The organism is Apilactobacillus timberlakei, assembly GCF_002993965.1.
GTDB classification, from domain to species: domain Bacteria; phylum Bacillota; class Bacilli; order Lactobacillales; family Lactobacillaceae; genus Apilactobacillus; species Apilactobacillus timberlakei.
In genome coordinates, this window is record NZ_POST01000002.1 from 230,687 (window position 1) to 346,029 (window position 115,343).

Below are 115,343 nucleotides of genomic sequence, written 5' to 3' on the forward strand. Positions count from 1 at the left end.
ATAATTAATTCTATGGAGAAATTAAAATATGTTATTAGATAATAACCCTATTACTGCAAGAGCACATACTAACATTGCTTTGGTTAAATATTGGGGAAAAAAAGATGAAAAATTAATTATTCCCAATAATAGTAGTATTTCATTAACTTTAGACGAGTTTTATACTGAAACAACTGTGAATTTTGATGATAATTTACATCAAGATATCATGTATTTAGATAATAAAAAAGTTGATAGTATAAAATCTATTACTAATTTTATGAATATAGTTAGAAACTTATCCAATATAAATAAGTTTGCTAAAATTATTTCTTATAATCATGTTCCTACTTCAGCAGGTCTAGCATCTTCAGCTTCTGGTTTTGCAGCTTTAGCTGCTGCTGCTAGTAAAGCGGCGGGATTAAATTTAGATAATAAAGAGCTTTCTAAACTAGCAAGACGCGGTTCAGGTTCTGCCACTAGATCTATATATGGAGGATTTGCTGAATGGAAAAAAGGCACAAATGATGAAAATTCATATGCTGTCAGTATCCAGAATCCTGTTAAAATGGATATAAATATGATTGCAATTATTTTAGATAATCAACCCAAAAAAATTAGTAGTAGAAAAGGAATGAAGATATCTGTTAATACTTCTCCTTACTATGATTCTTGGGAAAAACAAACCACAAAAGATCTTGAAACAGTTAAGAATGCAATTTATAATAATGATTTTACTGTTCTAGGAAAAACAGCAGAATTAAATTCTATGCGTATGCATTCTTTGACTCTTAGTTCTGATCCCTCTTATCTCTATTTAAATAAAGATAGTCTTTTAGTTATAAATCATATAAAAGCACTAAGAGATAAAGGCATTGAATGCTATTACACCATGGATGCTGGTCCTAATGTTAAAATCATTTGTCAAAGTAAAAATATTAAAAAAATTAAGTCTGAATTACTTCAATCATTTGATGAAGAAAAAATAAAAATATCTAAGTCAGGTGAAGGCATTAAATATTTATAATTGAATTATTATTAGAAAGGAAATGGTTGTTGTGATTTCTGTTAAAGCTCCTGGTAAATTATATATTGCTGGAGAATATGCAGTTGTAGAAAAAGGAATGCCATCTATTGTTGTAGCACTTAATCAATTTATTACTGTAAATATAAATGAAACTAATAATGTTAACGGCAAGATTAGTTCAAAACAATATCCAAATAATATAATCAAATGGCATATTATAAATAATAAGTTTCAAATGATTAGCAATAATATTAATGATTTTGAATATGTTATTTCTGCAATAAAAATTACATTTAATTATATTAGTTCTTTGGGGTATAAATTGAATTGCTTTGACGTTAATATTGATAGTTCTTTAAATAGTTCAGATGGAAAAAAATATGGATTAGGATCATCTGCTGCAGTGACGGTTGGAATTGTTAAGGCTATATTAAAGTATTATGATTTAAACACTAGCCTAGAAAAAGTTTTTAAATTATCATCAATTGCACATTTAGATGTACAAGGTAATGGTTCATTGGGAGATATTGCTGCTAGTGTTTATGGTGGATGGATAGCTTATAGTTCTTTCGATCGTGATTGGTTAAAGAAAAATAGAAATATTGGAGTAGAAGAATTAATTAATTTAACTTGGCCAGAACTAAGAATTGAACCCCTTACCCCACCAGCTAATTTGGAATTATTAATTGGCTGGACTGGAACTCCAGCTTCAACTTCCTCATTAGTCAATAAAGTTGAAAAAAATTATGATAAAAAAGATTACAATACATTCTTATCTGACAGTAAAAAATGTATAAACAGGATGATAAGCGGTTTTCATAAAAAGAGTCTTAGATTAATTCAAAAAGAAATCTTAGTAAATCGATTACTTTTAACTAAATTAGGTAAATTTACTGGTATTAATATTGAAACTCCTAAATTAAATAAATTATGTCAGATTGCTATTAAAAATCATGGTGCAGCTAAATCATCAGGAGCTGGTGGTGGTGATTGTGGTATTGTAATCATTGATAAAAAGTCGTCTAAAAATAAAATTATAGACGAATGGAAAAATAATGATATTCAACGTTTAAATTTAAAAATTCATAAGAATTTATAAAGAAGGTGTATATATGACTAGTCAACATTCTCAAAGAAAAAATGAACATGTATCTTTAGCAGAAAAATTTTTTGATAACCATAGTAAATCAGGATTTGATAATGTTAGATTTATACATCAAAGTTTACCTGAAATTAATTTAAATGAAATTGATTTATCAACTAACATTCAAGATTTAAAATTAGACTTCCCTTTTTATATTGAAGCCATGACTGGTGGAAGTGATTATACAAAAAAATTAAATGATAAGTTATCTAAAGTTGCTAAAGCTACTGGAATTGCTATGGCAACTGGTTCTCAAAGTATAGCATTAAAAGATAGCAGTACTGTTGAATCTTTTGCTGTCGCAAGGAAAAATTATGATGGCCCAATATTTGCAAATATTGGTGCTTCTCATAATTTATCCGATGCTAAAAAAGTTATTAAAATGGTTAATGCTGATGCCCTAGAGATTCATATTAATGTTGCTCAAGAATTAATTATGCCTGAAGGAGAACGTAAATTTTATTGGTTAGATAACATTCAAAATATTGTTAGCAATATTAATATACCTGTCATAGTTAAAGAAGTTGGCTTTGGTATGGCAAAAGAAACAATTCAGAAATTAAAAAGTATTGGTGTTAAAAATATTAATATTAGTGGCCGTGGTGGAACCAATTTCGCTACAATTGAAAACTTTCGAAGACATAATAAAGAGCTAAACTATTTGTCTACATGGGGTCAAACCACTGTAGAATCTTTACTTGAAGCTTATAGTTTTTCAAGTGATCTTTCTATAATTTCATCTGGAGGCATAAGAAATCCGTTAGATATTGCTAAATCTATTGCTTTGGGATCTAATGCTGTTGGAATGTCTGGTTTTATATTGAACAGTGTTATTAAAAATGGTATTGAAGAAACTATAAATCAGATTAATGAATTTAAAAATGGTTTAAAAATTATAATGACTCTGCTTTCTTGTAGAACAATTTATGAATTACAGCAAAAAAAGCTTGTTTTAGATAGTAAATTGGTTGCATATTTACAACAGAGGAGTTTATCATATTGATTTCTTTTTTGTTTTTTATTTTAAGTTAAAGTAACTTTTTATTTTAGTGCTAAAATAAAAAAAGGACTATCTTAGTCCAAATTTTTAAACCTTAAATCTTAATCCTTTAGGCATAAAATTTTTAACTATTCCATTCACAACTTTTCCAAAAGCAAATGGTTGATCATCACAAATCAAAAGATACCAGCCTTTTTCTAAGGATTTATCGCAACTAATCGTATCACCGTGTACATAATCTTCCCATTCTTCTTTTGAAACATTCAATTTCTTATTAAATAAGTCTTTATGAATTGATAAAGCTAAAGCATAACTAGGTTCAAATCTTTTCTTTTTAAATGTACCTAAATGTAATCCAGGTCGCATAACTTTTAATCCTTCAAGTTCAGGAAGTCCCTTTTCAAAAGAATATAATTGTTCACCAAAAGTAATTAAATTTTTAGGTACAAAATTAGTCATATTTTGATTAATAAATTGTTTCCATAGTTTACTTTGTTCAGAACTTAAATTACCTTTTAATAATTTTTTTATTTTTTTAGGATTACCTTTTTCTGAATTTACTAATTTAGCAATAAAATGGCCTTCTCCTTTAAACTTATTAGGAAATAATCTAACGGTACTTTTTAGTTCTTCATTACCATCTGACCATTCAGGATGTCCGTATGACATTCCAGAATATTTTTTTATCGGTTCAATATTCAAATCAAAATTATTAATCATCCATGAAACAATTTGTTCATCTTCTTCAGGAGCAAATGTACAAGTAGAATAAACTATTTTACCGCCCGGTTTAAGCATTTTAATTGCTTGCTTTAGTATATCTTTTTGTCTTTTTGCACACTCTATTGGATATTCTAAATTCCAATATTTAGTGGCATCGGGATTTTTCCTAAACATCCCCTCACCAGAACATGGAGCATCTATAAGAATAGTATCAAAGAACTTAGGGAAATGTTTGGCGAGATTATTAGGATTTTCATTCAAAACAATAGCATTCTGAATTCCAAATCGTTCTACGTTTTCAGCTAAAATTTTAGCTCTTTTATAATCTATCTCATTTGTAACTAAAATCCCCTCATTTTTCATATAACTAGCAATATGGGTAGTTTTTCCACCAGGAGCTGCACATAAATCTAAGATTTTTTCTCCAGGATGAACATCCGCCACTTCTCCAACATACATTGCACTGGGCTCTTGAGAATATATAGCACCACTTTGATGATCAACACTCTTTCCATTAATTTCTCCATAATAACCATATTGACAATATTCAATTGGATGAGTTAAATCTTCATTTTCTGGTAAATTCTCTTTTAATGGATTAATTCTAAAGCCAGGATTAGTTGATGATTCTAGACTATTAAAAAATGACTCAGCATCATTTCCTAACAATTTTTTATACTTTTTTTTAAAATCTAAAGGTAATTGCAAAATAAAACTCCTTTATAATTAATTGACGATTAAATATTTTTTGGTTAATATATTAATATTACTGTATAAAGTAGAGGTGATTAAATATCATGAATAAAAAATTAATTGCCATTGATTTAGATGGTACAACATTAAACAATAATTCAGAAATTTCTCAAGAAACGATTAATGTTATTCAAAAAATTATTTCTAAAGGCAATATGGTAAATATTGTAACTGGTCGTCCTCCAAGATTAGTAGAACATCTATACAAACAATTAGGTTTTAATAACCCAATGATTACATTTAACGGTAGTTTAGGTTATAATCCAACATATGTTTGGTCTGAAGCTTACCAATACAATATAGATAAAAATATAGTATTTGAGTTATTAAATAAGAGTGAAGAAATTGGTATTAACCTTATGACTGTTGAGGGAAAAAATTTATTTTTAGCAAATAAATCTGCAGATGAGTCTGTTGGATTCTTTCCCACCAATTTATCAAAAGATGAAATCATATCTAAAGATACATTAACAGAAAATCCTATTTGCTTAACTCTTCATGTAGATAAACAAAAGAAAGAAACATTCATCAATTATGTTAAACAAAATTATAGTGATATATTAGAAGTATCTCCTTGGGGTGGAAAAGATCCAATTATTGAAGTAGCCACTAAAGGAGTCAGCAAAGTCACTGGGATTAAAAAATTAGTTAATTATTATGGAATTAAGCAAAATGATGTCATTGCTTTTGGTGATGAATTTAACGATGAATCTATGATTAAATATGCTGGATTAGGGGTTGCCATGAAAAATGGCCAACCTAAAATAAAAGAAATTGCCGATGACGTTACAAAATTTGATAATAATCATAATGGATTAGCAGAATACTTAAAAGAATATTTTAAAATTTAGAAAGCTTTCATAGATTTTATGAAAGCTTTTTTATTATCTATTTTTAATTTTTCTAAATGTTTGAGTGGCTTTAACAGCTGCTTGCCATCCCTCATAATAATTATTAATCTTATCATCAGTAAATTGAGGCTTAAAATCATCTGAAGATTTATGATTTTCTTTTATTTCATCAATATTAGACCAATAACCAACTGCTAACCCAGTTAAATAAGTTACTCCTAAAGCAGTAGTTTCAGCAATACTAGATCTTTCAATATCAACATTTAAAATATCTGATTGAAATTGCATAAGATAATCATTCTGTGCTGCTCCACCATCTACCTTAAGTTTATTTAAAGATAAACCAGTTTCTTTCGACATGGTATCAACAACATCTTTAGTTTGGTAAGCCAAAGAATCTAAAGTTGCTTTAACAAATTCTTCTCTTGTTGTCCCCCTAGTCAATCCAAAAACAGAACCTCTACTATCTTGATCCCAATATGGAGCACCTAATCCAGTAAAAGCAGGAACTACATAAATATCATGATCATTATTAGTATTTTTAGCCATTCTTTCAGTTTCACTAGCATTGTCAATGATGCGCATACCATCCCTCAACCATTGTATTGCTGAACCTGCAACAAAAATACTACCCTCTAGGGCATAATTAATCTTACCATCTAAACCATAAGCAATTGTGGTTAACAAGCCACAATTAGACAAAGTTGGTTTATTACCAGTATTCATAACAATGAATGCACCAGTTCCATAAGTATTTTTAATATTACCAGTTTCTAAAGCCAATTGACCGAATAATGCCGCTTGCTGATCTCCTGCTATTCCAGCTATTGGGACTTGTACTCCAAGAAAATTATAGCCAGATGTATATCCATAAATTTCTGAAGAAGATTTCACTTTAGGCAACATTTGTTCAGGAATATCTAATAAATCTAATATTTCTTTATCCCATTTTAAAGAATTGATATTAAATAGCATCGTTCGACTAGCATTAGAATAATCAGTCGCATGTACATGCCCACCTGTTAGTTTCCACAATAACCAAGTATCAATTGTTCCAAAAAGTAAGTCACCTTGATTGGCTAGTTTTCTAGCATCTTTAACATTGTCTAAAATCCATTTTATTTTAGTAGCAGAAAAATATGAATCTATAACTAAACCTGTTTTTTGATGAATCATATCTGAATATCCGTCATTTTTTAATTCATTAGCAATATCACTGGTTTGCTTGGATTGCCAAACAATTGCATTATAAATAGGTTCTCCTGTAATTCTGTTCCATACAACGGTAGTTTCACGCTGGTTAGTAATTCCAATGCCACGAATCTTGTAAGGCGGAATTTCTGATTTAATAAGGGTTTCAGAAATAACAGATTGTACAGCACTCCATATTTCATTAGGATCATGCTCTACCCATCCTGATTTAGGAAAATATTGTTTAAATTCTTTTTGTGACTTGTTTACAATATTACCTTCATGATTAAACAAGATGGCACGAGCACTCGTAGTTCCCTCATCTATTGCCATTAAATATTGTTTGTCATTCATAGTATTACTCCATTAATCTACTTTTCATCACTTTTTAGGTTTCCGCCAACACTATATCTATTCTTTTGCATTTCGTTTAAAACAATATGTACATGTTCAGCAGGTGCCCCTGTGTTTTTTACAATTGCTTTTGTTACATCTGAAACTAATCCTCTAATTTGTTCTTCGTTTCTTCCTTCAATCAAATCAATATGTACAATTGGCATGTCTTATCGCTCCTAAAATTTAATAATAATTAAATTATACTTGAAAAATATAACCAGTTCAATTTTGGAATATATATAATAATTAATGATACAATAATCATAATTGTTTGAAAGGAAGCGATATAGTTGTCACAATATCAAAATTACTCTGCTTGTACTAGTATATTAATTGGTAAAAATGCCTCTATTGATGGTTCCACTATTATTGGTAGAAATGAAGATTGTAAGGCTACATGGCCTAAACATTTTATCGTCCATCAACATAAAGAATATCAAGATGTACAAGAATTTAAATCTAATGATAATAAGTTTAAAATTAAACTACCTAAAATTCAATATAAATACACTGCTACTCCTGAATGGACGGACAAATATGGAAAATTTGAGGAAGATGGCATTAACGAATATGGTGTAGCAATGAGTGCAACTGAAAGTGCATATGCTAATAGTCATGTATTGGGATACGATCCATTAGTAAAAGATGGTATTGGAGAGGAAGCAATGGTAACAGTTGTCTTGCCATACATTAAATCTGCCAGACAAGGTGTAACACGTTTAGGAGAAATTATTAGTAAATATGGTACATGCGAGTCTAACGGAATTTTATTTTCTGACAATAAAGAAGTATGGTATTTGGAAACCGGATCTGGTCATCACTGGGTTGCAATGAGAATTCCTGATGATTGCTATGCAGTTGTCTCTAACCAAATATCTATCAGAAAAGTTAATTTTAATGATAAAAATAATTTTATGTGGTCCAAAGGCATTCAAGATTTTGTAAAAGACAATCATCTAAATCCAGATTTGAATGGAGAATTTAATTTTAGACATATATTTGGCACTCATAACTTAACAGATGTTTATTATAATAATCCAAGAGTATGGTATGGACAAAAAATGTTTACTCCAGAAATTAAACAGCAACCAGAAAGCCATGATTTACCATTTATAAGAAAAGCATCAAGATTATTATCAATTGATGATGCTAAGTCATTTTTATCATCACATTATCAAGGTACTCCTTATGATCCCATTGGTAATGGATCTAAAGAAGATAAAACTAAATATCGTCCTGTTAGTCTAGCCAAAACTCAAGAAGCTCACGTATTGCAAATAAGGCCTAAAATGCCTCATGAAATAGCAGGAATTCATTGGCTTGCCATGGGTGTTGCCGCACAAAGTGTTTTTGTCCCATTTTTTGCTGGAATTAATGATACTTTAAACGAATATAAAAAAGGAAAATTAGAATACAATCCTAAGTCAGCATATTGGATATTTAAACTTGTTGGAGTACTAGTAGATCCACATTATTTACAATTAAATGACCCTTTAAAGAATACTCAAGAAAAATTAAACATCAACATGAGACAATTTATATTAAAGGTAGATAGTGAATATAATCATCAAGAAGATTTATCCAAGTATTTAACCAAAATGTGTAATAAAAATGCAAAAAATGTACTTAAAGAATATCAAAGATTGGCATACCAATTAATATCAATATCTACTGACTTTTCAAAATTAAATTATAAACAAGACTTAAATCTATAGAAAAAGCCTACAATCAATTGATTGTAGGCTTTTTATTAGTCGAAAATTAATATTAACGACGACGTGCTTCTTTAATACGAGCTGATTTACCATGACGATCACGTAGGTAGTATAGCTTAGAACGACGTACAGCACCGCGACGTGTAACTTCTAACTTAGCAACACGTGGTGAATGTAATGGGAAAATACGTTCAACACCAACACCTGAAGTAATCTTACGAACAGTGTATGTAGCTTGAATACCTGTTCCGTGACGTTTGATAACAACACCTTCGAATACTTGGATACGTTCATTAGTACCTTCAACAACTTTAACTGAAACCTTTACGTTGTCTCCAGCTCTAAATTCTGGAACATCACTCTTAAGTTGTTCCTTGTTAATTTTTGAAATTAATTCGTTTTGACGCATAAATAATAACATCCTTCCAACTAGCACTCATGCCAATTATTACGACAGCGGAATACCGTTTTATTTTGACTAATACAATAGCCAAATAGAATATTAGCACAACAATAAAATATTGTAAAGCTATTTTTCTTCTTCAATCCTAACATCAGCTAATAATTTTTTCTGAGTAGCTGTCAATTTGTTATGATCAATTAAATCTGGTCTTCTTAAMTAAGTTTTCCTTAATGCTTCTTTTTGTTTCCATAGAGCAATTTTTCGATGATTTCCGCTGGTTAGTACTTCTGGAACTTTCATTCCTCTAAATTCAGCAGGTCTGGTATATTGAGGATATTCTAACAAACCAGTAGAAAAAGAATCCCCTGGAGCTGATTCTTGGTTGCCTAGTACCTCAGGTAATAGTCTAACTGTTGAATCAATCATAACCATTGCTGGTAATTCTCCACCTGTTAAAACAAAATCACCTAATGAATATTCATCAGTTATTAAAGACTTAATTCTTTCATCATATCCTTCATAATGACCACAAATAAAAGTTAAATGTTCTTCTTTAGATAAATTTTCGGCAGCTTTTTGATCAAATTTTTTACCAGCGGGATCCATTAAAATAATTTTCCCCTTAGGTATATTTTGATTTTTTGCTTGATTTTGAGTGTAAGTAAGTGCATCAAAAATAGGTTGTGCTTGTAATAACATACCAGCACCACCACCAAATGGATAATCATCTACATGATTATGTTTATCAGTAGTAAATTTTCTAAAATCGGTTACATTAATATCTAATAAATTATTTTCTTTTGCTTTACCAATAATTGATTCACCCATTGGGCCATTAAACATATCGGGAAAAAGACTTAAAATATCAATTTTCATCATCTAATCCTCCAGGAACTTCAACGATTACATTAGAATTTTCAAGATCAACCTTTTTAATTACTTGATCAATTTTTGGCAAAAGTAAATCTTCCTTATCCTTACGTTCAACCACCCATACATCATTAGGTCCAAGTGACATGATATCTTTAATTTTACCAATATATTCATCATTAATATCAATAACATCTAAACCTATAATCTGATGGTAAAAGTATTCGCCAGGTTTTAAATCTTTAGCATCTTGTTGATCTTCAGATATTTTTAAAGAAGAAGGTTTTAAGTATTCAACATCATTAATTGTAGGTTTACCTTCAAAATGAAGTAAAATAAAGTTTTTATGTTTTCTAGCACTATCGATAATAAGCTTTTCTTTATCTCCATTATTAAGAAATGCATAAACTACATTGCCAATTTTAAAACGTTTTTTAGGAAAATCGGTAATGGAAGTTACCCTAACTTCACCTTTAATTCCCTGAGTATTAACAATTTTACCAATATTATAATAGTTCATATATATACCTCATTTTGTATAATAAAAAACTCTTAAACAAAACACAAAGGTTTCATTTAAGAGTTTTTATTTTTGCCATCTTCAATAATTAAACGAACACGCTTTTTGCTAGAAATACGAGCACTATAAACAATCGTTCTGATTGTTTGTGCCACATGTCCCTTTTTACCAATTATTCTACCAATATCATTAGTGTTGGTGAATAAATGATATTCATAAAAACGATCCGATTCACTATGTGTAATAGCAACATCCTCTGGATATTCCACCAGTGGTTTTACAATTTTTTTAATAAGCTTATCGAAATTAGTCATAATTACTTATCACTTATTTCTTAGCATATTTAGCTTCGTGATATTTTTTCATAAGACCAGCATCAGATAATAAGTTACGAACAGTATCTGATGGTTGAGCACCCTTATTTAACCATTCGAAGATATCATCTTCTTGTAGGTCAACAGTGCTTGGTTGGGTAACTGGGTTGTAAGTACCAACCTTTTGGATGAAACGACCATCACGAGGGCTGCGTGAATCAGCAACAACAACACGGTAGAAAGGACGTCTCTTTGATCCCATTCTCTTCAAACGAATTTTAACAGACATTAATAAACACCTCCTGTTTTTCTTTTAACGATATTAAATATAACAGTTATTTAGATGCTTGTAAAGGTTTTTTTCTTTACACCATTAATTTTATTTAAAATTATCTAATAATTCGTTTTTAGCATCACTTTTTAGATATAAATCATTTTTCACTATAAAATTATGAACTGATTTATAATCATCAAAATCTATTTTAGTTTTACACAAATTGGCATTAATTATCTTCTTGGCAATAACAATCGCATTAGATGAAACTTTATTAGCATAAAGTGGATTATCATCATATTCATCGCTAATTTTATCTCTTAAAACAGCAAATGCATTTTTAACATCTATATTATTATTGACAGCAGCTATTAAAATATCGGGTTCTAAAATATCATTCATAGTAAATCACCATTCTCTTAATTAATATTTGTAATCCTTATAATATTACCAATTCTTTTATTAATGGATAAATTATTAGAACTGTCTTCTAACACCCATAAGACATTATTAAATCCATAATTATTAACGTTTTTCTCACCCAATCCATCAGTAAATATAATACAAAAATTATTTTCTAAATGTTTAATATTGATAAAATCAAAGATGGACTGATAACTAGTACCACCATTGGATACTCTTTCATATCGTATTTTTTGTGAAGATTTTACTCTATAAGCATTCTGTTCATGGATTTTAGCATCAAATGGATAAATAATTATATCTACTGGATATAATCTAAAAATATCTGATATTTGGCTTATTGCTAAATTTAAATAATTATTACTAATAGATCCGGAATTATCAACAAAAATAATAATTGACTTTAAAGTACTAGATAGTTTTCCTGGAAGCTCCATTCGGTATGACTGCCTCCTATTAAATCTTTTAATGGACATACTTTCACTAAAAGGAATTTTACTAACACCCTTTTGAATATATTTACGCCAATTAATTTGCTTATTGTTTATTTTATCTAATTGTTCATTAACTGCGTTAGGTAATTTACCTCTATTTTTATTTCCCATCTTACTTACCGTATGTTTAATAAGATTTCTTATTTTATAATATTTAGCACCACCACTAACATGCATTTTTTTGAAATGCTTATGATCGTCCATAAATTGCATATCACTATTACTAATATTTTTGCGTGCTTTACTCTTTGAAATAAATTTTTTTAATAAATTTACATATTCATTTGAATCCTTAAATTTAGGAAGTTTTATATTATAAAAATAAGATAGTTTTTCAATAGTAAAGGCATTCTTAGGTAAAAATTTGACATATTGATTAACTGATATGTCAGCAGCAATGCTCTCAACTTTATTAGGATTATTATATCTAATTGGATGTAACCATATGATATGCATAGACAAATGTTCTAAATTGGCTGTCAGATTATTATTAGATTTAATATCATTTACAAATTGATTAGGATTATAGGTCAATACAAGATTGTCTTTTTCCCATTTCAAAGCAAATGTAGAATTTATATTATAATCACAAACACGATCTAAGTTAATCAGTAAGTATCCATATAATTCTCCTTGAGACAAACCATAAATTATATTTTGACTAATAGCCTTTCTAATTAATAAATCTTGGTTGTCTGAACTAGTGTCATTAATTTCTGATATAAGATTATTTATATTCATAAATATCACCTATAGACAGATAAAATAATATTTTGGAAATGAGTATAAAGATCTTTTATATCATTCTTAGATACATCATTAATTTTGGCATATATTGATTGCAATACTTCTGTATTATTAGCAACATACATTGCAATTCCATATCGACCATCTGGACTTAATTTATCTAACAATGAATCAACTCTTTTAGCAGTTTTGGGTTCCCATTCTATTACCTTATCAATCATTTGTTCTAATAGCTTATTCTTTTTAAACTCATCTAATTGCTCAAATTTTTTTAAAACTTTAGAAAAATCATCATTAAACAATTGATCAATAGATAGTGAATTAAAATAGTTTTTCATAAAATACAAAAAATTAGAAGCAACCTCACTACCAACATTTCCAGCAATTAAATCAAATTTAATATCATAACTAACATTTCCATATTCAGAATTTTCAATAATATCAGACACTCGTTTCCAAGCCCTCGGTGTTGGATTTATATCATCATCACTGTTATTTATAATTAACATGTTTTGATTATTCTCAATATATTTTATTACAGCTGAATTAATGTTTCGCCGTGCTTGTTTGTTTTTGCTTTTAGCCCACAATAGCCAGTCAGACACATCAACATCCATTACAATCCTGGTAGTACGATCTTTGATAGCTGAATCACTAGAAAAAACACTATATTCACTATCTTCAAATCCATTCATTGTGGAATCAGGATTTTCAGCAATAATGATCTTAACTTGTTTAGGTAATTTTAATGAATTAATTTGTCTTTGTAGAACCAAATTCATTAATTCACTTTGAACACCATTGGAACCACGATTAAATTCATCTAAAAACCAATAAATATCGGTACGAGGATTTTGTTCAGCATATTTTATAATCTCAATTAAAGTATGAGAATATCCATATTGAACATCAGCTAAAGTGCCATAATCTTTAGTAGTAATAAATGATTTATCGGTTAATGGTGGTACTGGAATACTTAAATCACCTTTTTCAGACAAACTAACTACTGTAGTGAATAATTTTGCATTATTCCTATTAGCTAAATCTTCTACCAATGCTGATTTACCAACACCGGCTTCACCAACAATACTAGGTACGTTATCACTATTTAATATTATATTAATAGCTGATAAAGTATCTTGATAACCCAATGCCATAAAAATTACCTCCCTATTAAAATAGACATAACTACTGAAATATCAGTAACTATGTCTATTTTTTAATGACGTTTTTTATTACGACGTTTTTTATTTTTGTTAATTTTCTTACTCATTTTTCTGCTCATACGTTTCATTGCCATTTGTGATAATTTACCAGATAATCCAGATCCACCCATACCAGGCATACCAGAAGCCCCATTACCACCCATGTTACCGAGCATATTTTCCATTCCAGACATATTACCTTTAGACATCTTATTCATCATAGTCTTCATTTGATTAAATTGTTTAATCATTCGATTAACTTCTTGAATAGGACGACCACATCCTCTAGCAATACGGCGTCTTCTAGAAGGATTTAATAAATCAGGATTATCCTTTTCTTCTTTAGTCATAGAATAAATAATGGCTTTAATATGTTCTAAATCCTTAGGGTCCATATTAATATTTTTTAATGCAGGATTATTAGCCATCCCTGGAATCATTTTCATTATATCTTCCAATGGTCCCATTTTTTGAATTTGATTTAATTGATCTAAGAAATCTTCAAAACCAAAAGTATTATTTTGCATTTTTTCAGTAAGCTTTTGAGCTTCTTTTTCATCATAATCCTTTTGAGTCTTTTCAATTAATGAAAGAATATCTCCCATTCCAAGAATACGAGAAGCCATTCTATCTGGATGGAAGACATCTAACGCATCCATTTTTTCACCTTGACCAATAAATTTAATAGGCTTTTGGGTAACTTCTCTAATAGATAGAGCAGCACCACCACGAGTATCACCATCTAGTTTAGTTAATACCACTCCGGTAATATCTAAAGCATCATTAAAGCCTTCAGCAGTATTAACGGCGTTTTGACCTGTCATTGCATCAACAACTAATAGAATTTCATCTGGATGTGTTAGTTCCTTAATATTTTTTAACTCATCCATTAATTTTTCGTCAATTTGTAAACGACCAGCAGTATCAATTAATACATAATCATTATGGTTTTCTTTAGCTACTTGCATTCCCTGTTTTACTATTTCAATAGGGTCAACATCTGTTCCTTTTTGAAATACAGGAACATCAATCTCTTTACCAACTTGTTCCAACTGATCAATCGCAGCTGGACGATAGATATCGGCAGCAATTAATAATGGGCGAGCATCTTTTTCATTTTTTAATTTTAAGGATAATTTACCAGCAGTAGTAGTCTTACCAGCACCTTGTAAACCAGCCATCATAATAACAGTTGGTATTTTTTCAGATTTATTTAATGGAGTTGCTTCTTCCCCCATAGTTTTAGTTAATTCTTCGTCAACAATTTTTACAATTTGTTGAGCAGGATTTAAACCTTCAAGCACATCAGCACCCTTGGCACGTTCTTGAACGGTTTTTACAAATTTTCTAACAACTGAGAAGTTAACATCGGCTTCTAATAAAGCAAGACGAATTTCTCGCATTGTTTTTCTTAAATCAGATTCTGAAACTTTACCTTTTCCACGAAGATTACGCATTGCTTTTTGTAATCTTTCGGTTAGTCCTTCAAATGCCATTTAATTCCACCACTCTCAATTTTACTTTTCTTCTGTGTGTTCTAATCTATCAACTAACTGTCTTAGTTTAGTATCTTTGGGATAATTAGCAACCACATAATTTTTAATTGCATCCGCTTCATCATTTCTAGTCATAAAATCTTTATACAAATGCAATTGTTGTTCATAATTTTCTAAAATTACTTCTGTCCTTTTAATGTTATCATAAACTGCTTGTCGGCTCACATTAAATTCTTCAGATATTTCCCCTAAAGAATAATCATCAGCATAATAAAGTTGTACATAATTAGTTTGCTTATCTGTAAGCAAAGGACGATAAAATTCAAATAAAGAATTTATTCGGTAATTCTTTTCAATTTCCAATCGAAATACCTCCTAAATTAATTATTTTATTAATCCCTTAAACAATCCATATACATAATCATTTGCATCAAATTTGCTTAAGTCACTTACTTTTTCACCTAAGCCAACATATTTTACCGGTAAATGTAATTCATTCCTAATTGCTAAAACAATACCACCCTTAGCAGTACCATCTAATTTAGTTAAAATAATTCCCGTGACATCAGTTGTTTCTTTAAATAATTTAGCTTGATTTAAAGCATTTTGACCAGTAGTTGCATCTAAAACTAATAAAACTTCGTGCGGTGCTTCAGGAATCTCTCTAGTTAATACTTTCTTCATTTTAGATAATTCGTTCATTAAATTAACTTTATTTTGTAGACGACCTGCTGTATCAACAAACAAGACATCATAGTCTTCTTCTTTTGCTTTGTGAACTGCTTCATATACCACTGCAGATGGATCACTCTTTTCAGTTTTTTTAACAATATCCACTTGATCTCTTTTTGCCCATTCGTCTAATTGTTCAATTGCACCTGCTCTAAAAGTATCTGCTGCAGCTAGTAAAACTTTTTTGCCATCATTCTTATACTTATCTGCCATTTTTCCAATGGTAGTAGTCTTACCAACACCATTAACCCCAACAAATAAAATAACTGTAGGACCATTTTCAGCCATATTAATTTCAGTTGATTCATCATTACCAGCTTGATCATAAATATCAATCATCTTTTGAATGATAACATTTTGAACATCTTCTCTATTTTTGGCATTTTGCAATTTAACTTCTTCTCTTAATTGATCAGTCAAATTAACAGCCATATCAAATCCAACATCAGATTCAATTAGAGTATCTTCTAAGTCATCAAAAAAGTCTTCATCAACTGATCTAAAATTAGCAAACAAACGATTTAATTTTTCACCAAAGGTAGATCTAGACTTTGAAAGTCCCTTTTCAAATTTATCAGAATTTTGTTCTTGTTCTTGTTCTTGTTCTTGTTCTTGTTCTTGTTCTTGTTCTTGTTCTTGTTCTTGTTCTTGTTCTTGTTCTTGTTCTTGTTCTTGTTCTTGTTCTTCAGGATGGCTTTGAATGTCTGAATTGTCAACTCTTTCAGAAATTCCTTTATCATTATTTTCTAAATTATCTGTATCATTGTTAACAGAATTATTACTTTTAGAATCATCAAGATGAGAATCGTCGTTTTGATTTAAATTTCCATCTTTTACATTATTTCCAGATGAACTTTCATTTGCATTTAGATCATTTTTGTCTTCATTATCATTATTTAATTCTTGATTATTATCATTCAAAGAAGATTCTTGTTTTTTATTTTCTTGTTCTTCATTTGTTTCTTGTTGTTCACGTTTTTCTTTATCTTTTTTTGATCTGCGCTTAAATATATCAAATAAACCCATAATTTTAATCCTCCATTGAAGTAAATTTATTTAAATTAGCTGATACAACTTCTGAGACACCAGAATTTTGCATTGTAACACCATATAATGTATCAGCATACATCATTGTCTCTTTACGATGAGTAATAACAATAAACTGAGTAATTAAATCTAACTTACTCATATAATTAGCATATCTATCAACGTTTTCTGCATCCAAAGCTGATTCAGCTTCATCTAGTATACAAAACGGAACCGGTTTAACTTTTAGAACAGCAAATAGTAAAGAAATAGCAGTTAAAGCCTTTTCACCACCAGAAAGTAGAGACATATGACGATATTTTTTACCAGGTGGTTGTGCCATAATTTCAATTCCTGTAGTTAACAAATCTTCTGGATTAGTTAGAATTAATTTTGCCTTCCCACCACCGAAAATTTCAGTATAAACATTTTTAAATTGACTGGCCACTTTATCAAAAGTATCTTTAAATTTAACTTTAACAGTATCGTCTATTTTATTCATGGTTTCTGTTAACTGTTTACTTGAATTTTTTAAATCATCCGATTGTTTAACTAAAAATGTATAACGTTCGGAAACATCTTTATATTCTTCAATTGAAGATATATTAACATGACCAAGATCACTGATTTTTTTATTAAGTATTCCAATCTTATTTATAATATCCTGATAAGAAAATGATATTTGTAATTGCTTAATCTTATTAGAATTCATTTTATATTTATCCACAAGTCTATTCTTTAGCTTATTAATTTTCTCATCCAATTGCATGTGATTATTCGATAATTTATTGTACTGGCTATTCACATCAATATAAGAATTTCTATAAGCATCCAACTTTTCATCGTAAGCATTAATCTTTAATTGAATGCTATCAATGTCAGCATCACATTGAGATAATTCTTCTTTATTTGAGGAAATTGATAATTTTAATTTACTTATTTCATGTGAGTTATCTTTTTCACTCATACCAATGTTAATTTCATTTTGTAAATTAATTATTAAATCTTTTGTTTCATTAATACTATCATTAATTTGATCTAATTTTTCAATATTATCAGCCTTTTTATCACGAAAATTATTAATCTTTTCTTTATAAACAGCTAAATTAGATTTATAGTTATTAACTTTATCATTTAAGTCATCTTTTAAAGAAGACAAAGTACTAAGTCTTTCTTTAATATCATTAGATGATCTTTGATTAATTAATAACTTCTTATCTAAGTTGGTCTTTAAATTTTTACTTTCTAATTGTTGTGCATCATAATCATCATTTTCATTATTAGATGTTAATAATTCAATAGATTCAATTTCTCTACTTTTTTCCTTTAATAGCTTTTCATTAAATGAATTATTATTTTTATAATTAATAATTTCATTAGATAAACTATTCATTTTAGCTTCCAATGTATCTAATTCATTTTTAATTTTGCTTTGTGCTTTTTCTTGTCCTGGAATACTCTGTTCGATAATTTGTAAGTCATTTTTAGCAGCAGAAAATTTGTCTTTCAAGCTAGCTAACTTATTCTTTTGAGATAATATTCCATCATAATGTTGTTTATTCTTTCCACCAGTTATTGAACCACCGGCATTAATAATCTCGCCATTCAACGTAATAACACGATTAGTATGATGAATGGAATTACTTATATCCGTTGCAGAATTTAAATCTTGTGCAATGATAACATTTCCTAATAAATGTTCTTTAATAATACGCAAATTATCATCAATAGATACTAAATCAGACCCAACACCTATAAATCCAGGATTATTTTTACATAGCTCTAACTTATTTGAATTAATAAATCTTTTAGATAAACTATCTATTGGTAAAAATGTTGCTCTACCAAGATGATTTTTATTAAGGTAATTTACAGCAGATTTTGCATCATAAGTATTTTTAACAATAATTTGTTGTAATTGACCACCTAAAGCAGTTTCAATAGCTAAAGACTTATCTTTATCAACAATTAAATAATCAGAAACTGCTCCATATATTCCACCCAGTTTATTTTTTGCATTAAGGATACTTTGAGATCCACGATAAAAATTTGAATGATTATCCTGTAAGCTTTTTAAACTATTAAATTGAATTTTTAAATTTTGATATCTTTCTAAACGTTTATACCAATTCGATTTAATTTGCTCTAATTTATTATCAATTAAATTTAGTTCATTCTTACTATTATCATATTCATTCTTCAAATTGGAATATTGATTTTTTAATGCGTTTATATTTGAATTATCTTTATCTATTTTTTCCTTAATTTTATTTAAATCTGACTTAGCATCATTGAGTCGGCGCTTTTGATTAATATTTTGAACATCGTTTTGCTTCCTAGATTTCTCTAAATATCTTTTCTTATTATTAAGATCTGATATTTGCTGCATTATATTTAAATAATCAGATTTTAAATTTTCTTGAGCTTTATTCTTATCGTCAATCTCTTTATTAATCTCATTTAAATTACTATTATTTATATTTTCTGCAATTTTTTGAGCATATTTAGATAAATCTTCAATTTTTAAATTATATTGAGTTTGCCTATCATTTAAATCAGATTTTTCTTGTTTTAAAGAATTTAAATATGCCTGTTTTTCGTCTAAATTTTTCTTTTTAAAATTTAAATCCTGTTTAGATAAATTTTGTTCTCCAGAAACTTTTTCTAATTTTTGAGAATTAACTAATAACTGATCTTGTAATTTTTCCTTGATATTTAGTTTATTTTCCAAATTTTTTTTATAAATCAAAATTTCACTAGATACATTATTTATTTTATCATTTAGGCTATTTTTACTGGATTTAATGTTATTTAAATTAATTGAGTTGGTATTATCTTTATCTAATAAATCTTTTAATTCAAGAACCAATCTTTGTGTATCAAGTTTTTCTAATGCATCTTTATTTTTTAAATATTTGTTAGCATTGATACTCTGCTCTTTTAAAGAATCATTTCTATCCTTTAATTCATAGATAATATCTTCAACACGATCTAAATTTTCTTTCGTTTGACTAAGCTTTAAATTAGCATCATGTTTTTGATGTTTATATTTAAAAACACCAGCAGCAGTTTCAATAATAGAACGTCTTTCTTCAGGTTTACTATTAAATATTTTTTCAATATTCCCCTGTGAAATGATAGAAAATGAGCCAAGTCCCATTCCAGTATCCATAAATAAATTATTAATATCTTTTAACCTACATTCTTGATTATTAATAGAATACTGGCTTTCACCACTTCTAAAAAGCTTTCTAGCAATTATTATTTCAGAATAAGGGCTATTAATATATTGGTCTGTATTATCAAGAGTCAATTTTACTTCAGCACGATTTACTGCCTTGTGTGTACTAGAACCAGAAAAAATGATATCTGGCATTTTATTGCCACGAAGCGTTTTGGCGGACTGTTCACCTAAGACCCATCTAATAGCTTCAATAACATTACTTTTACCACTACCATTTGGACCGACTATTTCGGTTAAACCATTATTAAAATTAATTTTTGTCTTATTAGCAAAAGATTTAAAGCCAATAATTTCTAATGATTTTAACTTCAAATTTAATTCCCCATTCTAAATTTTAGATTATTCTAAGTATTGTTTTAAGGCCTTTTTAGCAGCACCTTGTTCAGCGTTTTTCTTAGAATGACCCTCCCCAACGCCTTCTTCTTTGTCATCAATAGTAACTGAAACTTTAAATCTACGATCATTGTCTGGACCATTTTCATCTAATAAGTGATATTCAATTTCAACAGGTCCATTTTGTTGAGCCAATTCTTGTAATTCAGTTTTGTGATCAAAAAATTCATCAAACCATCCCTCATCCAATTTAGGGAAAATTACTTGATGACAAAATTTAATTACAGGATCCATACCTTGATCTAAGTAAACGGCCCCAATAAATGATTCAAAAATGTCACATAATAAAGAATCTCTATCTCTAGCATGAGCTTTTTCTTCACCCTTCCCCAATCGAATATACTTATCAAAATGACATTCTCTAGCAAAACTACTAAAACTATGTTCATTGACCATAGCCGCTCTTAATCTTGTTAATCTTCCCTGTGGTAATTTAGGATACCTTTTAAAAATGTAATCTGATACTACTAATTCATAAACTGCATCGCCTAAAAATTCAATTCTTTCATAAAACTTTAAATTTTGACCAGGATGTTCATTCACATATGAAGCTTGAGTAAAAGCTTCATCTAATAAAGATTCATCATGGAACTTTATTCCAAAATTTTTTTCTAATAATTCATCGAATTCTGCTATCATTTAAACTTCCTCCATATTATTAAAAACAATAAAAAGCGATTACCCTTTGAGTAATCGCCTTATAAATTGTCTATTTATTGTCTGAATTGGACATTACATAGTCTACAGCTTCGTCAATGGTTTGAATTTTTTCAGCATCTTCATCTGAAATTTCAGTATTAAAAGTGTTTTCAAGATCTAAAACAAATTCAACAAAATCAATTGAATCAGCATCTAAATCTTTTTGGAAATTTAAACTACCATTAACTGAATCACGATCAACGCTAAATTGATCAGCAACCATATCGGAAATTTTATTCAATACCTCTTCTTTGTTCATTTAGCTTTCCTCAAATCTATATTAAATTAGTATCTAAATTATACCAGATTTATTTGTTTTTAGCATTTTGTTTAATTTCTGCCATCTTACCTGAATTCTTATCAAAATATGACACAACATTATCAATCGTTTTAGAATCAATCATTGATTTAATTTGGAAAATTGTATTTTTAATAGTATTGGCTTTACTACTTCCATGTGCCTTAACAACAGGCGCTTTAGTTCCCATTAAAACAGCCCCACCATATTGAGAATAATCCATTTGTTTACCAATTTTCTTAAATGTAGGTTTCAACATTAATGCACCAAATTTTGATTTTAAACCAGCAGACATAATGTCTCCCTTAATTAAGGTTAGTAATGATAAAGCAGTCCCTTCAATTGCCTTTAATGCAGCATTACCAGTAAAGCCATCAGTAATAACCACATCAGCAGCACCATTTAATAATTCTCTAGATTCAACATTACCAATGAAGTTTAAATTATTATCTTTAGATAGTAACTCATTAGCTGCTTTATGCAAACTATCACCCTTATCAGATTCTGTCCCATTGTTTAATAATCCAATTCTTGGGTTATTAATTTTTCTAACATTTTCAGCATAATATTTACCCATAAATGCATATTGATATAAGTTAAATAATTTAGATTCAGCATTAGCCCCAACATCTAGCATAACAAAGTTATCATGTTCTGGATCATTAACAATTGGTAATGTAGTAGCTAATCCAGGTCTATCGATACCTTTAATTCTACCTATGATAAATAATCCAGCTGCTAAAATAGCACCAGTATTCCCAGCAGAGAAGAAAGCATCAGCTTCATGGTCTTTTACTGACTGAGCAGCCATATCTAAACTAGAATTTTTCTTTTTCATAACTGCTTTAACTGGTTCTTCGGCCATTTCAATTATTTCGTCAGACTGAATCAATTCAATTCTTTCTTCATTTTCAATTAATGGCTTAATCTTATCAATTTGTCCAAATAATTTAAATTCAATATCTGGATATGCGTTTCTAGCCAATTCCACACCTTTAACTACTTCTGTTGGTGCATAATCTCCACCCATAGCATCAATTGCAATTTTCATCTTGTTTCTCCTTTAATTAATCAAATATTTTTTTGTTATTTTCGCTGACATATTCAAATAATTTACTGTATTTAGTTTTCCAATCACTTTGACTAACAATTTGAATAGCTTCTTGTTGTGCAATATCCAACATTGTTAAGTCAGCAACTGGATCGCCAACCTTAAAATTCGGCACTCCAGATTGGACATTACCCATTACATCACCTGGGCCTCTAAGTTCCAGATCCTTTTGTGAAATAATAAAACCATTATTACTATCAACCATTACGTTCATTCTTTTAGCACCAACCTCAGTTTTAGGATCTGCTACTAATAAACAATACGATTGATTTTTTCCACGACCTACTCTGCCCCGTAATTGATGTAATTGGGCAAGGCCAAAATGATCAGAATTAAATACAATCATCATTGTTGCATTACTTACATCTACACCAACCTCAATAACTGTTGTTGAAACTAAAATTTGTAAATTATTTTTTTGAAATTCACCCATAATACTATTTTTTTCATCATCATTCATTTTTCCGTGTAAAAGTCCAACTTGATATTTAGGTTCAAAGATATTTTTAAAACTTTCATAAATATTAACCGCATTTTTCATATCAACCGCTTCGGACTCTTCAACTAAAGGAGTAACAACATAAATTTGTTCTCCAGATGATAATCTGTCATTAATAAATGGTAAAGCAGATTTCAATTGATTTTCTCTTATCCAAGAAGTCTTAACTGGTTGTCTTCCCGCTGGCAATTTATCGATTATTGATACATCCATTTCACCATATGAAGTAATTGCCAAAGTTCTAGGAATTGGAGTAGCTGTCATCGCTAAAACATTAGTACCATTACCCTTTTCTCGTAACTTTTTTCTTTGATTAACGCCAAAACGATGTTGCTCATCAATTATGGCTAATCCTAGATTAGCATATTCAACACTATCTTGGATTAATGCATGTGTACCTATTATTAAATTTACTTCTCCGTCTTTTATTCTTGGAAGTAATTCCTTACGAGCAGATTGTTTAGTATTACCGGTTAATAATGACACATTAATATTAGTATTTTCAAATAATTTAGCTAATTTATTAGCATGTTGTTCAGCCAAAATTTCTGTTGGTGCCATTAAAGCAGCTTGATACCCAGCATCAATACATGCATATATTCCTAATACTGCAACAATAGTTTTACCAGAACCAACATCTCCTTGTAACAGTCGATTCATTTGACGATTAGATTTAAGATCCACAAAGATCTCATTAACAACTCTTTTTTGAGCATCAGTTAATTCAAATGGTAATTTATCAATAAATTGGTCTATTTTAGTCTGATCAAATTTAATAGATAGACCTTTATTTTGATTAACATACTTTAAATTTTGCAAATGCATTTGAAATAAAAAGAATTCATTAAACTTAGCAGTTCGACGAGCTAGCATTGCTTCTTTTTTTGTTTTCGGAAAATGCATGTCATGAATAACCATCTTGAGATTTTCTAGTTTATATTTATTTCTTAAATCATCAGGAACAATATTAAAAATATAATCTTTATATTCTTCATATGCTAATTTTACTGTTTCTTTAATAGTACTTTGTCTTACATGTTTATTAGTAGGATAGATGGAACTCATTTGATTACTATTGCTAGACTGCAAAATTTTAATGCCGGCCATAGATGAACGATTTTTATCAAATCTACCATAGATTAAAACTTCTTTTCCTACCGGTAGCTGTTTTTTTAACCAAGGCTGGTTAAAAAAAGTGACCTTTACTATATCGTTGCTAATTAAAAATCGAATATTTAGTATATTCCTTCTGCGACCATAATGAACAACTGTAGGTTCAGAAGCAATAGTTCCCTTTAAAGTTACTTTTTCTTGATCAGCAATATCATTAATATTTTTAACTTCAAAATCATCATATCTAAATGGATAATAAGATAATAAGTCAAAAATAGTATTAATTTGAAGTTCAGATAATGCTTCTTGTTTTTTAGGACCTACGCCCTTAAGAACTGATACATTATCTTTTAAATTTTTCATAAAATCAACTCCTAATCAAGAAAATAATAAATAAAAAAACCGGAGTAACCTCCGATTGATTTATTCTACTGAAACTAAAAATGGATAAACTGGTTGATCTCCTTCATGAACTTCGATTTCAAGATCAGAATCGATTTTTTCTAAAGCAGATTTTACTTTGTTAGCTTCCTTTTCATTAGAATCACTACCATAAATAATGGTAATAACTTCACTATCTTCATCTAACATTTTTTGAACCATTTGAACAGCAGTATCAACAGAATGTTTCCCAGCAATTTGAATATCACCATCAACAATACCCATAAAATGACCTTTTTTAATATCAACACCATTTATATTGGTATCTCTGACAGCGTAAGTTACTTCTCCACTCTTAACCGTATCTAACATGTCTTCCATTGAATCAACGTTTTCATCTAATGAAACAGTTGGATTAAATGATAAGACGGACGTAAGGCCTTGTTGTAAAGTTTTAGTATGAACAATTTTGGTGGGTATATCTGAAACTTCAGCAGCTTGTTCAGCGGCCATAAATATATTTCCATTATTAGGTAAAACAATAGCTTTTTTAGCATTACTACTATTAACAGCATTAACAATATCTTGAGTGCTAGGATTCATTGTTTGTCCACCCTTAATAACGTTAGTAACACCTAAGCTACGAAATAATTCTCCTAGTCCATCACCTGATACGATTGAAATAATCGCAGTTTCCTTAGGTGTATTATCTTCTTTAGTCGATTTTTTATCATCTTTTTCAATAATATCCTCTTGTTGTAGACGCATATTATCAACCTTAACATTAGCTAAATCACCAAATAATTGTCCCCAAGCAAGTACTTTTCCTGGATGCTCAGTGTGAACATGAACTTTAACAATTTCATCATCGTTAATAACTAATAAAGAATCACCTAATTTAGCTAAGTATTCATAAAATTTATCATAGTTAAAGTCATATTTGATTTGTTTTCCACGACCAATTCTAACCATTATTTGTGTACAATAACCATACTTAATGTCTTCAGGATTTAACTTGCCCTGTGCACTTTCATTACTTTGTTCGTGATTAGCGTCTATCATTTGACTCATTTCAGCAGCATTAGGTTGATGACTTGATTCTATTTTTCTACCATTTAGTACATCACTAAAAGCTTTAATTACAAAAAATAACCCTTGACCACCAGAATCAACTACTCCTACTTGTTTTAAAACATCCAACAAATCAGGAGTTGATTTTAAAGCAATATCAGCACCATCAGTTAATTCATCAAATAACTCAGATAAATCTTTCTTATTGGAATCTTTTCCAGCTTGAGCAATTCCTTTGATAACTGTTAAAATTGTACCTTCTGTAGGCTTCATTACAGATCCATAGGCAATTTTAGCACTATTAATGAATGCATCAGTAATATCATTTGCATCCAATTCTTTTTTATCTTCAACAGATTTAGAAAAACCTCTAAAAATTTGTGAAAGGATAACACCAGAATTACCCCTGGCACCCATTAATAATCCTTTAGCCAATGACTTTGCCAAATCACCGACAGATTCACTATTATCTTGGTCTACATATTTGGCACCACTAGCAAAGGACATGCTCATATTTGTACCAGTATCACCATCAGGAACTGGAAAAACATTTAAGGAATTAATAAATTTCGCATTATTATTCAAAGTTATAGATGCTGCTTGTACCATCTGATTAAATTTTTCACTTGTTATATTTGAAACAGACAACTACAATAAACCTCCTCCGATTAATCACAATCAATTAGTTATTAGTCTAAGACTCTAACACCTTGAACAATAACATTGACTGCATTGGCAGAAATGCCAAGCATCGTTTCTAAATTATATTTCACTTTTGATTGAACATTTTTGCAAACTTCTGAAATTTTTGTTCCAAAGCTCACAATTATATTTACATCAACAGAGATTCCGTTGTCATTTTGGCGAACAACAACACCTCTTGCATAATTATCTTTTTTTAAAATATCATTAACATTATCTCTAATTTGATTTTTGCTAGCCATGCCAACAACCCCAAAGTTATCAGTAGCAGCACCACCAACAACAGTAGCAATGACATTGTTATCAATATCAATTAATCCATGTTTTGTTTTAATTTTTACGGCCATAACCATAGCCTCCTTAGAAGATAAATTTTCTAATATATTCGATATATAATATTACCACAAGTTTAAAAAAAGCTAAAGGGTTGTTATTATAAAAGGGTTTAAACTGTCAAGTATAATTCCTTGAAAGAAAAACATTGCAAATCCGCTATTAATATGCTAAATTATTAGAGTGAGATGTAATAAAAGCAACGCTTTTGAGAAATCATTAAAAGGAGGAATTTACCGATGGCTAAAGATTTTATTAATGGTAAAAGAACTCATTATGGTAACAAACGTTCCCATGCTTTGAATTCTTCACGTCGTAGCTGGAAGCCAAACCTACAAAAGGTTAATATCCTTGTAGATGGCAAACCTAAGAAAGTTTGGGTTAGTACCCGTACACTAAAATCAGGTAAAGTTACCCGTGCCTAATTATATTCAGCTTGGCTTGTTGGCCAAGCTTTTTTAATACAAAAAACGATGTCTATTTTTTATGATAGACATCGTTTTTTGTAATTTTATGAATCTTTGCTTTGAATAACGCTTAAAATACCCTTATCAAATGAAAAATTAGCCTTTGTCCCAATAAATTCATTACTAGCAAAAGATATTGGCCTAGCAACATGATAATTGTCTAAAGTATATTTAACGTCATTTAAGGTTAAATTCATTTCATTCAATGGTAAATAAGCTAAATATTTCTTGTCTAATTCCTTTTTAATTGTATGACTACCAGGTAAAAAGTAAGATATCGTATTTTGATTATCTATAATTCTGATTTTACTAACGATCTTCTTATACCTTGGTTCAGTCATCATTAAAAAGTTAGATAAAAAATGATCTAGTCTTCCACCGGTCGCTCCATATATGTTAATTATATCAGCATTCAATTCTTTATTAGCTATTTTTAAAGCTAATTGAGTATCTGTATCATCTTTAATTGGATCAAAAGTTCTTAAGTCATTTACATGACTTTTAACAATGGATAATTCTTCATCATTCATAGAATCGTAATCACCAATAGATACAATTGGATTTATTCCCATCTCAATCAATCTAAAGCTACCACGATCAACGCCAATCCAGTTATCCTTAATTTTTCCTAATTTTAAATCATTAGGCCATAAATCAGTGGGCCCACCTACTAATAAATTAACAATTTTCATGATTATTTAGTGGCGTCCTTAATAGCTTGAACCTTTGATGAAGGATTTTCATCATTAAATACATAGGAACCAGCAACAGCAACAGTAGCACCTGCATTATAAGCAGTTTTAACAGTTTCATTGTTAACCCCACCATCAATTTCAATATCAAATGAGTATCCTTCACTCTTCTTTAAATCATTTAATTGTTTAATTTTCTTAACAGTTTCCGGTAAGAATTTTTGACCACCAAATCCAGGATTAACAGTCATTACTAGTACTTGATCAACCATATACAAGACTGGCTTTATAGATTCTACTGGAGTTCCAGGATTAATAACAACTTCAGCTTTTATACCTTTGTTTTTAATCATTTGTAATGCTCTATGAATATGTGGTGTAGCTTCTACATGGACACCAATTAAATCTGCACCATTGTCAGCAAATTCATCTACATATCTTTCAGGATTTCTGACCATCATATGAACATCTAGAATTAAATCAGAAACTTTTCTAATTTGTTTAACCCAACCTGGACCATATGAAATTGAAGGTACAAAATCACCGTCCATTACATCAATATGTAAATATTCAGCATCTTTTTCAATTTTATTAATATCTCTTTCTAAGTTTAAATAGTCAGCACTTAAAATTGATGGAGCTACTTTAATCATAAATATGTCCTCATTTCTTTTTATTATAAATTGGTTTTTTGTTCTTTAATATCTTATACAACTGTAAATAATTATTATAACGTTCATAAGATAATTTATTCTCATCTAATAATCTTTTTATTTCACATTTAGGTTCATTGATGTGAACACATCCCCTAAATTTACATTTATCAGCATTCCTTTTAAATTCCGGGAAGTAATTTCTAAGTTCATCAGATCTAATATCAAAAGTATCATAAGACGAAAATCCAGGAGTGTCRGCAACCAAACCACCATTCATTTTAAGAAAGCTAACTTTTCTGGTTGTATGCTTCCCACGATTCAAAGATGATGATATTTCACCAGTGGGTAAATTAAGATTTGGAGCAGTCTTATTCAATAATGTAGACTTACCAGCACCTGTTTGTCCCATAATTACACTTACTTTATTTTTAAAACATTCATTTAATTTTTTTAAAGATTCAATATCATTTTCACCATTAGACATAATAACATTATAGCCAATATTCTGATAAATTAATTTGATATTATTGAAATAATCCAGACTATCATTATCCAATAAATCTATCTTGGTAAAATAAATAATTGGCTTAATATTATTTATTTCTAAAGCAACTAACTGACGATCTAATAAATTACTAGAAAAATTTGGTTGAATCGTTGAAGTTACTACAACAGCTTGATCAATATTAGCTATTGGAGGTCTAGCTAATGAATTTTTCCTATCAAATACTCTAAGTAGATAACCTTCTGTTAAAGAATTTGATTGAAATTCTACCTCATCACCTACCAATGGAGTAATTCTACGCTTTCTAAAATTACCACGAGCACGAGTTCTATATATTTTACCATCACTTATAATATCATAGAATCCACTAAGTGATTGAAATACTTTTCCTTTTGACAATTAATCACCTCAATATTTATTTCATAATTAATTTTCCGTCTCGATATATTTCATATCTTGATTTTTCATTTGACTTTAAATTATATGGAATCGTTATATTAGTATCCTTATTAATGTATATAGTCTCATAGAATGAAAGTCCTTTGCCATTTATATTAGAATAAACAGTAATTTTATTTCCATTTAAGTTATCAGTCTTTTTATATGGAACTTGTAACGACAAATTGAATCCATGGCTTAAGTTTACACCACTTGTGTTCCCCTTTGAAACCCAAATTTCAACATTATAACCACTTTGAAGTTTCAAACCATCACTAGGATTTTGTTGGTAAACAACCCCAACCGGTTCATCTTTAGTATTTTCATAATGAAATTTAGCATTTAGATGTTTATCTTTTACATATTTTTTAGCCTGTTCTTCATGTTTTCCAACTAAATTTTTCATTGTAAACGATTCACCATATTTTGATACAACTAAATTTAAAGACTTATTTCTGGGACTAACCTTAGCATTAGGTAAAATGCTTTGGTTCAAAATATGATTAGGCATAAAGTAGTCGTTATAGTTATAAATTTTTTTAACTTTAAACCCCATTTTGGATAATTTAGGATAAACTTTATCATAATTCTTACCAACATAGTTGTCCATATTAATTACACCAGCACCATTACTAACAATTAATTTAATGCCAGAATGATTTAATAATCTAGTTTTAGCATTAGGTTCGGTCTTAATAACATGGTTGTAAGGAACTTCGTAGTTATTTCGATAAATTATTTTTGTGGAAAGTAACTTTGATTTTTTGATATTGTATTTAGCTTTTTCAATTGTCATATTATCAACATTTGGAACATTAACTCTAGAAAATAAGGTTAAATGTAATAGTAATATAATTAAAATAATGAATAATAAAAATACCGTAATCAGAAACAATAATTTTTTGTTTTTATTGTTATTTAAAATGTCAATTCTAGAATCATCTTTTTTTAGATTTTCCAAATTTAATGTTTTTGTTTCATCATTATCAATATCTTTTTTCTTTTCAACTTTAAAAAATAATTTAGCTTCATCTTTTCTGCTAGGATCTAAAGCAGTTTCTAAATCTTTCTTCATTGCTAAAACACTATCATAACGATCTTTAGGTCTTTTTGCTGTAGCTTTTAATACCACATTTTCTAATGATTGAGGTACTTTGCTGTTTTTATTCATTATTGATGGGATGTTACTGCGTGAATGTTTCATAGCAATGCTAACTGGAGAATCCCCGTTAAAAGGAACATTTCCCACCAATAATTCATATAGAATAATACCTAAAGAATAAATATCAGATTTCATTGTGACTGATTTACCTAATGTTTGTTCAGGCGATATATAATGAATTGAACCAACAATAGAATTAGTACGAGTTAATGGTAATAAATCAGTCATAACAGCAATTCCAAAATCAGTTATTTTAATATTTTTATTTTTAGTAATCAAAATGTTTTGTGGCTTTAAATCACGATGAATAATACCATGATTATGCGCTACATTCACAGCATTGAGTATTTGACCCATAATATAAACAACAGTCTTTAGGTCAATAGGATAATTTTTCTGAATATATTTTTTTAAATCGGATCCTGGAACATATTCCATAACTAAATATTGCATATCTTTATATTTTCCAACATCATATACTTTAACAATATATTCACTTTTCAATTTATTAATAGCTAACTTTTCATATTTAAAATGTCGCTGAGCTTTGTTACTATGTTGAAAATCAAGCCTTATAATTTTGATGGTAACTAAACGTTTATTTTTATTATCGTTAGCTAAATAAACATTTACCATCCCACCTTCACCAATTTTATTGATAATCTTATAACGATTGTTTAAAATTATACCGTTTTTCATAGATTATCACTTCCTAAAGAATTTCTAATAATGATGACAGATATATTATCATTACCACCGTTATTATTAGCTTCTTTTATTAGATCATTGGCTATTTCATCAACAGATTGATTTTGACTAAGTGTGTCATAAATATATGAATCGTTCACCATATTAGTAAGCCCATCACTACATAATAAAATAATATCATTTGTTGATAAACTTATCTTAGTAATATTGGTATTAGCGTCCCCAGATACCCCTAATCCCTTAACAATAATATTCTTTAAAGAAGAATGACTAGCATCTTTTTTAGATAGCTCACCATTTTTTACTAACATATTTACATAAGAATGGTCTTCAGTTATTTGCTTCATATTATTATTATGAAGCAAATAACACCTACTATCGCCTAGATGTGCAACTAAGTATTGATTACCAAAAAATAATGCGACAACAATTGTTGTCCCCATTTTATCCAGTGAAAGTATTTCTTCTGATTTATTAACTATTTGATTATTAATAATTTTAAATTGTTTTTGAATCCATTTTTCAACATCTTTAATTGAACTAATAGTATATTGTTTAAAAGCATTCCCTAATAAATTCACAGCCATTTTAGATGCTACATCGCCACCATGATTACCACCAATGCCATCAGCCAGAATTGCTATTAAAGCACCTTGATGATTATAAAAATAGCCTACACAGTCTTCATTATTAGCTCTAACTTTACCAATCGATGATTTAGCAACTATTTGCATAATATCTCCACTATTTTTTAATTAAATTACATACGAAAAATCCATCTGATTCATAATCATCTGGGTAAATTTTCAAATATTTATCATTATTTTTTAATTCCAATAAAGTTTTAGTAATTACTAATTCAAAATCTGAGTTTAAAGATAAAAATTCATCAATAACATCACTATTTTCTTGGTTTAAAATAGTACAAGTACTATATACTAATTTCCCACCACTCTTTAATTTTGGAGCAACTGAATTTAATATATCAAGCTGTATACTTGATAAATGATTAACATCTGATAATTGTTTTTCATATCTTATTTCAGGTTTTCTTCTAATCAAACCAATTCCAGAACATGGTGCATCAATCAATATCTGATCAAATTGTTCATCTTTATACAATGAATCTATTTTTCTAGCATCACAAGCTTCAGTGCTTAAAACATCAGATACTCCTAAACGTTTAGCATTTTTTTCAACCTGTTTTAAACGTTTTTCATGCAAATCAAGTGCAAATACATGACCGCCTTGATTAGAATCTAATTTTTCAGCAATTTGAGTAGTTTTACCGCCAGGAGCAGAACACGCATCTAAAATCTGATAATGAGGCTTAATATCCATTGATTCAACCGGTAACATTGCACTTTCATCTTGAATAGTCATTTTGCCAGTTTTAAATAGATTACTATAACTTGCCGATTTATCGGTCAAAATTAAGCCAGATTTTGCTAATGAACTATTTTTTACACCATATCCTTCAGATTGTAGTTCACTGGATAAGACAGATTTATCAATTAATTTGGAATTAAATCTTACTGATTGTTTAGAAGGTTTATTAATACTCTCTAAAATAGAAATTGTTTTTTTATTACCAACTTGTTGCTTTAATTCCTTAATAATCCAAGGTGAAACACTATATTCAATTGATAACTTTCTCATTGGATCTGTAATTTCATTAAAAGATGGTAAACCATTCCTTTGTATTTGATGTAATGTTCCTGTTACCATTCTTCTAATTCCGTCATGACCTAACTTTTTGGCTATTTTTATAGATTCGTTAAAAATAGCACGTTCAGGAATCTTATTTAGATAGTACATTTGATAAATTGAAGTATAAAGTAATTCTTTTACCCAACTGTCTACCTTTTTTGGATTTTTTAAAAAAGAATTTAGATAATATTCTAAAGTTAGTCGATGTTGAATTACACCATAAACAATATTAGTTAATAAACTTATATCACGACTATCCAAGTCACTATGTTCAATAACTTGATTTAATTGTAAATTAGAATATGATCCATTTGATATTTTATTAAGTGTTTTTACCGCTAAAAGTCTAGGGTTATCTTTACTCATTAGTAATTACCTGTTCCTTTTCTTTAATGCTTTGGCCAGCTCCATTTAAGTAAGCATTAATATTTTGTTTAGGCTTACCAGCTGGTTGAAGTTCAATGATTGCGATTACAGTTCCATTGCCACAAGCAATTTTTAAAGACTTCTTATTTTTAGTAACAACCTGTCCCGGTTCTAAATCAGTCTTTTCATCATTAATAACTTTAGTTTTCCAAATTTTTGTACGTTTACCCTTAAGGAAAGTAAATGCACTAGGATCTGGTCTTAGAGCTCTAACCTTACAGTCAACTAAAAATGCAGTTTTAGTAAAATCAAGTTGTTCTTCAGAACGTTTGATATTAGGTGAAAATATTACTTTGCTTTCATCTTGAGCCACTGGTTTAACACTTCCATCAGCTATCTTGGGTAAAGTATCTAATAATAACTTACTACCTAAGATGCTTAACTTATCAAACATCGAAGCAGTATCATCATTTTCTTCAATTTTAATAGATTCCTGAGCTAAAACATCACCAGCATCCATTTTTTTAACCATATACATAATAGAAATTCCAGTTCTATCGTCACCATTCATGATTGAATATTGAACAGGCGCACCACCACGATATTTAGGTAACAAAGAACCATGAACATTAACTGCAGCTATTTTCGCAGCATTCAAAAGTTTCGTAGGTAAAAACTGACCAAATGCCGCAGTAATAATAAAATCTGGGCTTAAATTGATAATTTTTTGCATTTCTTCACTATCACCAATTTTTTCTGGTTGTAATACATCAATATTTGCTTCTTCAGCAAATAATTTAACAGGAGATGCTTTTAAAACTCGCTTACGACCAAATGGACGATCTGGTTGAGTAACAACGGCTAAAACATCATAATCATTTGATTTGACTAAATCTTTTAAAATTGGGACCGCAAAAGAAGGGGTTCCCATAAAAACAATTTTTTTCATATTTTATATACTTCCTTACATAAAGTTTAATGGATTAGGATCAATATTTATATAAAGTCCCTTTTGTGCATCTTTTTGATAATGTTGCAAAATGTATCCTAAACAGGCATGTAAATTAGGTTCATTTTTATATTTAATAATAATTTGATAATAATATTTATTTTTTATTCTCAAAATAGAACTAGGCGATGGCCCCAACATAATTGTCTGATTACTTAACTTAGCTTTTAATATTTTTGATATTTCAAACATCTTTGCAGCTGCTTTAGATTCATTTACATCGCTAGCAGTTATTTTAACAGTAAAATAATATGGTGGATAGTTGGTTATATGTCTAATATTCATTTCAGTTCGATAAAATTTTTCATAATCTTGCTGTCTAGATAACTGAATAGCATAATTATCTGGATTAAATGTTTGAATATAAACTAAACCTTCCTTATCTGCACGACCTGCACGACCACTAACTTGGGTTAATAGTTCAAATGTCTTTTCACTAGAACGAAAATCGGGCAAGTCTAATGATGTATCAGCATTTAAAACACCGACCAGAGTCACGTTAGGAAAATCTAAACCTTTGGCAATCATTTGTGTTCCTAACAATATGTCAGCATTACCTTGACCAAACTCTTGTAAGAGTCTTTCATGAGAACCCTTTCTTCTAGTAGTATCAACATCCATTCTAATGATACGAGCATCAGGAATTAATGTTTGTAATTTTTTTTGCACTTTTTGAGTTCCTGTTCCATAGTACCTAATTTTTTTATCGCGACAATTAGGACATTTATATGGTATGGGTTCTTCATGACCGCAATAATGGCATTTCATTGTTTTAGTATCCATATGCAATGTCAATGAAATATCACAATTAGGACATTTCAATACAAATCCACAAGTTCTACACATTATAAATGAAGAATAACCTCTACGATTCAACATTAAAACGGTTTGTTCACCTTTACTAATACGATTTCTAATTGCATTTAACAGCTCAGAAGAAAAGTCTTCATCGCCACTATTAATTAGTTCATTCTTCATATCAATAATTTTCACATTTGGTAGTGATTGATTATTAATTCGATGCGGTAATCTTATCAAAGAATAAACTCCCTTAGTTGCTCTTGCTCTCGATTCTAAAGAAGGGGTTGCACTTCCTAATATAACTGGACATTTATAATATTTGGCACGCCACTTAGCAACATCCCTAGTATGATAACGTGGGGTATCATCCTGTTTATAACTAGTATCATGTTCTTCATCCATAATAATTAAACCAATATTTTTTAATGGAGCAAATACAGCCGATCTCGCACCAACTACCACATCTGCTTGACCATTATTTATTCGACGCCATTCATCATATTTTTCACCATTAGAAAGTCCGCTATGAAGCATCGCAACTCTATCACCAAATCTACCTTTTACTCGATTAGCCATTTGCGGCGTTAAAGCAATTTCTGGCACTAACATTAAAGTTGATTTGCCTATAGCTAGGGCTTTTTGCATAGCCTGCAAGTATACTTCTGTTTTACCTGAACCTGTAACACCCTCTAGTAAAAATACTTTACTATTATTATTATTGATTGAATTACTAATTTGATCTACTGCATTTGCTTGGTCAAAATTTAGTTTTAAAGGATAATTTCTTTTAACTGGCTGCTTGTATGGATTACGATAAGCTTCTATCTGAAATTGTTCAAACCATCCCTTCTTAACAGCAGTTTTAACAGCAGACTCAGATATATCATATTTTTTGCATAGTTTTCTTTGTGAAATTATCTTATTAGGATAATCTCGAATATAATATAAAATATTTTTTTGCTTGATAGCATTAGAACGTAAGCTTGATAATTCTTTATCTATATCATTATCGAAAATATTAGGCTTTAAACCTAATATTTTTTTAGATTGTGCTTTATTTTTAACATTGTATTTAATTTCAATCTTATTTTTCTTCTTTAGGCTCAAAATTTTTCTTAATATATCTTTATTAAATTCTTCTGGATTAAAATCTACAATTTTAGACTTACTAAATATTTTAGCCACATTTTCATCATCAATATCATCAACTAATTTCAATTGCTTTTGATACTTAGCACGCATCACACTAGGCAACATTGTTAAGATGCAACTAATTTGAAAAGAAAAGGTCTTATTAGCCATCCATTTTGACATTAATAATAGTTCATCATTTAATACAGGTTCAAGATCCATGACACTTTCAATAGCTTTTAACTTACCATCAAACTTACCATCATGATTTATTTCCCAAATAATTCCTTGAACCTTACGACTACCATTACCAAAAGGAACTATTACTCGCATTCCTTTTTCTAGTTGTTCATTTAAGAAGTCAGGGATTTGATAAGTATAAGGCTCGTTAGTTTGCATAGTGGGTACATCAACAATTATTTTTGCTAAATTCAATATATCTCTTCCCTATTTATCAATTCTTTCACTAATAAGTTTTATTAAATCATTGGAAATTTTTTGCTTACTTTCAATACCAGTTTGGCTAATTATTCCATTATTATCAATAAAGTAAACTTTATTATTATCACTATTAAAGCCAACTTTATCTCCAGAAACATCGTTAGCAACTAACATATCAAGATTCTTGTGTTGTAATTTACTTTTAGCATTCTCAATTAAATTTTGCGTTTCAGCTGCAAAACCTACTACAAATTGATCAGATTTGATTTTTGCAATTTCTTTTAAAATATCACTAGTTCTCGACAATTTTATAAATAAATTATCATCATTTTTCTTAATTTTTTGATCAGAATAACTAACTGGCTTATAGTCAGAAACTGCAGCTGCCATAATTAAGATATCTGACTGATAAAAATTATCTTTAATTGCATTCTCCATATCCTCGGATGAATTAACAGAAATTAATCTTGCTTTATCATTGGCAGTCAATTTGGAAGGAGCACTAATAAGTGTAACGTCAGCACCTGCATTGATAGCAGCATCTGCAATCGCATATCCCATTTTACCAGATGAATTATTACTTATATACCTAACTGGATCAATAGACTCTCTAGTTCCACCAGCAGTAACAATGACCCTTTTTCCCTCTAATAAATGACTATTACTTAATTTGCTCTCCATTTTTTCTATAATTAACTCTGGTTCAATCATTCTACCTTTACCAGAATAACCTTCAGCTAAATAACCCTTTGTAGGTGAAAAAATAATTATACCATCATTTTTTAATGTATTAATATTCCTTATGGTAGCCGGATTATTCCACATATGATCATTCATTGCTGGTACTAAGATTTTCTTACCATCAGTTGCTAATAAGGTAGTACTAGCAGCATCATCTGCAATACCGTTAGCTATCTTAGAAATAAAATTAGCAGTTGCAGGGGCAATAAGTGATATATCGGTCCATTTTGCAATATTAATATGGGTTATTTCTTTTTCATCTGGTTCTTCACTAATGTTAGTAAAAACCTTATTTTTAGTAAGCGTCTGAAATGCAAGTGGAGTTACAAATAGTTGTGCACTATTTGTCATTATTACTCTTACATTTGCACCCTGCTTAATTAAATCTCTAGCCAAGGTTAGTGACTTATAAGCAGCAATACTACCAGACACATATAATGCAACGTTTAGATTATTAAACATTTTTTACACCTCAATCATTATTTATTAATATTGTATCAAAATTTTATTACCAAATTAAAAATAAAAACCCTTGCAATCAATGCAAAGGTTTTAAAAATTATTTTTCGGTTCTTGTAAGTTCTACCTTACCAGCAGCAATTTCTTCAAAAGCCTTACCAACTGGCTTTCTTGATTTATAGCTATCTAATAATAATGGAGAACCGGATTCAATTTCATGAGCTCTTTTACTAGCTAACATAATTAATGAATATCTAGAATCGACTCTTTCAAGTAGTTTATCTACAGATGGGTATAATAACATTAAGCTTCGTCTCCTAACGATGATAAATAATCTGGCATAACACGATTTACTTTAAGTCTTTCACTACTAATAATAGTTTGAATTCTATCAACAGCATTCTCTACTTTATCATTCAAAACAGCATAGTCGTAGTTACGCATCATTTTAATTTCTAAAACAGCCTTTTTAATTCGCTTATTAATGACTTCCATATCATCAGTACCACGACCAATTAGACGGTTCTTTAGAACTACTAAATCAGGTGGAGTCAAAAATACAAATATTGCTTCAGGGCAATTAGCTCTAACTTGCATTGCACCATTAACTTCAATTTCTAAGAAAACATCATGGCCAGCATCTAAAGTCTCATTTACATATTTTAATGGTGTACCGTAATAATTGTCAACATACTTAGCATATTCCAATACTTCTCCATTTTTAATATGATTCTCAAATTGTTCCTTAGAAACAAAAAAATAGTCTTTTCCATTAACTTCGCCTTCACGAGGCTTTCTAGTAGTCATTGAAATTGAATATTTAAAATCTACATTGGGTTGATTAAAAAGTGCTTTTCTAACAGTACCTTTACCAACACCCGAAGGACCAGAAAGAACAATTAGCATTCCTCGTTTTGCCATTATAAAACCCCTTAAAATTAAATAATATTATTACTATTATGGTCTATTTAAGTAAAATTTTCAAATTTATTTTTTCTCGTCATCTGCTAAATTAAGCAATTCATTAGCATGTTCCATTGTTAACTTAGTAACAGTGGAACCAGATAACATCCTAGCAAGTTCTTCTACTCGATCATCACTACCTAATTTAACTAAATTAGTATTAGTACGATCATTGGAAACTTCTTTTTTTATGAAATAATGATGATCGGCCATTGCAGCCACTTGTGGTAAATGAGTGATACATAAAACTTGTGATTGCCTAGAAATAGAAGAAATTTTATCAGCAATAGCTTGTGCAACTCTACCAGAAACACCAGTATCAACTTCATCAAAAACAATGGAAGTAATTCCTTGAGAACTAGCAAATACCGTTTTTAGAGCTAGAAGAATCCTAGAAATTTCACCACCAGAAGCTATTTTACTCAATGGCAATAAACTTTCTCCTGGATTAGTACGCATATAAAATTCTACATGTTCATTTCCAAACTGATTAAATGCTTTATTAGGTAACTTATTAAAAATAACTTTAAATTCAGTCTTTGACATATATAAATCAGATAACTGTTGATGAATTGCATTCTCTAATCCAACAGACACCTTATGCCTAACTGAACTAATTTTTTGGGATACAGTTTCTAATTTATCATAAGTATGATTGTATTGTTCGGTAAGGTCTTCGCCAGTTTCCTTATCAGATTGCATAGAAGACAATTCATTTTTGACATTATCATAGTGTTGTAATATCTGCTCGATCGAATCACCGTATTTTCGTTTTAGTTCATAAATAATGTTCAATCTTTCTTCAATTTCTTCTAAACGATTATCATCAAACTCTTGCAAATCAACTTGATCAGAAATATTATCAGACGCATCTTGCAATAAATAAAAAGCATCCTTTATGTTATCCGATATCTCACCAAATTTAGAATCGACATCTTCAATTGATTGCATTGCATTCATCGCTTGACCAATCATATCTAAAGGACTAATTGCATCATCACCATTAATTGAACTAAAAGATAAGTTTAAAGAGTCAACAATTTTTTGATAATTTTGTAAATGATCACGTTCTTTGGATAATCTTTCTTCTTCACCATTTTCTAAATTGGCATTACCAATTTCATTTTCTTGAAATTGGAGCATGTCTAATCTTTGAGACCATTCTTTTTCATTATTACGTTTTTCTTCAATTAGTTTACTGAGTCGATTATATTTTTCATAATAATGATTATATTCTTTTAAAAGTGGTTGCAATTCATCGGAACCAAATTCATCTAATAATTTAACATGTTTATCCGGTTGCATTAAATCTTGACTATCATTTTGCCCCTGAATGTCTACAACTGTTGATCCAATTCTTTTTAAAGTAGTGGTATTAACCAAAATACCATTTACACGACAAATATTTTTACCATTACGGTAAATCTCTCTTTGCAAAATAACATTGCCATCACTATGATCAATTCCTAAATCATCAAGAATCTTATATGTTAATCCATTTTGTGGGAAAACAAATAAGCCTTGAATTAAAAGTTTGTTACTACCATTTCTAATAAATTTTTGTGACCCACGGTTACCAGCTAATAATCCAACAGCGTCAATAATAATAGATTTACCAGCACCAGTTTCTCCAGTAAGTACTGTCATGCCAGATGAAAAATCTATCTCTAATTTATCGATGATTGCTAAATTACTTATTGATAAATTTTCTAGCAATTAAAGAACTTCCTCTCAAGAATTATTAAATAAGGTAAACTATCCTAAATTATCAGATTTTTCAATTGTGTCATCAATTGAAACACTAGAATCAATTAATGGATCATCATCAGATTTTAGATGTAGTAAAAATTCAATATTACCTTCCCCTCCCTTAATAGGAGAATAATCTAGTCCTTTAACTGAATAACCAGATTTAATTGAGAAATTTATAATATCATCTAAAACTTCGGCATGAACTTTATGATCTCTAATAATTCCATGTTTACCAATTTTATCTCTACCAGCTTCAAATTGTGGCTTTACTAAAGCAACAACTTCTCCACCTTTTTTTAAAATGTTTTTTAATGGTGGCAAAATTAGATGTAGTGATATAAAAGAAACATCGATTGATGAAAATTCTGGTTGTCCTTTATCAAAATCATCTAGTTTACTATATCTAAAATTGGTATGTTCCATTACTTCAACGCGTGGATCTTCTCTTAGTTTCCAAACTAATTGGTTGCTTCCAACATCAAGTGCATAACTTAACTTAGCACCATTTTGCAACATGACATCAGTAAATCCACCAGTTGATGATCCTATATCTAATACCACTTTATTACTAACGTCTATATTGAAAACTTTTAACGCTTTAGCTAATTTTAGTCCTCCACGACTAACATATGGCATTGGTTTCCCTTTTAAATGAAGTTTAGTTTCATCGGAAATTTTAGTTCCTGGTTTATCTAGTCTTTCTTCATTTTTTCCTAAAATTTCACCTGCCATTACAGCTCTTTTAGCTTTTTCTCTAGTATCGAAAAGTCCTTGTTGAACTAAAAGTACATCAACTCTTTGCTTTTTCATTAATAAACTGCTCCTATTAACTAATTTTAAAGTAAGTCAGGAATGCTGCTAACAAATCAGTATCAATCCCATAATTTTCTTCTATTTGATTAAGTATCTTATGACTATGATCTAAAACTTGTTCTAATTCTTTATATGAGTTTTTCAAGCCAATTAAATTAGGATAAGTATTCTTTTTATCATCTTGATGAACTGGCTTACCTAGCTGTTTAGAAGTAGCGACAACATCTAAAATATCATCATATATTTGAAAAGCTAAACCATAATCATCTGCATAGCTAGATAAAAGATTTTGTAAATTTTTATTAGAATCCGACATAACAGCACCAGCAGAAACAGCATAATGAATTAAAGCACCTGTTTTACCACGATGTAGTTTTTTTAAAGATTCTAAATTTAAGGTTTTATTTTCAAATTCAATATCTGATGCTTGTCCGGCAACCATACCGCTGGGTCCACTAGCTTTTGAAAGCATTAGGGTAAGTTGTGATTTAATATCACTAGATAAATTATTATCAGAAACCCATTGAAAAGCTAAAGAAAGTAATCCATCTCCAGCTAAAGTGGCCATTCCAGCACCAAATTTAACATGATTGGTAGGCATCCCTCTACGCAGGTCATCATTATCCATAGCTGGTAAATCATCATGAATTAATGAGTATGTATGCAATAATTCAATTGCACAAGTAGCCCTTAAATCATCTTCATTTATACTATGATTTAAAGTTTTCATAGTTGCTAACGTCAACAAAGGTCGTAATCTTTTACCACCTGCCATTAATGAGTAATACATTGAATCAGCCAAAGTAGTTTGATTAATATCTTTTTTTAAATTAGATTCTAAATAATTATTAATTTTGGTCAAGTTTTCTTGTTCAAAATCATTTAATATTTTTTCCAACATTAGTTTTTATCGCTTTCTGATTGTTCAAAAGGAATTTCTTCATTATTACTTGTCATTTCTTTAGCAAGAGTGTTTTCAGCATTCTTTAAAGTAGCTTGAAGATCTTTTGTCAGACTAACTCCATTTTGAAATTCTAATAAAGCTTTCTCTAATGGAATATCACCTTGTTCCAATTCATTTACAATTTGTTCTAGTTTTTGCATATTCTCTTCAAAAGTAACTTTTTCAGCCATTATTTTTGCTTCCTTTCTATTGAATTAACAGTCGCCTTTGCAGATCCATCTATTAAATTAAGATTTATTGTTGAATCTGGATTTAAATTATCAACACTTTTAATTACATTATTATTTTCATCAGTTGTATAACTAAAACCTCTAGACATTGTTTTAAGAGGACTTAAATGATCTAATGATTCAATGATATTATTTAAATTATTCTCTTTGTTCTTAATAATCAAATCAATATTTCTTTGTAATTGTTGTTTTTTAATTTTCAATATTTGTATATTCGATTCAACTTGTTGCCTTGGGGAATTAAGTTTTAACCCATTTTTTAATTGATTAAATTGCTTATCAACATAATTAAACTTATTATTCATATTGTTAAATAACTTTTCACGTAAAGCATCTAAACTTTGTAAATATGAATCATATAACCTATCAGGCTGTTTAAATATATATGATTCTTTTGCTTTATTTAATCTTTGATTAAGCGTATTCAATATGTTCTTAAACGCATTAAATATCCTTAGCTCATCTTTTTGTAATTCTGTTAGTACATCTGTTAACACAGGAACAGATAGCTCAGCAGCGGCAGTTGGCGTAGCAGCTCTCACATCAGCTACTAAATCAGCAATTGTAGTATCAGTTTCATGTCCAACCGAAGAAATAATTGGAATATTACTATCAAAAATAGCCCTGGCAACTATCTCTTCATTAAATGGCCATAAATCTTCAATGGATCCTCCGCCACGTCCAATAATCAAAGTATCAAAGTTTCCCATATCATTTACTCTTTTAATTTGACTAGTAATATCTGCTGCTGCTTCATTACCTTGAACTACAGCCGGAAAAAGTACAATTTGAGCAATTGGATATCTTCTTCTAGTAGTAGTAATAATATCTCTAATTACAGCACCACTAGGTGAAGTAACAACTGCAATTCTTTTAGGAAATTTGGTTAGCGCTTTTTTAGGCGCGGAGAACAGCCCTTCTTTTGAAAGTTTATTCTTCAATTGTTCATATGCTTGATAAAGTTCGCCAACACCATCAGGTTCCATATGATCAATGTATATTTGATAATTACCAGTTTTTTCATATAAAGATACCCTACCAGTAACTAACACCTTCATACCTTCTTCAGGAGTGAATTTAACTTTATTAAATGCTGATTTAAACATAATTGCACTTATTTTAGCATTATCATCTTTAAGACTAAAATATTGATGAACTGGTCTTAATCTAAAATTAGATATTTCACCAGTTAAATATATTTTTCCTAAATAAGGATCACGATCAAATTTTTTCTTAATATAGCTAGTTAAATCACTAACTGATAAATAGTCATTACTCATTATAAAGAGTCACTCCATTTTGTAAGTTCAACGGTTTGAGTCATTAATGTACTAATTGTCATAGGTCCCACTCCTCCTGGTACCGGAGTAATATATCCGGCAATTTCAGAAACTTCTTGATAGTCGACATCTCCGACTAATTTTCCATTTTCATCTAAATTTTGACCAACATCAATAATTGTGGAACCTTTTTTAACATCATTTTTATTAACCGTATGTAATTTACCAGTTGCTGAAACTATAATATCAGCATCTTTAGTATAATCATTAACATTAGCATGATGATTAATTATGCTAACTTCAGCTCCAGCATTAATCAATAAAGCTGCCATTGGCCTTCCAACAATTGTGCTTCTACCGATTACAACTGCCTTCTTGCCTACAAGCTCAATATTATATTCCTCAAGCATTTTCATAATACCTTTAGGAGTACAAGCAACTGGATAATTTTCTGTTTCATCTAAAAACAATTTACCAGAATTAATTATTTGGAATCCATCGACATCCTTTTTTGGATTAATTTGTCCCATAATATATTTTTCATCAATATGTTTAGGAAGTGGTGATTGAATCAAAATTGCATTTATATCACTATCATTATTATAATCGTTCAAAACTTTAAGTAATTCTGCTTGTGTAGTTTCTTCTGGCATTTCTTTTACTATTGATTTGATACCTAGTTTTTCAGCCTTTTTATGCTTACTCCTAACATATCTTTTGCTAGCTTGATCATTACCCACAATAATAACTGCTAGACAAGGTATTATTCCATTTTTTTTCATCTTACTTACAGTTAACCTAGTATTTTCATTAAGTTTTTTTGCTAATGATTTTCCATCAATAATAGTTGCCATATAGAAAACACCCCATTCATTTTATGTTTATTCTAGCACATTAAATTTAATTTATGCATTAAAAAAATAGATTTGCAGTTAAGCAAACCTATCTTTTCATTATGAAATAGCGTTAGATAAAACGCCATTAACGAACTTACGTGAATGATCATCACTATATTTTTTTGTTAACTCTAAGGCTTCATTAATTGCAACCTTATTTGGAATATCATCTACATAATAGATTTCAAAAAAAGCCATTCTGAGAACTGCTAAATCGGTTTTAGCAATTCTATTAATTGACCATCCTGAAACAAGATATTCACTAATTTTATTATCTAAATCTTCTTTATGTTCCAAAACACCATTAACTAATTCCAAATAATATGATGGAATTTCGTCTTGTGTTTTAGAAATAGCATGAAAAAAAAGTTCTTTATCAGTAGTATCATTTGCATTAATCGCAAATAAAGTTTGAAATGCAAACTCTCTTATTTTATGTCTTGTAAAATTCACTATTGTTCACCCTTATTATTACTATCGTTATCATCAAATAAGTCATTTGAATCAAATTTATCGTCCGTTTTTTCAGGAACAATTCCCTCTACATGAACATTAACTTCGCCTAAGTTTAATTCAGTCATGAATAAGAGCTGTTGTTTTACTTGTTCTTGGATATTTAAAGCCACTTTAGGCACGGCAACACCATAATTTAAGTAAACATAAACATCGACAATTAATTTATCATCGTCAAAATTTAATTTAATTCCCTTGCCAAATTCTTTTCTACCAAATAATTCATTTACACTAGTAGCTAAAGAACCACGCATACTGTTAACACCCTTAACTTGAACAGCAGCAATACTAGCAATTATTTCTAGTACTCGTGGAGATATTTGAACATCTCCTTCTTGAGCACTTGAGTTTTTTAAAGCAATGTTATTTCCTTCTGCCATAAAGATTACCCCCAATTGAGTAATTAAATTTCAAAAAATTAAGCTCTTGAAATATAACTTCCATCAGTAGTGTTAATAATTAATTTATCGTCAGAATTAACAAAGAATGGAACTTGAACAATTAATCCAGTAGTCATTTTAGCTGGTTTGCTTCCACCAGAAGCAGTATTACCTTTAATACTTGGTTCAGTTTCTGCAACTTGAAGAGTAACTGTATTAGGAACTTCAATTCCAATTACTTCATTTTCATATTGAACAATACTTACTTCCATATTTTCTTGTAAGTAGTTTAAAGCATCCTTAATTTTATCGCCAGGAACAGTAAGTTGATCATAAGTTTCCATATCCATGAAAACATATCCAGAACCATCTTCATACAAATATTGCATAGTTCTTGAATCAATTTGTGCTTGTTCCATTTTAGCACCAGAACGGAATGTTTTATCTTGAACCGCACCAGTTCTCAAATTCTTTAGCTTAGAACGAACGAATGCTCCACCTTTACCAGGCTTTACGTGTTGAAAACTAATAATACGCCAGATAGCATTATCAACCTTGATTGTTAATCCAGTTTTAAATTTAGCTGTTGAAATTACTGCCATAATTAAAATAATCCTCCTAATATTAACTAATTGAATAGTTATTTGTAGCACCATTACTTAATAATATTATAACATTATATTTTATAATAAAAAAAGCCTGATAATCAGGCTTTTAATACATTATTTACTTAATTATTTAGCAACTGCTTCAGAAACAGGGTATACTGAAACTTGGCGCTTCTTGCGGCCCATACGTTCAAAACGTACAACACCGTCAACTAAAGCAAATAAAGTATCGTCACCGGCACGTTTAACATTCTTACCAGGGTAAATATGTGTACCACGTTGACGGTAAATAATTGAACCAGTTGTAACAGTTGAGCCATCAGCAGCCTTAGTACCTAAACGACGACCTGCAGAATCACGACCGTTAGCAGTTGAACCTCCCCCTTTATGGTGAGAGAAGAATTGTAGATTCATTTCTAACATTGAATTACACCTCCGTACAATTTAATCGCTTATTATATTTAATTTAATATATTTTGCATAACTTTTAGAAATATCAATCATTCCATTCTCAAAGCTACGTAAAATAGCTTGAGAAGCAATCATATTATCATGATTTTTAGTATTAGGAATAGTTACCTCCATAAAGCCACCATCAATATCATTGCTTTTAACTTTAGGATCCAACTCAGCAACTTCATTCAATCCATTTACAGTAGTAATGGATAAAACTGAAACTGCAGCACAAACTATATCCTTACCATACTCTCCTGAATCAGCATGACCAGTTATTTTAAATGAATTTATATTATCACTTAAATTATTATGAGAAATAGTAACTTTAATCATTTTATCCTCTTTAATTATGCATTGATTGAGTCGATAGTAACCTTAGTGTATGGTTGTCTATGACCTTTCTTTGAACGAGCACCCTTCTTAGGTTTGTAACGAAGAATAGTAATCTTCTTACCACGACCGTGCTTTTCAACAGTACCTTCAACTGAAGCACCGTCTACTAGAGGAGTACCAACCTTAGCTGAGTCACCACCAACGAAAACAACTTGGTCAAATTTAACCTTGTCACCTTCATTTGCGTTTAACTTTTCAACGTAAATTGATTCACCTTCAGCAACTTTATATTGCTTGCCGCCTGTTAAAATAATTGCGTACATAATGTGCACCTCCTTGAAATAATATGCTTAGACTCGCCGAAAATAAGCGTTCATTAATATGAAACTTAATACTCATTCCATGCGGTTGTAGCTGTGAAAGTCCACAAATACAACAACGTAAGTATACACATGTTATAGTAATTAGTCAACAAAAAAACACATTACAATTTTGTAATGTGTTTTTAGAAAATAACTAATGTCGCAGAAGAGATTCGAACTCTTGACCTACGGTTTAGAAGACCGTTGCTCTATCCTGCTGAGCTACTGCGACAACAAATAACCAACAAAAATAATTATATTAAAAATATAGATAGGTGTCAACACTTTTTTTAATTTTTATTAAAAAATTCTTTAGATACCTCATCAATATTTAAATTCATATCTACAATACCAAATTTATTAAAGATCTTCCAAGCATATGTAAAATCTTTTTCACTATGATTAAACAAACTATTAATCATCATTTTCTTAATAACTAAGTAAACATTGCTAAATTCATTATCAGCTTTATTTTTAAACAGTTTTTTTTGTTCATTCTCAGAAATAATAATAAGATGATTCCAATTTTTTAAGTTTGCTACTAAAAAGAAAAGATTCATACTTTTAGTAAAGTCTTTTATCATAGTATTTTTATAATCCATAATATCAATATTTACATTAGGATTAGATAAAATACTAAATCGTTTAGAATCTTTAGCTAATTTAGCTAAACTAATATCTAAATTAATATATGCTTTTTGTAACCGATTACTTTTATTTACTGTAAAGTTATCTTTTTGCTCAGATAATCTAAAATTAGCTATTGATTTTTTTAACATATTTTCAAAATCAAACAAAATATTCACTTCCTTCAAAACAATTTAAAATTTTAACATTAATAAAAATAAATTCAAGAAAAAAGAGACTATAAATTATATATAGCCTCTTTTAAAAATAAATATTTTAATATTGTTCCATGTATTGGTCTCTTTCCCATTCAGAAACTTGTGCGCGATATGCATCATATTCTAAATGCTTAGCAGCTAAGAAACTATTGAAAATCTTCTCACCCAACGCATGTTTCATAGTCTTATCAGAAGATAATTCTTTAAGGCCATCCAATAAGTCATCTGGCAAATTAACAATCTGATTATCTTTTCTTTCTTGAGCATTCATATGATAAATATTTCTATCAACACTCTTTGGTGGAACAATTTCATTTCTTAATCCATCTAATCCAGCTTCTAATACAGAAGCAATGGCCATATATGGATTAGCTGTTGGATCAGCACTTCTCAATTCTAGTCTAGTTGCTAATCCACGAGCATTAGGCACTCTAATTAATGGTGAACGATTTGATCCAGACCAAGCTACATAAACAGGTGCTTCATATCCAGGAACTAAACGTTTATATGAGTTAACGATTGGATCACAAATAGCAGTATAGCTCTTAGCATGTTTCATCAGTCCACCTAAGAAATGATAAGCAGTTTCAGATAATTGTAATTCACCATTTTTATCATAAAAAGCATCCCCATCATTGTTAAACAATGACATATTTAAATGCATACCTGATCCATTAATACCACTTAATGGTTTTGGCATAAATGTAGCATAAAGTCCGTGTTTTCTAGCAACTGTTTTAACAACTAGTTTAAACGTTTGAATATTATCAGCAGCGTTCAAAGCATCCGCGTATTTAAAATCAATTTCATGTTGTCCAGGAGCTACTTCATGATGGGCTGCTTCAACATCAAAGCCCATTTCTTCAAGAGTTAAAACAATATCTCGACGACAGTTTCCACCTAAATCTAGTGGAGCCATATCGAAATAACTACCATGATCATTCAACTTTGTAGTTGGTTTTCCATTTTCGTCCATCTTAAATAAGAAAAATTCAGGTTCAGGTCCAATATTAAATGAAGTATATCCAGCATCCTTCATATCCTTTAAGACACGAATTAAATTATTACGAGGATCTCCTTCAAATGGTTCACCATTAGTTTTATAAACTTCACAAATTACTCTAGCAATTTTACCTCTTTCTGAACTCCATGGGAAAATCATCCAAGTTGAAAGATCTGGGTGTAAGTACATATCACTTTCTTCAATTCTAACGAAACCTTCAATAGAAGATCCGTCAAACATTAATTTGTTATCAAGCAAATCATCTAATTGACTGATTGGAACTTCAACATTTTTTAATGTTCCTAAAACATCGGTAAACATTAGTCTTAGGAATTTAACGTCTTCTTCTTTTACGATTCGACGAATATCGTCTTTTGAATAATCATGTTTTGTAGCCATTTAACTCTACCCCTAACATTTTGATTAGATTTAATTAAAAAGAATTATTGCCTTTAACGTCTTTTGAGTTTAATCCACCAACGTTTAACAATTCATCAGATAGCAATCTTCTTGCTTCTTGGTCTGATAATTTGTTTCTAGAACCGCTATTAAAAGCCTCCTGCTTTCTCTGTTCATAAACATTCTTAATTTTAGAAATGTTCATGCCATCAGATATATAGTCTTTAATTTCCAAAATTAAATCGATATCATTTAAAGAATACATTCTTCGATTTCCCTCATTTCTTTCTGGAGAAACCAAACCTTGTTCTTCATAATATCTAATTTGTCTAGCAGTTAAACTAGTAAGTTTCATAACAGTACCTATTGGCAAAACTGATAATGAACGTCTTAAGTCCTTTTCTTTCATAAATAACTCCCTCTAATAGTTTTATAATAACATTATAATTAAGTATGTCAAGTTAATATGTAACATAACATAACATGAGTTTAATTATTAACTCTTTTTCCATTTAATAATGTCTTTTTTTATTGCATCAATTTGATGATTATCAGATAAAATGTCATACCATGTCACATCCATTTTATTTCTAAACCATGTAAGTTGTCTTTTGGCATAATGTCTTGAATTTTTTTTAATCAAATCTTTTATATCAGAAACCAACTTATTTCCATTAAAATATTCATTAAATTCTTTATAACCAATACCTTTACATGCAGGCAATGATAATCCGCCGTGTTGATACAGCCATTTATTTTCTTCCAAAAGGTCTCCATCAAACATTAGGTCCACTCGTTTATTAATACGATCGTATAACAATGAACGGTTAGTATTCAAAGCAACAATATAACTATCGATTTCATCATCATTGTTATCAGATTGGGCAGAAAACTTTTCGCCAGTTTGTTTATAAAATTCTACCGCTCTGATTATACGCCTTTCATTGTTAACTGGAATATTAATTGCTGCATCATGATCAATTAAATCTAACTCTTTCCATAAAGCATATTTACCATTTTGAACGGCTTTTTTATGCATCTCATTTCTAAATGAATTATCAACTGAAGAACCGTCTCCAAAATTAAACCCATCAACAAGAGATTGCAAATAAAAGCCAGTACCACCAACTATAATTGGCAATTTATCTTTGTCAGATATTTCTTTTATTAATTTTTTAGCATCTGATACAAATTCAGAAGCAGAATATGTTTCTTCAACATTTTTAATATTAATAAGATGATGCTTAATACCTTGTTTTTCTTTTTCCGTAACTTTGGCAGTACCAATATTTAAATTACGATATATTTGCATTGAATCTCCAGAAATAATCTCTCCATTAAATTGTTTGGCCAATTTAATAGACAAATCAGTCTTCCCAACAGCCGTTGGTCCAGCTATTATTAGAACTTTATACATAAAATCACGTCATTTCGTTTAAATAATCAGTATACTAATAGTAATAAATTATTGAATAAAAATAAACACAAAACTGGATATATTAATATAAATCTTGCATAATAGAATTGTATGAAAATTATACATAAACAAATAAGGAGGGTATTATAATGAAAAAATTTGGAAACGGATTCTTTCTTGGGGTATTAGCAACATTAAGTGCTGTTGTAGGTGCATTATTCTCTTTCAAGAAAACAGTTGTTGAACCTGTTGAAAATCATGAGCAGAAACTTGACGAAAATAGAAAAAGAGTTTTGCGCAAACAACGTTCAGCTCACTTAAACTAAAAAATAATTTAAGTTAAAAAATAAACCTATTTAAAGCCAATTAATAGTTTGGCTTTAAATAGGTTTATTTTTATTGTAAAGCATTTATTTTTTAGTCTTACCATTCCAATTACGATAACCACTTTTTAAGATATAAATCTTTTTATATCCTTTTTTATTTAATAATATCGCAGCTCGCATACTAATAGTCATTCCTTGATCATATAAGTATACAGGCAAATCAGATCTGATATTACCATAAAAATTTTTCAGAGTTGAATATGGCATACTTCTTGCACCTAAGATATGTCCAGCATCAAAATCTCTCGTCTCTCTGAGATCAATTATTTGTCCACGATGACTGCCCTTTTGAAATCCATTTTCACTAACTATTTTAGCAGCCTTTTTGGCTCTTAACCTAGTTGAAAGATTAATGACAAAAAAAGCCACAATAATTAATAAAACTATCATAAGTGAAATCATTATGATTCCCCCTAATTAAATTATTTGTTTAATTTTTTGCATTTCTTAAAGCTAATGATCCAGCACCAATAACTCCAGCATCATTACCTAATTGAGCTAAACGAATTTTGGTAGAATCACGAACTGGTCTAAATGCATTTTCTTGGAAATATTTAGTGGTTGGTTGTAATAAAGTGTTGCCAGCATTTGATACACCACCACCAATAACAATATTACCTGGATTTAATGTATTACCAACATTAGCTAATGCTAAACCTAAGAAGTAACATACACGATCTACAACTTGATTTGCAAAAATATCACCATTATCTGCTAAGAAGAAAACAATTTTAGAAGTAATTTCTTCACCATTAATAATCATTTCTTTAAGTCTAGAATTTCCAGTAAATTCAGTAGATAAACTTTTAGCAACATTAACTACTCCTGTAGCAGAAGCATATTGTTCTAAACAGCCTCTTTTACCACAAGTACACATAAATCCACCAGGTTCAACGGTAATATGGCCAATTTCACCAGCACCACCATTAACACCATGTGCTAGTTCTCCATTGATGATAACACCACCACCAACACCAGTTCCTAAAGTAACGAATACTACATCAGAATCTTTACTACCAGCACCTTGCCAATATTCTCCAAGAGAAGCAACATTAGCATCGTTGTCTACTGAAAAAGGAAGTCCTAATGCTTGTTCGATTTGATCTTTAATATTTTGAGTAGTCTTCCAATTTAAGTTATAAGCACCAACAACTGTTCCATTTGCACGATCTACTGAACCTGGAGTTCCCATACCGATTCCTACAAAGTCATCGATTTTATGATCAGAGTTTTCCATTTTTTGAGTAATAGACTTAATAATGTTGGGAACAATTTTACTTCCGTTAGCGCTTACATCTGTAGTAATAGCCCACTTATCTAAAATTTCACCGCTATCAGTTAAAAATGCTAACTTTGTAGTAGTTCCTCCTAAATCAATTCCAATCAACTTACGTACCATTGTAGATTCCTCCTAAATATTGTTATCCTTAGTTTTATTTTCTTCGATTCTATGTTCATGTTTCAAAACTAATTTAGCCTGTAAGAATTCTTCTTTAGTTATTACTTTGGATTCATGTAAATGGTCTAATTCTAAAGCCATTACTTCAATGTCCCATAGTCTTTTTCCTACATAAACATAGATACCAAATTTTTTTAATAATTGCTGCACATCATACAACGTATTCATTGTCCCACATCCTAAAAAAAAATGCACTAATTATTTGACATATATCCAGTCTTTAGGCAAAAAATTACTATTATCATTAATACTACAAAAGATAATATTTTTTTAGACTTATTCATTTTATAATTTGGAATACCTATAAAATATGGTATAAAGAATCCGCCAATTAATCCTCCTAAATGGCCAGCTATATCAATACCTGAGCTTAACAAGTCAAAAACGATATTAACAATTATTAATAATAAAAAACTTTGTGACATTTGTCTAACCGCGAAGTTATCACGAAAGTTTTCACCTAACATTAAAAATACACCAAATAATCCAAAGATGGCAGTACTTGCACCTGCACTTAATCCACTAGAAAATGCAAAACTTATAATATTACCCATTATACCTGAAAGCATAAAAATAGTTAAAAATCTTATATGCCCAAATATTTTTTCAATTTGAATTCCAACATAGTATAAACTAATTCCATTCATTAGTATGTGCAAAAAGCCAAGATGAATAAATATTGGCGTAATAAATCTCCACCATTCACCATAATATATAATCAGTGGTTTAATCATAGCGCCATTAGTAATAATTAATTGGCTAGTATTAGTTAAAAGTCCAAATAGGTAAATAAAGGCCATTATAATTAATATAAGTTCAGTAAAAAAAGGTCTTTCATCCATCTTCCTGTAAAAATTTGAATTTTTCAATTTAATATATAATTGTTTTAACTTTCTGATCAAAATCATCTACTTTCCAAATTGGTTGACGATATATTTGTTCTGGGAGCCCTATAGAAATAGTATTGCCAGGATATTGTTTTAAAATTCGATCATAAAAACCTCCACCAAATCCTAATCGATCACCAGTTTCTGTTGAAAAAGCTATTCCTGGAACAATCATTAATCCTATATTATTTATAGGAAAACTTGATCCTTTAACTGGTTCATATATACCAAAAGAACTTTTTTTTAAAATAGTTTTTTCGTTGCATTCAATAAATATCATAACATTTTTAGAAACAACTTTAGGAATTAAAATTTTTTTATTATCTCTCAACGCTTTTCTGATAATTGGTTTAGTATCAAATTCAAAAGGCAAACTCATAGTTATAGCTACAGAATTACTGTTTTTCCATTCTGACCTACTAAATAAATTATCATATATTTTATCTAAGCCATTATGATTAGTTACCTTCAAATTATTAATAATTTCTTTTCTAATATCAGATTTAATCATTTATATATACCCCAAGATATAAAAAAAGGATTGGGCTTTAAACCCTAATCCTTATTTTGTTTCACGATGTAATGTAACTTTTCTTTGACGTGGACAATATTTCTTTAATTCCAAACGGTCAGGATTGTTACGACGGCTCTTAGTAGATAGGTAATTACGTTCGTGACATTCTGTACATTCTAGTGTAATGTGTACTCTCATTAGTGTTACACCTCCAAATTTACTTTATTTATAATTTATAGATATAAACAACTGTCAACTTTTAATATATTATCATTTTTTTAGCGATTTGACCAGAGTTTATATAAATATTGTTAAGGAAAATTACTTAACACCTATATTTTTATTCTAAACCTTTATCTGATTGGACATATTTCCAATAAGCAGCATATATTTGTTTAGCTAAATTAATATTATTACTTTCAGCATCATCTGGCAAATTAGGAATAGCAAGTGCAACAACCACTTGTGGATTCTTAGATGGAGCAAATGATCCTAAACTTAAAGTAACTGTACTTTGTTTATCATAAAATGTTTGGGCAGTACCTGTCTTAGCTGATACTTCAGGCTTAATTTGGTTTAAATCAATACCTGTTCTATATTGACTTGTTCCATGCACAACTTTATAAAAGCCATCTGTAACGATTTTTCTTTGTGCCGGAGTCATATCTACCTTATTTAAAATATCAGGTGTAACTGAGTACTTTATTCTGCCCAATTTACCATCTTTATTAGAAGCTCTAATATTTTGCACTACATGTGGTTTGATTCGATATCCTCCATTAGCAATAGTAGAAATATATTGAGCCACTTGCATCGTTGTATAACCATCATAGTTACCATATGATAAATCAAGTGCTTTACCAATATTAGAGAAACCTCCAGGTCCTTGTATTCCTTTAGTTTCACCAGGTAAATCAATTCCGGTTTTAACACCTAAACCAAATTGATTAAAGTAACCTCTTTCAATATCAAAAACATCTGGATTCATAGTTAATGGAGCTCCAGAAAAGTAATGGAACTTTGCTTCTTTCATAGCTAACTGCATCATATAAGAGTTAGATGAAACTTCGAGGGCTGTTGAAGCATCTACTGGTAAATTAGCTGAACCATTGTGATTAAACCATGAACTCTTTTTAATACCACCAGTTAAAATGGGCTTATCAGTTAGTGTTGAATTAGTTGGAGTAATCACATTATCCATTAATGCCCCTGATACTGTGGCCCCCTTAACTACAGAACCCATTGTAATAGCACTATTAATTGTTCCTAATGCATTCGGAGTTAATTTACCAGTTTTAGGATTTCTATTAACTCCTCCCATACCTATAACAGATCCATCTTTGGGATTCATAACTACAGCGTATGCACCAGTAGAATTACCAGACATTTGAGCATTTTCCACTAGTGATTGGAGTTTCTTTTCAAATTGAGAGTTAATGGTTAATTGAAGATTATCTCCTTTTTGACCTCCATATTGTTGTACTGCTTTATCTAAACTGCCACTCTTAATTAAAGTCTGAGATTTAGATCCTCTTAGTGCTGGTTCATATTCTTGTTCTAAATAACTTTGACCAACACTATCATTTCTTGAATAACCTTGAGATAACAAAGTGTTAATCCGATCAACTGGTAATCCTGTCTTTTCAGAAGAAACTGTTCCTACAACACTTTGAATAGCATTACCATTAGGATATTCTCTAGTCCAACTATTACCAATTTGGATTCCTGGCATATCTGTTAGATGTTCTCCAACCTCAGATAATTCTTTATTAGTAACCCCAGTAGTTTTAATAAAAGTTGTTGATAATTGGTATGCACCACTCATTTTTTGAAAAATAGTAGCTGCATTTTTATAATTGTTAATATTATTATACATTTTATCAGCTTGTACTTTATCAAGTGATGCATTGTATTGAGTATCTGGAGTTGAATTAGCAGGCAATTTCAACTGATTTTCAACTGATTTTAAATTGTCAGGATTAGATAAGTAATATTCTGCTGCCTGTCTAGATGTTAATGCACTAGAGTCTACATGCAAATATTTGCTTAATTTGTTGGCAATGTTATAAAGATCATTAGTAGTAACCCCTAATTCTTTAGTATATTGAATGGCTTGATGAGCTTTGTTACCAACTAAAACTCTCCCAGATGAATCATAAATCATCCCCCTTTGTACATTACCATACTTAATAGAGTTATCAGATCTATTAACTTCTGCTTTATATTGATTTCCATTAACAACTTGTAGATATGCTAATTGAATCACCAAAATAATAAATAAGGCTCCAACGATAAATAAAATAATATTTAAACGAAAAGGAACTCTTGAATTAATATTTTTGTCTTGATGATTAAATATTTTTTTAAGAAAACTATTCAAGGTTCTCAAAGCTCCTTGCTATAAATTTTTTTAATGTCTTTAAATGTTATTATATAATATATGTAAAAATAAACATAATTAATGAAAGGAATGATAATAATCAAGCATATTAAAAAGTTTACAAAAAATAACCTACCATTAATTTTAAGCTTTTTTACTCCATTTATCATTATGGCATGTTACTTTGCTTATCGCAATATGTTTCCTTTTGGTAACGGAAGTATTTTAACAGTCGACTTAGGGCAACAATATGTTGATTTTTTTGCATTTTATAAGAGAACCATTAACAGCTTGAATATACATAAGTTTTTTTATTCCTTTGCCAATGGATATGGTGGTGAAATGATTGGCATCTGGTCATATTATTTAATGAGTCCACTAAATTTAATAATTGCAATTTTACCAAAAAGTTTTATGAATGGTAGTTTATTATTAGTTACTTTATTAAAATACGGATTATCAGGATTAAGTTTTGGCTATATGCTAAATAAAAAAGGATTCGAAAAAAATATAATAATAACAACATTTGCTACCGCATATGCATTAAATGGATGGATCATTGCCAACCAGTTGAACATAATTTGGCTAGATGCAATGATTTTACTACCAATTATTGTTTTAGGAATAGACAACATAATTAATAATAACAAATCCAAATTGTACATCCTATCACTATCAATAATGATAATTGTAAATTACTATATGGCATATATGGTCTGCATTTTTTCATTGTTATACTTTATAACTAATTACGCTATATATTATAAAAGTAAAATAAAACATAAATACAAAAGTATATTAAAATATTTTGGAGCAAACTTAATATCATTTATGCTTTCAGCATGGTTAACAATTCCAAATATAATAAAACTTAGAACTGGCAAAGCGTCATATACCGTTAATAATTTTAACTGGAAATTAGAATATAACCCTCTTAATATGATTCCTAAATTAATGAATGGAGCATTTAATTTTAATCAAATGCCCAGTGGATATCCTAATATTTTTATAGGCAGTCTTGTTTTAATATCTGTTTTAGCATTTTTCTTTAACCATAAAATAAAGTTGAATTTTAGATTATTGTACCTATCTTTAACTTTTGTATTTTTAATATCCATGTGTTTTGAACCATTAGATTTAGTTTGGCATGCTTTTCAATTTCCTATCTGGTATCCATACCGTTTTTCTTTTATTTTTTGCTTTTTAGTTACCTATTTAGGCGCTATTGGATTTAATAACTTACCTAATAAAATTGATAATAAAATAACAATAAAGATAGCAATCATGTTAATAATCATATTATTAACTGTCGGAATAAAAATCAATAATTTTACATTTTTATCACCAATGAAATATGTTGTTTCAGTTTTATTAATAGCAATCATGTTTGTCATAGTAATCATTTCCAGACTAAATCATTCTAAACTGTATATAATTAGTATTTTTATAATTACTTGTTGTGACATGGGAATTAATGCTTTTAACTCATTAAATAGTATCTCATATGTAACTAATAGTGATTATTCTTCATATAATAAAATTTTAAATGAGCAAATAAATAAGATTAGTAAAGGCGATAAATCATTTTACAGGATTAATAAAAATTTCTATAGAACTCAAGATGACCCCATGGAATTAGGCTTTAACAGTGGCTCAATATTTTCATCAACTATGAATAAAAATAATGCTACCTTTAATTCAAACATTGGAAATCCTAATAATACCGGCTCTATTAATTATTCTAATGGTACTTTAGTTACAGATTCATTATTAAATTTTAAATATTTTTTGTCATTTAATGGTAATTATAAAAAATATCCAATGATTCAAAAATCAGAAAATAGATACGACATATTAGACAATAGAAAAAGTAAAAATTATTTCGATATAAAAAGGAATAATTTGAGTTTACCTTTAATTTTTGGTACTACTAATAGTATTAAAAATAAAATGAATACAACAAATCCTATTGATTATCAAAATGATATAGTAAAACAAATATCAGCATCGAACAAAAATGTATTTAATGTTGATAATAATTATAAAGTAAAATTCAAAAATATTTATAATACACCATCTTTAGGCCAAACAATTTTGAAAAAAATTGATCCTCTGAAAAGTGCGTCAGTAGAAATAAATTATCATTATAGAAATCAATATATTCCATATATAGTATTACCTAGTAATTTAAATCCTAACATTTGCTCTGTATTTATTGATGGTGAAAAATTAACATCACCTAAGAATTTTCAAAACTCGTTAATATATAGTCTTCCTAAAAAGGATGGAACTATAGACATTAATTTTAAAAAGCAAAGTATATTTACAAATAATTTTGGAATATATAATCTGAATTACAAAAAATTCAAATATGATATTTCAAAAATTAAGCATCAAAATATCATATCTAATAATAAAAATATGATATCTTCTAATGTTAATTTCAATAAGAATGGAAGTTTGTTAACATCAATTCCATATTCAGATGGTTGGAATGTAAAAATTGATAATAAAGAGCATGGTAAATCAAAGTGGTTAGGAGAATTTATAAGTGTTAAAAATATAAAAAAAGGAAAACACCATATTGAACTATATTATTATCCAAGAGGACTTAATTTAGGAATAACAATTACACTATTAACAATTATTTTTATTAGTATTAAAAGTATAATTAATAGAAAAGATAATAATAAAAAAGATTAGGCAATTCAATAGCCTAATCTTTTTTTATTTTATATATTATTTAACTTCAATAATTTTAACTTGCATATCACCAGCAGGAATTTCAATGGTAACTTCTTCATTAGTCTTATGACCCAATAATCCCTTAGCAATTGGTGAATCATTAGAAATTTTACCAGACATTGGATCCGCTTCAGCAGCCCCAACAATTTGGTATGTTTCAGGATCTTCATCAGGTAGTTCTTTAAAAGTAACTGTTTTACCAACATTTACAAGATCTTTATCAACATCTTCATTATCAACAACTTGAGAATATTGCAACATATGTTCCACAGTAGTAATTCTACTTTCTAGCATACTTTGTTCATTCTTAGCTGATTCATATTCAGAATTTTCAGATAAATCACCATAACTTCTAGCAATTTTAATTCTTTCAATAATTTTTGGTCTTTGGTTTAATCTTAAATCTTCCAATTCATCTTCAAGTTTCTTTTTACCTTCAAGAGTCATTGGATATGTTTTATCTTCAGCCATACTAAATCTCCTTTAAATTAAATTGTTGTATCTATATTATTTAATACTTTATTATTACCATGCTTCAATAAAATTGATTGAATTTTTGTGGTTAATAAATCAATAGCAACTTGATTTTTACCACCCTCCGGCACAATTATATCAGCATAACGTTTACTTGGTTCTACAAATTGATTATACATTGGTCTAACAGTTTCTAAGTATTGTTGAACCACTTCATCCAACGTACGTCCTCTTTCCTTTGTATCGCGTTGAATTCTTCTTAAAATGCGAATATCATCATCAGTATCAACAAATACCTTAATATCCATTAAGTCCCTTAAGCGTTTGTCATCTAAAATCAAAATACCTTCAAGGATAATTACATCTCTAGGTTCTTGAGTAATGGTTTTATCACTACGGTTTAATTTTGTATAGTCATACACTGGCTTTTCAATTGATTCATAATTCAATAATTTGTGTAAATCATCTATTAACAAATCAGTATCAAATGCTAACGGATGATCATAATTGGTTTCTTCTCTTTCAGCCCAAGTTTTGTGAGACTGATCCTTATAGTAAGAATCTTGTTGAAGTATCATTATTGAATGACCTAATAATTGATTAAAAATTGCACGACTTACAGTAGTTTTTCCACTACCAGAACCGCCAGTTACCCCGATAACAACAGGACGTTTTTTATTTTCTACCATAGTAATCTCTCCAAATCAATTTTATCTCATATAATTATTGTTCTTAACTACTGAACTAGTGTTAACCAAATTACTAGAAAATACAACTTTATTCTTTTTAGGGTCAATGTAAAAGTGTAAATAATTTTTATCCATATTCTTAGGATTCAACACTGCCTTAACAGAATTTATACTTGGATTACTAATTGGTCCAGGTCCATATCCAGTATGTTTAAATAAATTATAAGCAGATTTAATCTTATAATCCTTTTTGTCAATTTTTTGATTAAAACTTTTCCCACTAGCATACAAAATAGAGGATTTCATTTCAAGTGGTAATCCATTATTTAAACGATTTAATAATACCCCAGCAATTTGCTGTCTATCAAATTCACTATATCTTTCTAATTCAATCATCGAAGCCAAGCTTAATACTTGTTGTACTGAAAAACCTTTTTTATCGATTTCTTTATAATAAGGCTTTAGTTCATTATTAGTTTTATCTAGCATTTGTTTTATTAGGTCTTTTAGTGAAACATCATTTTGAGAATTATAAGTAGCCGGATAGAGATAGCCTTCTAATTTATATCTTGTATCTTTAGCGTTAAATGATGACTTGAGCATCTCTGGATATTGTTTTTTTAACTGTGATAAATATTCTTTATCATTCATTAAACTTATAAATTCAGAGCTGGAATATTTACTGTTGCTATTAACATTTTTAGATATTTGCTCTATATTATCGCCTTCCCTAATAAGAAAGCGACCGTAACGACCTTGTAAAGGTTGAGCTGATCCACCTTTTTCTAATTTCTTAGCAATTAAATCTAAGCTCATAGATGGTGAAAACTCATAATATCCTGCTTTTAAATTAGAATAATGATGACTGTTAACAAAGTAGTCAAAAACCATCCCACTTTTTACAACATTTTGATCTTGTAAAATAGACCCAATTTTCTTATCAGAAGCACCCATAGGAATATTAATTTGTACTACACTTTTATCATGAGAATTAAGTGGTTGCAATGATCTATTCAAATATTGATGACCTAAGAAAAATATGAAGCATCCTAATATTATCAAAATTCCAATAATAGTAAAACTAATCTTTCTTCCTAAATTTTTGTGCTTCTTGGGAGAATCATTGGATTTTAATTTATTAGCCAATTTTATTCCTCCATATTTTTTAAACTAACGAATCTCAATTTCAAATTCTTTTTCAAGGTTTCTTTGAATCTTATCCATCGCCTTATTTACATCGTCATCAACTAAAGTATCTCTTTTATTTTGGAATGTTAAATTATAAGCCATTGATTTTTTACCACTTGGAACATGTTCTCCATTATACACATCAAATAACTTTACATGTTTCAAGAAAGCTCCACCACGTTTATTAATAACATTCAAAATATCATTATTAGTAATATTTTCATCAATCAAAATGGCAATATCTCTGGAAATAGAAGGATATTTTGAAATAGATTCATAACTTTGATTGGTCTTATGAAGATTGCTCAATAGTTGTAAATTCAAATCAAATACATAAGTAGTATTAATCTTAAATTTTTTAGCAATATTAGGATGAACTTCACCAATAAATCCAACATAATGTCCATGAATCATAATATCAGCTGTTCTACCAGGATGCATTTCTGGATAGTCTGCATTTGCAATGTATTCAACTTGATTAGCAAAACCAATTGATTCTAAATATTTATCAACAATCCCTTTAATTTGATAGAAATCAACTTCTTTTGCTTTTTCATTCCAAGTGCTACGTAACAATGAACCAGTAATGGCTACAGAAATATGTTCTATTTCTGAAGGTCTATCTTCATTCTCATTTTCTTTGTAAAATACTCTTCCTTGTTCATATAAAGCAACATCATGAACATTTCTAGCTTTATTATATGCAATGTCATCTAATAAACCAGTAACTAAATTCATTCTTAAAGTTTCATGATCATTGGTCATAGGATAACTTAAATTTGTTTCAAATGATTTTTGCATCATAAACATGTTAGCTTTGTCTTTGCTAGTCAAAGCATAAGAAATAGCATGAGTTAATCCTAGTCCTTCTAAAATATTTCTACTGTTACGAATTAGTTGTTGTTTTGGTTGTAATTTTCCAGTCGTCATTGTAGTTGTTGGCAATGTTGAAGGAAGATTATCATATCCATAAATTCTAGCTACTTCTTCAATTAAATCAGCATCGATATGAATATCCCAACGACGTGTTGGTACAGTAACTACAAAAGTATCCCCATCAACTTTAGTATCAAAACCTAATCGTTCAAATATATCTTTTACTTGTTCACTTGAAAGATTTGTTCCCAAAACATGGTTTATTTTAGTTAAAGTGATGTTTACTATAACTGGTTGAGCATTAAATTCACTACCGTTTAAAGTATCATCACAAACTTCACCATTAGCCAACTCATTACTCATTTGACAAGCATTTTCCATTACTTCATCTAGACCACCACGATTAATACCACGTTCAAATCTTTGTGAAGCTTCAGTGTGAATAACATGTTTACGAGCCATTTTTCTAACTTTAATTGGATCAAACACTGCACATTCAAATAATACATTTTTAGTATCGTTAGTAATTGAGGTATCAATTCCACCAATAACACCGGCTAATGCAATTGGGCGATCATCGGCAACTACAATATCATTTTCGTCTAAGTCAACTTCATCTTCAGCTAAAGTAGTAATTTTTTCACCTTTTTTAGCATTTCTAACAGAAATATTATTGCCATGTAATTTATCTAAATCATATGCATGCATAGGTTGACCAAATTTAAGCATTAGATAATTAGTAATATCAATAATGTTATTAATTGGTTTAATACCAGCGTTCCATAAACGAATTTGTAGCCATAATGGGCTTGGATTAATTTCAACATTATTAACAATACGATTTTTATATGTTAAAGCAATTTGGCTATCAACATCACTACTAATTTGATCAGCGGTCTTTTTACCAGAAGTTTTTTGAACTTTAACATTATCAAAATTAACTGGCTTATTATAAATAGCTGATAGATCATGGATAGTACCATACATACTTAACATATCGCCACGATTAGGAGTAACATCTAAATCTATTAATTCATCATCCATCCCTATATATTTATAAACATCATTACCAACTTTGGCATCTTTAGGTAAAAAGTAAATTCCATCAGCCCATTCTTTAGGCACAACATCTTTTGGATAACCAATCTCATCTAATGCACATAACATTCCGTTTGATTGGATACCACGCATCTTAGATTTTTTAATTTTAATATTGTTGGCAATACGAGCTCCTGATAATGCAACTATTACCTTTTTACCTTTTTCAACATTAGGAGCACCACAAACAATTTGTACTGGTTCATCGTCACCCACATCAACTTGACAAATATGTAAATGATCAGAATCAGGATGGTCTTCTAAGCTCAAAATTTGTCCAACAACGATTTTTTTAAGTCCTTCACTAGGTTTTATAACAGAATCAACTTCAACAGAAGAACGTTCAATTTTTTCGGCTAATTCATCAACTGGAATATCTAAGTCAATATATTCCTTAAGCCATTTATAAGATACTCGCATATAAAATTCTCCTTAATTAAATTGTGATAAGAAACGTACATCATTTAGATAGAAATCACGGATATCATCAACACCGTATTTCAACATTGCAAAACGATCTGGGCCTAAACCAAATGCAAATCCACCATAAGATTCAGCATCAACACCAGCCATTTTTAGAACATTAGGATGAACCATTCCAGCACCTAACACTTCAATCCATCCAGTATGCTTACATACTTCACAACCCTTACCATTACATTTAAAACATGTAACATCAGCTTCAACTGATGGCTCAGTGAATGGGAAGTAACTAGGTCTTAGTCTAATATCATATTTATCACCAAATAATTGATGTAATAAATATTCTAAAGTACCCTTTAAGTCAGCCATTGTAATATGTTTATCAATTACAATTCCTTCAACTTGATGGAATTGATGAGAATGAGTAGGATCATCAGTATCACGGCGATAAACAACTCCAGGAGAAATCATCTTTAAAGGTCCTTTAGAAAAATCATGTTTTTCTAAAGTTCTAGCTTGCATTGGAGAAGTTTGTGTTCTCATCAAAATATCTTTAGTAATGTAAAATGTATCTTGCATATCTCTAGCAGGATGATTTTTAGGCAAATTCATCATTTCAAAATTATATTTATCTTCTTCAACTTCTGGTCCACTTAATACTTCATAACCCATCCCCATGAACATATCAGAAATTTCATCAATAATTGATTGAATAACGTGTGGATGACCTTTAGCTACGGAATCACCAGGTAGTGTGACGTCAATTTTTTCTGATGCTAGCTTCTTATTCAAAGCAATAGTTTCTAACTCTTCTTGCTTCTTATCTAAAGCAGTTTGGATATCATCACGAATCTTATTAGAATAACTACCCACTTTTGGACGTTCTTCAACTGGTAAATCTTTAATTCCTCTTAAAGCTTTAGTAATAAGACCCTTCTTACCTAATAAATGAACTTTTATTTCATCGTTCATTTTTTTTACATTAGTTGCATTTTCAATATTTTTTAGACCATCATCACGTAATTTGGTCAAATCATCTTTTAAACTCATAAATTTCTCCCTTCATACATAAAAAAAGCTCCATCCCATAAGGGACGAAGCTTCGCGGTACCACCCTAGTTTATGAAAATATCAGAATAAATTCATACACTCAATCTTCATAACGGCAATTAACCGGATAATTTTTGTTATTAATAACTCCCAATATCAGCTCAGAAAATGAATTCAACTAATCTATTGATTGATCTCAGTATACACAATCTTCCTGTTAATATTAGTCTACTACTTTTTCTTCGTCACTCTTATCTAAAATAATAATGCAATTTAAAACTCCGGTCAAGATAAGTTTTATAATTTATACCACTTATCTGACCATTTATGGATTTCATACATAATAGGTTCTAATTCTTTACCCCTTTTCGTTAATTCATACTGAATTAACGATGAATCCTTAAAAGTGTTTCTAGATACAATATTATCTTTTTCTAGTTCTCTAAGTCTTTCAACTAAAACACGATCACTACATTTATCAATAGTTTTAGCAATTGTCTTAAATCTTTGAGGACCATTCACTAATAATGTTTCTATAATTAAGCCATTCCATTTTTTACCTAGAATGGAAAAAGTTTTTTCAAATTTTGGACATAGATTACAGTCAAGTTCTGACTGTAATTCTTTACTTGATTCCAATATTATTACCCCTTACAAACTTTTAGTACTAAATATTTGCTTAATGTTCCTATATTTAGGTGCAAAATATTCTCTAACAGCATCGTAATCATCAACTAAAGAAACAATAACACTTTCAGCATACTTAGGTTTACTTAACGTAAGTCCCCACATATGCTTAATAATAATATCTTTTTCCTTAGCATTTAAGTTAGTTATCTTTTCAGCATTACGTAAAGCAATTCTAGGATGCATATATGCATGTGAACCTAAATGAAATTTATCGGTTCTCCAATCATAATAAAATAAATCATGTAACAACCCGGCCCTAGCAGTTGACTTAGCATCTAAATTAAAGTTTTTTGCGATTTGATAACTTTCATAAGAAACATCAATACAATGCTTTAGTCTAGTAGATGAATGATGCTGAGTATAATTAGACAGCTCTTTTACCATTGATGAATTCAATAAGTCAGAAACATAAGACATATAAACTTTATCGTTTTTCCATGATTTTGTATTCATGCAAAGTATCTCCTTATTTAAAATTATTTTTTTAAATGAAACATTAATATGCCAGATGCAATAGCGACATTTAATGATTCTGCGTTTCCCTTAATAGGAATATATAAATTTTTATCTGTTATTTTAAGTAGATCATCTTGCATACCATTTCCTTCATTTCCCATGATTAATGCAAAATTCTCACTGGGAACAATTTCATTGTAAATAAAAGCGTCTTCGTTTAGTTCACTACCATAAACTTGATAGTTTTTATCTTTTAATATATCTATCCAATATAGTAAATTACCTTCAATTATTTTTAAATGAAATTGACTTCCTTGCATAGATCTTAAAACTTTAGGATTAAATTGACTAGATGTACCCTTACCAAAAATAACCCCGCTCATACCAGCAGCATCTGCCGTTCTAACCATTGTTCCAATATTACCTGGATCTTGTATATTGTCCAACAATAACCAGGATCCATTAATATTATTTTCATTAATATCTTCTTTACTAGGAAGCCCTACAATCGCAAAAATTCCTTGTGGGGTGATAGTGGATCCTAAATACTTAGCTACTTCATCATTAATTTCTATTAACTCACTATTATAGTATGATAGTTCATTTTGATGAAGAGTAAGTTGCTTTGCCGTTGTTAATATTACTTTTATATCTTGATTAGCATTTAATGCTTCATTTACTAAATGCCAACTTTCAAGAAGATAAGCAGATTGTTTTTCTCTGCCCTTTTTATTACTTAATTTTTTCCAAGCTTTTATTCTGTCATTTTTAACAGAAATTATTTTTTCCATAGTAAGGATTAACCCCTTTTGATATAGTAACTTATTCATATTATTTTATCACAATACTATAATAATATATAAATGATTGCAAAAAGTGAGGTAATAATTTATGAAACAAACAATTAAATTTATAATAAATGGAAACGTTCAAGGTGTTAGTTTTAGATGGTCAATAAAAACTTGGGCAGATAAAATTAACATCAAAGGCTATGTACAAAACCTTTCAGATGGATCAGTAAAAATTGTGGCTAATATTAAAAATGTAAACAATTTTATAAATGGTATAAAATCATTAAATAATCCCTTTATTAAAATAAGAAATATAGATTACACTTTATTGAATTATAAAGAATATAAAACTTTTTCAATTAAAATTTAATTTAGTAACACATTTCTGGTATTATTAGTAAGTGAAAAAAGTTAGGAAAGGTTTTTATAAATGAAGAATTTAAAGAAATATAGTGTTCTTTCATTTGTTGGTCTTGCAGCATTAACATTAACTGGCTGTGTTAGACAAGATGGGTCTGGTAAACCATATGGACTAACATATGAGTATTTAGCATTACCTGCTCAACACATTTTGGATTTTATGGCAAAATTTGTTGGTGGATATGGATGGGCAATTATTCTTTTAACAATAATTGTTAGAATGGTTTTATTACCTGCTATGATCAGTCAGATGAAAAAGTCTACTATGATGCAAGAGAAAATGAGTTTTGTTAGACCACAAATGAAAAAGATCCAAGAACGTCAAAGAAATGCCAAGACTAAAGAAGAACAGATGCAAATTCAACAAGAAATGATGCAACTGTATAGAAATAATAATATTAGTATGACTGGTGGAATTGGATGCTTACCATTAATAATTCAAATGCCAATTTATATTGCATTATATAATGGTATTCGTTTTTCCCCAGAAGTATCACATACAATGTTTTTAGGTATTAAATTAGGAGATAAAAGTTTAATCTTAGTTGCCCTTTCATTTGTTGCTTATATTATTCAAGGATATCTAATGACATTAGGTTTACCTGAAGATCAAAAGAAACAAATGAAAATGATGTCATATATAACTCCTGTTATGATTGCATTAATTACTTTTAGTGCTCCTGCAGGACTAGGATTTTACTTCTTTGTAAGTGGTATATTTGCATGTATTCAAACGCTAATCATTAACTTATATCGTCCAAAAATAAAAAAAGAAGTGGCTGCACAAGCTAAAGAACAGGCCAATCAAGAAGAACAAGAAATTCACGATATTACAGAAGAAGATTCAACATCTGTAAAGGATGATTCTCAAGAAAGGGCTATTGAAAGCAAAAAAGATACTGACTTGAGAAAGCGAAATTCTGGAAAACAAAATAATAAACATTAATTATAAAATAAAAGGACTATTACTAATATTAGTAATAGTCCTTTTATTTTAAATTATTCTTCTTTATAATCTAATTTTTTAATATGTTCAATTTTTTCTTTACTCAACAAAGGAAATGAAATTGTAAATACTGAACCGTATCCAGCAGAACTTTCTACAGAAATTTTTCCATGATAAGCTTCTACCAATCTTTTAGCGATAGATAAGCCTAAACCATTGCCACCTTGATTACGGCTTCTGGCCTTGTCAACACGATAAAAGCGATTAAAAATTTTATTAACACTATCTTGACTAATCCCCTCACCAAAATCTTGAACAGCAATATCAACATAACGGTATTTTCTAGACAATGAAATGTGGACTTCTTTACGATCTTTTGAATATTTAACTGCATTATCCAATAAAATAATAAGAATTTGTTCTAAATGGTTACGATAAATTTGAATAATAGTTTCCTTATCAATATCATCATCTAAGTTAAAAGTATAATCTGGATGAATCATTTTAAAATCATTAAATTCTTGATGAACAATATCCTGAACATCAGTTAATTTGTTATTATAATTGATTTCGACTTGTTCAGCTCTTGATAGATCAAGCATTTCTTGAACCAAACTTTTCATACGATTAATTTCGTCAATTGAAGATTGAATAGATTCATCTAAAATTTCAGGATCATCTTTACCCCATCTAGATAACATTTTTAAATGCCCTTGAATAACGGCAACTGGAGTTCTCAATTCATGAGAAACATCTTCAACAAATTGTTGTTGTTGATCGATATAACGTTGCATAGTATCAAGCATATCATTAAAAATATTTCCCAGATCAGTTAACTCATCATTTTGATTAAGCTTAGGCACCCTAACATTTGTCTCTGGTGAATCGTTTACACTACTTATCGTATCAGAAATCATTTTAATCGGCCTTAACATATATGCAGCTAACACATATGATAATAATGAAGCAAAAAACACACCTAATAACAATATTACGATTAATATTATCATTAATTTTTTAGTATAAATGTGATAATCAACTAAATTATTGATAACCCTTAAGTAACCTATCTTATTACCAGTCTTTTTAGAATAGATTGGCGCTTCTTCAATTAATGAATAATTGTTATTATAAATACTATTTTTATCAATTCTACTATTTATATGACCAATCTTCATAAATTTCTTTTCGGTTTGTTTAGAAAAAAAGATAGGATTAGCATCTTTATCAAAAACATTAACTATTATGTCATCTCTGGAAATACTACTAAATAAAGAATTTGAATGAACTCCATCTTCGTTCTTAGATTTATTAATATTTTCATTACGAGGACTAAGTATGCTTATAACTTCTTTTTCTGAAAGGTTATAATTAAATCCTGTCAGTTTTCCAGATAAAGCACTTAAAGTTTCACTAGTATGCACTGATTCTTGATTTAATAAAACATCAGAAAATCTATTATAGATTAAGAAAGAAAAAATAGATAAAATTAAGAAAATTATGATGGCAGAACCAATAGACCATTTCCATTTAAGAGATATCCATTTATTTTTGCCATTCACATTATCAACTTTATCGTCTTTTTTTACAATCATGATCTCATCACATACCCAGTACCTCTAACAGTTTGAATATAACTTTTTTGATCACTACGATCAATTTTATTTCTTAAGTATCTAACATATACATCAACTACATTGGTTTCAGCGTTAGAATCATATCCCCATACTTGATTAAGTAATACATCTCTAGCTAACACCACGTTCACATTTTCCATTAATGTTAATAAAAGTTCATATTCACGTTTAGTCAAATCTATGATGTCTTCGCCACGTTTTACAATTCGACTTTCTTTTTCAACCGTAATATCTTTAAAATGAACGACTTTTTGATTTTCAGTTTTTTCATCGCCTTCAATATTAATACGACGCAATAAAGCACGAACACGAGCTAATAATTCTTCAATAGCAAATGGCTTTACGATATAATCATCAGCACCATGATCAAATCCAGAAACTCTATCAATAACTGAATCTCTAGCAGTCATAATAATAATCGGAGTATTCTTCTTTTCTCTCAATCTTCTGGCTACTTCCATACCATTTAGTTTAGGTAACATTAAATCAAGTAATATAATGTCAAAGTCTTCATTAATGGCATCATCTAATCCGTCTCTACCATTAACTGCTACCTTGGTTTCATAACCTTCATGTTTAAGTTCTAGTTCAACAAATCTAGATAAACTTTTTTCGTCTTCTACTATTAAGATTCGACTCATACGAGTACACCCCTAAATACTTTTTAAAATTGTAATATACTAATACATTCTATCACAATAAAATGTTCAATAATAGCTGCATAACAACTATGAACATTTTATTTTATAAAATTTTAATTTATATATATGAATATTATAATCTGTAAGGTTTATTATTTAATTAATAAATGTTATTGATTATAGTTGTAAATTTATTTATAATTCTTAATGTTTAAAATTAATGAATAGAGGTACTTTTTATGAAAGCTGCTGTAGTTAGAAACAATTCAGATGGATATGTAGATATTAAGGATGTAAACTTAAGACCAATCAAAAATGGTGAAGCTTTAGTTGATGTTGAATACTGTGGACTTTGTCATACAGATTTACATGTTGCTTCTGGAGATTTTGGTGAACAACCCGGTAGAATTATTGGTCATGAAGGTGTTGGTAGAGTATCACAAGTTGCCGATGACGTAACTAATTTAAAAATTGGTGATCGTGTATCAATTGCTTGGTTCTTTAAAGGATGCGGACACTGTGAATATTGTTTAACTGGACGTGAAACTTTATGTCGTAATGTTGAAAATGCTGGTTTTACTGTTGATGGTGCAATGGCAGAACAAGTGATTGTTGATGCTGATTATGCTGTTAAAGTGCCAGAAGATTTAGATCCAGTTGAAGCAACATCATTAACTTGTGCTGGTGTTACAACATATAAAGCTCTTAAAGTTGGTAATTTAAGACCAGGTCAATGGAGTGAAGTTGTTGGTGCTGGAGGCTTAGGTAATTTAGCAATTCAATTTGCTCATAATGTGTTTAATGCACATGTAGTTGCTGTTGATGGAAATGAAAAGAAATTACAAGCAGCAAAAGAAAATGGTGCTGAATTATTAATTAATCGTCATGATTCAGACGTATCAAAAACTATTCAAGAAAAAGTTGGTGGAGTTCATAGCTCAGTTGTTACTGCAGTTAACAAAGATGCATTTACCACTGCTATCAACGCTCTAAGACCTGATGGTAAATTAGTTGCAGTTGCATTGCCTAAAGGAGATATGGCCTTAAATATTGATAAAACTGTTCTTGATGGAATTCAAGTTGCTGGTTCACTTGTCGGAACTAGACAAGATTTAACGGAAACTTTCCAATTTGGTAGTGAAGGAAAAGTAAAACCAATTGTTCAAACATGTAAATTAGAAGATATTAATCAAGTTATTGATGATATGAAGAATAATAAAATTGTTGGTAGAATGGTTGTAGATTTCACTAAATAATTAAAAACACTCCTTTTCAAATTAAGGAAATGAACCGCCTACAAAAGTTAGTTTTAAATGCCCAACTTTTGTAAGGCGGTTTTTTTCTATGACAAAATACTCAACTTAAATTGAAAAATTATACTAATGGTTGTATCTCTGCAGTTATTAATGAAGGAACCAAAGAAATTTTATCAATACAGGTTAGTTCTTCTCCTAATCAACAATTAATTTATAAGGCCTTAAAAGAGAATATCTTAATAACTTTGAAATTAAAAATATCAAAATGTTAACGAAGTTAACTAAAGATTATTTAAAATTTTTTAACAATCAAAGAATTTCATTAAAAACAAAAGGAATGACTCCGATTGAATATCGAAATCATTCCATAAAGAATCATTTAATTTAATATAAATATCTAACTTTTGTAAGTCACACCAGAAAAGGACTCTTTTTATTTTAGAAAATAAAAAAAGATATCAGATTCCATGGTGATCTGATATCTTTAAAAAATATTAGTCGTTAGTTTTAACAACTTGTTTTCCATCATAGTATCCACAACTAGGACAAACCATATGAGGTTTACGTAATTCACCACAGTTTGGACAAGCACTCAAACCTGGGTTAGCCAACTTAATGTGGCCACGACGCATACCCTTTTTAGCTTTTGAAGTTTTTCTCTTTGGTACAGCCAATGCAAAGACCCCCCTTACTCTTTAAAATAAAATATCCACTAGTGAAAAATTTTAAGTCTTACCAATTAATTATCACTATCGTTAAATAGATTTTTTAGCTTAGCAAGACGTGGATCTACTTTTTTATTATCTGTCTTTTGATTGTCATATTCTTCTTCAGAAATAACTTCCCAATCATTACCCTTAGGCATTTCACTACCATTCTTTTCATCAGGCGACAGAATATGCATTGGAATTTGTAAGATAACGTTGTCTGCAACTGATTTATCAAAATCAATAACACCATCATCATCTAATAAAAATGCAGCTTCATCTTCTTCTTCATATTTCCTCAGTTGAGCTCTTGTATCCACATAAACTTCATCTATTTTAAAGTTTAAAGGAAGCTCAACTGGGTTCAAAGATCTTGATGAAGGCACTACGATATTACCACGAACATGAGCATTAACAATGGCATTACCATTGTCATAGAATACATAAGCATCCACACTAAATTTATCATTAGCAGAAATGACATATTTACTATATCTTTCCATAATATCTTGAGATAAATCCATCTTTTCACTAACATAAAGTGGTTTATTCTTGTAATCTGATAATTCTCTTAATACCCATTTCATAGGTTTACCTCCTAATGCAACGACGTTAATTATACATAGTAATAAGATAGTTTGTCAAGGTGTTTTCCTTGATACCTAAAATTACTAAAATATTAACGGTACTTTATATAAATCTTCATTCTTTTTACTTTCAATACTATATATATTACCAGATAAGTAGTCAAACTTAAGCTCTTTTTCTAGCAAATCTTTGCTAGGCTTTGAAATAATCATCATATCAGTGTTTTTCTTTATTTGTTTAAGATATTTTCTTCCTAAATTATTAAAACCTAATATACGAATATACTCAGAGGAATTTTCAAAATCAATAGATTTAAAGTTCATTAAAACATATACACAAAGTCGTCTTAGTCTAGCAAATGTATATCTTTTGGTCTTTAAATTATTTAAAAATTCATCAAAGGTATTAGATACTTCAATATTTTTTTTGAATCTATACTCTAAGCCCTCTGTCATTTGATAAATGCTTCTTAATTCATTAACAGAGTTGGTTAATATTTTGTATTTTAAATATTTCCAAAAAATATTCCAATCAATGTATTGATTATCCTCAATGATTTCCAAGGTAGATTTAGGGACTACATTATAAATTTTAGAAAAATTGTTAATGTTTTTTCTAATAGATGTTGCACTAGAAATATTTAAATTAGAAGCAATTATTTCAACATCATTATGATTACTAATCTTTCGTTTAACAGGAATTAATTCCATAGGTATAGATAGCTGTCTATTATATAAAGCATAATTAAATGCTAAAATATCATTCGGTTTGTTTATAAAAAAACCAGTTTTTTCGGCAATTAATTGTTGAATTGCTGAAGTATAGTTTTCCTCATAATTTTTAAAATATTCAGGATTTTCTAAATTAACAGTAGCTAATTTAGAAAAATTCATTTCTGGACTTTCACTGCCAAATGATAACCATTTACATTGCAAAGCACCTAATATATTGACCGCAGCTTTAGCAAATATGCTTGCTGGCTGAACAGAATATTGAAATGGTAACTCTACAACCAAATCAACATCATTTTCTAGTGCCATTTTAGCACGATTCCATTTATCAAAAGAAGCTGGCTGGCCTCTTTGAACCCAATTTCCACTCATAACTACAATACATAAATCGGCATGGGTAAGTTCCTTGGCTTTTTTTATTTGGTATAAATGTCCATTATGGAAAGGATTATATTCACTAATTATTCCAACTGCATTTAACATATTATCACTTCTCACAAATAAAAAACCATCTAGTAGTATTTTCGTCTATTTTATTTTTTCCAAAATCACTAAAAACATTTACTTTAGAAAAACCAACTGTGTCTAATGATGAAATATAATCTTCTAGATTATAAGTACGTTCATGATGCAACTCACTAAATTCATCATAAGCATCTAATTCTTCATTGTAGTTAAAAAATGATAAATCATGATCAACAGAATGCTCTTCATCCCCAATATAAGTTGTCCACATAAAAGCCCTAGTTTCGTCATGAAAATTATACATATATCCTGGATAAATCTTATCAGTCTGATAAGGGGTGATTACATCAAATAAATATTTTCCTTTATTGTTAAGGTGATTATATGCATTTTCAAAAGCGATTTCTAACTCTTGTAAGTTTTTTAAATAACATAGAGAATCATCAAAACATGTAATTACTTCATAATTGGGAAAAGAAGATAAATCTAACATATCGCCTTGAATTAAATTGGCAGTCTGATTTTTTCTTCTTAAATTATCATCAGCAATTGTTAACATATCCGAAGACATATCAAGTCCACTAACATTATATTTTTTGTTTCTCAATAAAGAAATTAGTCTACCTGTACCACAAGCAACGTCTAAAATATCATCATCTGCATTAGCGTTATGTTCAACAAAATCCAACCACTTGTCATACATGGTTGGATCAAATAATTCATCATATAATTCTGCAAATTCTTGATAAATCATATTATTTTACCCATTGATCAATTTTTACTGATGGTGCATCTGACCATAACTTTTCTAGATTGTAATATTCTCTTTCATCACTTTGAAATACATGAACAATTACATCCCCTAAATCAACCAAAATCCATTTTGCAGTATCTTTACCTTCTACTTGTTGCACTTCAACATTTGCTGCTTCCGCTTGGTCTACAATTTCATCAGCAATTGATTTTACTTGACGATTTGAAGTTGCATCCATAATCACAAAATAATCTGACATTAAACTAACTTCATGTACATTTAAAGCAACAATATTATTTGCTCGTTTACTATCTGCAGCTTTTACTACTACTTCTAAAGTATCTTTACTACTCATTTATAAATTGCTCCTTATTACTTTATTTTTGAATTAACAACCCATTGATTATAAGTATCAATAGTTTTCGGATAAACTGATTTATTATTAGAAATTAAATATTCAAGTGTATGTTTAGTTTGATATGCAACACCATCTTGTAAATTATTAAATGTAATTTTTCTGGCTTCATCAACACCTGGGAATTCACGACCCATTTCAAGATAATCTGCCATATAAACGATTTGAGATAAAGTAGACATATATTTAGAACCTGTTGTGTGATATTTTACAGCATTAAGAATTTCCACATTGGAAATTTTCAATTCATTTTGCACAAACAAATATCCTACTGCTCCATGCCAAATTGCATTACCATAATTTAATAAATTTTCATTCAAATGATATTTTTTAATAGCAGCAATAAAGTCTTCATCAGGCCTTTGTTTAGCATAATCGTGAACTAATCCTCCAATGCTAGCCATTTCTTCATCAAAATCATTTAATTTAGCTAACTTAATAGCCATTTGTTCAACTCTTAAAACATGTTCAAATCTAGATTGCTTTAGAGCTGATTTTAATTTATTAATCAATTCTTTTCTGCTATATGGAACAATATTTTCTTTATATTCTAATTCGACTTCATTCATAAATATGATGCTCCTTTATATATTGTAAAACCTCATCTGGAATCAAATAACGTACAGATTGTCCGTCTTTAATACTATTACGAATAAGTGTTGAAGAAATATCAAGCTTATGAACATTCAATTTAATAATACTATATTTTGAATTATTATCGTATTTTCCTCTTTGAATACCAACAAATTTTATTATTTTAGTTAATTCATCAATTTTATACCATTTAGGCAAATAATGAACCATGTCACCACCAATAATAAAATAATAATCACTATTTGGATTATTACGCAACAATGCATTCATTGTATCATAAGTATAGCTCTTACCTTTTCTATCAATTTCATCCATCAAAATACCAAAATTATGATTATCTTTGATTGCCAAATTAACCATATTAACCCTATCAACAGAACTAATTGCAGACTTTTGATCAATATGGGGAGGAATATAATCAGGCATAAATAAAACTTTGTCCAAATTCAATTTAGTTCTAACTTGTTCAGCAATAAATAAGTGTCCATTATGAATGGGATTAAATGTCCCACCCAAAATACCAATTTTCTTTTTGCGCATCTTAAACAGCTCTTTAAATATTTTTAACTTCTACAGAATAATTTTGAAATTTTTCTTTACTTGCCGGCATAAATAATAATAGTGTTTTTCCAATAGTTTGAACTACAGATACATCACTATTTTCTTCAATAAATGATTTTACATCTGATACACTTTCATCAGCATTTTGTTGAATATTAATTTTAATTAACTCTCTTCTTTGTAATGCATCGAAAATTTGATCTAACCAGATTTCATTTAGTCCATTTTTCCCCACAGAAAATAAAGGCTTCATACGATTAGCTTGTGATCTCAAATAACGCTTTTGTTTACCTCTTAATTTCATTGAAATTCTCCTTATAATTAAATCATTGCTCTTCTTAACAACACAGAAACTCCTTTGGGAGCCCATCCCGCTACTACAACATCTGAAGGTACGGTAATCCATCCTAAGCCTTCAATTACTAAATCACTTTTTTGATCTGTCTTAAATTCATATCGAACTAATTCTGGAAAATCTTCAATAGAATCTTTACTAGGTGGAGTTAACATTTCTCCAAAATGTTTACTATAAAATGCGTCTGCATTGATAAGTTTAGTTCTATGAATGAAAAGATTATTTTCAACATAAACTATAAATCCATGCTTTTTATCTCCATTAACATAATCAAACCTAGCAACACCACCAAAGAATAAGGTCTGTTCCGGGTTCAATTGATACACTTTAGGTTTAATTTGTTTTTGTGGTTCAACAACCTTTAAATCCTTTCCAGTAAGATAATGAGCCATTTGTTCTTTATGAATAATTCCAGGAGTATCGACTAATTTATGTCCATCTTCTAAATTAATACTAATTTTATCTAAAGTAGTACCAGGAAATCTTGAAGTTGTAATTAACTCTTTTATTCCAGTATTTTGCTTAATAATTTGGTTAATTAAGGTTGACTTACCAACATTAGTTACACCGACAACATAAACATCTCTATTTTTACGATATTTATCAATATTATTTAATAAATTATCAACAGATTCATTAGTTCTAGCTGAAACTAATTCTACATCAATAGGTCTAATTCCTGCTTCGTTAGAACGTTGCCTAATCCAATCTCTTAATTTACGATTTTTTAATGATTTTGGTAACAGATCGGCCTTATTTCCAACTAACATAATTGGATTGTCACCAACAAAACGATGCAGTCCTGGAATTAAACTACCATTAAAATCAAAGATATCTACTAAGTAAACGATTAATGCATTAGCATCTCTAATTTGATTTAAAAGTGCTAAGAAATCATCATCAGTCAAACTTACAGGAGAAATTTCATTATAGTGACGCAATCTAAAACATCTTTGACAATAAATTTCACCAGTTTCTTTTCCTTTATCTAAAGCTGATTTAGGAGTATAGCCTAATTCATCAGGAGTATCCATTTGAATTTGGGCTCCACATCCAATACAACGCAAATCTTCGTTTTCTAAATTTTCAGTCATTAATATCCTCCTGCCATTTTAAATCAACATATTTTTTATTTAAATTTTTCCAAATCTTTTTTTCAATAAAACGATTTGGCTTTGTATTCCAAGCATCAGTTTCAATTAATGGTTTAACTAAGACACTTCTAACTCCAGCATTATTAGATGCCCAAACATCAGTTAAAAGTTGATCTCCAACCATTATAACTTGTTTTTTATTTAAGTGATATTTTTTTAATGCCTTGTTAATACCATTTGGAAATGGTTTTAAAGATCTAGATATAAAATCTAAATCTAGCATTTCTAAAGCTTTTTTCACTCTTGATCGTTTATTATTAGATATAACAACAAGTTCAATATTATGTTTGCTTAGATTATTCAACCAATTTCTAAGCTGAGGAGTTCCATATGGATTATTCCATGGGATTAAAGTGTTATCCAAATCTGTAAAAACATATTTTATTCCCATGTCTTCTAATTTAACTGGTGATATATTATAAATCATAGGTATCATCCAGGTTGGTTTAAATTTAGATATCATAATAATAAAACTCCTCTTAATAAATATATGTAAAGTAAGCAATTTTAATTACTTACTTAATAAGAAAAAAACTCCCACCTACTTACCTTAAGTGGTGAAAGTTTTATTTTTGAAAAATTATTTAACAGCTTTCTTAGCAGTTTCGGCTAATGAAGCAAATGCTTTTTCGTCATTTACAGCTAAATCAGCTAACATTTTACGGTTCATTTCAATGTTTGAAAGTTTCAAACCGTGCATTAATTTACTGTAGCTTAATCCATTCATACGAGCTGCTGCGTTAATACGAGCAATCCATAATCTTCTGAAATTACTTTTGTTTGCTTTACGATCACGGAATGCGTATTCGCGTGATTTCATAACTTGGTCTTTAGCAGTCTTGAAAAGACTGTGTTTACCTTCACGGTAACCCTTAGCTTGTTTTAAAACACGTTTACGACGTGCATGAGTAACTGTTCCACCCTTAACTCTTGGCATGTTTAAATCCTCCTATAATTATGTCTTATTAATTAAAACATTTTTTCGTATTTATTAGCAGTTGTCTTTTTGATCATGCTAGTTCCACGTAGGTTACGACGTTGTTTCTTTGTCTTACCGTGGAAACGGTGACTTGTAAATGCATTAGCACTCTTTAAACCACCCTTAGCGGTCTTTTTGAAACGCTTAGCAATAGCACGATTTGTTTTAGTCTTTGGCATTTTGAAATCCTCCCTTAAATTCTTTAAAGTATTATATAAATACTAACTATTTTTTATCGCTTGATTTAGGTGCGAGCATTAGGAACATACTTCTTCCATCCATTTTTGCTCGTTGAGTAACATTAGCAACTTCTGATGTAGATTCTGCCATTCTGTTTAACACATCACGACCAATTTCTTTATGTGTGATGGCACGTCCCTTGAAACGAATTGATACTCGAACTTTTTCACCCTTTGATAAGAATTTTTGAGTTCTTTTCAATTTAGTGTTGAAATCATTAGTATCAATAGTTGGGCTAAGTCTAATTTCCTTAACACTGACAACTTTTTGTTTCTTACGAGCTTGACGAGCTTTCTTTTGTTGTTCAAAGCGGTATTTACCGTAATCTAATACTTTAGCAACCATAGGCTTAGCTTTAGGAGCTACAACTACAAGATCTAATCCTGCATCTTCAGCAAGTTTCATTGCTTCCGCCTTTGACTTAACTCCTAATTGATCACCATTTGCACCAATTAAACGAACTTCACGTGCTCGAATTCCATCATTAACCATCATATCGTTTGCTATGGTAATTCACCTCCAAGTATATTAAAAAGCAGAAAAAATACGGGAACCTAAGAAGGCCCCCGCATTTGTCCTTTGTAAAATAAACAAAGGTTCATCCGATATCATGCCTAGCGACTTAATTATCACTGAGGCGAGAAGCGGGAAGGCTTCTGCTTTTTCGATAATTTAATAATACCAAATTAATAATTAATTGTCAACAAATTATTTATTTCCTCTAGAATAATTATCAATATCATTTTGAATCTCTTTAGTAAATTCATCAAAAGATTCATCTTTACTGTCTTTTTCACTATATTTACGTACAGAAACGCTATTGGAATTCATTTCATTATCACCAACAACTAATGTATAAGGAATCTTATTAGTTTGAGCATCACGAATTAAGTAACCCATTTTTTCATTACGGTCGTCAACACTTGAGCGAATACCCATTTTAACTAATTTTTCATTAATTTTTTTAGCATAATCACCATGTTTATCCATGCTTACAGGAATAATTTTAACTTGATGAGGAGCTAACCATGTTGGGAAAGCACCCTTATAAACTTCAATTAGATAAGCAATGAATCTTTCCATAGTTGAAACTAAACCACGGTGCATCATAACAGGACGGTGTTCTTTACCATCTTCACCAACATAATGTAGATCAAATCTTTCAGGTAACATAAAGTCTAATTGAATAGTAGATAGTGTCTCTTCATTACCCATAGCTGTGTATGTTTGAACATCAAGTTTAGGACCGTAGAATGCTGCTTCACCTTCAGCTTCAACATATTCTAAACCTAAATCATCCATAGCACCCTTAAGCATTGATTGAGACTTGTTCCACATTTCATCATCATCAAAATACTTTTCGGTATTCTTTGGATCACGGTAACTTAATCTAAAGTGATAATTACTAATATCAAAATCCTTGTATACTTCAGTCATTAAGTGCAAGATTTTCTTAAATTCATCTTGAATTTGATCAATTGCTAAGAAAGTGTGACCATCATTTAATGTCATTTCACGTACACGTTGTAATCCTGATAAAGCACCTGATTTTTCATATCTATGCATCATTCCTAATTCAGCGATACGAATTGGAAGTTCACGATATGATCGAATATGATGTTTATAAATTTGAATATGACTTGGACAGTTCATAGGACGTAACTCTAGTTCTTCACCATCTCCCATATCCATTGGTGGGAACATATCATCACGATAATGTGCCCAATGTCCTGAAGTTTTATAAGCATTAAGATTCATAAGAACTGGAGTAATAACATGTTCATAGCCATTAGCCAATTCTTTGTCCACAATATATCTTTCAACAACACGACGAACAGTAGCACCATTAGGCATCCAATATGCTAAACCTGCACCAACCTTAGGATCAACAAAGAATAAGTCTAGTTTGTTACCAATAACACGATGGTCACGTTCTTTAGCTTCTTGACGTTTTTTAACATCGGCATCTAAATCTGCTTTCTTATAGAATGCAGTTGCAAAAATTCTTTGTAACATTGGGTTTGATGACTTACCTTCCCAGTATGCACCAGCAACTGATAGTAGCTTAAATTCTTTAACTTGTTTAGCAGATGGAAGAACAACACCTTCACCTAAGCCTAAATAATCACCAATTTGATAAAATACAACTTGATCATTCATAGCTAATTTATTAACTAACTTAGCTTGATATGGATCACCATCAACTTGCTTTAAGGCATCTTCTTTGCTTAAAACTTTACGTTCAATTTGAACATTATTTTTAACCATTTTATGCATACGTTCTTCAAGTTGAGGCAATTCATCAGCACTAACTTGAGTTTCTCTTTTATCAGTATCAACAAAGAATCCATCATCATCAGAAGTACTTTCACCGAATTGAATATTTGTAAATTGATCCGCTAATGCAGCCTTTAATAGTTGAGAAGCTGTTTGACGTAATACTTTTAAACCGTCATCAGAATCTTTAGTTACAATTTCAATTTTGCCACCAGAATTCAATGGTAAATCTATATCAACCATTTTATCGTCAATTTTTCCGGCAACTGCTTTTTTAGCTAAACTAATGGAGATAGATTTAGCGATATCTTCAGTAGTTACACCCTCATCAAAATCTTTTACATTTCCATCTGGAAATTCAAAAGAAAGCTTAGCCATAAATATCTCTCCTCTTTGATTAATTTATACGGGGAAGGAATAAAAAAAGTCCCTAGCGTCACAAAAAAGTAACACTAGGGACGTAAATTACGTGGTTCCACCCGAATTCTATCTACATATATCATATGTAGACCTCATAGTTAGTCTTTAACGGTAACAACCCGATTTAGAATTTCCTCTAAGTCATTCATAAAAGTGGTAATTTAAAAATCAAATATAAAGAAACTTACAGTTAATGTTCCTTCTCCCTGAAAATTTAAATAATTAAATTATATCTTCTACATTTACAATTATGATTATTTAAAGATAAAATGTCAAGTATATTTTATTGTGGACGGCGATTATCACCAGTTATTTTAACCTCTTTGGATAAAAAGCGAATTCTTTGCATAATTCTTTGAGCTTTCAAGGGCTCTTCATCACCCTTATTATTAAATTTCAGATGATTATGTTCAAACTCACTCATTGAGTAGTTAGATGTAAAAAATGTAGGCAGTGAATTTTGCATTCTATATTCCAATATTACACTAAAAATATCATCTCGAATCCAAGAAGACATATCATCAGCACCAATATCATCTAATATGAGTAAAGGCATTTGCTTAATCCTATCTAACTTTTTGGCAACAGTATTGTTTTTAATAGAATTTTTCATTTCAGTAACAAAGCTAGGAAAATGTAATAACATTACTTCATATCCATTTTTAACTAGTTCATTTGCCATTGCAGCCATTAGAAATGTTTTCCCAACTCCAAATTCACCATGAAGGTAAATTCCTTGATGATATTTTTTAGAATCTTGTTCATAATCAACAATAAATTGCAATATATCGTTATATGCATCTATACGTTCCTGATCTTTATCAGTATAAAATTGTTTTAAATCAATTTTTCTTAATGCATTGGGCAAAGAAACTAAATGCATTTTCTTTAACATTTTTGCATTCTTAATAGAAGCTAGTTTACTTTTTGTTGGAACATAAGCAACATTAATTGAGTCCTTACTAAGCTCTAATTTAGGTTCGTATCCTGGAATTGTAGAATTTTTACCAGAAATAACTTTATCTCGTTCATTAACAAATTCATATAATTTAGAAATAGATTTAATAATTGTTTGGTGATCTAAATTATTTTTATTAGCATTCAAAAATTCATTTACATCTTTGTCTTTTAAAACATTATTAGCAAGCTTTTTAAATTGCTCACCAAACTTCTTATTAATCATTAACCTTGATAGCTCATCACTTAAATTTTCCATTGTCTACCCTCACTTTTTACCCCAATTTCTAATTCTTTTTAGTTTATCTTCTAATTCTTTTTTTCTAGATTCATCCGGAATCGAATCTTTATCTTGGGTATTCTTTTTGTCTTTTTTCACAGAATTATCTTTTACATCATTATTTTTTGCCCAGTCAGGAAGTTCTTCCTTAATTGGTTTACGATAACTTCTCTTATGCTCACGCTTCTTTTCATCAGATGTCTTTTTGCGATTCCTAATTTCTGAAATAGCATCCTCAGCATTTCTAATTCCCTTTTGCGACCAATTGTCAGCAATCGTGGTAAAAAGATTTCTACTTAATCCTGAATTTTTTTGATCAATAATTATATGATAAGTAACCATATTTATAACTTCTGATTTTAATACAGAAACATCCATTACGTCGCGAATAGTTCTAATTTCATTATCGTGAACAAAGCCGTCTACTTGTTTTTTCAATCCTTGTAAAAAATCTAAGGGAGAAAATTCTTTAGCCATATTCACTATCTGTTTTTCACCTTGATTAAGATTATTATTATCATTAGAAATATAAGATTTTCTATTATCTTCATTAAGGTTAACATTATTATTAGTAAAATTCCTATCAACCAATAATTTTAGTTTATTAGGATCAAAAACATTGTTATTAACATTAGTAGCTTTTTCAATAAATCTTGCCATTTCTGGTTCATTAATCCCATATAATAAATGCTCCGATTTGATTAAATGATGATTTTTCTTAACATCAGAAATATTTACAAAAGATTGCTCTAGTATTGATAATACTAAATTAAAATCAAAATCATCACCAGGGTCAATATCATTTGTACCAGATTCTGTAGGGTTCCCAACTAATGATTTAGCTTCGCTAACATTCTTAGGTGTATTAGATAATTCATTACTTTTAATATGAAAGACTTGCAAAAAATTTTTTGAAATATCATTATATTGTTTTAAATTGTAACTATCTAGTGTTACATCATTAACAATATCTTCATAACGATTTTCACCAATAGTCTGCAATAAAGTAACGCTTAACAAATCATCATTAAAAAATTGATTAATATCAAGCGGTTTTATAAGTTTATATACATAACGATGGTTATCATTTACATAAGTTTTGACTAGACCAGCACCTTCAAGTTTTAATCTAGCTTCATAAAATGTTTGAATATCAATATTTAAATAAGCAAGCAGTTCAAAATTAACGTGTAATTCAAAATCTTTATCTCGTTCATACATTCTCCAAAGATTATTTATTAAAGCATAAGCATTAATCCCAATAATTGGTTGATAAAGAATGTCTAAAGATTTTCTTTCTAAATCAGAAATTAAATAATCAGAAGTTAGAATAAAATTATCTTGAGGACTAATATTACGCCATTCTTCCATATTTATTCTCCATCATTTTTTTGACTCTTTTGATGATCATTATCTAAAACTTCTTTTAATTCATTATAAAAAACGGTCATATCTTTAAATTGACGATATACACTAGCAAATCTAATATATGCAATTTCATCAACATTTACTAGTTCTTTCATGACATATTCACCAATAGATTGACTTGGAATTTCATTTTCACCCATAGCTCTAATTTTAGATTCAACATTATCAACAATTGTTTTCATAGAATCCATAGAAACTGGGCGTTTTTCTGCTGATCTAATAATTCCCTTTAAAACTTTTTCACGATTAAATTCTTCTCTATTACCATTATTTTTAACTACTAATAATGGCGTTTGTTCAATTCTTTCAAAGGTAGTATATCTATAGCCACACTTTTCACATTCTCTACGGCGACGAATTACTTGTCCGTTTTCAGTAGGACGACTATCTACTACTCTAGATGAATTTTTATGGCAATGAGGACATTGCATTAACTTTCACCCCAAATTTTTAATTATCTATTTTATTAAACAATTTTATCACTTGATTACGAGTTTGCATAATGGAACCATTACTATCTATTAAATAATCAGCCAATTTTTCCTTAAAATTCAAAGGCCATTGACTTTTAATCCGCTTAATTGAATCAGAAATACTCAAATTATTTCTCGATTGTAATCTATTTAACTGATTCATAGGTGTACAAGTAACGACAACTATCCTATCGCACATAAAAGCATAACCATTTTCAAATAAAGTAGGCGCATCAAATATAACTATTTTTTCATTAGTATTATCAATAATTGATTGAACATCAGATCTAATATAAGGATCCATAATACGCACCAAATTAGTTAGGTTATCTTTATTTTCAAAAACGAGTTTAGCTAAATGAGAACGATTTAATTCACCATTTTTGTCTAGAATATCATTACCAAAATATTTTGTAATTGCATTTAAACAATCACTATCCTTCTGTTGTAACTGATAGGTTATTTTATCAGCATCAATTATTTGATATCCCATTTTTGCTAAACAATCAGAAACATTAGATTTTCCAGTTGCAATTCCGCCTGTCAGTCCAATTACTTTAACCATTTTTAGTCACTTTATGTTGGCAATTAGGACAAAAAGTTGTTCCTCTTTGAGCTACTTTAATTTTTTCCAAATTAGTTCCACATCTTTCACATGGCTCTCCAGCTCTTCCATAAACATGAAGACTGTTTTGAAATTGACCAGCTTCTCCATATGCATTTGAGTATGAATGAACGGTAGTACCATGACCTTTAATAGCCATTTTAATTTCTTCAATAATATTTTTTCTAAGTTCCATTATTTGATTATCAGAAATTGTATTAGTAATGGTTTCTGGATGAATTTTACTTAACCATAAAACCTCATCACAATAAATGTTACCTAAACCAGCAATATGACTTTGATTTAATAAAAATGGTTTTATTTTACCCCTACCTTTATTCATAATTGATTTCATATAATCAAATGTTAAATCATCTTCAGTGGGCTCTGGCCCAATTGTCCCAAGTCCTGATAATGTATGTTCATCACCATTTTTAATTAAATACATTCTGCCAAATTTTCGACTATCTTTGTATCTTAGTTCTCGATCATCATTTAAATGAAAAATTACATGTGTATGTTTTGTTGGTTCTGTGCCTTCGGGTTCAACATCATATTTTCCCTCCATTCTTAAATGGGAAACTAATGTCATGTCATTAGAAAAACGGAAAAGTAAGTATTTTCCTCTTCTATCTATTCTTTTTATATTTTGATTAGTTAAAGTAACTTTTAATTTTTCTGGATTAACATTAATCATTTTAGGATATAAAATATCAATACTATTAACATGCGATCCTTTCACTAATTGATTTAACCCCTCTTTAACAGTTTCTACTTCTGGTAATTCAGGCATTTAAAAAACCTCATTTCTTTATTTAATATTGTACCAATTACTACCATAATGGCTCTTAACGTTTAATGGTACTTGTAATTTAACAGCTGAATCCATTACTTTAGGTACCAATTTGCTTAAAGTTTTTATTTCTTCTTTGGGTGCTTCAAATATTAATTCATCATGAACTTGYAATAACATTTTTGCCTTTAAGTGATTATCCTTTAAAGCCTTTTCCATTTTTAACATTGCAATCTTAATAATATCAGCTGCACTACCTTGAATTGGTGAATTCATTGCTGTTCTAGCAGCAAATGATCTTTGATGAAAGTTCCTAGAATTAATATCTGGTAAATACCTGCGACGATTCAAAATAGTTTCAACGTAACCGTTATTTTTAGCTTTTTGAACAATATTATCCATATAATTTTTAACACTTGGGTATTCATTAAAATATTTTTCAATGAATTTCTTAGCGTCAGAACGACTAATACCGGTATTTCTAGCTAGACCGAAATCAGAGATTCCATAAACAATTCCAAAATTAACTGCCTTTGCTTGTCTTCTAAGCTCAGGAGTAACCTCACTATTGTTAGATAAGCCAAAAATTCTTCTGGCAGTAGATGCATGAATATCATCATTATGAATAAATTCATCTTGCATATTTTTATCATTTGAAATAGATGCTAAAACACGCAATTCAATTTGTGAATAATCAGATGAAAATATTTCCCAATCTTTATGACTTGGTACAAAAGCTTGTCTAATTTTTCGTCCTTCTTCAGTCCTAACTGGAATATTTTGTAAATTAGGATCTACTGATGACAAACGACCAGTTTGAGTAAGTGTTTGTAGATATCTAGTATGAACTTTATGATCATTTGGATGTATATCTTTTAATAATCCTTCAACATAGGTGGATAATATTTTATTTATTTGACGATAATCTAAAACTGACTGAACAATTGGATAGTCCGGAGCAAGTTTTTCTAAAACATCAACTGCTGTGGAATAACCAGTCTTAGTTTTTTTCAAAATTGGCAAATGAAGTTTTTCAAATAAAATTTCACCAAGTTGTTTAGGCGAAGCAATATTAAATTCAGTTCCAGCTTCATTATAAATTTTTTGTTGAATTTCATTTAAACGTTCTGTCAGCTTACTACTCATTTCTTTTAGAACATCACTGTCGACAACAATTCCAGCAATTTCCATTCTAGACAAAACAAATGTAAGTGGCAATTCAACATTATTGTATAAATCTAATTGATTATTATCTTTAAGTTCACTAAATAATTTATCTTTTAAAGAATTAATAGCCATCAATTTTCTTGCAAAGTGTTCAAATAATTTATCTTCAGATGGAATTTTACGTTTTGCACCTTTACCATAAACATCATCATCAGATTGAACTTCAAAATAATCGTGTTCATTAGCTACTTTTCCCAAATCATTACTATTATCATTGGTATTAAGTAAATAAGATGCTAATAATAAATCCAATCTTACATTTTTTAAACTAATACCTAATCTATTTAGACCAACATAAGTTCTTTTAGCATCAAATAAATTTTTGGTTATTTTATCATTTTCTAAAATGCCTTTTATTTCTGGCCTATTTAACATATCAATATTATCTGACACATAAATACTTTCATTAATTCTAATAGCAAAACCAATAAATGGATCAATATGATAATTTTCACCATCTATTCCCAAATAGAAAGTAACTTCAGATGGAACATTGTCAGATATCACTTTTAAATTATCATTATTAATTTCTGAATATTTAATTTTTTTCATAGATTCTGACTCATCAAAGTCCATTTGACTAAGAAATTTTCTAAAATTCATTTCGCGATAGAAATTTACTAATTTATCACGATCATCACCTAAGTAATTAAGATTGTCTAATTCTATTTCAATAGGAGCATCACGATCAATTCGTGCTAATTTCTTATCCAAAAACGCTTCCTCTTTATCATCAATTAAATGCTCTTTTAATTTTTTACCACTTACTTCATCTAAATGATTGTATAAATTTTCTACGCTATCAAATTGCTTAATTAACTTTAAAGATGTTTTATCCCCAACTCCTTGAACCCCAGGATAATTATCGGATGCATCTCCTTTTAATGACTTCCAATCAATAATTTGTGAAGGTTTTATCCCCATAGTTTCTTTGACATAATCAGTATCATAATGAGTCACTCCTGATACTCCACGATTAGAAATAGAGACTGTCGTCTTGTCTGAACATAACTGTGTTAAATCATTATCACCAGTTACAACTGTAGTTTCAAATCCTGCTTCATCAGCTTTTTTTGATAAGGTTCCAATTATGTCATCTGCTTCATAATTATCTAATTCGTAGGTCTTAATACCACGAGCGTCTAACATTTGTTTTACATATTTGAATTGTTCCAATAATTCATCAGGAGTCTTATGTCTTCCAGATTTATAACCAGAGTACATTTTCGTTCTAAAGGTTGTTTTTCCAGCATCAAATGCAACTAACGCGTGTGTTGGATTTACTTTATCTAGCATAATATCCAGCATATTGTTAAAACCATAAATGGCACTTGTATGAACACCTTTATTATTGGTAAAACGTTCAACTTGTTTAATTAAAGCATAGAAAGCTTTATAAATTATACTATTACCATCTATCAATAATAATCTTTTTTCAGCCATAAAATTCTCCTTTGATATTTATATATTAACTAAATTTTAACACTTTCTTTATGTTATTAATTATATACAAAATAAAAAAGATGATGTTGTAAAAACACCATCTTTTTATTATTAATCTCGATCATTGCCACCAAAGATACTTAATAATTGTAAGAATAGATTAATAAAATCTAAATACAATGTCATAGCACCATAAATGGCCAAACCATTTTCTGAAACATCTGATCCGTATTCATTATATGCATCTTTAACTTTTTGACTGTCATAGGCAATTAAAATTGTAAAAATAATAACTGCAATAATTGAAATAACAAATCCAAATAAAGGAATTCTTAAGAATGCATTAATAATACTTACAATAATTAATGCAATAAGTGCACCTAAGGCTTGTGTTCCAATTTTATCTAAGTTTTTCTTAGTAGTAACACCTATTAGGGCCATTACGACAAAATCAACAGTAGCAGTTAGAAAAGCTTGTGCAATAACAGTTGTACTATAAGATATAAAGATATATGAGTATAGACCTCCTGTTAGCACTGAAAATGCCATAAATAGGATAAAACCTAAAGAAGAATTCTTCATTGCAACAGAAGAAGTAGCCATAGCAAGGACAAACCATATAACAATTCCAACAATACTAGGAATAAGGCCTAAAGAAGCATGGTAAACAGAACCCATTAAATAAGAAACTATTCCTGAAATGAAAACTGATAAAGCCATCCATCCATATGTTTTAGTTAAAAATTTATTCATACCAAATGAATTATTTACCATACGACGACCTGTTTGATCATAATCATTCATGTATTAATCCTCCTTTATATAAAGTATAAGGTTTAATATATTTTACCAAACAAAGAGCCAATAGTACAAGTTTTTTAATTTACATTATTTGTAACATCATTTAATAATTCTTCATAAATCTTTTCATATTTTTGAATGTCTCCAGCTCCCATAAATACAACTACTGCATCATGATAATCTAAAAGTGGAGACATATTTTCGGCTTTAATTAAGCTACCATTTTTAGTGATTTTTGCTTCTAAATCAGAACTGGATACCTTACCAGCTTTTTCACGGGGAGAACTATAAATTTTAGTAATATAAACATCATCAGCTTTATTTAGACTATCTGCAAATTCATCTAGATAAGCAATAGTTCTACTAAAAGTATGGGGTTGAAAAACCGCAATAATTTTTTTGCTTGGATATTCTTGTCTAGCAGCATCTAAAGTAGCATTAATTTCTGATGGATGATGAGCATAATCATCAATAATAGTCATATCGCCAACTTTTCTTTGAGCAAAGCGACGTTTAACACCTTTAAATGTTTCTAATTCTCTACGTATTTCATCTAAGTTGTCATGCTCAAAATATGAAACTGCAATAACTGCTAATGAATTTAAAACATTATGTTCACCATATAAGTGAATTTGGAAATTACCTAATTTTTCACCATGATATTCAACATCAAATGAAGAACCTGAAGTACTACGAGTAATGTTAGTTGCTCTAAAATCATCATTTTCACCAGTACCATAATAATAAATGGGTACATTAGCAGTTAACTTTCTAAGATTCTTATCATCACCCCATGCAAAAATACCTTTTTTAGTCTGATTTGCAAAAGTCTGGAATGCACTACGAACATCATCAATTCCGGTATAATAATCAGGATGATCAAAATCAATATTAGTCATAATAGCATAATCAGGTTTGGTGGCTAAGAAATGTCTTCTATATTCATCAGCTTCATATGCAAAGAATCTAGCATTAGGCACACCCTTACCAGTACCATCACCAATTAAATAATCAGTAGGTGCAATGCCTGATAAAACATGTGCTAATAAACCAGTTGTACTAGTTTTACCATGAGCCCCACAAACTCCAATGCTAGTGTGACCTTCAATCATTTTACCTAAAAATTCATGATAACGATAAACTTCTAGTCCCATTTCATGAGATTTTTTTATTTCAGGATGATCATCATCGAATGAATTTCCGGCAATCACAACTAAACCTTCATGAATATTATTTTCATCAAATGGTAAAACTTTAATACCAGCTTGTTCTAAGCCTCTTTGAGTAAAAGTATATTTTTCAATATCTGAACCTTGGACTGTACATCCTCTATCGCGAAGGATTCTGGCCATTGCGGACATACCTGTACCCTTAATTCCTACAAAATGATATGTCTTACTTGTATCCATAATCTAAACGCCCCTTTTTAATTGTCATTAATTCAATCATAGCAAACTTTTTTCAATATAGTAGCTAAATGTTCAATTTTTTATAATCTTTTTCTGTTAAATATACATCTCTTGGCTTAGAGCCATGTTGTCCAGAAACATAATTGCTCTGTTCCAAGCTATCAATCAAACTAGCAGCACGATTATACCCAATAGAAAATACTCTTTGTAATTTTGAAGTAGAAACATTATCTTCTTGAGAAATATATTTCAATACTTGTGGCATTAAATCATCTTCTTGTTCTACTTTATTGACTTGTTTTAATAATGAATCAGGTTGAAAAGCATACTTAGGCTTTCCTTGCTTTCTGACCTCACTAGTAATATTTTCAATTTCATCATCAGTAACAAAAGTGCCTTGTAGTCTAGTTGCTTGGCTAGAACCACTACCTAAGTAAAGCATATCACCTTTTCCAAGTAATCTTTCTGCTCCAGCAGTATCAATAATTGTTCTAGAATCAACTTGACTAGATACCATAAATGCAACACGAGTAGGAATGTTATTTTTAATAGTTCCCGTAATGATGTCAACACTTGGTCTTTGAGTAGCAACAAGTAAGTGAATTCCAGCGGCCCTTGCTTTTTGAGTAATTCTAACAATGTAATCTTGTACTTCACTAGATGCAACCATCATTAAATCAGCTAATTCATCAATAACAATTACAATATAAGGAATTTTTAGTCCGTAGTCCTCATGTTCTTCTGCCATCTTATTAAATTGTTCAACATTCCTAGCACCAGCAGCCGCTAATTTTTCATAACGTTCATCCATTTCTTTAACCGCCCACTTCAAAGCTGCTGAAGCCTGCTTAGGATCTGAAATAACTGGAGAAAGTAGATGTGGCAAGTTGTCATAAGGTGCCATTTCAACAGCTTTAGGATCAATCAAGATTAATTTTAAGTCAGCAGGAGTTGCTTTATAAAGTAAAGAAATTAATAAACTATTCAAAAATACACTCTTACCAGAACCAGTAGCACCAGCGATTAATCCATGAGGCATTTTACGAATGTCAGTCATTTGTGGTTTACCAGTTAAATCAACTCCTAAGGCTACAGTTAATGGGTCCTTACTATTTTTAAATTGTGGTGAATCTAGAACCTCAGATAGCATAACTGGTCTTGGATGTGGATTAGGAATTTCAATTCCTACGGTTGTCTTACCTGGGATTGGAGCTTCAATTCTAATATCCTTTGCAGCAAGTGCCATTTTCAAGTCATCATTTAAATTAGTTATTTTACTTACTTTAACTCCTAACTGTAACTTAATTTGAAATTGAGTCACAGTTGGCCCATTTGTCCAATCTACAACGTTAGCATTTACATTAAATGCACTAAGTGTATCATCTAATTTTTGTGCTTGACTCTCAATCCAATCATCTAAACTATCATCATTGTCATTGTTAGGCTCTGATAATAAATCTAAGCTAGGAAATTGATAATTATGATTTACTACATTATTGTCTTCATTATCATTTGATTCTTTATGTTTATCATCTTTAAATAAAGATAAATCTTTTTGAGAATCATTCTCTGAATCCAATATTGATGACAGGGAATGCCCTAATCCAAACTCTTCTTTCGCTTTTGGTTCTACGGAATTGTTATTAACGTTTTCTAAATCAGAATCTATATTATTAGGATTTGATTTATGTGAATTCTTATCATCTTGCTCTATAATTTCAGATGATTGATTATCATTATTTGGTGATTCATTTAATTCATCTTGATCATCTGATATTTTATCTTCTGAATCATTCGCTTCAGAAGATTCATCATTGTCAAAGACTTCTGGTTTGTTTAAACTACTTACATCATCAGGCTTAACAGCAACAAAATCTTTACCTTGGGTTTCTTTATTTTTAATATATTCAAAATCATTGGAATATAAATCTACATACTTACTATATGGAGTTGTATTTTTTAAATCTTCATAATCGTAGTCTTCTTCATCTTCAACTGGTTTAACATCAACTTTTTCACTATCATCATTAGAAGATTGATCAAGCTTATTATCTTCAAGATTTAATGGTATATTTTCTTCACTATCTAAATTATCTTTATCACTAGAAATTTGTGATTCATTATCATTATTTGCTAAATCAGACTCTTCATAAGGTTTCTGTTCTTTTAAATTATTATCTTCTATTGTTGAATTATCAATATTTTTATTATCATTAATTTCATCTAAAGAACCCAAATCTTCCTTTTCGCTGTTTTCATAGCTATCTAAGTCAATTGAATCATTAGATTCATCTGCATAAAGAATCAAATCATCACTAGATTGTTTCAAATTCCTTTTAATATTTTGATAAGGATAAGAAAGTTTTAAACTATAGTATGGGGTATCACTAGCTTGAGATTGCTTCTTTGGTTTAAATGCAGCAGCTCTTTGCGCAATAGGATTTTCATTATCAACGATATCAGATTGATTAGCATCCTTTTTACGGTCATAGTTATGCTTTTTATTTTCACTTATTTTATTTATATGTCTATTTTCCTGCTTCTTGTTTTTAATACGATACTTGCGATAAAAAGCAGGACCATCATAATGTTCCATATAACTGTCATCCTCAAAATAATTAATATTATATATGTATTAATAAAGAGATATAATATCTCTTTATTTGTCAAACAAAGTAGCAGCTTTATCAAAATCAAATTTAGTTCCTACTTCATAATTATCAGGTAAAATTAATGCTCCTGGTTTTTGTGGTGCATTAGGTAAGTGTAATTCACGACCGGAACAAATCATTCCATTACTTTTTTCCCCTTTTAATTCACCTGGCCAGATTATTAATCCGTCAGGCATCATAGCACCAACTTTAGCAACAACAACCTTAATATCTGCTTGCATGTTTGGAGATCCACTTACAATTTGTAGAGTTTTACCGTTATCAACTGTAGTTTCAGTAATTTTTAAATGGTCAGACTTTGGATGCTCGCTAATTTTGTTTACATAGCCTACAACAAATTTTGGATCATTATCTAACTCAATGTTTGCTGATAAGCTTTGTTTTTTTAAAAATGAATTTAATAAATCAACATCATTGGAAGTTAATTTAATTTGTCCATTCATATTTGATAAATTAGGTAGGATATGACTAGCATTCAAAAAATTATATCCCAAAATTTTACCACTATCTTTATCAGACATAATTACTACATCATCTTTATATTCTACATTTTGTTCACCAGTTGTTTCATCCAAAACTACGATCAAAATGTCACCATTTTGTTTAGGGTTGTAACTTGCAATTAACATTCAATTTTACCTCTCAAATCATTAATTTAAAGAATCAATAAATTCTTCAACTTGTTTCTTTGTTTTTCTATCTTTATTTACAAAACGACCAATTTCTTCACCATTATTAAAAGCAACAAAACTAGGAATCCCCATAACACCTAAATCAGCTGCTAAATCAATATTTTCATCACGATCAACTGCTAAGAAATTGTAATCTTTATATTCTGCTTCAATCTCTGGCATAGCAGGTTTAATAAATGAGCAATCTGGGCACCAGTCAGCTGAGAAGAATAAGATATACTTACCCTTCTCAATTTTCTTTTTTAAATCTGTTAAATCCATTTTTGCTAATTGTTCCATAAATATTCACTCCTCATATATTATAATATTGTTATATTATAACTTATAAAATGGATATTGTTGAAAACTTTGATTATAATATTTATTATATACCATTTAAATTTGGAGGTAATGAATATTAAACATTATAAATCTTTCTACATTGGAGCCATTGTAGGAGGCATAGTCACTATTACTTATGCATTAAATAAAAATAGAAATTATAATATAGAAAAAATTATTCAGACCAAGGTTAATAATGCAAAAATGACTTTTAATAATAATGAAATTTATGGACATTGGATTATGAAAAAGAGTAACTATTGGGTTGGCGCCATTAACATCAAAAAAGATGAACAGATTATTGAACATCCCTTTGTAATAAATAATAAACACCAACTATCTTGGCAAGAAGACTAATCAATATTAGTCTTCTTTATTTTTATTAAAATATGCAATGACTTTATAAATAGGTCCTTTAGCACTAAATTTATGTTCATATTCAGTTTCAATATTATCTTCAATATATTCACTATTGTGTAAATCTAAAGATAATAAATCAAAATACATTCCATAGTTATTAAATGTAATTATAGAATACTCAAAGAGACCACGATTATCTGTTTTAAAAACAATTGGTGCATCTTTCTTCAATACTTTTTTATAACTATCCAAGAATTTAGGTGAAGTTAAGCGGCGCTTAGCATGTCTTTTCTTAGGCCATGGATCTGAAAAGTTCAAATAAATGGTGTCAATTTCGTGTTCATCAAAGAAAGTATCAATACCAGCACCATCTGTATGCACCATTTGTAAGTTTGGTAATTCTGATGCAACAACTTTTTTCAATGCAATGGCAATTACCGTTTCTTGAATTTCAATTCCTAAGAAATTGATTTCTGGATGCTCTCTAGCCATTTCAACAATAAATTGACCCTTACCAGTCCCAATTTCAACATGGATAGGTTGATTTTTATTAAAACGATTAGACCATTTTCCTTTCCATTGTTCTGGATTATCCACAATATATTCTGAATGGTCTTTGATGAAATCTTTTGCCCATGGTTTATTTCTTACTCTCAAAAATTTATCCTCCTTATAAAAAATGGTCAAAACAATTTGTCTTGACCATTGAATATGCCAAATTAATTATCGATAAAATACTATCTTTCATTTTAATGTTTACTGTATCATTCAGTCAAGACAGTATTAACTTTTTAATTCAGCCTTATTGATTTTTTTATTCATATACAAGTGGGTTAATAATAAAAGTTCTACAAGATCAATTATTAATAATATCAGAGCTGTATAAACCCCATTACTAAATATTGATAAAACAAAGAACAAAGTAATTGTTAGATACATTAATTTATTAATGATATTAACAAAACTACTTAACTTATTTTTGTTACTAATTGGATAGATATAAGTAAATACATTTTCATCAAAATTAAAATAATAAGGAATCATTTGAAATACTATTAAGTATATAAATAACATGCTTAATAGTATTACAACATATTTATTGTTAATAAAAAGTATTAGTAATGAACCAATCAAAGATAGTCTAGTATATAATCCACTAATTTCTTTATCTCTGAATATTCCTCTTATAAAAAGATATGAAAAAACATTATCATTTTTAAACAATTTCAAGAATGGATCTAAATATTTACGACGTTTAACTTTTCCATCAAGCATTGGCACATCAGTAAACATATTAAAAAATTGATATATACGATGCATTCTACTGCTTTCATTATTAATAACTTTATTCCAGTGAATTGATAATCTAACACATTTTTTCTTTAATACAATTATATATACCAAAACTATTAAAGATAAAGCAATTGATAAAATATCAGAAAGCCATATAAAAATAGATAAACTAATAATTGGGAAAATAATTTTAAAGATTAAATTTCTTTTATTACTAAAGTTATTGTACATATCTATAAAAGATGTTCCTAGTATTATATATTTATTAACTAATAACAATATTAATAATATTATTATATAAACCTTACTAAAATTAATAAATGTTTTAGATATTAATGGAATAAGTATCAACCATATAAATATTTGAATAATAGATGCCATTAAATAACTATATTTCATTGCTGAATTAAAATAATTATAAAATTGCTTCTCTTGTGGCAATAAAAAAACATAATCAGCTTTTTTTATAAAGTTAGCTAAACCACCTAATTGTAAAGATATAAATAGAATTATTAATACTAACGGTTGGCCCCACCATATACCAATTGATAAATGTTTTATAGCAATTGAATATTCATATAATAATCCACCAAAGATAAACATTAGAGCAATTACAAAGAAATCATTAAATACATATTTAAGATACTTAGTCATTTCAATTAAATGGGCATTGAAACGATTTTTAAATAAACTATTCATTATTTGATTCCTCAGATAATTTTAAATAAATATCATTTAAAGAACTATTCTCATTACCATATTTATCTTTTAATGCATTTAAATCGCCCTCTGTTCTAACTTGCCCATTATGAATTAGAACGAAACGATCACAAAAACGTTGTGCTGTATCTAAAACGTGAGTAGACATAAGAATACTACTACCCTGTTCTTTTTGATTATTGATTAATTTCAATAAATCATTAACTGCTAATGGATCCAATCCTAAAAATGGTTCATCGATAATAAACAATTTAGCGTTAGTAATGAAAGCACAAACAATCATAACTTTTTGACGCATTCCTTTTGAAAAATTAATTGGGAACCAATCAAGCTTATTATCAAGTCTAAACATCTTAAGTAGTTTGTTGGCTCTTTGCCAAGCAACATTTTCATCCAATTGATATGCCATAATAGTAGTTTCAATGTGCTCTTTTAAAGTTAATTCTTTATATAAAATTGGTGTTTCAGGAATATATGCAATTTGATTTTTATATTTATTAACATCATCAGTAATTGAAGTTCCATTGATTTTAACTTCTCCAGAAAATGGAGTTAAAATTCCAATAATATGATTAATAGTAGTAGATTTACCAGCACCATTTAAGCCAATTAAGCCCACTAACTCACCATCTTTAATATTAAAAGAAATATCTTTAAGAACTGGAATTTGTGAATATCCACCTACCAAGTGCGAAACATCTAATGCCATAAAATATCGCCCCTTAAAAAACTTATTATTATCGCAATTATATCATAATTTTAGTTAAGTTATTTTAAGTTTATTTTATGTTATCATTGTTATAGTACGGTAAATTAATAAAGGAAGGAGATTTTAATATGGATGACTGTATTTTTTGTAAAATAGTTAATAATGAAATTCCTAATTATACTGTTTATGAAGATGATATAGTAAAAGCATTTTTAGATATTTCACAAACAACCCCTGGTCATACTCTAGTTGTTCCTAAAAAGCATGTTGCTGATATTTATGATTACAATGCAAAAATGGCTGAACAAGTTTTTGCTCGGATTCCTAAGATTGCTAGAGCTATTAAAAATTCTGCCCCAGATATCAAGGGAATGAACATTATTAATAATAATGGGAGGATTGCTTCGCAATCAGTATTTCATTCCCATTTCCATCTGATTCCAAGATATAGTGAAGATGATGGATTTGCATTAAAGTTTACTGATAACTCTAATCAATACAATGAAGAAACGTTGACCCACATTCAAAAGGATATTTCAAAAAATTTGGAGGGTTAATAAAATGAAAAACATTTTAAAAATAATGGGGATTTCTGCTGCTGGATTAGCTACATACTTGTATGTAAATAAGAAAGATCCAAAAACTTTCTTTAAAAATCTATCAACAGATACAAAAGAATCGTTTGAAAGATCAAAAAGAGTCAATGACTCTAGAAAAGCATTACAAAAAAACGTTCAAAAATTACAACAAGAGCTTAAAAAATCTACCCCAGTTATTGAACAATTACAAAAAGATATTAATGATTTTCAATTTAAAATATCTCCAAGAATAGATATGATAAAAGATAGAATGAATCACTTACAAAAATAATTTATAAAAGTATTTTATACTATTAAAATCATATGCATTGGTATGTTATAGTTAAAAATGGTTATTTAAATTTCAGAAATGGATGTGTTAAATTTATGAACAAAAAATGGTTAGTCGGTATGGCTGCTGCTTTAATGAGTGTTTCATTAGTTGCTTGTGGTAGCAAAACAGTTGCTGTTACCAATGGTGGTAAAATTACACAAAGTGAATACTATAGCAGTATGAAAAACACTTCTAATGGTAAACAAGTTTTACAACAAATGATTTTAGACAAAGTCTTAAACAAACAATATGGTGATAAAGTTTCATCAAAAGATATTAATGCTCAATTTAACCAAACTAAGAGTCAATACGGTTCACAATTTGATGCTGCTTTACAACAACAAGGTATGACCGAACAATCATACAAAGATGGAATTAAATCCAATTTATTATTGCAAGCTGCATTAAAAGACAATGTTAAAATTTCAAATAAAGATCTTGAAAAGCAGTTCAAATCATTTGAACCTAAGGTTACTGTTAATGAAATCTTAGTTTCAGATAAAGATACTGCTAACAAGGTTATTGAACAACTTAACGACAAGAAAGGCAAAAACTTTGCTGAACTAGCTAAGAAGTACTCAAAGGATTCTGCTAACAAGAATAACGGCGGTAAATTAGCTGCATTTGATAATACAAATACAAGTCTTGATTCATCATTTGTAAAAGCTGCATACAAGCTATCAAATGGTGAATACACCAAAGAACCTGTAAAGACTAAGGCTGGATACCAAATTATTCAAATGGTTAACCATCCTAAGAAAGGTTCATCATACAAAGATTATACTTCAGAATTAAAAGATCAAATTGCTGAAAGTAAAATCAAAGACCCTACCCTTCAAAAGAATGTTGTTGCTAAGATTCTTAAGAATGGTGGAGTAGAAATTAAAGATAAAGATCTACAAAACATCTTATCTTCATTCCTAAGCAATTCAAATAACTAATCTAAATTATAATAAAAGGGTTCCCTTATGGGAGCCCTTTTATTTTTCGTTTAGATTGATTATATTATCTAAATTATAATATTCAAAAACATTTTCATTACAAGTTACATATATTATTTGTAATGATTCACTAATTTGATCAAGCAATTTATATGCATTATGTGAACGATCAAAATCAAATTCATTAAAACCATCATCAATAATAATGGGCATTTTATAATCACGACCAAAGACAACTGCTAGCGATAATATTAATGATAAGTATAATTGTTCAATTGTTCCTCTTGATAATTCTCCTGCATCAAATTGAAGTTTATCTTTTCTAGTCACTTTCAATTTACTCTTATAGTAGGTTATTTTTATATAATTATGATTAGTTAATAATCCAAAATATTCATTAGCTTTTTCTTGAAACATGGGAATTCTATCTGCCGTTGCAATATTCAATGCCTTATCAATCCATTGTCCAGATAATTTCATAGTTAACCAATCATCAACCATCCCGTTAATTTCAGTTTCTAAGTTGGCCTTTTTTTGTTCTAAATCTTGATAAGTACCATCTGAGGTCAATCGTTGAATATTCAAGTTATTTTTCTCAATGCTTTTACTTTTTTCTAGCATTTGTTGTTTTATTTTCAATTGTAAATTTTTATGTTCCTTTAACTTATTTTCAATTTCATTTTCACTTTGAAATTTTTTAAGTAATTCAATTTCATTTTCACCAAGTTGTTGTTTAATATCGGTTTGTCTTTTAGTTTCCTGAATAACAGTTTGTTGTTTATCAAACTCATCATTAAATTCATTAGAGGTATGAACATTTCTTTTCTCAAGAAAATCAGTTAATTGCTTTTTTAATTTTTCTTTTTTATTTACTAATTCATTTTTTTGAAATAAATATTTATTAATTGTTTTTGTTAAACGATTATTTTCAGCGATAACTTTTTTATTGTTTTTAACAAAGCCATCGATTATAGACATATTATTAACATAATTTTTGCTTAAGTCGATATAATCTTCAGCGAAACGCCAATTATCAAAATAATCATTAACTTCTTTCTTAATTTCAATTAATTCATTTTTATATTTATTAATATCATCTTGGAGGCTATTGGTCATATTATTATTTTGCATCAACCACTGTTGAGGATTATTACTATTAAAGCCATATTTATCTTTGTAAAATTGAATTTGTTTATTAAAATTATTTACTTGATTATATTTTATAATATATAAATATAGAGCCAAACTTGCTAAAATTAAACCTATTATTTTTAAAATACCGGGTAGAATAGCAATTAGTATTATTCCTAAAGCCAAAAATATTAATTTTATAATGTTACTTAAAGTATTTAATCCCCTGTTATTATTAAGATTATTCAGTCTAGTTATATTATTTTCATCATCCACACTTAATTTAACTTTATGTTCATTAAATGATTTTTGCTTGGCTTGATAATCATTTATAAGTTGTTTTTTAATATTAAATGAATTAACTAGCTCATTAATTGATTCAGATGAATTATATAAGTCATCAATTTTGCTCTCATTTTGTTCATAAAAATTTAATTGAGGACTTTGATGAACATTATTTTTTGAATCATTTATCTGATTATTAATAATTTCAATTTGCTTGTTATTTAATTCAATATTATTTTCAATCAAATATAATTTGTTTTTAGAAGAATCGTCAAAAYCAGACTTTATATTTAAGTTTTTATGGTTATTTAATTGCTTATATAAAGGCCAATTATTTTTATGATTATTTAGCGTATAAATTTTATTATCTAAGTCTTTAATTTGACTATCTAGATGACCCACCTGTTTTTTAGCCAATTGATTATTATATAAATAATTTTCATATTCGTTAATATTACACTTACTATCATTAATTTTAGTTAATAGTTTTTCATAATCCCTTAGCTTTATATTTAAAGGTGGCTTCCTACCATTAGGGGCGTACAAAGCCTTAGCGTCTTTATCTAAGTTATCATTAATTGAGATCCATTCGTTACTACCAACAAATCCTACTTTTTGGATTCTTTCAATTAGTTCATTATTATTTAATCTTGAAATATCTCTAATATTTAAATCTCCAAAGTAAAAGATATGTTCAAAAGTTTCACGGTCAATTGGACCTAATATATTAGACAAGATATTTGAATCCGTATCGCACTCATTATCTAAATCATAAATACTTAATTTTCCACCATGAGTTCCAGAGATTCTTTTGACCAAAAAATTGCGATTATCATCGGTAGTAATAGATAAGCTGCCACCATAAGAACTAGTTTCTTTAGGAATATATTGCTCATAGGAATGTCCACGACCATCTTTATATCCAAATAATATGCCCATTATTAAACTTAATAATGTTGTTTTACCTGATTCATTATCTCCATAAATAATTTGTAAATTGTTTTTATTTAAATTAAAAGTTTGATTTTGCCATTTACCATATCCATAAACTTTTATCTGATTAATCTTCATCTATATTCCCCTTATTGCCCAACAAATTAATTTTAGCTTGTTTAAGTAGATTATCTTGAATATTATTATCCAAGTGATTTTGAATGAAATCATATTTAGATAAACTTTTTGATATATCCATAATATTATCTTTAGTAAAGATAGATTCAGCAGCTTCTTGCCAAATATCATCATCAATATTTGATATTTTTTCATTATCGTTAATACTAAATCGAATATCATAAACCCAAGCATTTAAATTATCATATTCTTCTCTTAATGTATTTTGAATTTTTGATAATAATTCATCGTGATTAATATTCAATAAATTCTTATTTATATTAAATGTAATCTCTAATAAATGAATTTTAGAATATTTATTTTTATAAATTTGGCTCATCAAATCATTGATAATTTGATTGGTATTATTTTCATTAATATTAATTGTTAAATTATCCCAAATAATAACTGAAGTTTCATTAAATGAAACGTTCAAATTACCGTTTACTTCATTGATTAAAAGGTAACCTTTGCTTCCGGACTCATTTTTATGACGTCCCTGAATATTTCCAGAATAATAAATAGGAGGATTAGCATTAAGTTGTTGCATTTTATGTATATGACCCAATGCCCAATAATCATATTTCTTATCTAATAAATCGTTAATAGTAAACGGTGCATAATTATCACCGGTGTTTGCTTCACTACCATGTAACATCCCAATTTGAAAATCAACATTTGATTTCACAGGATAATTATCAATCATTTTATCGTTAATCCAACGATTTTCATAACTAAAACCAGTAATTGCAATTTTCTTATCATTTAAATTAAAAGTTTTAGTTTCAACTTGATTACCAAATACATAAACATTATTGGGCAGTTTCAGATCAGAAGCAGATATATTTAAATAATCATGATTTCCAAATATCATAAATATTTTAACATCAGCTGCATTCAATTTATCTAATTCTCCATAAAAGAAATTATAAGTTTTAGGAGTTTGATTATCACGATCAAATAAGTCCCCTGACAGTAATACAAAGTCAACTTTTTGATTAATTGCATCTTGAACAAGATTACTAAAAGCCAAAAAAGTTGAATTAAAGATTTTTTCCCATAATTTTTGTGGTATTTCATCATCCATAAGTCCTTCAAATGGGCTTTCTAAATGTAAATCTGCAGCATGAATAAATTTCAATGTAATAACTCCTTATATAAATAAAACGTCATATCATTAGTATATTAATGATACGACGTTTTGTATATATTGGTCAATTTCTATTGATCAATATATTTTTTTGCACTATTAAATAAATCACTAGCACCCTTTTTTAAACTGTTAAATCCTTTACCAACATTGTTAGTGAAATTACTTGCACCTTCTTGTACATCATGCCAAATACCAGATTGAGATTTTTTGGCTTTTGGTTGATGTTCATCTTCATATTGAGTTTGAGCATCCTGTACATCAAATTTATTATCACCTGCATTAGGTAGTATATGTTGCATTTCATTTCTAAATAAAGGACCAACTCCATTACCACTAAGATTTTCTAAATGATGATTTTTGTTAGTATTATCAAATCCTTCCCAAGTAGCAACAACTACTTTAGGAGTATATCCAATTATCCATTTATCACGAGTAGCATCAGAATCACCTGTATTATCTGCTTCCGTACTACCAGTTTTACCAGCAATCTGATATCCATATGGCTTAGCACCAACACCAGTCCCATTATTAAATACACCTAACATCATACTTGTCATTTGTTGTGCAACTTTTTTAGACATAATCTTTTTGGATTGATTTTGATCATTATTTACAATTACTTTTCCAGAAGAATCAACAATTTTCCTAATATAATGAGGTGTAGTCATATTACCATTATTAGCAAAAGCGGTGTATGCACCAGCCATTTGTTGTGGTGAAACTCCACTTGAAAGCCCACCTAAAGCTAAAGCTAAATTATTATCGCTTTTATGAATGGGTAATCCAAATGATTTAACTGATTGATATCCTTCATTGGCACCTATTTTATTTAATAGCCATACCGCAGGTGCATTCATACTATCAGCTAAAGCTTTATACATTGGAACACTACCTGTATAAGAATTGCCATAGTTTTCAGGTGTATATTTGTTCTTACCATATGACAGTTTTTTATTAACCAAAGTGGAATCATAATTATAACCATTTTGCAGAGCTGGAGTATAAACAGCTAAAGGTTTCATAGTGGAACCAGGCTGCCTTTTAATTTGAGTGGCACGATTATATCCTCTAAAGACATGTTCACCACGACCACCAACAACTGCACTAACACCACCATTACTTGGATTAACAGCAACTGAAGCAGCTTGTACTTTAGTTCCATCACTAGCATTACTAGGAAACATGCTATCGTTAGCAAAATCATTTTGCATATTAGATTGCTGATTTTGATTTAAATTAGTATAAATCTTATAACCACGATTCATAATATCTGATTCAGAAAGTCCATACTGATTAATAGCTTCATCAATAACTGAATCAAAGTAGTAAGGATATTTATAACTATCAGTATATTTGTAATCATTAACCACGTGTATTGGTATTTTTTTCAGATTATTAGCAGTTGATTGATTTAACTTATCATTTTCAACCATTAACTGTAATACTGTATTTCTTCTTTGAAGCGCCAATCCTGGATGATCAACTGGATTATATGCACTTGGATTAGTTAGCATTCCAGCAATCACTGCTGCATCTTGAATAGGTAAATCTTTAGCATCCATGCCAAAATATCGTTTAGATGCGTCTTGAACACCATAAACTCCATTCCCAAAATAGGCATTATTCATATACATAGTTAAAATACTTTTTTTAGAATAAATATTTTCTACTTGAATAGAAAGAAATAGTTCTTTTAATTTACGGCTAAAGGTCTGCTCTTGAGTTAAATAAGCGTTCTTAACCAATTGTTGAGTTAAAGTACTACCTCCACCACTAATATAATTACGATGCATAATTTTATTTTTAGCAACTGATAACATAGCTCTCGAAAAGCCTTTTACAGAAAATCCATATTCATGATAAAAATTACGATCTTCAGTAGATAAAATAGCATTAGGAAGATTAGAAGAAATATTTTTATATCCAACATAAGTTCCTTTTTGTGAATATATTTTACCAGCATTGTTATTATTAGCATCATAAATTACCGTAGATTTTTCAAGCGAAGACTGTAGATTACGAACATCGGTTGTCTTAGCTACATAGGTACAATAAGCACTTACTATAAAAATAAAGGATAATACAGTTACAATAATCCATCTTGCAATTTGATATTTATACCATATATTTTTTAGATTATGCTTTTTAGTATAACTTTCTTTCATATATTAAATTTTCTCCTTTAGTTAGTAGGAAATTATAATAGTTCTATTTTAACCCAAAATGACAAAATATGGGTAAAAAAGAAAGCACATTTAACAAAAGTTAAATGTGCTTTCCTATATCTTACATTTCTTCAGGAGATTTAACACCTAATATTCTTAATGATTCTTTTAAAACAATAGATACAGATTTAACTAATGATAAACGTGCATCTTTTTCATCATCATCATCTAAGATTTTGGTGTGAGCATAATATTTATTAAATGCTTTTGCAAGTCTTAATGAGTACTTAGCAATAACTGAAGGTTCAAATTCAGAGCATGCCAATTTAACCATTTGAGGAAAGTCATTAAGTAATTTAACAATATTCCATGATTCTGCATCATTAAGTTTATTATCAGAAATACTGAATTCGGTCTTACCAGATTTTCTTAAAATACTTTCAGCACGTGCACGTGCATATTGTACATAAGGACCTGTTTCCCCTTCAAATCTTAGTTGATCTTCTAGGTTAAAATCAATATTATTTATCTTTTCATTTTGTAAATCACCAAAGACAATTGCTCCAACTCCAACTTCTTTAGCAACTTCATCTTTATTAGGTAAGTCTGGATTCTTTTCAGCAATTTGTTTCCTAGCAATTTCAATCGAATCATCTAATACTTCATCTAATAAAATAATTCTTCCAGATCTAGTTGAAAGTTTTTTACCATTAACTGTAATTAGGCCAAATGGAATATGATGTAAATCTTTAGCTGAAGGAATACCCATTTCAGTTAAAACAGCCTTCAATTGTTTGAAGTAATATGTTTGTTCTGAGCCAACAACATATAAATTCATTGCTGGATGATAAGTTTCATCTCTATACATTGCAGTGGCAATATCTCTAGTAATGTATAATGATGCGCCATCACTCTTTAAGATAAGTGCTGGATTTAGATTGTATTTATCCAAATCAACAATGGTAGCACCTTGAGACTTAGTCAATAGGCCCTTTTTATCAAGGTCATCAACTACCCCTTGAAGTTTATCGTTATAAAAAGCTTCCCCATTATAAGTGTCAAAAGAAACACCTAATTTATCATATATTTTTTCGAATGCTTCAATAGATACTTCACGGAACCATTTCCAAAGCTTAGTTGCTTCTTCATCACCATTTTCAAGTTTTCTAAACCAATCTCTAGCCACATCGTCTAGTTCAGGCTTTTCTTTATCAACTTTATGGAATTTAACATAGTATTTAACTAAATTATTGATAGGATCCTTTTTGACGTCTTCTTCATTACCCCACATTAAGTATGCAGTAATTAGCTTACCAAATTGAGTTCCCCAATCACCTAAATGATTATCCTTAATAGGTTTATAACCATTCTTGCTTAAAATATTAGCAACTGAATTACCAATTACAGTCGATCTTAAATGACCCATTGAAATTGGTTTAGCAATATTAGGTGACGACATATCGATAGTAACATTACCACCATTACCATCATTATTTTGACCATAGTTTGATGCTTGTGATAAAACATTTGCGATAACATTTTCACTATATTTAGCCTTATCTAAGAAAAAGTTAACATAAGGTCCTGCAGCTTCAACATGATCAAAATCATTTTGATCAATTTTTTCTACAATATCTGATGCGATTTGTTGAGGTGCTTTTCTGAATTTTTTAGCTAAAATAAAAGTAGGAAAAGCTAAGTCTCCCATTTTTGAATCTTTAGGACGTTCAATTTTATTTATAATGTCTTCAACATTCAATGTACCATCTAAAGCATTGGACAATGCTTTGGCAACTAGTTCTTTATTTTCCATTATATTTTCCTCCAATAAAAAAGTCTCTTACAGTAAAAAGACTGCAAGAGACGAGATAACCCGCGGTACCACTCTAATTGATATTATATATCCGCTTATTTTATTATAAAATATTCTAAAAAGTACGAATTCAATATGCTTGATTCTTCGGCTTTCACCAAATCCGAAGTCGCTAAATATCAAAACATACCTACTAATCTTTTATTATCGAATATATAAAATCCACTTAGGTAGTGATAATCACTAAGCGGGTAACGGGAATCGGACCCGCGACTTAAGCTTGGGAAGCTTATATTTTACCACTAAACTATACCCGCAGATACAAATAAATTATATCATACGTTGCACAATAATGCATATACAATTTAGTTGATATTATTTTTTAGCAATTTTTGCTTTCTTTTTACTTACAATTGCTCTTTGGTTATATTCATTAATTACTACATCATCATCTTTATGATGTTCATTAATAAGAACCATTACAGAATTTTCATAAATTTTGTCAACAGTTCCAGCGAAATCATGCTTCAAATAACCAAAACGTGGAGCAGATATATAGTCACCAATTTTTAATTCAGCCAAAGTTTTCACCTCATTTGATAAATTTGTGTTATTGATATTATCAAACAATTTCAACAATAGCAAGAATAAATTTTAATAAATATATATTATTTATTTTCTTCAAATTTTTGGTTAATAAAGTCAGCAGAATATTGTAATTTTTCTAGTTCTTCTTTTGTTAAATTTAGGTTAATTTGTTTTTCAATTCCATTTTTACCAACAATTGCTGGATATGATAAATAAACACCATATTCCTTGCGATAATTTGATACTACTAATTGTGACTTAGCATCCGAAATAATTGCATTTGCTAATTTTACTGCAGCAGTAGCAACTCCATAATTAGTATAGAACTTACCTTTAAAAACAGTGAACCCTCCATCTCTAGCATCTCGATCAAGAGCGTCTAAGTCCAAACTCTTTTCTTTAACCAAATTTGTAATTGGTTCCCCAAATACTCTGACAGTTGACCAAGCAGTAAATTGAGAATTACCATGCTCACCTAAGTTATAACCATCAACTGATCTAGGATCAATATTCAGTTTGTCAGCAACTGCTCGTTTCATTCTAGCAGAGTCTAGCAAAGTACCAGTTCCAATAACTTTTTCTTTTGATAATCCAGTTTCTTTTTGATAAATCGAAGTAATAACATCAACAGGATTAGTAATAACGTCTAAGACACCATTAAAACCAGATTTTTTAATCTTAGCAGACACTGACTTAACAGCTTCAACGTTGTTAGCTAATTCAGCAAAACGATCATTACCATGAGCTTGCTTAATTAAATCGATATTCCCTAAAGCTGAAATAATAACGTCAGCGTCACTTAAGGCTGAATAATCATTAATATAAATATTTGTATGAAATGGTAAATTTGGCATCGCATCTTGAAAATCTAATGCATCTGAGTTAACTTTTTCTTCATTTTTATCAATTAATACTAGATCATCAGCAAAACCATTTGCAACTATATAATGGGCAACTGTAGAACCTACGTGACCAATTCCAATTATTCCAATTTTTCTAGACAAGAAAATCACTTCTAACTTTAGTTTTTGCTTATACTACCATTTATAATTTATAAATTCAAATTATAAACAACTTTTATGTTAAAATTACTAAAAAGGAGATGATAAAATGCTTATATTCATTGTAATTATAACAATATTAATATATGCGATATCAATATTAATAGGCCTAACTAGAATTTCAGTAAAAAGAATCATTAATTGGCTAATCATTAGCAGAATACTGTATATACTTTTGTTTATGTTTGATAGCATCTTATCATTTCGTGTTTTTCATAATAACAATTTTGAGTCATCAATTACTATTATTTTAGTAATAACCTCATCAATTATGGTAGAAATAAACTATTCAAATAAGCAAAGAAGTCACCTAATAAACACAAACATGTTATTACTTATATTATCCATAATATTGTTATTAACTTTCAATTTAATAATTATAAACAAATAACGTAATCCTCTTTCAATAAGGATTACGTTATTTTCATTTATTATGCAAAGCCATATCAATAGTTCGATCAACAAGAACAGATTGAGCATCAATTAAAGGGTGATTATGATTGGATGCTCGCTCTTGAGCCAACGATAATTCAGTACAACCCAAGATAACTACATCACAGCCCATTTCATTAATCATTTCGTCCAAAATATGGTGATACAATTCAGCATTGACCGTATTTTTCTCTTTGATATATTTATAAATCAAATCCATAGTTTCATCTTCAATGTGCTTAGTTGGTTTAACTAATTCATAATTGAAATTACTAATTTCATTATCGTATATACCGTCATAAATAGTTCCTCGAGTAGCAATTAAGCCAACTTTTTTGGCTTTAGGATATACTCGACCTATTTCTTTAACAGCTTCTTTAGGCATATGCAAAATGGGTATATCAGTAGCTGATTGAAGTTCATTATAAAAATAATGGGCAGTATTACATGGAATGACAAAAAAATCAGGTTTTAAAGAACTCTGTTGCTTAATATCATCGATAAGCGGGACTAATGGATTAGGTTTAGAATTGTCCAAAATATAATCCGTACGATCAGGAATCGTAGCATGATTCACTAATATATAATTTAAATAATCTTGATCAGAGTGAGCAGGCGTCCGCTTATTCAAAACATGAATATAACTTTCAGTTGCTTCTGTCCCCATTCCACCAATAATTGAAAAAAAGTTTTTCATAAAATCATTTCCTATTTATTTGTAAAATATTTTTGAAAATTTTTAGCATAAATATGCTTCATCCAAGTTACTAACATCCATCGTTTGAAGTTACGATCTTTGTTATACCAAAAAGTTGTTCCATATTGATGATTATTTATTAGTTTCATAGCATATTCTTTGTCTTTATTATCTTTAGTATACTTTTTAAAGACATCTTTTCCGACACCTAACCATAACCAATATTTGGATTTATCCTTATTAGCATAAACTGTGTTTTTATCCTTTAAGCTATCAAAAGCATAATCTTGAACAGCCCAATCAGAAAGATTATAACCATTTAAACTAACAAAGAAACTACTTCTACCCTGTCTTAAGTTAATTTCAAACAGTTTGAATGAATTATCACGAATATCATATTTCATATCAAAGTTAGCATATCCAGTAAAATTAATTTCTTCTAGAAAAGTTTTTACCATTGAATATAATTTTTCATTATATTCGGGTAGTATAGCTACATAATTGCCAATTGATGATGGTGATGGATCCTCTAATAAGGGATGCCCCAAACACATCATCTTAACTTTATGATTTTTATCAACATAAGCATTTAAAGTTCTCATGTTACTATCATCACCAGGAATAAAGTCTTGCAAAATTAAGTCTGATGTATAGCCATTATCATATATTTTACCAATAATCTCTTTAAATTCGGATTCTGATTTAATAGTAAACGCTTTTTTTCGACCTTCAAAATGAATATCTAACCATTCAACACTATTAGTAGGTTTTAAAGCCACCGGATAGCCAAATGGTTGTTCAATATCTTCATTGCTTTCATATTCGCTTTTACTAATAATTCTAGTTTTAGGATATGGTAAAGAAAATTTCTCACATTCTTTATAAAAATTCTCTTTACTGTTTAATTTTTTAATCAATTCATAGTCAACATATGGACAAATAAATACATCATCTAATTCATCCTTATGCTTAGAAATTAACTCTGCATATCCATCACCACAACCAATTAAAATTACTGGTTCAGAATGTTTAGAGTATTTTTGTTTTAATTTAAGCATTTCTTCAATCCACTTAGGATCTTCACTAAATCCGTCAATTAAAGATAAATCTATAATTTTAGTATATCTTGTAGGTGCCAAAGCTTTTTCAGCATAAGCTTTAACTGGCTTACCGTATTTTTCATATAAAGATCTGGCCATACCATAAGCATTAAAATCACTACCTAGTAGTACAACCGTAAATTCTGATGTATTATTACTCATTTTCTATTCCTTTCAAAACATTTTTGACTACAACGGAGTCGGTTTCGTAAGGAGTATCAACACCGTTTATTTTTTGATAAGGATCTCTTCCCTTACCTGCTACTACTATTATAGAATTTTTATCGCCAGAATGAATAGCCTTACTAATAGCTAAACGACGATCTAATTCAATATGCACATTAACTTTATTATGATCAATGTAGGAATCAATTTCATCAACAATTGCAGACGGATCTTCAAATGCAGGATCATCGGTCGTTAAAAAGGCTTCATCTGCATTTTCAGTTAATGCCATTCCAAATCCTTTTCTACGATCTTCTCCTTTATTACCAGGACTACCCACAACTACAATTACTTTGCCATCAGGATTACCATGTTTTAAAAAGCTCAATAAAGCATGCATACTAGCATAATTATGAGCGTAATCAACATACACATTTCCATGATTTTTAGCATCATAAGATTCCATTCTGCCTGGTACAAATACAGTGGCTAGTCCACTGCTTACATCATCGCTGTTTGCACCAGCCAAGCCGGTAGCAATAATTGCTGAAGTTGCATTAGATTCATTATAATCTCCTGCTACAGCAATTTTATATTCGCCATCTAATTTCATAGCTTTAGCTTTTTTATTATTGGAAACTAGCTTAATTTTATTATCACTAATGGTATCTGAGATACTATCAAATATGAAATCTGGATGACGATTATCAATCAAAGATTGATCATGATCACTAAATAGATAAATATCTTCCGGTTGAGTAGTAGCTTTGGCAGCCATATAAATGTCTTCAAAATGATCAGTATCAGCATTAATAATGCAAGCATCCGAATTTATTAAAAGTTGTTCTTTACAGTGCAAATAATCAGCAAATGTTGGATGTTCATTAGGTCCAATGTGATCAGGAGAAATATTTAAAAATAATCCGATATTATATTTCAGCCCATAAACACGGTCCTTCTTATATGCTTGAGAAGAAACTTCCATAACCATGTGAGTCATCCCATTATCAACAGCCATACGCATATATTTAAAGATATCTAAGGACTCAGGTGTCGTAAGATGTGATTTAAATTTTTGATCAGGATTATTGCCAACAATGGTATCAATTGTTGATAGTAATCCTGTTTTGTTATTAGTAGTATTATCTAAAATACTTCTGGCAAAATATGCAGACGTAGTTTTACCTTTTGTCCCAGTATAAGCGATCGTAAATAAATCATTCTCTGGATAGCGATAAAAGGCAGCGCCTATAAGAGACATTGCCTTTTGTACATCATTTACAATAATTTGCGTTAAATTGCTTCCTTCTGCGTATTTTTTTTCAGATACATAGCCAGAAGCACCAGCAGCTTTTGCCATTGTTAAATACTCTGGTTTAAAGTTTCCCTTACAGAAAAATAAAGCGTTGTTATGAACATTTCTTGAATCATAAGTCACATCATCAAATTGTTCATTTTTATTAGGAACAATTTTAATTAGTAAGTTATGTTCAGATAAAATTGTTTTGATTTCATTAATTCCAAGTGACATTAAAATTCATTTCCTAACATTTAAATTTATGCTTGTAATTTTACTTTATTAATAGTATCTGCATCAGTATCTTCTGGGAAGTAAACTTCATACCAGATAATAAATAGATAAGGGGTCATAATTTTTTGCATACTAGATTTACCTTCATCATGCTCTTTAAGAATTCTCATCAATTCATCAGTATTAAAGAACTTTTGTGCGACATCTGAAGTAAATGCACGAACAATACGCTTATGGAATTTAGGTTCTCTAATCCAAGAAGCAATTGGTGATGGGAAACCTAATTTTTCTTTCATTGCAACTTTTTCAGGAAGCGCATTTTCAGCAGCTTTTCTCAATGAAATTTTAGTTCCCTCATCATTAATACGCGTTTTAATTGGCATTGTTGAAGCAAATTCAGCAATTTCTTTATCAACCAATGGAGTTCTAACTTCAAGAGAATTAGCCATACTCATACGATCAGCTTTTTGTAAAATATCAAATGGCAACCAAGTATTAATGTCGAAGTATTGCATTTGGGTCATTTCATCTTTATCTTTCACTTCATCAAAAATATGTTTTGAATATGCGCCAGAATCACGGTTTAAACTGGGATCTTTCAATAAACGATTTCTATCATCATAATTAAAGACGTAGTTTACACGATAATAACGTTCACTTAATGGTTGTGCACCACGAATTAAGAAACGACGACCATGGAATCTTGGTAATTTAGTAACCATTGCGGCTAATGATTTTCTAATAAATCCAGGAACATATTTTTGATATCTTTCAAACGGTTTAGCTTCAAGATAAGTGTTATATCCACCAAAGAATTCATCAGCACCTTCACCAGATAAAGCCACTTTAACTTGTTTTCTAGTACCCTTTGACAAATAAAATAATTGAATAGCTGATGGATTAGACAATGGTTCATCCATGTAATACATCATAGTTGGTAAGAAATTAAAGTAGTCATCATCAGTAATCTTAATTGGTGTATTTTCTTGACCAATTTGGTTAGCAAAATCAGTAGACCAGGATAATTCACTGTATTTTGAATTATCAAAGCCTAATGAAAATGATTTAATAGGTTTTAATTTAGAAGCTTCATTTAATACGTAACTTGAATCAACCCCACTGGATAAGAAACTACCCACTTCAACATCAGAAACCATGTGAGTTTTAACTGAATCTTTCACAAGGCCTTCAATTTTTTTGGCAT

At 29.3% G+C, this 115,343-nt stretch carries 119 protein-coding genes, 2 tRNA genes, 1 pseudogene and 3 other annotated features (2 of these 125 running past the window's edge); of the genes and pseudogenes, 17 read left to right on the top strand and 105 right to left on the bottom strand.

Annotated elements, in window-relative coordinates; translation table 11 throughout:
- The 4 genes in view from mvk to fni are tightly spaced (at most 31 nt apart) and all read left to right on the top strand, a layout consistent with a single transcriptional unit that may run on beyond the window.
- Positions 1-4, top strand: the end of a protein-coding gene (gene mvk, locus C7N71_RS03090; RefSeq protein WP_105987706.1) for a mevalonate kinase. It extends 926 nt beyond the left edge of the window; the window shows 4 of its 930 coding nt (coding positions 927-930); the start codon falls outside the window, past its left edge; it ends in the stop codon at positions 2-4.
- Positions 5-28: 24 nt separating this feature from the next.
- Positions 29-1,006 carry a diphosphomevalonate decarboxylase gene (gene mvaD, locus C7N71_RS03095; protein ID WP_105987707.1) on the top strand — a complete coding sequence of 326 codons (978 nt, stop codon included), beginning with the start codon at positions 29-31 and terminating at the stop codon, positions 1,004-1,006.
- A 31-nt stretch (positions 1,007-1,037) separates the two neighbouring features.
- On the top strand, positions 1,038-2,105 hold the full coding sequence (locus tag C7N71_RS03100) for a phosphomevalonate kinase (RefSeq protein ID WP_105987818.1): 1,068 nt from the start codon (positions 1,038-1,040) through the stop codon (positions 2,103-2,105).
- Positions 2,106-2,118: 13 nt separating this feature from the next.
- Positions 2,119-3,153 carry a type 2 isopentenyl-diphosphate Delta-isomerase gene (fni, locus tag C7N71_RS03105; RefSeq protein WP_105987708.1) on the top strand — a complete coding sequence of 345 codons (1,035 nt, stop codon included), beginning with the start codon at positions 2,119-2,121 and terminating at the stop codon, positions 3,151-3,153.
- A gap of 84 nt (positions 3,154-3,237) precedes the next feature.
- Here fni and C7N71_RS03110 read toward each other — a convergent pair whose 3' ends face one another.
- On the bottom strand, positions 3,238-4,581 hold the full coding sequence (locus C7N71_RS03110; protein WP_105987709.1) for an RsmF rRNA methyltransferase first C-terminal domain-containing protein: 1,344 nt from the start codon (positions 4,579-4,581) through the stop codon (positions 3,238-3,240).
- A gap of 89 nt (positions 4,582-4,670) precedes the next feature.
- Between C7N71_RS03110 and C7N71_RS03115 the strand changes: the two genes are divergently transcribed.
- Entirely contained in the window at positions 4,671-5,477 is an 807-nt protein-coding gene (locus C7N71_RS03115; RefSeq protein WP_105987710.1) for a Cof-type HAD-IIB family hydrolase, read from the top strand.
- A gap of 33 nt (positions 5,478-5,510) precedes the next feature.
- Here the strand turns inward: C7N71_RS03115 and glpK are convergent, their stop codons facing one another.
- Positions 5,511-7,022 carry a glycerol kinase GlpK gene (gene glpK / locus C7N71_RS03120; RefSeq protein ID WP_105987711.1) on the bottom strand — a complete coding sequence of 504 codons (1,512 nt, stop codon included), beginning with the start codon at positions 7,020-7,022 and terminating at the stop codon, positions 5,511-5,513.
- Between the two features lie 17 nt (positions 7,023-7,039).
- On the bottom strand, positions 7,040-7,228 hold the full coding sequence (locus tag C7N71_RS03125) for a 2-hydroxymuconate tautomerase (protein ID WP_105987712.1): 189 nt from the start codon (positions 7,226-7,228) through the stop codon (positions 7,040-7,042).
- 126 nt (positions 7,229-7,354) lie between these two features.
- Between C7N71_RS03125 and C7N71_RS03130 the strand changes: the two genes are divergently transcribed.
- Entirely contained in the window at positions 7,355-8,779 is a 1,425-nt protein-coding gene (locus tag C7N71_RS03130; RefSeq protein ID WP_105987713.1) for a C69 family dipeptidase, read from the top strand.
- A gap of 52 nt (positions 8,780-8,831) precedes the next feature.
- Here the strand turns inward: C7N71_RS03130 and rplS are convergent, their stop codons facing one another.
- The 18 genes from rplS to C7N71_RS03220 all read right to left on the bottom strand — a co-directional run bounded on the left by rplS (position 8,832) and on the right by C7N71_RS03220 (position 27,141).
- Positions 8,832-9,188 (bottom strand): 50S ribosomal protein L19, encoded by a 357-nt coding sequence (gene rplS, locus C7N71_RS03135; protein WP_105956002.1) that lies wholly within the window; start codon positions 9,186-9,188, stop codon positions 8,832-8,834.
- Between the two features lie 120 nt (positions 9,189-9,308).
- Positions 9,309-10,058: a tRNA (guanosine(37)-N1)-methyltransferase TrmD gene (gene trmD, locus C7N71_RS03140; protein ID WP_105987714.1), complete on the bottom strand. Its 750-nt coding sequence runs from the start codon at positions 10,056-10,058 to the stop codon at positions 9,309-9,311.
- Positions 10,048-10,572 (bottom strand): ribosome maturation factor RimM, encoded by a 525-nt coding sequence (gene rimM, locus C7N71_RS03145; RefSeq protein ID WP_105987715.1) that lies wholly within the window; start codon positions 10,570-10,572, stop codon positions 10,048-10,050. Before rimM ends, trmD begins: the two co-directional genes overlap by 11 nt.
- Before the next feature lie 56 nt (positions 10,573-10,628).
- Positions 10,629-10,886, bottom strand: a complete 258-nt coding sequence (locus tag C7N71_RS03150; protein ID WP_105987716.1) for a KH domain-containing protein — start codon at positions 10,884-10,886, stop codon at positions 10,629-10,631.
- 13 nt (positions 10,887-10,899) lie between these two features.
- On the bottom strand, positions 10,900-11,175 hold the full coding sequence (rpsP, locus tag C7N71_RS03155) for a 30S ribosomal protein S16 (protein ID WP_105964570.1): 276 nt from the start codon (positions 11,173-11,175) through the stop codon (positions 10,900-10,902).
- A gap of 90 nt (positions 11,176-11,265) precedes the next feature.
- Positions 11,266-11,562, bottom strand: a complete 297-nt coding sequence (locus tag C7N71_RS03160; RefSeq protein ID WP_105987717.1) for a hypothetical protein — start codon at positions 11,560-11,562, stop codon at positions 11,266-11,268.
- A gap of 17 nt (positions 11,563-11,579) precedes the next feature.
- Positions 11,580-12,818: a VWA-like domain-containing protein gene (locus C7N71_RS03165; RefSeq protein ID WP_105987718.1), complete on the bottom strand. Its 1,239-nt coding sequence runs from the start codon at positions 12,816-12,818 to the stop codon at positions 11,580-11,582.
- A gap of 5 nt (positions 12,819-12,823) precedes the next feature.
- Positions 12,824-13,981, bottom strand: coding sequence for an ATP-binding protein (locus tag C7N71_RS03170; RefSeq protein ID WP_105987719.1), 1,158 nt, complete (start codon positions 13,979-13,981; stop codon positions 12,824-12,826).
- Positions 13,982-14,043: 62 nt separating this feature from the next.
- Positions 14,044-15,525, bottom strand: a complete 1,482-nt coding sequence (ffh, locus tag C7N71_RS03175) for a signal recognition particle protein (protein ID WP_105987720.1) — start codon at positions 15,523-15,525, stop codon at positions 14,044-14,046.
- A gap of 21 nt (positions 15,526-15,546) precedes the next feature.
- On the bottom strand, positions 15,547-15,888 hold the full coding sequence (locus tag C7N71_RS03180; RefSeq protein WP_105964565.1) for a putative DNA-binding protein: 342 nt from the start codon (positions 15,886-15,888) through the stop codon (positions 15,547-15,549).
- 21 nt (positions 15,889-15,909) lie between these two features.
- Entirely contained in the window at positions 15,910-17,283 is a 1,374-nt protein-coding gene (gene ftsY / locus C7N71_RS03185) for a signal recognition particle-docking protein FtsY (protein ID WP_105987721.1), read from the bottom strand.
- 4 nt (positions 17,284-17,287) lie between these two features.
- Positions 17,288-20,839 carry a chromosome segregation protein SMC gene (gene smc / locus C7N71_RS03190; RefSeq protein WP_105987722.1) on the bottom strand — a complete coding sequence of 1,184 codons (3,552 nt, stop codon included), beginning with the start codon at positions 20,837-20,839 and terminating at the stop codon, positions 17,288-17,290.
- 27 nt (positions 20,840-20,866) lie between these two features.
- Entirely contained in the window at positions 20,867-21,559 is a 693-nt protein-coding gene (gene rnc / locus C7N71_RS03195) for a ribonuclease III (RefSeq protein WP_105987723.1), read from the bottom strand.
- Between the two features lie 70 nt (positions 21,560-21,629).
- A complete protein-coding gene (acpP, locus tag C7N71_RS03200; protein WP_105987724.1) occupies positions 21,630-21,878 on the bottom strand; it encodes an acyl carrier protein in 249 nt (82 codons plus the stop codon).
- Positions 21,879-21,927: 49 nt separating this feature from the next.
- Positions 21,928-22,968, bottom strand: coding sequence for a phosphate acyltransferase PlsX (gene plsX, locus C7N71_RS03205; RefSeq protein WP_105987725.1), 1,041 nt, complete (start codon positions 22,966-22,968; stop codon positions 21,928-21,930).
- A gap of 16 nt (positions 22,969-22,984) precedes the next feature.
- Positions 22,985-25,003 carry an ATP-dependent DNA helicase RecG gene (gene recG / locus C7N71_RS03210; RefSeq protein WP_105987726.1) on the bottom strand — a complete coding sequence of 673 codons (2,019 nt, stop codon included), beginning with the start codon at positions 25,001-25,003 and terminating at the stop codon, positions 22,985-22,987.
- 60 nt (positions 25,004-25,063) lie between these two features.
- Positions 25,064-26,740: a DAK2 domain-containing protein gene (locus tag C7N71_RS03215; RefSeq protein ID WP_105987727.1), complete on the bottom strand. Its 1,677-nt coding sequence runs from the start codon at positions 26,738-26,740 to the stop codon at positions 25,064-25,066.
- Positions 26,741-26,781: 41 nt separating this feature from the next.
- The gene (locus C7N71_RS03220) at positions 26,782-27,141 is read right to left on the bottom strand and encodes an Asp23/Gls24 family envelope stress response protein (protein ID WP_105964557.1); all 360 of its coding nucleotides are present in this window, start codon (positions 27,139-27,141) and stop codon (positions 26,782-26,784) included.
- A 225-nt stretch (positions 27,142-27,366) separates the two neighbouring features.
- Between C7N71_RS03220 and rpmB the strand changes: the two genes are divergently transcribed.
- A complete protein-coding gene (gene rpmB / locus C7N71_RS03225) occupies positions 27,367-27,552 on the top strand; it encodes a 50S ribosomal protein L28 (protein ID WP_105955985.1) in 186 nt (61 codons plus the stop codon).
- An 86-nt stretch (positions 27,553-27,638) separates the two neighbouring features.
- Here rpmB and C7N71_RS03230 read toward each other — a convergent pair whose 3' ends face one another.
- The 28 genes from C7N71_RS03230 to miaA form a co-directional block, all read right to left on the bottom strand.
- Positions 27,639-28,286: a thiamine diphosphokinase gene (locus C7N71_RS03230; protein WP_105987728.1), complete on the bottom strand. Its 648-nt coding sequence runs from the start codon at positions 28,284-28,286 to the stop codon at positions 27,639-27,641.
- 2 nt (positions 28,287-28,288) lie between these two features.
- Entirely contained in the window at positions 28,289-28,939 is a 651-nt protein-coding gene (rpe, locus tag C7N71_RS03235; RefSeq protein ID WP_105987729.1) for a ribulose-phosphate 3-epimerase, read from the bottom strand.
- Between the two features lie 10 nt (positions 28,940-28,949).
- Positions 28,950-29,846 carry a ribosome small subunit-dependent GTPase A gene (gene rsgA / locus C7N71_RS03240; RefSeq protein ID WP_105987730.1) on the bottom strand — a complete coding sequence of 299 codons (897 nt, stop codon included), beginning with the start codon at positions 29,844-29,846 and terminating at the stop codon, positions 28,950-28,952.
- Between the two features lie 16 nt (positions 29,847-29,862).
- A complete protein-coding gene (gene pknB / locus C7N71_RS03245; protein ID WP_105987731.1) occupies positions 29,863-31,746 on the bottom strand; it encodes a Stk1 family PASTA domain-containing Ser/Thr kinase in 1,884 nt (627 codons plus the stop codon).
- A complete protein-coding gene (locus C7N71_RS03250) occupies positions 31,743-32,489 on the bottom strand; it encodes a Stp1/IreP family PP2C-type Ser/Thr phosphatase (protein WP_105987732.1) in 747 nt (248 codons plus the stop codon). The genes pknB and C7N71_RS03250 overlap by 4 nt, the downstream gene beginning before the upstream one ends.
- Positions 32,490-32,499: 10 nt before the next feature.
- Positions 32,500-33,831: a 16S rRNA (cytosine(967)-C(5))-methyltransferase RsmB gene (gene rsmB / locus C7N71_RS03255; RefSeq protein WP_105987733.1), complete on the bottom strand. Its 1,332-nt coding sequence runs from the start codon at positions 33,829-33,831 to the stop codon at positions 32,500-32,502.
- Positions 33,824-34,780 (bottom strand): methionyl-tRNA formyltransferase, encoded by a 957-nt coding sequence (fmt, locus tag C7N71_RS08180; protein ID WP_105987734.1) that lies wholly within the window; start codon positions 34,778-34,780, stop codon positions 33,824-33,826. The genes rsmB and fmt overlap by 8 nt, the downstream gene beginning before the upstream one ends.
- Before the next feature lie 15 nt (positions 34,781-34,795).
- Positions 34,796-37,210 carry a primosomal protein N' gene (gene priA / locus C7N71_RS03265; RefSeq protein ID WP_105987735.1) on the bottom strand — a complete coding sequence of 805 codons (2,415 nt, stop codon included), beginning with the start codon at positions 37,208-37,210 and terminating at the stop codon, positions 34,796-34,798.
- Between the two features lie 9 nt (positions 37,211-37,219).
- A complete protein-coding gene (coaBC, locus tag C7N71_RS03270) occupies positions 37,220-38,416 on the bottom strand; it encodes a bifunctional phosphopantothenoylcysteine decarboxylase/phosphopantothenate--cysteine ligase CoaBC (protein ID WP_105987736.1) in 1,197 nt (398 codons plus the stop codon).
- A 97-nt stretch (positions 38,417-38,513) separates the two neighbouring features.
- Positions 38,514-38,717 (bottom strand): DNA-directed RNA polymerase subunit omega, encoded by a 204-nt coding sequence (gene rpoZ, locus C7N71_RS03275; RefSeq protein WP_105964547.1) that lies wholly within the window; start codon positions 38,715-38,717, stop codon positions 38,514-38,516.
- The gene (gene gmk, locus C7N71_RS03280) at positions 38,717-39,334 is read right to left on the bottom strand and encodes a guanylate kinase (protein ID WP_105964546.1); all 618 of its coding nucleotides are present in this window, start codon (positions 39,332-39,334) and stop codon (positions 38,717-38,719) included. The genes rpoZ and gmk overlap by 1 nt, the downstream gene beginning before the upstream one ends.
- A 66-nt stretch (positions 39,335-39,400) precedes the next feature.
- A complete protein-coding gene (recN, locus tag C7N71_RS03285) occupies positions 39,401-41,092 on the bottom strand; it encodes a DNA repair protein RecN (RefSeq protein ID WP_105987737.1) in 1,692 nt (563 codons plus the stop codon).
- 39 nt (positions 41,093-41,131) lie between these two features.
- Complete coding sequence (locus tag C7N71_RS03290; RefSeq protein ID WP_105987738.1) at positions 41,132-41,938, bottom strand: TlyA family RNA methyltransferase; 807 nt, start codon at positions 41,936-41,938, stop codon at positions 41,132-41,134.
- A 16-nt stretch (positions 41,939-41,954) separates the two neighbouring features.
- Positions 41,955-42,842, bottom strand: coding sequence for a polyprenyl synthetase family protein (locus C7N71_RS03295; protein WP_105987739.1), 888 nt, complete (start codon positions 42,840-42,842; stop codon positions 41,955-41,957).
- Positions 42,842-43,075 (bottom strand): exodeoxyribonuclease VII small subunit, encoded by a 234-nt coding sequence (locus C7N71_RS03300; RefSeq protein WP_105987740.1) that lies wholly within the window; start codon positions 43,073-43,075, stop codon positions 42,842-42,844. The genes C7N71_RS03295 and C7N71_RS03300 overlap by 1 nt, the downstream gene beginning before the upstream one ends.
- Positions 43,075-44,418 (bottom strand): exodeoxyribonuclease VII large subunit, encoded by a 1,344-nt coding sequence (xseA, locus tag C7N71_RS03305; RefSeq protein WP_318530532.1) that lies wholly within the window; start codon positions 44,416-44,418, stop codon positions 43,075-43,077. The genes C7N71_RS03300 and xseA overlap by 1 nt, the downstream gene beginning before the upstream one ends.
- Positions 44,415-45,269, bottom strand: a complete 855-nt coding sequence (locus C7N71_RS03310) for a bifunctional 5,10-methylenetetrahydrofolate dehydrogenase/5,10-methenyltetrahydrofolate cyclohydrolase (RefSeq protein ID WP_105987742.1) — start codon at positions 45,267-45,269, stop codon at positions 44,415-44,417. The genes xseA and C7N71_RS03310 overlap by 4 nt, the downstream gene beginning before the upstream one ends.
- A gap of 99 nt (positions 45,270-45,368) precedes the next feature.
- Entirely contained in the window at positions 45,369-45,764 is a 396-nt protein-coding gene (gene nusB / locus C7N71_RS03315) for a transcription antitermination factor NusB (protein ID WP_105987743.1), read from the bottom strand.
- Entirely contained in the window at positions 45,764-46,204 is a 441-nt protein-coding gene (locus C7N71_RS03320; protein WP_105987744.1) for an Asp23/Gls24 family envelope stress response protein, read from the bottom strand. The genes nusB and C7N71_RS03320 overlap by 1 nt, the downstream gene beginning before the upstream one ends.
- Positions 46,205-46,242: 38 nt before the next feature.
- Positions 46,243-46,806, bottom strand: coding sequence for an elongation factor P (gene efp / locus C7N71_RS03325; protein WP_105955965.1), 564 nt, complete (start codon positions 46,804-46,806; stop codon positions 46,243-46,245).
- A gap of 132 nt (positions 46,807-46,938) precedes the next feature.
- The gene (rpmA, locus tag C7N71_RS03330) at positions 46,939-47,235 is read right to left on the bottom strand and encodes a 50S ribosomal protein L27 (protein ID WP_105964537.1); all 297 of its coding nucleotides are present in this window, start codon (positions 47,233-47,235) and stop codon (positions 46,939-46,941) included.
- Between the two features lie 21 nt (positions 47,236-47,256).
- Entirely contained in the window at positions 47,257-47,601 is a 345-nt protein-coding gene (locus C7N71_RS03335; RefSeq protein WP_105987745.1) for a ribosomal-processing cysteine protease Prp, read from the bottom strand.
- Between the two features lie 14 nt (positions 47,602-47,615).
- On the bottom strand, positions 47,616-47,924 hold the full coding sequence (gene rplU / locus C7N71_RS03340) for a 50S ribosomal protein L21 (protein ID WP_105987746.1): 309 nt from the start codon (positions 47,922-47,924) through the stop codon (positions 47,616-47,618).
- Between the two features lie 19 nt (positions 47,925-47,943).
- Positions 47,944-48,021: a sequence feature (ribosomal protein L21 leader region), on the bottom strand.
- Positions 48,022-48,121: 100 nt separating this feature from the next.
- A tRNA-Arg gene (locus C7N71_RS03345) sits at positions 48,122-48,195 on the bottom strand.
- Positions 48,196-48,253: 58 nt separating this feature from the next.
- On the bottom strand, positions 48,254-48,760 hold the full coding sequence (locus C7N71_RS03350) for a hypothetical protein (protein ID WP_105987747.1): 507 nt from the start codon (positions 48,758-48,760) through the stop codon (positions 48,254-48,256).
- 106 nt (positions 48,761-48,866) lie between these two features.
- Positions 48,867-50,210, bottom strand: coding sequence for a type I glutamate--ammonia ligase (glnA, locus tag C7N71_RS03355; protein WP_105987748.1), 1,344 nt, complete (start codon positions 50,208-50,210; stop codon positions 48,867-48,869).
- Between the two features lie 34 nt (positions 50,211-50,244).
- Positions 50,245-50,619, bottom strand: coding sequence for a MerR family transcriptional regulator (locus C7N71_RS03360; RefSeq protein WP_105987749.1), 375 nt, complete (start codon positions 50,617-50,619; stop codon positions 50,245-50,247).
- A gap of 87 nt (positions 50,620-50,706) precedes the next feature.
- Positions 50,707-51,627 carry a tRNA (adenosine(37)-N6)-dimethylallyltransferase MiaA gene (gene miaA / locus C7N71_RS03365; protein WP_105987750.1) on the bottom strand — a complete coding sequence of 307 codons (921 nt, stop codon included), beginning with the start codon at positions 51,625-51,627 and terminating at the stop codon, positions 50,707-50,709.
- A gap of 149 nt (positions 51,628-51,776) precedes the next feature.
- Between miaA and C7N71_RS03370 the strand changes: the two genes are divergently transcribed.
- On the top strand, positions 51,777-51,953 hold the full coding sequence (locus tag C7N71_RS03370) for a DUF3042 family protein (protein ID WP_105955957.1): 177 nt from the start codon (positions 51,777-51,779) through the stop codon (positions 51,951-51,953).
- A gap of 84 nt (positions 51,954-52,037) precedes the next feature.
- Here C7N71_RS03370 and C7N71_RS03375 read toward each other — a convergent pair whose 3' ends face one another.
- From C7N71_RS03375 to C7N71_RS03405, 7 genes are all read right to left on the bottom strand, one after another.
- Complete coding sequence (locus C7N71_RS03375; RefSeq protein ID WP_105987751.1) at positions 52,038-52,415, bottom strand: rhodanese-like domain-containing protein; 378 nt, start codon at positions 52,413-52,415, stop codon at positions 52,038-52,040.
- 28 nt (positions 52,416-52,443) lie between these two features.
- Positions 52,444-53,412, bottom strand: a complete 969-nt coding sequence (locus C7N71_RS03380) for an ROK family glucokinase (protein ID WP_105964529.1) — start codon at positions 53,410-53,412, stop codon at positions 52,444-52,446.
- A gap of 12 nt (positions 53,413-53,424) precedes the next feature.
- The gene (locus C7N71_RS03385; protein ID WP_105964528.1) at positions 53,425-53,640 is read right to left on the bottom strand and encodes a YqgQ family protein; all 216 of its coding nucleotides are present in this window, start codon (positions 53,638-53,640) and stop codon (positions 53,425-53,427) included.
- Between the two features lie 26 nt (positions 53,641-53,666).
- The gene (locus tag C7N71_RS03390) at positions 53,667-54,341 is read right to left on the bottom strand and encodes a rhomboid family intramembrane serine protease (RefSeq protein WP_225361873.1); all 675 of its coding nucleotides are present in this window, start codon (positions 54,339-54,341) and stop codon (positions 53,667-53,669) included.
- Between the two features lies 1 nt (position 54,342).
- Positions 54,343-54,870 (bottom strand): 5-formyltetrahydrofolate cyclo-ligase, encoded by a 528-nt coding sequence (locus C7N71_RS03395; protein WP_105987753.1) that lies wholly within the window; start codon positions 54,868-54,870, stop codon positions 54,343-54,345.
- A gap of 51 nt (positions 54,871-54,921) precedes the next feature.
- Positions 54,922-55,071, bottom strand: a complete 150-nt coding sequence (gene rpmG, locus C7N71_RS03400; protein WP_105964525.1) for a 50S ribosomal protein L33 — start codon at positions 55,069-55,071, stop codon at positions 54,922-54,924.
- A 142-nt stretch (positions 55,072-55,213) separates the two neighbouring features.
- Complete coding sequence (locus C7N71_RS03405; RefSeq protein ID WP_181399354.1) at positions 55,214-57,253, bottom strand: peptidoglycan D,D-transpeptidase FtsI family protein; 2,040 nt, start codon at positions 57,251-57,253, stop codon at positions 55,214-55,216.
- Positions 57,254-57,343: 90 nt separating this feature from the next.
- Here C7N71_RS03405 and C7N71_RS03410 point away from each other — a divergent pair, with 90 nt between their 5' ends.
- Positions 57,344-59,956: a YfhO family protein gene (locus C7N71_RS03410; protein WP_157944347.1), complete on the top strand. Its 2,613-nt coding sequence runs from the start codon at positions 57,344-57,346 to the stop codon at positions 59,954-59,956.
- A gap of 36 nt (positions 59,957-59,992) precedes the next feature.
- On the opposite strand, the gene greA is transcribed toward C7N71_RS03410, so the two are convergent.
- The 8 genes from greA to C7N71_RS03450 form a co-directional block, all read right to left on the bottom strand.
- Complete coding sequence (gene greA / locus C7N71_RS03415; RefSeq protein WP_105955952.1) at positions 59,993-60,469, bottom strand: transcription elongation factor GreA; 477 nt, start codon at positions 60,467-60,469, stop codon at positions 59,993-59,995.
- Between the two features lie 17 nt (positions 60,470-60,486).
- Positions 60,487-61,161: a uridine kinase gene (gene udk / locus C7N71_RS03420; protein WP_105964521.1), complete on the bottom strand. Its 675-nt coding sequence runs from the start codon at positions 61,159-61,161 to the stop codon at positions 60,487-60,489.
- A 21-nt stretch (positions 61,162-61,182) separates the two neighbouring features.
- On the bottom strand, positions 61,183-62,307 hold the full coding sequence (gene mltG / locus C7N71_RS03425; protein WP_157944348.1) for an endolytic transglycosylase MltG: 1,125 nt from the start codon (positions 62,305-62,307) through the stop codon (positions 61,183-61,185).
- 24 nt (positions 62,308-62,331) lie between these two features.
- Positions 62,332-64,743: a phenylalanine--tRNA ligase subunit beta gene (gene pheT / locus C7N71_RS03430; protein ID WP_105987756.1), complete on the bottom strand. Its 2,412-nt coding sequence runs from the start codon at positions 64,741-64,743 to the stop codon at positions 62,332-62,334.
- 12 nt (positions 64,744-64,755) lie between these two features.
- On the bottom strand, positions 64,756-65,796 hold the full coding sequence (gene pheS / locus C7N71_RS03435) for a phenylalanine--tRNA ligase subunit alpha (RefSeq protein WP_105987757.1): 1,041 nt from the start codon (positions 65,794-65,796) through the stop codon (positions 64,756-64,758).
- A gap of 37 nt (positions 65,797-65,833) precedes the next feature.
- Positions 65,834-66,051, bottom strand: a binding site (T-box leader).
- Positions 66,052-66,093: 42 nt separating this feature from the next.
- Positions 66,094-66,435, bottom strand: coding sequence for a winged helix-turn-helix transcriptional regulator (locus tag C7N71_RS03440; protein WP_105964516.1), 342 nt, complete (start codon positions 66,433-66,435; stop codon positions 66,094-66,096).
- A gap of 12 nt (positions 66,436-66,447) precedes the next feature.
- On the bottom strand, positions 66,448-66,939 hold the full coding sequence (locus C7N71_RS03445; RefSeq protein ID WP_105987758.1) for an HD domain-containing protein: 492 nt from the start codon (positions 66,937-66,939) through the stop codon (positions 66,448-66,450).
- A 23-nt stretch (positions 66,940-66,962) separates the two neighbouring features.
- Positions 66,963-67,733 (bottom strand): TrmH family RNA methyltransferase, encoded by a 771-nt coding sequence (locus C7N71_RS03450; RefSeq protein ID WP_105987759.1) that lies wholly within the window; start codon positions 67,731-67,733, stop codon positions 66,963-66,965.
- A gap of 100 nt (positions 67,734-67,833) precedes the next feature.
- Here C7N71_RS03450 and C7N71_RS03455 point away from each other — a divergent pair, with 100 nt between their 5' ends.
- Both C7N71_RS03455 and yidC read left to right on the top strand, forming a co-directional pair.
- Entirely contained in the window at positions 67,834-68,103 is a 270-nt protein-coding gene (locus C7N71_RS03455; protein WP_105987760.1) for an acylphosphatase, read from the top strand.
- A gap of 60 nt (positions 68,104-68,163) precedes the next feature.
- Positions 68,164-69,099: a membrane protein insertase YidC gene (gene yidC, locus C7N71_RS03460; RefSeq protein ID WP_105987761.1), complete on the top strand. Its 936-nt coding sequence runs from the start codon at positions 68,164-68,166 to the stop codon at positions 69,097-69,099.
- A gap of 53 nt (positions 69,100-69,152) precedes the next feature.
- Here the strand turns inward: yidC and C7N71_RS03465 are convergent, their stop codons facing one another.
- Complete coding sequence (locus tag C7N71_RS03465; protein WP_105987762.1) at positions 69,153-70,694, bottom strand: HAMP domain-containing histidine kinase; 1,542 nt, start codon at positions 70,692-70,694, stop codon at positions 69,153-69,155.
- Complete coding sequence (locus tag C7N71_RS03470; protein WP_105964510.1) at positions 70,691-71,377, bottom strand: response regulator transcription factor; 687 nt, start codon at positions 71,375-71,377, stop codon at positions 70,691-70,693. The genes C7N71_RS03465 and C7N71_RS03470 overlap by 4 nt, the downstream gene beginning before the upstream one ends.
- Before the next feature lie 239 nt (positions 71,378-71,616).
- Here C7N71_RS03470 and adhP point away from each other — a divergent pair, with 239 nt between their 5' ends.
- On the top strand, positions 71,617-72,633 hold the full coding sequence (gene adhP, locus C7N71_RS03475) for an alcohol dehydrogenase AdhP (protein WP_105964509.1): 1,017 nt from the start codon (positions 71,617-71,619) through the stop codon (positions 72,631-72,633).
- 232 nt (positions 72,634-72,865) lie between these two features.
- Positions 72,866-73,021, top strand: a pseudogene (locus C7N71_RS08315) (IS3 family transposase); the annotation flags it as partial.
- 106 nt (positions 73,022-73,127) lie between these two features.
- Here C7N71_RS08315 and rpmF read toward each other — a convergent pair.
- The 25 genes from rpmF to C7N71_RS03605 form a co-directional block, all read right to left on the bottom strand.
- On the bottom strand, positions 73,128-73,307 hold the full coding sequence (rpmF, locus tag C7N71_RS03485) for a 50S ribosomal protein L32 (protein WP_105955939.1): 180 nt from the start codon (positions 73,305-73,307) through the stop codon (positions 73,128-73,130).
- Positions 73,308-73,372: 65 nt separating this feature from the next.
- Positions 73,373-73,927 (bottom strand): DUF177 domain-containing protein, encoded by a 555-nt coding sequence (locus C7N71_RS03490; RefSeq protein WP_105987764.1) that lies wholly within the window; start codon positions 73,925-73,927, stop codon positions 73,373-73,375.
- A gap of 84 nt (positions 73,928-74,011) precedes the next feature.
- On the bottom strand, positions 74,012-75,142 hold the full coding sequence (locus C7N71_RS03495; protein ID WP_105987765.1) for a nucleotidyltransferase: 1,131 nt from the start codon (positions 75,140-75,142) through the stop codon (positions 74,012-74,014).
- Between the two features lie 4 nt (positions 75,143-75,146).
- Positions 75,147-75,878, bottom strand: a complete 732-nt coding sequence (locus tag C7N71_RS03500) for a class I SAM-dependent DNA methyltransferase (protein ID WP_105987766.1) — start codon at positions 75,876-75,878, stop codon at positions 75,147-75,149.
- Between the two features lies 1 nt (position 75,879).
- A complete protein-coding gene (rsfS, locus tag C7N71_RS03505) occupies positions 75,880-76,233 on the bottom strand; it encodes a ribosome silencing factor (RefSeq protein WP_105987767.1) in 354 nt (117 codons plus the stop codon).
- 17 nt (positions 76,234-76,250) lie between these two features.
- Positions 76,251-76,862, bottom strand: coding sequence for a bis(5'-nucleosyl)-tetraphosphatase (symmetrical) YqeK (gene yqeK, locus C7N71_RS03510; protein ID WP_105987768.1), 612 nt, complete (start codon positions 76,860-76,862; stop codon positions 76,251-76,253).
- Complete coding sequence (locus C7N71_RS03515) at positions 76,855-77,427, bottom strand: nicotinate-nucleotide adenylyltransferase (RefSeq protein ID WP_105987769.1); 573 nt, start codon at positions 77,425-77,427, stop codon at positions 76,855-76,857. The genes yqeK and C7N71_RS03515 overlap by 8 nt, the downstream gene beginning before the upstream one ends.
- A gap of 13 nt (positions 77,428-77,440) precedes the next feature.
- Complete coding sequence (gene yhbY, locus C7N71_RS03520) at positions 77,441-77,752, bottom strand: ribosome assembly RNA-binding protein YhbY (RefSeq protein WP_105987770.1); 312 nt, start codon at positions 77,750-77,752, stop codon at positions 77,441-77,443.
- A gap of 17 nt (positions 77,753-77,769) precedes the next feature.
- Positions 77,770-78,897 (bottom strand): ribosome biogenesis GTPase YqeH, encoded by a 1,128-nt coding sequence (gene yqeH / locus C7N71_RS03525; RefSeq protein ID WP_105987771.1) that lies wholly within the window; start codon positions 78,895-78,897, stop codon positions 77,770-77,772.
- Positions 78,890-79,420, bottom strand: a complete 531-nt coding sequence (locus C7N71_RS03530; RefSeq protein WP_105987772.1) for a YqeG family HAD IIIA-type phosphatase — start codon at positions 79,418-79,420, stop codon at positions 78,890-78,892. Before C7N71_RS03530 ends, yqeH begins: the two co-directional genes overlap by 8 nt.
- A gap of 117 nt (positions 79,421-79,537) precedes the next feature.
- Positions 79,538-79,894 carry a 50S ribosomal protein L20 gene (gene rplT / locus C7N71_RS03535; RefSeq protein WP_105955929.1) on the bottom strand — a complete coding sequence of 119 codons (357 nt, stop codon included), beginning with the start codon at positions 79,892-79,894 and terminating at the stop codon, positions 79,538-79,540.
- A gap of 32 nt (positions 79,895-79,926) precedes the next feature.
- Positions 79,927-80,115 carry a 50S ribosomal protein L35 gene (rpmI, locus tag C7N71_RS03540; RefSeq protein WP_105987773.1) on the bottom strand — a complete coding sequence of 63 codons (189 nt, stop codon included), beginning with the start codon at positions 80,113-80,115 and terminating at the stop codon, positions 79,927-79,929.
- A 46-nt stretch (positions 80,116-80,161) separates the two neighbouring features.
- Entirely contained in the window at positions 80,162-80,671 is a 510-nt protein-coding gene (gene infC / locus C7N71_RS03545; protein ID WP_105955927.1) for a translation initiation factor IF-3, read from the bottom strand.
- 37 nt (positions 80,672-80,708) lie between these two features.
- Positions 80,709-80,844 (bottom strand) — a sequence feature (ribosomal protein L20 leader region).
- 40 nt (positions 80,845-80,884) lie between these two features.
- Positions 80,885-82,831 carry a threonine--tRNA ligase gene (thrS, locus tag C7N71_RS03550; RefSeq protein WP_105987774.1) on the bottom strand — a complete coding sequence of 649 codons (1,947 nt, stop codon included), beginning with the start codon at positions 82,829-82,831 and terminating at the stop codon, positions 80,885-80,887.
- Positions 82,832-83,156: 325 nt separating this feature from the next.
- Positions 83,157-84,089 carry a primosomal protein DnaI gene (gene dnaI, locus C7N71_RS03555; protein WP_105987775.1) on the bottom strand — a complete coding sequence of 311 codons (933 nt, stop codon included), beginning with the start codon at positions 84,087-84,089 and terminating at the stop codon, positions 83,157-83,159.
- 9 nt (positions 84,090-84,098) lie between these two features.
- Positions 84,099-85,481 (bottom strand): replication initiation and membrane attachment family protein, encoded by a 1,383-nt coding sequence (locus C7N71_RS03560; protein WP_105987776.1) that lies wholly within the window; start codon positions 85,479-85,481, stop codon positions 84,099-84,101.
- Positions 85,482-85,483: 2 nt separating this feature from the next.
- A complete protein-coding gene (gene nrdR / locus C7N71_RS03565; RefSeq protein ID WP_105987777.1) occupies positions 85,484-85,969 on the bottom strand; it encodes a transcriptional regulator NrdR in 486 nt (161 codons plus the stop codon).
- Positions 85,970-85,988: 19 nt separating this feature from the next.
- The gene (gene coaE, locus C7N71_RS03570; protein ID WP_105987778.1) at positions 85,989-86,576 is read right to left on the bottom strand and encodes a dephospho-CoA kinase; all 588 of its coding nucleotides are present in this window, start codon (positions 86,574-86,576) and stop codon (positions 85,989-85,991) included.
- Positions 86,569-87,408, bottom strand: coding sequence for a bifunctional DNA-formamidopyrimidine glycosylase/DNA-(apurinic or apyrimidinic site) lyase (gene mutM, locus C7N71_RS03575; protein WP_105987779.1), 840 nt, complete (start codon positions 87,406-87,408; stop codon positions 86,569-86,571). Before mutM ends, coaE begins: the two co-directional genes overlap by 8 nt.
- An 18-nt stretch (positions 87,409-87,426) precedes the next feature.
- Positions 87,427-90,078: a DNA polymerase I gene (gene polA / locus C7N71_RS03580; protein WP_105987780.1), complete on the bottom strand. Its 2,652-nt coding sequence runs from the start codon at positions 90,076-90,078 to the stop codon at positions 87,427-87,429.
- Between the two features lie 111 nt (positions 90,079-90,189).
- Positions 90,190-90,882, bottom strand: a complete 693-nt coding sequence (locus tag C7N71_RS03585; protein WP_105987781.1) for a Bax inhibitor-1/YccA family protein — start codon at positions 90,880-90,882, stop codon at positions 90,190-90,192.
- A 74-nt stretch (positions 90,883-90,956) separates the two neighbouring features.
- The gene (murC, locus tag C7N71_RS03590; RefSeq protein WP_105987782.1) at positions 90,957-92,288 is read right to left on the bottom strand and encodes a UDP-N-acetylmuramate--L-alanine ligase; all 1,332 of its coding nucleotides are present in this window, start codon (positions 92,286-92,288) and stop codon (positions 90,957-90,959) included.
- 64 nt (positions 92,289-92,352) lie between these two features.
- Positions 92,353-94,884: a DNA translocase FtsK gene (locus C7N71_RS03595; RefSeq protein ID WP_105987783.1), complete on the bottom strand. Its 2,532-nt coding sequence runs from the start codon at positions 94,882-94,884 to the stop codon at positions 92,353-92,355.
- 63 nt (positions 94,885-94,947) lie between these two features.
- Positions 94,948-95,589 (bottom strand): YtpR family tRNA-binding protein, encoded by a 642-nt coding sequence (gene ytpR / locus C7N71_RS03600; RefSeq protein ID WP_105987784.1) that lies wholly within the window; start codon positions 95,587-95,589, stop codon positions 94,948-94,950.
- 21 nt (positions 95,590-95,610) lie between these two features.
- Complete coding sequence (locus C7N71_RS03605; protein ID WP_105964488.1) at positions 95,611-95,931, bottom strand: thioredoxin family protein; 321 nt, start codon at positions 95,929-95,931, stop codon at positions 95,611-95,613.
- A 111-nt stretch (positions 95,932-96,042) separates the two neighbouring features.
- Between C7N71_RS03605 and C7N71_RS03610 the strand changes: the two genes are divergently transcribed.
- Positions 96,043-96,330, top strand: coding sequence for a hypothetical protein (locus C7N71_RS03610; protein WP_105987785.1), 288 nt, complete (start codon positions 96,043-96,045; stop codon positions 96,328-96,330).
- A 6-nt stretch (positions 96,331-96,336) separates the two neighbouring features.
- On the opposite strand, the gene trmB is transcribed toward C7N71_RS03610, so the two are convergent.
- The 3 genes from trmB to C7N71_RS03625 all read right to left on the bottom strand — a co-directional run bounded on the left by trmB (position 96,337) and on the right by C7N71_RS03625 (position 99,055).
- Entirely contained in the window at positions 96,337-96,990 is a 654-nt protein-coding gene (trmB, locus tag C7N71_RS03615) for a tRNA (guanosine(46)-N7)-methyltransferase TrmB (protein ID WP_105987786.1), read from the bottom strand.
- 126 nt (positions 96,991-97,116) lie between these two features.
- Positions 97,117-98,325 (bottom strand): ABC transporter permease, encoded by a 1,209-nt coding sequence (locus C7N71_RS03620; RefSeq protein ID WP_105987787.1) that lies wholly within the window; start codon positions 98,323-98,325, stop codon positions 97,117-97,119.
- Positions 98,318-99,055, bottom strand: coding sequence for an ABC transporter ATP-binding protein (locus tag C7N71_RS03625; protein ID WP_105987788.1), 738 nt, complete (start codon positions 99,053-99,055; stop codon positions 98,318-98,320). Before C7N71_RS03625 ends, C7N71_RS03620 begins: the two co-directional genes overlap by 8 nt.
- Positions 99,056-99,183: 128 nt before the next feature.
- Between C7N71_RS03625 and C7N71_RS03630 the strand changes: the two genes are divergently transcribed.
- From C7N71_RS03630 to C7N71_RS03640, 3 genes are all read left to right on the top strand, one after another.
- Positions 99,184-99,612: an HIT family protein gene (locus C7N71_RS03630; RefSeq protein ID WP_105987789.1), complete on the top strand. Its 429-nt coding sequence runs from the start codon at positions 99,184-99,186 to the stop codon at positions 99,610-99,612.
- Positions 99,613-99,616: 4 nt separating this feature from the next.
- Positions 99,617-99,925 carry a hypothetical protein gene (locus C7N71_RS03635; protein WP_105987790.1) on the top strand — a complete coding sequence of 103 codons (309 nt, stop codon included), beginning with the start codon at positions 99,617-99,619 and terminating at the stop codon, positions 99,923-99,925.
- Between the two features lie 95 nt (positions 99,926-100,020).
- A complete protein-coding gene (locus C7N71_RS03640) occupies positions 100,021-100,908 on the top strand; it encodes a peptidylprolyl isomerase (protein WP_105987791.1) in 888 nt (295 codons plus the stop codon).
- 39 nt (positions 100,909-100,947) lie between these two features.
- On the opposite strand, the gene C7N71_RS03645 is transcribed toward C7N71_RS03640, so the two are convergent.
- The 11 genes from C7N71_RS03645 to asnB all read right to left on the bottom strand — a co-directional run.
- Positions 100,948-103,395, bottom strand: a complete 2,448-nt coding sequence (locus C7N71_RS03645) for an ATP-binding protein (protein ID WP_105987792.1) — start codon at positions 103,393-103,395, stop codon at positions 100,948-100,950.
- Positions 103,385-104,575: a metallophosphoesterase family protein gene (locus C7N71_RS03650; protein WP_157944349.1), complete on the bottom strand. Its 1,191-nt coding sequence runs from the start codon at positions 104,573-104,575 to the stop codon at positions 103,385-103,387. Before C7N71_RS03650 ends, C7N71_RS03645 begins: the two co-directional genes overlap by 11 nt.
- Positions 104,576-104,655: 80 nt before the next feature.
- On the bottom strand, positions 104,656-106,752 hold the full coding sequence (locus tag C7N71_RS03655) for a transglycosylase domain-containing protein (protein ID WP_105987794.1): 2,097 nt from the start codon (positions 106,750-106,752) through the stop codon (positions 104,656-104,658).
- A gap of 121 nt (positions 106,753-106,873) precedes the next feature.
- Positions 106,874-108,565, bottom strand: a complete 1,692-nt coding sequence (gene argS, locus C7N71_RS03660; protein WP_105987795.1) for an arginine--tRNA ligase — start codon at positions 108,563-108,565, stop codon at positions 106,874-106,876.
- A 246-nt stretch (positions 108,566-108,811) separates the two neighbouring features.
- Positions 108,812-108,882, bottom strand: a tRNA-Gly gene (locus tag C7N71_RS03665).
- Between the two features lie 58 nt (positions 108,883-108,940).
- A complete protein-coding gene (locus C7N71_RS03670; protein ID WP_105964475.1) occupies positions 108,941-109,147 on the bottom strand; it encodes a DUF2187 domain-containing protein in 207 nt (68 codons plus the stop codon).
- A gap of 86 nt (positions 109,148-109,233) precedes the next feature.
- A complete protein-coding gene (locus tag C7N71_RS03675) occupies positions 109,234-110,157 on the bottom strand; it encodes an L-lactate dehydrogenase (RefSeq protein WP_105987796.1) in 924 nt (307 codons plus the stop codon).
- Positions 110,158-110,638: 481 nt separating this feature from the next.
- On the bottom strand, positions 110,639-111,343 hold the full coding sequence (locus C7N71_RS03680) for an amino acid racemase (protein WP_105987797.1): 705 nt from the start codon (positions 111,341-111,343) through the stop codon (positions 110,639-110,641).
- An 11-nt stretch (positions 111,344-111,354) separates the two neighbouring features.
- Positions 111,355-112,605: a carboxylate--amine ligase gene (locus tag C7N71_RS03685; RefSeq protein ID WP_105987798.1), complete on the bottom strand. Its 1,251-nt coding sequence runs from the start codon at positions 112,603-112,605 to the stop codon at positions 111,355-111,357.
- Positions 112,598-114,139 (bottom strand): UDP-N-acetylmuramoyl-L-alanyl-D-glutamate--2,6-diaminopimelate ligase, encoded by a 1,542-nt coding sequence (locus C7N71_RS03690; protein WP_105987799.1) that lies wholly within the window; start codon positions 114,137-114,139, stop codon positions 112,598-112,600. Before C7N71_RS03690 ends, C7N71_RS03685 begins: the two co-directional genes overlap by 8 nt.
- A 26-nt stretch (positions 114,140-114,165) precedes the next feature.
- Positions 114,166-115,343: the 3' portion of an asparagine synthase (glutamine-hydrolyzing) gene (gene asnB / locus C7N71_RS03695; protein WP_105987800.1), read on the bottom strand. It continues 706 nt past the right edge of the window; only the last 1,178 of its 1,884 coding nucleotides appear in the window; the start codon falls outside the window, past its right edge; the stop codon is at positions 114,166-114,168.

Excerpts from the sequence above, each read along its gene's own strand:
- mvaD (WP_105987707.1), top strand. The coding sequence starts at position 29 with ATGTTATTAGATAATAACCCTATTACTGCAAGAGCACATACTAACATT.
- fni (WP_105987708.1), top strand. The coding sequence starts at position 2,119 with ATGACTAGTCAACATTCTCAAAGAAAAAATGAACATGTATCTTTAGCA.
- C7N71_RS03115 (WP_105987710.1), top strand. The coding sequence starts at position 4,671 with ATGAATAAAAAATTAATTGCCATTGATTTAGATGGTACAACATTAAAC.
- glpK (WP_105987711.1), bottom strand. The coding sequence starts at position 7,022 with ATGAATGACAAACAATATTTAATGGCAATAGATGAGGGAACTACGAGT.
- C7N71_RS03125 (WP_105987712.1), bottom strand. The coding sequence starts at position 7,228 with ATGCCAATTGTACATATTGATTTGATTGAAGGAAGAAACGAAGAACAA.
- rplS (WP_105956002.1), bottom strand. The coding sequence starts at position 9,188 with ATGCGTCAAAACGAATTAATTTCAAAAATTAACAAGGAACAACTTAAG.
- rimM (WP_105987715.1), bottom strand. The coding sequence starts at position 10,572 with ATGAACTATTATAATATTGGTAAAATTGTTAATACTCAGGGAATTAAA.
- C7N71_RS03150 (WP_105987716.1), bottom strand. The coding sequence starts at position 10,886 with ATGACTAATTTCGATAAGCTTATTAAAAAAATTGTAAAACCACTGGTG.
- rpsP (WP_105964570.1), bottom strand. The coding sequence starts at position 11,175 with ATGTCTGTTAAAATTCGTTTGAAGAGAATGGGATCAAAGAGACGTCCT.
- C7N71_RS03160 (WP_105987717.1), bottom strand. The coding sequence starts at position 11,562 with ATGAATGATATTTTAGAACCCGATATTTTAATAGCTGCTGTCAATAAT.
- C7N71_RS03165 (WP_105987718.1), bottom strand. The coding sequence starts at position 12,818 with ATGAATATAAATAATCTTATATCAGAAATTAATGACACTAGTTCAGAC.
- C7N71_RS03170 (WP_105987719.1), bottom strand. The coding sequence starts at position 13,981 with ATGGCATTGGGTTATCAAGATACTTTATCAGCTATTAATATAATATTA.
- ffh (WP_105987720.1), bottom strand. The coding sequence starts at position 15,525 with ATGGCATTTGAAGGACTAACCGAAAGATTACAAAAAGCAATGCGTAAT.
- ftsY (WP_105987721.1), bottom strand. The coding sequence starts at position 17,283 with ATGGGTTTATTTGATATATTTAAGCGCAGATCAAAAAAAGATAAAGAA.
- rnc (WP_105987723.1), bottom strand. The coding sequence starts at position 21,559 with ATGATAGCAGAATTCGATGAATTATTAGAAAAAAATTTTGGAATAAAG.
- acpP (WP_105987724.1), bottom strand. The coding sequence starts at position 21,878 with ATGAACAAAGAAGAGGTATTGAATAAAATTTCCGATATGGTTGCTGAT.
- plsX (WP_105987725.1), bottom strand. The coding sequence starts at position 22,968 with ATGAAAATTGCAATTGATGCTATGGGTGGAGATTATGCACCAACAGAA.
- recG (WP_105987726.1), bottom strand. The coding sequence starts at position 25,003 with ATGAAAAATTTAAAAGATAATGTATCAGTTCTTAAGGGCGTAGGTCCT.
- C7N71_RS03220 (WP_105964557.1), bottom strand. The coding sequence starts at position 27,141 with ATGGCCGTAAAAATTAAAACAAAACATGGATTAATTGATATTGATAAC.
- rpmB (WP_105955985.1), top strand. The coding sequence starts at position 27,367 with ATGGCTAAAGATTTTATTAATGGTAAAAGAACTCATTATGGTAACAAA.
- C7N71_RS03230 (WP_105987728.1), bottom strand. The coding sequence starts at position 28,286 with ATGAAAATTGTTAATTTATTAGTAGGTGGGCCCACTGATTTATGGCCT.
- rpe (WP_105987729.1), bottom strand. The coding sequence starts at position 28,939 with ATGATTAAAGTAGCTCCATCAATTTTAAGTGCTGACTATTTAAACTTA.
- pknB (WP_105987731.1), bottom strand. The coding sequence starts at position 31,746 with ATGAAAAACGGTATAATTTTAAACAATCGTTATAAGATTATCAATAAA.
- C7N71_RS03250 (WP_105987732.1), bottom strand. The coding sequence starts at position 32,489 with ATGCAAATAGTTGCTAAATCATCGATTGGTAAAGTTAGAGCTAATAAT.
- rsmB (WP_105987733.1), bottom strand. The coding sequence starts at position 33,831 with ATGAGTAAAGATAACCCTAGACTTTTAGCGGTAAAAACACTTAATAAA.
- fmt (WP_105987734.1), bottom strand. The coding sequence starts at position 34,780 with ATGAAAAAAATTGTTTTTATGGGAACCCCTTCTTTTGCGGTCCCAATT.
- coaBC (WP_105987736.1), bottom strand. The coding sequence starts at position 38,416 with ATGTTTAATAATCTAAACGTTGCATTATATGTGTCTGGTAGTATTGCT.
- rpoZ (WP_105964547.1), bottom strand. The coding sequence starts at position 38,717 with ATGTTATTATACCCATCTGTAGATAAACTACTTGAAAGAGTCGATTCT.
- gmk (WP_105964546.1), bottom strand. The coding sequence starts at position 39,334 with ATGGCAAAACGAGGAATGCTAATTGTTCTTTCTGGTCCTTCGGGTGTT.
- C7N71_RS03290 (WP_105987738.1), bottom strand. The coding sequence starts at position 41,938 with ATGAAAAAGCAAAGAGTTGATGTACTTTTAGTTCAACAAGGACTTTTC.
- C7N71_RS03295 (WP_105987739.1), bottom strand. The coding sequence starts at position 42,842 with ATGTTGGAAAAAATATTAAATGATTTTGAACAAGAAAACTTGACCAAA.
- C7N71_RS03300 (WP_105987740.1), bottom strand. The coding sequence starts at position 43,075 with ATGGCTGAAAAAGTTACTTTTGAAGAGAATATGCAAAAACTAGAACAA.
- C7N71_RS03310 (WP_105987742.1), bottom strand. The coding sequence starts at position 45,269 with ATGGCAACTATTATTGATGGAAAATCATTAGCAAAAAAACTTAATGAA.
- C7N71_RS03320 (WP_105987744.1), bottom strand. The coding sequence starts at position 46,204 with ATGGCAGAAGGAAATAACATTGCTTTAAAAAACTCAAGTGCTCAAGAA.
- efp (WP_105955965.1), bottom strand. The coding sequence starts at position 46,806 with ATGGCAGTAATTTCAACAGCTAAATTTAAAACTGGATTAACAATCAAG.
- rpmA (WP_105964537.1), bottom strand. The coding sequence starts at position 47,235 with ATGTTAGAAATGAATCTACAATTCTTCTCTCACCATAAAGGGGGAGGT.
- C7N71_RS03335 (WP_105987745.1), bottom strand. The coding sequence starts at position 47,601 with ATGATTAAAGTTACTATTTCTCATAATAATTTAAGTGATAATATAAAT.
- rplU (WP_105987746.1), bottom strand. The coding sequence starts at position 47,924 with ATGTACGCAATTATTTTAACAGGCGGCAAGCAATATAAAGTTGCTGAA.
- glnA (WP_105987748.1), bottom strand. The coding sequence starts at position 50,210 with ATGGCTACAAAACATGATTATTCAAAAGACGATATTCGTCGAATCGTA.
- C7N71_RS03360 (WP_105987749.1), bottom strand. The coding sequence starts at position 50,619 with ATGAAAGAAAAGGACTTAAGACGTTCATTATCAGTTTTGCCAATAGGT.
- miaA (WP_105987750.1), bottom strand. The coding sequence starts at position 51,627 with ATGTATAAAGTTCTAATAATAGCTGGACCAACGGCTGTTGGGAAGACT.
- C7N71_RS03370 (WP_105955957.1), top strand. The coding sequence starts at position 51,777 with ATGAAAAAATTTGGAAACGGATTCTTTCTTGGGGTATTAGCAACATTA.
- C7N71_RS03375 (WP_105987751.1), bottom strand. The coding sequence starts at position 52,415 with ATGATTTCACTTATGATAGTTTTATTAATTATTGTGGCTTTTTTTGTC.
- C7N71_RS03380 (WP_105964529.1), bottom strand. The coding sequence starts at position 53,412 with ATGGTACGTAAGTTGATTGGAATTGATTTAGGAGGAACTACTACAAAG.
- C7N71_RS03385 (WP_105964528.1), bottom strand. The coding sequence starts at position 53,640 with ATGAATACGTTGTATGATGTGCAGCAATTATTAAAAAAATTTGGTATC.
- C7N71_RS03395 (WP_105987753.1), bottom strand. The coding sequence starts at position 54,870 with ATGATTAAATCTGATATTAGAAAAGAAATTATTAATAATTTGAAGGTA.
- rpmG (WP_105964525.1), bottom strand. The coding sequence starts at position 55,071 with ATGAGAGTACACATTACACTAGAATGTACAGAATGTCACGAACGTAAT.
- C7N71_RS03410 (WP_157944347.1), top strand. The coding sequence starts at position 57,344 with ATGATAATAATCAAGCATATTAAAAAGTTTACAAAAAATAACCTACCA.
- greA (WP_105955952.1), bottom strand. The coding sequence starts at position 60,469 with ATGGCTGAAGATAAAACATATCCAATGACTCTTGAAGGTAAAAAGAAA.
- udk (WP_105964521.1), bottom strand. The coding sequence starts at position 61,161 with ATGGTAGAAAATAAAAAACGTCCTGTTGTTATCGGGGTAACTGGCGGT.
- pheT (WP_105987756.1), bottom strand. The coding sequence starts at position 64,743 with ATGCGAGTATCTTATAAATGGCTTAAGGAATATATTGACTTAGATATT.
- pheS (WP_105987757.1), bottom strand. The coding sequence starts at position 65,796 with ATGAGTTTAAAAGATGATTTGACCAAATTACGTGATGATGGTCTAAAA.
- C7N71_RS03445 (WP_105987758.1), bottom strand. The coding sequence starts at position 66,939 with ATGAATACAAAATCATGGAAAAACGATAAAGTTTATATGTCTTATGTT.
- C7N71_RS03450 (WP_105987759.1), bottom strand. The coding sequence starts at position 67,733 with ATGGAAAAAATAATTTCTGTTAAAAATGACAGAATAAAAGCTTGGAAA.
- C7N71_RS03455 (WP_105987760.1), top strand. The coding sequence starts at position 67,834 with ATGAAACAAACAATTAAATTTATAATAAATGGAAACGTTCAAGGTGTT.
- yidC (WP_105987761.1), top strand. The coding sequence starts at position 68,164 with ATGAAGAATTTAAAGAAATATAGTGTTCTTTCATTTGTTGGTCTTGCA.
- C7N71_RS03465 (WP_105987762.1), bottom strand. The coding sequence starts at position 70,694 with ATGATTGTAAAAAAAGACGATAAAGTTGATAATGTGAATGGCAAAAAT.
- C7N71_RS03470 (WP_105964510.1), bottom strand. The coding sequence starts at position 71,377 with ATGAGTCGAATCTTAATAGTAGAAGACGAAAAAAGTTTATCTAGATTT.
- adhP (WP_105964509.1), top strand. The coding sequence starts at position 71,617 with ATGAAAGCTGCTGTAGTTAGAAACAATTCAGATGGATATGTAGATATT.
- C7N71_RS03490 (WP_105987764.1), bottom strand. The coding sequence starts at position 73,927 with ATGAAATGGGTATTAAGAGAATTATCAGATTACAAGAATAAACCACTT.
- C7N71_RS03495 (WP_105987765.1), bottom strand. The coding sequence starts at position 75,142 with ATGTTAAATGCAGTTGGAATAATTAGTGAATATAATCCTTTCCATAAT.
- C7N71_RS03500 (WP_105987766.1), bottom strand. The coding sequence starts at position 75,878 with ATGATTTATCAAGAATTTGCAGAATTATATGATGAATTATTTGATCCA.
- rsfS (WP_105987767.1), bottom strand. The coding sequence starts at position 76,233 with ATGAGTAGTAAAGATACTTTAGAAGTAGTAGTAAAAGCTGCAGATAGT.
- yqeK (WP_105987768.1), bottom strand. The coding sequence starts at position 76,862 with ATGAATGAAGTCGAATTAGAATATAAAGAAAATATTGTTCCATATAGC.
- C7N71_RS03515 (WP_105987769.1), bottom strand. The coding sequence starts at position 77,427 with ATGCGCAAAAAGAAAATTGGTATTTTGGGTGGGACATTTAATCCCATT.
- yhbY (WP_105987770.1), bottom strand. The coding sequence starts at position 77,752 with ATGAAATTAAGAGGTAAACAAAAGCGTTATTTGAGATCACAAGCTAAT.
- yqeH (WP_105987771.1), bottom strand. The coding sequence starts at position 78,897 with ATGACTGAAAATTTAGAAAACGAAGATTTGCGTTGTATTGGATGTGGA.
- C7N71_RS03530 (WP_105987772.1), bottom strand. The coding sequence starts at position 79,420 with ATGATATCTAAATTTAAACCAACCTGGATGATACCTATGATTTATAAT.
- rplT (WP_105955929.1), bottom strand. The coding sequence starts at position 79,894 with ATGCCAAGAGTTAAGGGTGGAACAGTTACTCATGCACGTCGTAAACGT.
- rpmI (WP_105987773.1), bottom strand. The coding sequence starts at position 80,115 with ATGCCAAAGACTAAAACAAATCGTGCTATTGCTAAGCGTTTCAAAAAG.
- infC (WP_105955927.1), bottom strand. The coding sequence starts at position 80,671 with ATGATGGTTAATGATGGAATTCGAGCACGTGAAGTTCGTTTAATTGGT.
- thrS (WP_105987774.1), bottom strand. The coding sequence starts at position 82,831 with ATGGCTAAGCTTTCTTTTGAATTTCCAGATGGAAATGTAAAAGATTTT.
- dnaI (WP_105987775.1), bottom strand. The coding sequence starts at position 84,089 with ATGGAAAATTTAAGTGATGAGCTATCAAGGTTAATGATTAATAAGAAG.
- C7N71_RS03560 (WP_105987776.1), bottom strand. The coding sequence starts at position 85,481 with ATGGAAGAATGGCGTAATATTAGTCCTCAAGATAATTTTATTCTAACT.
- nrdR (WP_105987777.1), bottom strand. The coding sequence starts at position 85,969 with ATGCAATGTCCTCATTGCCATAAAAATTCATCTAGAGTAGTAGATAGT.
- coaE (WP_105987778.1), bottom strand. The coding sequence starts at position 86,576 with ATGGTTAAAGTAATTGGACTGACAGGCGGAATTGCAACTGGAAAATCT.
- mutM (WP_105987779.1), bottom strand. The coding sequence starts at position 87,408 with ATGCCTGAATTACCAGAAGTAGAAACTGTTAAAGAGGGGTTAAATCAA.
- C7N71_RS03585 (WP_105987781.1), bottom strand. The coding sequence starts at position 90,882 with ATGAATGATTATGATCAAACAGGTCGTCGTATGGTAAATAATTCATTT.
- murC (WP_105987782.1), bottom strand. The coding sequence starts at position 92,288 with ATGGATACAAGTAAGACATATCATTTTGTAGGAATTAAGGGTACAGGT.
- C7N71_RS03595 (WP_105987783.1), bottom strand. The coding sequence starts at position 94,884 with ATGGAACATTATGATGGTCCTGCTTTTTATCGCAAGTATCGTATTAAA.
- ytpR (WP_105987784.1), bottom strand. The coding sequence starts at position 95,589 with ATGTTAATTGCAAGTTACAACCCTAAACAAAATGGTGACATTTTGATC.
- C7N71_RS03605 (WP_105964488.1), bottom strand. The coding sequence starts at position 95,931 with ATGGAACAATTAGCAAAAATGGATTTAACAGATTTAAAAAAGAAAATT.
- C7N71_RS03610 (WP_105987785.1), top strand. The coding sequence starts at position 96,043 with ATGAATATTAAACATTATAAATCTTTCTACATTGGAGCCATTGTAGGA.
- C7N71_RS03620 (WP_105987787.1), bottom strand. The coding sequence starts at position 98,325 with ATGAATAGTTTATTTAAAAATCGTTTCAATGCCCATTTAATTGAAATG.
- C7N71_RS03625 (WP_105987788.1), bottom strand. The coding sequence starts at position 99,055 with ATGGCATTAGATGTTTCGCACTTGGTAGGTGGATATTCACAAATTCCA.
- C7N71_RS03630 (WP_105987789.1), top strand. The coding sequence starts at position 99,184 with ATGGATGACTGTATTTTTTGTAAAATAGTTAATAATGAAATTCCTAAT.
- C7N71_RS03635 (WP_105987790.1), top strand. The coding sequence starts at position 99,617 with ATGAAAAACATTTTAAAAATAATGGGGATTTCTGCTGCTGGATTAGCT.
- C7N71_RS03640 (WP_105987791.1), top strand. The coding sequence starts at position 100,021 with ATGAACAAAAAATGGTTAGTCGGTATGGCTGCTGCTTTAATGAGTGTT.
- C7N71_RS03655 (WP_105987794.1), bottom strand. The coding sequence starts at position 106,752 with ATGAAAGAAAGTTATACTAAAAAGCATAATCTAAAAAATATATGGTAT.
- argS (WP_105987795.1), bottom strand. The coding sequence starts at position 108,565 with ATGGAAAATAAAGAACTAGTTGCCAAAGCATTGTCCAATGCTTTAGAT.
- C7N71_RS03680 (WP_105987797.1), bottom strand. The coding sequence starts at position 111,343 with ATGAAAAACTTTTTTTCAATTATTGGTGGAATGGGGACAGAAGCAACT.
- C7N71_RS03685 (WP_105987798.1), bottom strand. The coding sequence starts at position 112,605 with ATGAGTAATAATACATCAGAATTTACGGTTGTACTACTAGGTAGTGAT.
- C7N71_RS03690 (WP_105987799.1), bottom strand. The coding sequence starts at position 114,139 with ATGTCACTTGGAATTAATGAAATCAAAACAATTTTATCTGAACATAAC.